Source organism: Sphingobium sp. B2D3A, assembly GCF_025961795.1.
Taxonomy (GTDB): Bacteria; Pseudomonadota; Alphaproteobacteria; order Sphingomonadales; family Sphingomonadaceae; genus Sphingobium.
The window spans coordinates 2445238-2559456 of sequence record NZ_JAOQOI010000001.1; the positions used below are offsets into that span (position 1 = coordinate 2445238).

Sequence of the window (114219 nt, forward strand, 5' to 3'; positions counted from 1 at the left end):
GGAACCGCCGCTCGAACTTCCCGCTCGCCCGGCGGAGCGCCGTCTCGGGATCGACATGATGATGCCGCGCGAGATTGACGACCGCAAACAACAGGTCGCCGATCTCGTCCTCTAACTCTGCCTGATCGGTGGCCTGTTCGACCTCCTCCAGCTCTTCCAGCACCTTGGCCCGCACATTTGCGATGTCGTCCCAATCAAACCCGACGCGCGCGGCACGGTTCTGGATTTTCTCCGCATGCGAGAGGGCGGGCAGGGAGAGGGCAACGCCTGACAAGGCCGAGCGGTCCTCCGAGGGCTTGCCGGCGCGCTCTGCGGCCTTGATCTCATCCCAACCGGGCGAGACCGACCCCGGCGCCGTAAAAACATGCGGATGGCGCCGCAACATCTTCTCGCAAATCGCGGAGATCACATCGGAAAGATCGAAGGCCTGTTGCTCCGAAGCCATCTGGCTGTGAAACACGACTTGGAACAGCAGATCGCCCAGCTCATCCTTGAGCGCCGCCATATCGCCGGACTCGATGGCGTCGGCGACCTCATAGGCCTCCTCGATCGTGTAAGGCGCGATGGTGGCGAAGGTCTGGGCGACATCCCACGGGCAGCCATCATCCGGATTGCGAAGCCGCGCCATGATGTCCTGAAGCGGTGCGATGTCTGCGGGTGTGTTGCTCAATGAAGGTTCCGTCACGATAGGAAAGCTCGCAAGACGGTAGACAGGTCGATGTCCAAACTCCAGCGTCGACGGGACAGAGCCGCCATCGGGCAGGGAGCCACCTTAAAAGTGGACCCGAATTTTCTTTTTTTATGAATGCGCTGAGGAATTCCGGGTAACGACGCTCATAGAAAACAGAACAAATGGACCTCTCACGGAGATGGCATAGGTGCAGGATAAATCCGTGCCTGTTTTGGATGACGAACGTGTGTCGCTGCACCGGCGCGCTTTGTATCGCTATTTCAGCAAACGGGTGCCCATCGGCGAGGTCGAGGATCTCGTGCAGGAAGTCCTGGCCAATCTGCATAGCCGCCAGAAAAGCGCGGAAATCGAGAATGTGCAGGGCTATCTCTTCACCATCGCCTCCCATGTGCTGGCGCGGCGGCACCACAAAAATGCCCAGTTGCGCTATGCCGACGAAGAGGTGCCGGATCAGATCGATCCCTTCTCACCAGAACGCATCCTGATCGGGCAGCAAAGCCTCACCGCCGCTCTGGAGGTGATCCGCACGCTGCCTCCGCGCACCCAGCAGGTGTTCGTCCTTCATCGCTTCGAGGAGATGACCTACGCCCGGATCGCGGCGCATCTGGGCATCTCGGCGAGCGCGGTCGAAAAGCACATCATGCAGGCTTTGAAAGCGTTGCACGACAATGCCAGGGGGACGGAATGAAGTTTCTGCCTCGCCTCGTGCGACCCGCCGACCGGCCGACGCCCGTGGATGCCCCCGGATGGGTCGCCCGTGTGCGCTCGGGCACATTGCCTCCGCAAGAGGTTCGCCAGTTCGAGCGCTGGCTTGCCGAACGCGATGAGAACCGCCGCGACTATGACGCACTGGTCGCCCAGTTTCTCGAGCTCGACCGCCTCCGCTCCCACCCGGAAATCATGGCTTTGCGCGAGGAGGCGCGCCAGGCGCCGCGGGGCAAACGCCGGCTCGCCATCGCGGCGGCTCTCGGCCTGCTGCTCACTGGTGCCGTGACAGCCGTCGTTGCGCTCGATCTGCTGCCCACCAGCAGCGAGCAGCGAGCGTCCGTCGTCACAGCCTATTACGAAACGCCGGAGGGCAAGACGTCGGCGATCGTCCTGCCCGATGGCAGCAAGGTCTTCCTCGATGCGAGCAGCGCGCTCAAGGCGAGCATGGGCGAGACGACCCGGCGCATCGAGTTGCTGAGCGGCCGCGCCAATTTCGCGGTGGCGAAAGACCGCGAGCGGCCCTTCGTCGTGATGGCCGGTGGTGAGCGGATCAAGGCGCTCGGCACCCAGTTCGACGTCAATCTCGTCGAGCGCAGTGTCGAACTGACGCTCATGGAGGGCCATGTCGTCGTGCAGGGCCTCAAGACCAAATCGGACACGGCGTCGACCGTCTTCATGCGCCCCGGCTACCGCCTCGTCGCGGGGGACGGCAATTGGACACTCGCCCCGGTCGATCTGCGCAACGTCTCGCGCTGGCGGGAGGGTGTCCTGATTTTCGACGAAGCCCGGCTCGGCGACATCGTGGCCGAGATGAACCGCTATCTGCCGGCCAAGATCCTCATCGGCACGCCCGCAATTGCCGAGCGGCGGATGAGTGCCGTTCTCCGCGCCGGCGACGTCTCGACATTTCTTTCAGCCATCGATGCCATGGGCGTGGCCCGGTGGACGCGGGTTTCCGACGGGGAATATCGGTTGCTGGACATCGCCCGCGAAAGAAATCTGAACGCACGACTGAGGTAAATCGCGCGAACCGCCTCATCAGGTAGAGAAGTCTAAAAACAGGTGAGGGGATTTTCATGTTCATGTCTGGTTTCAACACGCGCGGCGCCTTGATGCTCGGCGCGGCGGCGACCGCGCTGGTCGCTTCGGCGGCGCAGGCCAAGCCGGTCGATTTCGATATTCCATCGCAGCCTCTGCCATCAGCCCTGCGGACGTTCGGGCTGCAGAGCGGCACGTCGATCGTCTTTTCCGCATCATCCACGGGCTACGGCCCGTCGGTGCCAATCAAGGGGCAGTATGAGCCCAAGGAAGCGCTGGCCCGGCTGCTGGGAAGCGCGCCACTGCAGCCGCTGGAGCGCGGCAGCGGCTTTACCGTCGTGCGCATGGAGCCGCGGCCTGCCGCCGCCATGGCCGCACCAGCGCCCGCCGCGCCTGCGCCGCAAGCCATGGCTCAGGCTGAGCCGGCGCCGGAGGCCGAGGAGGGCGATGCGATTGTCGTCACGGGCTCACGGATCGCCCGTTCCGGCTTCACCGCGCCGACGCCTGTCACGCAGCTCGGCAGCGAGCGTCTGGCGAATACCTCGGCGGCCAGCGTCGGTGAGGCGCTTGCCCAGCTTCCGGCCTTTCGCGCCACCACTTCGCCAACCACGTCCGGCGTGACCATCGGCGCCGGTGGTGCCCGCACGGTCGATCTTCGCGGTCTGGGCGCGCAGCGCTCGCTGGTTTTGGTCGACGGGCGCCGGTTCGTGCCCAGCACGATTGCCGGCGCTGTCGACACCAATCTCATTCCCGGCATCCTCATCAATCGCGTCGAGCTCGTGACGGGCGGTGCCTCGGCGGCCTATGGCTCGGATGCCGTCGCCGGCGTCGTGAACTTCATCCTCGACAAGAAGCTGCAGGGCTTCCGGGTCAATGTGCAGGCTGGCATCTCCGAGCGAGGGGAGGATAGTGATCAGCTGATCGCCGCCGCAGCGGGCACCAGCTTTGCCGGTGGACGGGGCCACGTCATCATTGGCGGCGAGTATAACAACAATCGCGGCATGGGCGGCTGCTACAGCTATGATCTGTGTGCGCAGGAATGGCAGGTTCTGACCAACACCGCCTACCGGACCAACGGTCAAGCAGCGCGGATCATCAGCCCGAACGTCCATACGGCGACACAGACCTACGCCGGCAAGATCAACGCCCCGACCGCGCTCGCGACGATCCAGTTCGACGATGCAGGCAACCCCGTTCCATTCGTGCGCGGCCAGTATGCGACGCTGTTCATGCAGGGCGGGAGCGGGGAAGGGCAGAACGCCTTCCGGTCCGCTGGCGTTCTGAAAGTGCCTGTGGAGCGCTATGCCCTCTACGGACGCACCGAATATGAGCTGGGCGCGGTGACACCGTTCATCGATGTGTCCTATGGCCGGGTGCGCGTCATTACGCCGGGCGCGCAGACCCGCGATACCAATCTGACCATCAATCGCGACAACCCCTATCTGCCGCGGTCGATCGTCAACCAGATGACCACGCTTGGCGCGCAGACGCTCACCTTCGGGCGCGTCGGGCAGGACCTCGGCGTAGCGGTCGGAGACAATGTCACCAAGACCTTCCGCATCGTCGGCGGTTTCGATGCCGATCTGGGCAATGGCTGGAAGGCGGACGCCTATTATCAATTCGGCCAGACCGACGCGAGCCAGATCGTCGAGAACAACCGCATCACCGCCAACTTCACGCGGGCGCTGGATGCCGTGGACGAAGGCCGGTTCCGCACCGGCGTAGACAATGGCAATATCGTGTGCCGTGCGACCCTCAGCCCAAATGCTGCGGTCCGCGCCGCCGCGACGGGCTGTCAGCCGCTCAACCTGTTCGGCCAGTATCGCTTCTCGGAGGCGGCGCGCGCCTACAGCTTCGGCACTTCCGAGCAGCGCACGCGCTTTCAGCAGCATGTGGTCGCCGCCAACCTGCGGGGCGATCTGTTCGACTTCGGCTCCGGGCCCGTCTCCATCGCGGTGGGCGGCGAGTATCGCGGCGAGCGTGTGAGCGGCACGGCAGACCCGATCTCGCTGACTAACGGCTTCTACATCGCGAACGCTTCTTCCTTCGGGCCGGAAACGATCAACATCGTGGAAGGCTATGCGGAAACCGTCGTGCCGCTGCTCCGCGACCTGCCGGGCATGAAACTGCTCGAGTTCAACGGCGCGATCCGCCGCACGAATTACAGCACCAGCGGTTCTGTGACGACCTGGAAGCTCGGCGGCATATACGAGCCGGTCGAGGGCGTGCGCTTCCGTGGCACACGGTCGCGCGACATCCGCGCGCCCAACGCCGCCGAACTCTACACGCCGCTGGTCGCCTCCCAAGGCTCCATCTTCGACATATCGAACAGCAGTCAGGTGCTTGCCCGCGTGTTCCGTGGCGGCAACCAGGCACTGCGGCCGGAAATTGCGGACACCACCACCGCCGGCGTCGTGCTTCAGCCGCGGATGATCCCGGGGCTGCGCTTCTCCGCGGATTATTACGATATCAAGATCCGCGACGCGATCGACCTCGTCGGCGCGCAGGTCATCACGGATCGCTGTAACGCGGGCGGGGCCAGCTATTGCGCGCTGATCACGCGCGACACCGGCCCGAGCGGCCTGATCACGGACGTGGTGGACCAGTATCTCAACGTCAACCAGATCAAGACGCGCAGCATCGACTTCGAGCTGGATTTCTCGAAGCGCTTCGGGGCCGATAACCGCGTCGCCATCAACCTGCTGGCGACCCGCGTGTTCGATCTCATCCAGGTCGATGCCACGGGCTCTCTGGACCGTGCCGGGCAGACCGGCCGTCAGGTCGGCGGCCCGATCGGCGTGCCGAAATATACGCTGGATGGCACCTTCACCTTCGAGAAGGGACCGTTCGGTGCCACGGTGCAGGGGCACTACATCCCCAAGGGCAGCTACGATGCGAGCCTGATCGGGCCGGACGATCCCAATTACAGCAACACCCTGGCCAACAGCATCGACAATAATGTCGTGGACGACATGCTGACCTTCAATCTCTCGCTGCGCTACACCATCGGTGGGGCAGGGGATTCCACGATGCAGATCTATGCCGCGATCAATAATCTGTTCGATACGGACCCGCCCATCGCGCCGGGCAACTCGGTGACCAACCCTGTTTTCTTTGACCAAACCGGCCGCAGCTACCGCGCCGGCGTGCGTCTGAAATTTTAAGAGGAGAGAAAGAGATGACCCTGGAACGCAGAGATATTCTGACCGGCGCGGCGGGCCTCGGCCTTGCTGCTATGGCCGGCAGTGCCGGCGCACAGCGACGCGGCGGCGCGAAAGTGCCTGTCATCGACGTTCACACCCACAATTTCACCCCGCGCTGGGTGGAAATGCTGCGCAAGCACCCGGACGCGGACACGAGCCTCCTCCCGACCAAGCCGGACGAAACGATCTCCTATCGTGGCGCGCCGATCGTGCGGCTGGCGCCGGATATGACCGACCTCGACATGCGCATTGCCGCCATGGACAAGGCCGGGGTCGATATCGCGATCATCAGCCTTACGGCGCCGAACGTGTTCTGGAGCACGCGCGAGGTTGCGATCCAGACCGCGCGCGAGGTGAATGACGACTTCGCGGCGGCGGAGAAGAAATATCCCGGCCGCATCAAATGGATGGCCTCGCTGCCCTGGCAATATCCCGACGCCGCCATCGAGGAACTCGCCCGCGTGCGCGGCATGGGCGCCGCTGGCCTCTGCCTGCTCACCAACATGGTCGGCATGCTGCCGGACGACGAGCATTTCCATCCGGTCTGGAAGGCGGTGGAGGAATCCGGCCTGCCGGCGTTCATTCACCCGACGGTGCCGATGGTCGACATCAAGAAGTGGGGCGTGGAATCTTTCGGCCTCGCCAACACCATCGGCTTCACCAGCGACACTGCGCTGGTGTATGCGCGCTTCATCCTCACAGGCTTCATGGACAAGTTCGAAGGGTTGAAGCTGATCGCCTGCCACGGCGGCGGCACGCTGCCCTACCTCATCGCGCGGATGGACAAGATGTGGGAGAACACCACCAGCCGCCGGCTCGTCAACAAGCCGCCAAGCGCCTATTTTCGCAAGTTCTGGTATGACGCGATCGTCTACGACCAGCCCACGCTCGAATTTCTTGTGAAGCAAGTCGGCGAGGACAGGGTGCTCTACGGCTCGGACTATCCCTTCTCCATCCAGGACATGGTCGGCGTGAAGGCAAGGGTCAGCGCGCTGCCGCCGGTGCAGCGGGACAAGATCCTGGGCACCAACGCGCAGCAGCTTTTCAAGATCTGAGCCACTGCGGCGAAAGCAAAAGCGGGGCAGGCCGCACCACTGGTTGGTGCGGCCTGTTTCTTTTGAGTTGAGGCGGGCCGGCCTGGCGGCCCCATATCGGCAACCTTGCTGAGCTTGTTCGTTCTGCTGACATTATACACGCGCTACGGCGCACGGATGGCGTAGGCAGCGAATGCCCACAAGCTGGCGATGGAAGGAGTCCGACATGGCGCATGATCATCACGGTGGTGGGCACGCCCATGATCATACCGCCGGAGCCAGCGCCCGGATGCTGGTCCTGGCTCTCATCCTCACCTCGATCTATCTCGTCGCGGAGGTGGTGGGCGCGTTCGTCTTCAACAGCCTCGCCCTGCTGTCCGACGCAGCGCACATGTTGACGGACTTGGCAGCTCTGGGGATCGCGCTGCTAGCCATCCGCATCGGCCGCAGGCCCGCCGATGACAAGCGGACGTTCGGCTATCGAAGGTTCGAAATTCTGGCGGCCGCCTTCAACGCGGTTCTACTCTTCATGATCGCAATCTATGTCTTCATCGAAGCGATCTCGCGCTTCAACGCGCCGCAGGAGACGCAATCCCTGGGCATGATGATCGTGGCGGCGATCGGGCTGGTGGTTAACCTCGTCTCGATGCGGCTGCTCTCGGCCGGCAAGGACAAGAGCCTCAACGTGAAAGGGGCTTATCTGGAGGTATGGGCCGACATGATCGGCTCGATCGGGGTGATCGCGGGTGCCATTGCCATTCGCCTCACCGGGGCGACATGGATTGACCCCGCCGTGGCGATCGCGATCGGCCTGTGGGTCTTGCCGCGGACCTGGGTCCTCCTGCGCGATACAACCAACATCCTACTGGAAGGCACGCCCCAAGGGCTCGATCTGGGCGAGGTGCGCCGCGTTATCGCTCATGTGCCCGGTGTCGCCGGTGTCCATGATCTCCATGTCTGGTCGATGTCGAACGATGACATCAGCTGTACCTGTCATGTCACCCTGAGCGGGGAGGGGCGGCCCGATGCCGTCCGCATGGCGGTAACAAACGTCATAGCATCGCGCTTCGCCATTCACCATGTGACGGTGCAGACCGAAGCGCCCGATCTCGCCTGCGCGGAAGAGCATCGGCACGGATGAGAATGCGACGCCCCCGACCCGTCAAAACATCTCCTGATCAAAGACTTTCCTGATCGAGCTCAAAACTCTCTTTTGAATATCATCTGAGCTTTTCTTGCTGCAGACGAACGTAATCCAGAAGGTCGTTTCGTCATGAGATAATTTCACGATGTCGCCATTCTCAACGGCGGAGCGAGCATGATGATCGAGCAGGAAGGTCTTGGCGCCCCTTTCAATAGCTTCCGCAATAATCTGGTCTGAAAAAACCTGAGACTGGATTATGTTGTGATTAAATTCGCGGGATTGAATTTCCTTGATGCAAATCTCGTTGACCCCATGATTGGAACTCGGAGTCACGTAAGGCAAATCGTCGATGTTTATTTTTCCATCCACGGACATTTCATAAATGTTTGCAGGAACATAGACCGAGGCCAGAGACTTTTTGAGATAATGAAAATTCACTTGATCATTCTGCTGCACATATAATCGCGCGATGCAGAATGCACTGTGATTTGTAGAGAGACGATTCACGATCTCCGTTGTCGATTCAAGGATCGTCAACCGCAATTTGCTCGGATAAACGGCTTCATTTATAATTTTTATTTTAGGCTTCACGAATGTTTCGAAGAAATAAGGCCTCGTTATAAACTCCAGATCCTCTTCGATACCTGCGTTCAATTTTGGCGACTGAATTTGCTTTTTAAGCTGAAGGGTTTCGTTCGCGAGTTTCAGCGTGCGCTGACCGCCGCTCGTGAGCTCCGGCGATTTTCCAGCGGCGCGGTCGAAGAGGGCCGCCCCGCACGCGCGCTCCAGAGCTTTTATCTGCTTGCTGACGGAGGCTTCACTGATGTCGAGCTTATCCGCAGCCCGGCGGAATCCGCCAGCCTCCACCACCGCCAGAAAAATCTCGAGTTGTCTCGTCGTCGCCATACCCCACCGTGCCGATAACCAATTGGTTATCACGGTGATAGCCCTCCGGTACGTTGCTTCTCAAGCGATTTCCACCGAACTGACGATCAACCGGCCCGCAATAGGGGTCGGATCAATGTTTATAAGGGGGAGGAATCGTGTCCAAGATTCGCACTTTATTCGCACGTGCCAGCGTTGCGGCCGTCGCTTTATCTGCCGTCACGCCGGTCGTGGCACAGGGACAAGCCACAACCGAGAATAGCACGCAGGAGGCCGATGGGGGCGTCGGCGATATTGTGGTAACCGCCCAATTCCGCTCGCAGCGCCTTCAGGACACGCCGATCGCCATTACCGCGATGGACAGCGCGATGATGGAGTCGCGCAGCTATAACACCGTCACTGATCTTACGAACAGCGCGCCCAACGTCGTCTTGAAGCCGACGACCTCGGCCTTCGGCCCTGGCGCGGCGATCTATGTGCGCGGTGTCGGACAGGCGGATACCAACTTCGCTTATGAGCCGGGCGTGGGCCTGTATGTCGACGATGTCTATCATGGCACGGTATTCGGTTCTCAACTGGACCTGCTCGATCTCGAGCGGGTGGAGATCCTGCGCGGGCCACAGGGAACGCTGGCGGGCAAGAACTCCATCGGCGGGGCCGTCAAGCTCTTCACCAAGAAACCCTCGGGCGAAGGCGGCTTCATCGAGGCCACGACGGGGAGCTTCGACCGCCTCGACTTGCGCGGTGCAGGCGATTTCGCGCTCGTGCCGGATCGGCTCTTCGTGCGTGTATCGGGCGCCACGCGCAGCAAGAAGGGTTATCTCGACCGGCTGGATTTCGGATGCGTCTACCCGAATAACGGGGTATTCACGGCCTCTGCCGCGGTGGGCAAAGATTGCGTGATCGGACAGGAAGGCGGCACGAAGTACACCGCCGGGCGTGTCGCTTTGCGCTGGGTCGCCAGTGACGACATCGAGGTCAATGTGGCGGCCAGCCGTTTGGTGGACGACTCAGAACCGAGCGCAACCAAGCTGCTCGCGATTACGGTTGCGCCGACGCTGACGCCCGGCATCACCAACCGCAACGTCTTCATCACCGGGCCGGAATCGTACACAAACTACGCCAATTACACGACGCCCGCATTCACCGATGCTGGCGGTAGCCACAATACGGTCGTGTGGCAGCCCAATACGCGTCTTCGCACCTGGGAAGTCTCTGGCTCGATCGACTGGAAGCTCGGCCCTGATCTGGCTCTGAAGTCGATCACCTCGTATCAAAGCATATCCGGCCGTTATGGCACGGATTTTGACACGACGCCCTATGGCATCAACACCAACAACATCACCAATACCCACCACCAGTTCACCCAGGAACTGCGCCTCAATGGCACGAGCATTTCGGGGCTGCTGGATTGGACGCTGGGCGGCTATTATTACAAGGCCACCAGCTATATCGAAGGCGGCAGCATCATTGCGCCGGGGGCGGCGACCTCTTCCGTCTTCTATTCGGATGACACCATTCCGGCCCGCAGCGTTTCCGGCTTTGCTCATGTCACGGCGCATCTCACGGATCGCCTCAACCTGACCGGCGGTATTCGCTACACTGACGACAAGAAGGACTATAACTTCCGCCGCTTCAACCCGTTCAACACGAGCCAGGTGAGCTATACCGCACAGCGCCTCATCGACGGTGCCGTGGGCAGTTACAGCGGGAAGCGCTGGGATTATCGCGCCAATATTGATTATCGCCTGACCGACGATCTGATGGTGTTCGCGCAATATTCCACGGGCTTCCGCGGTGGTGGCGTCAATCCGCGGCCGTTCGTCATTCAGCAGGTGGTGCCGTTCAATCCTGAATCGCTGGAAGCCTATGAAATCGGCTTCAAGAGCGATCTGCTGAATCGCGCGGTGCGGTTGAATGCTTCTGCCTTCATCAACAATTACAAGGACATCATCTTCTCGAACACGGCGCCAACCGTTGTGAACGGGGTTGTCCTGACACCGCAAAACGCGACCCCCACCAATGCCGGCGACGCCCGGTTCAAGGGGTTCGAGGCGGAACTGACCGTCAATCCGCTCCGTGGCCTGTCGTTCGACGGCAGTGTCAGCTACCTCGATTTCCAGCTCACGAAGCTGGGCGCGGCGGGCGCCACGATTGCCGGCATCACGCTCAATTCGATCGCGCCTTTCGTGACCGAGTGGAAGGTCAGCGCTGGTGCGCAATATGAGATCCTCGTCGGGAACGCGGGCACGCTGACCCCGCGCCTCGATCTCGCCTACCAGTCGTCCTTCTACACCAACTCGGACAATAACCCGGCGTCCCTGGTGCCGGCCTATACGATGCTTAATGGTCGACTGACCTGGCAGTCCGCCGACGAAGATTGGAAGGTCTCGCTCGCCGTGACCAACCTCACCGACAAGTTCTACTATCAGAACAAGACGCGCCTGCCGATCGGCCTCGTCATCGGGACGCCCGGCGCGCCGCGTGAATGGTCGCTCACCGTCAGGCGGGCGTTCTGATCCGTTCCTGCCGCCCGGACACGCGCCGGGCGGCAGGGCATGTGAGGTTTTCTCTGATGCAACTGATCGCAGGCGGAACATTCACAATGGGGTCTGACGATCACGATCCGGAAGAAGCGCCGGCCCGGAAAGTGAGAGTTCGCTGCGCGCGGGATGCGTGAGCCAGAATAAGAGGACTGCCCCAATGTCACCCCGCTCTGCCAAGCTCCGCCTCTCTCTCCTTGTCGCCTCATTGCCGGTCCTGACCATGCAACCGGTGCCGGCCGTCGCGGCCGATGAGCCGGTGCAGACTTGGCAGGCCTATCCCAAGGAGCCGGTCGCTCCCAAGGACGCACCCAATGTGCTGCTAATCATGACCGACGATGTCGGCTTCGGCGCGGCCTCGACCTTTGGCGGACCTGTCCCCACGCCGGCCTTCGATGCCCTGGCGCAGAGCGGACTGCGCTACAATGCCTTCCACACGACCGCGATGTGCTCCCCGACCCGCGCCGCACTCCTGACCGGGCGCAATCATCATGCGGTGGGGAGCGGATCGATTGCCGACGTATCGCTCGATGCGCCCGGCTACACGTCCGTCATTCCCAAGAGCGCGGCGACGATCGCCCAAGTGCTCAAGTTGAACGGGTATGACACCAGCTTCGTCGGCAAAAATCACAATACGCCGGTGTGGGAGAACACGCCGGTCGGGCCGTTCGACAACTGGCCCAACGGCATGGGATTCGATTATTTCTACGGGTTCAACGCGCCCTATGCTGATCAATTCAATCCAGCGTTGATCGAGAACCGCAACACCGTGCGGGCGCCGGAGGACCCCGATTATATTCTGGATCGGGATCTTGCCGACAAGCTTATCCACTGGATTGACGTGCAGCATAACCTGCGGCCGGAGCATCCCTTCTTCGCCTATTTCGCGTCTGGCTCAACCCATGCGCCGCATCAGGCACCGCCCGAGTGGATCGCGCGCTTCAGGGGCCAGTTCGATCAGGGATGGGATGTGCTGCGCCAGCAGACGTTCGAGCGGCAGAAACGGCAGGGCATCATTCCGGCCAACGCTCAACTCTCTCCGCGCCCGGAGCAAATTCCGGCGTGGGATCAGGTCAGCCCCGAGGTTCAGCGCGCCTACGCAAAGCAGATGGAAGTGGCGGCAGCGCAGCTTGCTTTCTTCGATTTTCAGATCGGGCGCGTGCTCGATACGCTGCGACGGAACGGCCAGCTCGACAATACCATGGTCGTCTACATTCAGGGCGATAACGGCGCGAGCGAGGAAGACCTGCGCGGCAGCGCGGACCTGCTCCGGGTGATCGCCGGCAATCCGACGACCGACCAAGACCTGATTGCCGCGATGGGCGACTATGGTGGCCCCAAATCCTTCGGCACTTATCCGGCCGGCTGGGCCTGGGCGACCAACGCGCCGTTCCAGTGGGGCAAGCGCGTCGCATCGCATCTGGGCGGCCTGCGCGATGGGATGGTGGTGAGCTGGCCGGCGGGCATCAAGAAGGGCGGGGCGATCCGCCAGCAATTCACCCACGTCATCGACGTCGCGCCGACCATTTTCGAGGCCGCAGGCGTTTCCGCGCCCGACGTCGTGAACGGCGTGCAGCAGCAGCCCATCGATGGGACGAGCTTTCTCTACACGTTCAAGGATGCGGCGGCGCCAGAGCGGCATCGCGAGCAATATTTCGAGATGCTGGGCAACCGGGCCTACTACAAGGATGGCTGGATGGCATCGACCCTGCCGGGCCGGGCCCCGTGGGATGGGGCGGCCAAGACACAGCCGGCCGATTTCAAATGGGCGCTCTACAACCTCCGGAGCGACTGGTCCCAGACGGAGGATGTCTCCTCCCAACATCCCGCGAAACTGGAAGAGCTCAAGGCGGATTTCGACGCCGCCGCGCGTCGATACGCAGTCTACCCCCTGAACGCCGATCTTCATACGCGGATGGCGCCGCAGTTCCGGCCGTCCTTGCTCGGGCAGCGCACCAGCTTCACTTACTACCCCGGCGATACGCGCTATACGAACTACGCCTTCCCGACGATCGCGGCCGGGTGGACCGTGACCGCCGACGTATCGACTGCGGGCCCAAGCTCCAGCGGGCCGATCTACGTGCAGGGGGACCATTTTGGCGGCATGGCGCTGGTGCTGAACGCAGGGCGCCCCACCTTCATCGTGAATCCCAGCAGTGCCGGGACGCCGGTGGAGATTTCTCCCCGAGATGCGTTGCCAGCGGGCCGTTACAAGATTGCGGTAGATTTCGAACCCGTCCCCGCAGGCGGCACTACCGTACGCCTCAGGGTCGACGGCGCCGAGGTCGCGTCCACGACGGTAAGCCAGGCCCTCCGCGGCCGTGGCGATGCCTATATCGGGCGCACCGGTACGGCGCCGCTCTCCTACACCCCGTCCGTGGCGCCAGTCGCAAGCCGCTGCACCTGCGACATCGCATCCGTCACGATCAGCAAGAACGCCCGGTAAACCAGGAAAGACCGATCATGCCCATGAAATCCCGTATCGCCCGCATCGCAGGATCGACGGCGCTCTCGCTCCTGGTCCTGGCCCACGGCGGCGCAGCGATGGCGAAAGAGCCCGCAGATCGCACGCAAGCGCCGGAATGGCGCTATTATCCGAAGGCACCGAGCGCCCCCAAGGGCGCGCCGAATGTGCTGCTGATCATGACCGACGATGTGGGCTTCGGGTCGGCGAGCACCTTCGGCGGCCTGATCCCGACGCCGACCTTCGACGCCCTTGCCAAGCGGGGCCTGCGGTACAATGAGTTCCATACGACCGCGATGTGCTCGCCCACCCGCGCGGCTCTCCTCACCGGCCGCAATGCCCATGCCGTCGCCTCGGGCTCGATCACCAACGTCGCCATCGATGAGCCGGGCTATACCTCTGTCATGCCCAAAAGCGCGGCGACCATCGCACGGGTGCTGCGCGACAATGGCTATGACACGGCGTTCTTCGGCAAGAACCACAATACACCGGTCTGGGAGACCGGGCCGATGGGCCCCTTCGATCGCTGGCCCAACGGGATGGGCTTCGACTATTTCTACGGGTTCAATGCCGCCGCCAGCGACCAGTTTCGTCCCGAGCTGATCGAAAACCGCAATGCCATCGAGCCCCCCAAGGATGGCGATTACATTTTCGACAAGGACATGACCAACCATCTGGTGGACTGGTTGCGGGTGAAGTGGAGCCAGAAGCCCGACAATCCCTTCTTTGTCTATCTCTCCCCCGGCACCATGCACTCGCCGCATCAGGCGCCGGCAGAATGGATCGCGCGTTTCAAGGGGCGGTTCGACATGGGCTGGGATGTCATGCGCCAGCAGATCTTCGACCGGCAGAAGCAGTCAGGCACGATTCCGGCCAATGCGGTTCTGACGCCCCGGCCCGATGCGGTGCCGGCCTGGGACAGCCTCAGTCCGGAAGCCAAGCGGACCTATGCCCATCAGATGGAGGTGGCGGCCGCGCAGCTTGCCTATTTCGATGACCAGCTGGGCCGGGTGATCCGCGAGATTGAGGCCAATGGCCAGCTCGACAACACCATGATCATCTATCTGCAGGGCGACAATGGCGCCAGCATGGATAGCCGGCGCGGCGCGGTGCAGGAGTTGCAGAGCCTCATCGGGATCGAGCCGACCGAAGCGGAACTGATCGAAACATCGGACCAGAACGGAACCCCGCATAGCTACTCGAACTACAATGCCGGCTGGGCTTGGGCGCAAAATGCACCCTTTCCCTGGGGTAAGCAGATCGCCTCGCATCTCGGCGGGTTGCGCGATGGGCTGGTCATCAGCTGGCCCCAGCGCATCAAGGCGACGGGGCAGGTCCGTAGCCAGTTCCACCATGTGATCGATATCGCGCCGACGATCTATGAGGCAGCCGGCGTCGTACCGCCGACGGAGGTCGATGGCGTGACGCAGCAGCCGATCGACGGCGTCAGCATGGTCTATAGCTTTGGCAACGCGACCGCGCCCTCCACGCGCCGCGCGCAATATTTCGAGATGCTGGGCAATCGCTCCTTTTACAAGGATGGCTGGCTAGCCTCGACCACGCCGCCCCGCGCGCCCTTCGACCGCTCGACCACCCCGCTGGACCCGTCGACGTTCAAATGGGAGCTCTATAACCTCACGCAGGACTATTCGCAGTCGCGCGATCTGGCCGCTCAGCATCCCCAGAAGCTGGCCGAATTGCAGAAGGATTTCGAAGAGGCGGCACGGCGCTATCAGGTCAATCCGATCCAGGCCGACCTGATCGGGCGTGTGGGGGCGGGGAAGCGGCCCTCGCTGGTCGATGGTCGCAACCAGTTCACTTATTATCCGGGGCCGACCCGTTATCCCCAAGGGACATTCCCAGCCCTCGGCATGGACTGGACCATGCGCGCCGCGATCACCACCGCGAGCACGAACGCGAAAGGGCCGATCGTGATCATCGGCGATGAGGCCGGGGGCGGGGGCCTGATCATGCAGGATGGTCGCCCCACCTATCTCTACAACCCGAGCGGGCGGGAAGCCGAACGCGTGCGGCTGGAAGGCGAGCCAGTCTCCGTTGGGCGGCATGATGTCAGCATCTCGGTCACGGCGGCGCCCAAGGTCGGCCCGCGCGCTGCGACGATCGCCATGATCGTGGATGGCAAGGTGGTGCAGTCGCAGGACGTCGCAGTCTATTACCCGCTGCGGGGCAGCGGTGTGATCGGCCGGTACAATGTCCGCACCCTGCTGGAGAACATGGCCGAGCCGGTCATGTCGGAACTCGCGATCGACCGCGTCACCTTCGAGAAATCAGCCAACTGAACTGAGAGGGAGGGGCGCCGCAGCCAACTGCTGCGTCCTTCGTCCGGGCCGAACTTAGGGTAACAAGCGCATGAAAAAATTCGTCAAAGTCTCGGCAGCCGCTTTCAGGGCCACCACAAGCGCGCTGGGCCTCTCGCTGATGCTGTGGGCACAACCCGGCGTCGCGCGAACCGAAGATGCGCCTAAGTCCCGACCGAACATCGTCCTCGTCATCTTGGACGATGTGGGGATCGATGCGGTGTCCGACATGTATCCTGGCATGATCGATCGTCTCGTGGAGCAGTACGGACCGTCCGGGCTCAATCATCCGAATTACCGCGCGATCAAGGGGCGTCCGGCCTCCACCCCCGTGCTGGATCGTCTGGCGGGGGAGGGGCGCACCTTCACTAACGCTTGGGCACAGCCCTTCTGCTCACCGACCCGCGCATCCATGCTCACGGGCCTGTACGCTCACAATACGGAACTGCGCGATTATGAGGATTGGCTGTCGCAAAAGCAGCATTCCTTCGTGGAGGATCTGCAGGCCGCCGGCTACACATCCGCGGTGTTCGGCAAATGGCACATGGCTGGCCTTAACCAATATCCCGGCATGAAGCCCAAGGAAGCCGGTTTCGCGCTGTTCGAAGGCAATCTGAACGGGGCGATCACCGATTACTGGCATCATGATTATCAAGTGCAGGATTCTGCCAGCCCCAACTCGGAATGGCGAACCGAGCCGGCGCCGGTCCGCTCGCTGCCGGGCATCGCTCCGACCAGTTTCGAGCCGGTCGTGCGGGCCGCCGATACGCTCAACTGGATCAAGCGCAACCAGGCTGAAGCGCCCGACAAGCCGTGGTTCGCCTGGCTCGCGTTCAACATGGTCCATATCACGGCAGGGCCGCAGCCGTCGTTCGTACCGAATGCGGATACGCTCGATGCCAAGTCCCGCGCCGAGATCGAGGCTTGTGGCGGAAAGTTCGGCACCACGGAGCTCGGCAACTGCTCCCCGCCGGCCCTGAACCGGTCCTGGGTCAATTCGACCGATACGATCCTCGGAATATTCCTGAAGGAGCTCAAGAAGCTCAGCCCGGACACCTATGTGATCATTCTGGGCGACAATGGCACGCCCATGTATGGCCGCCCGGCGGTCGATTTCATCGACAATATGTACCTGACGGCGAAGGGCAGGGCCAAGGGCACCGGTTATGAAAGCGGGATGCGGGTTCCGCTGGTGATGCTGGGGCCGGACATCAAGCCGGGCTACAGCGATGCGCTGACACACGTCGTCGATATCTACTCGACCGTCCTCGATCTGGCGCATGTGGCCAAGCCGCAGCAGGTTCCCAATCGCGCCGGAAACATGATCCCGCTGGATTCAGTGTCTCTCGCGCCTGTCCTCTTCGATGGAAAAGACAGTGTCCGGGATGAAGAGAACGACTTCATCATATCCGAGACCGTGATCCCTCTCAAAAACAGGGAAAGGCAGGTCGCCATCCGCAACAAGCGCTATAAGCTGCTGTATATCAAGTCAGAAACGGGCAATCCCTCCTGCGCGTATTACGACCTCGCGAAAGACCCGCTGGAAGAGTTTCCGATATCCAAGGCCGAGGTCGGCAGCCTGTTCGACGGAAGCATGAAGGGGCTGAACATATCCTGTGAGGGCGGATCTTGATAACTTTGGCAGGCGTGCAGGATGACAGAATTTCGTCCTGCACGTATACCGGACTTGTCCGAAACCGCGTTGAGCGAGCGAACGCCCGACACGCGGGCATGACGGAAGGGTCGGTTCAAATCATCCCGGCGCGTGTGGGGGCAGAGCGTACCAGCTCGTGAAGCGAACCCTACCGCCCTGACACAAGTTCGATAATATATATTATGTTAAATGAGGCCCTCAGGCAGGGACGCGTGCGCTATCGAATTCCTTGATAAGCCCAACAGTCTGCTCGATGTTGGCGCGACTGGATGCCCCGAACAAAATCGATTCCACATGCGGCTCGGCACAAATCCACTCTATGGCCTCTCGCGGACGAATGGCGCCTGATCCCAACACGGACATCGCAATCATTCGGGCCGGATGCTTCTCCAGCACCTCACGATAGCCATCAATTCCGCCGGACATGCGGAATCCGATCTTGTTATAGTTCGCGCAGACAATCGGATTCTCAATGCCCACGCTTTTCAGCATCGGCAAAAGCTTCGGCACATTCATGGTGATGAAGCCGGCCTCTGCATTGTAGCGGCTTTTGATGTGATCCGAGAAAACACGGAACGCGTCGGCGAAACCCAAGCCCTGGACGAGATCCGTGACGACGTTCTGGAGGAAAACGACCGGCGTGTGCAGACCACGGAACATCTTCATTTCGGCATCGACAAGCAATGTCATCATGCTCTCGATGTCCTTATTTAGCACGGCCTTGGAACCGCGCATGATCGTGTCGACCAGGCCTTCCTTGGGCAGAAATTTGCGGACGGCATCGAAATAGCCAAGCTCGGTGACCGCATTGGCATATTTGTGAGCATAAGGCATGCCTGGGTAGAAAGTGAACCCGCTCCATTTCTCCGGATTGGCCCGGACGTCATCGGCGATCTTCTCGATCTTGTCATGGGTGGTGCACATGAAGCCCCCCGCCCCGGCATGCAGCGCAATCTGCAAAACATCTACGATGGCGTCGATACTCTGAAACCGCATGGCCTGCTGACGCGCTTTCTCCTCCGACATATGATTGATGCCGAAGAACTGATTATCGCCGAAAAGGATACGTTCCATAGTTTTGTAAAACCTCGATAATCTTTGTCAGGCCCGCTCAGGGGCAGAGTCTGTTTGGGCACCGAAGCGCGGGGTCGCCGTCATTGGCGAGGGGAATCCAGGAGGGCGATAAAGGCCCAGCCAATCGGCCAGAACCAGCCAGAAGAACTCCATCGTTCGTGCATAACGCCGCCAGTAGCGCCTGGGTTCGGTGACCATGCGATAGACCCATTCCAGTCCATTGCGGTTCATCCAAGCTGGCGCCCGCTTTACTGCGTCCGCTTCATAATCGATGACCGCGCCGACCCCCATATAGACCTTCACGCCGGGCATGAGGTGACGGTGCCGATGCATCCATACCTCTTGCTTCGGAGCGCCGAGCCCCACAATCAGACAGGTCGCGCCGGAAGTGTTGATCATATCGATCACCGCAGCGCTCTCCGCCTCGTCATTGACGAAATTGAACGAGGGGCCGTGAGCGCCGACAACAATATCTCGTCCCACGAGTCCATTGACCCGTGTAAGTGCTTGCTGTGCAACCCCCGGCCGCGCGCCGAGAAAGAAGATGCGAACATCAGGATTATTGGCGTGGTGCTTGTAGTAAGCCGGAACGATATCGGAGCCTGAGGTCTTACATTTGATTTTCCGGCCAATAAGACCAAGCGCCCAGTAGACATATTTGCTGTCAGACGAGACCATCACAGCATCAGAATATGCCGCGGCAAATGCCGGATTGCGCTGAAGGTGATAGAGATGATCGGGATTGAGGGTGAAAAGCATGCCCTCATCCAGTCGATCGATGATCTCGGGGATCGTCAGGGAATCTACCCAGGCGTTGAGAAGGCGTGATTGTTGCCACGTCCCAAAGCCAGGGCGCGAGGCCAGCCGAATCTTATCGCTCATCGGCCGAGTAACCTGCCGAACACCCCGCTGGAGCGTTGCGGACGTGCCGACATCGATACGCCACTGCTGATCCCGCCGAGCGCGGCGGCGCGGATCATCTCGATCGTGGCGTCCGTTTCAGCGGCGGCAGCGAGATCGTTCTGGACGTCGACGCCGCCAGCCTTGATCGCCTTGCCGAACGCTTCAAGCTGCGCGCTATACTCCTCGCCGCGCAGGTAGAAGCTGACCGGGGCCTGCAACTCGGTGATGTATTTGACGGTCCATCCTTCCTGATAGCCGTCCGGAATGGGCGCGCCGCCCGTGAGGAACACCTGGAGTTCCTGTCGGTCGGCATAGATCTTCCCCCCCTCGCCCCAGATCGAGATGCGCGTCGTCATCTTGCGCACCGAGGGATCGGACCAATTGACGGAGAGCTGAGCGGTAGGGCCGTCGCCAAAGGTCAGGCCTGCATAGACTTCATCATCGACTTCCGCGGAAAAGCCACTCTTCAGCATGGCCCCCGTGCAGCCGGTTGGACGCCCAAAGTACCAGTTGACCAAATTGAGCGGATGCGCGGCATAATCATAGAGGCAGCCGCCGCCCTGCCCGGCCTTGCCACGCCAAGTCGGCTTTGAGGGCTTGAGCACTACCGGGCCATAGGCCTCCGCTTGAACATGGCTCACGCGGCCCAAGGCCCCGGCTTCAAGCAGTGATTTGATCTGATTGAAAGTGCCGATGAAGCGATTGTGATAACCGACCTGCGCGACGAGCCCGCGAGATTGAGCAAGCTGGGCGAGAGCTTCGCTCTCTACCGCAGAAAGCGTCAAAGGCTTCTCGCAAAAGACATGCAGCCCCTTCTCCAAGGCGGCCCGGACCATGGGGGCATGCGTGGTCGTGGGAGTGGCAATGATCACCGCGTCCAAGCCGGGTTGCGAAATCACGTCGTCATAACTGGCCACATAGGAGAGCTCGCCGTACTTCTCGATAACCTGCCCAACCAGAGCGGTGGAATCGCAGATTGCGGCGACCTTGAAATCCTCCAACGCATTGACGATGCCAAGATGCGATATGCCCATCTTGCCCAAACCAACGACCGCAACACGAATTGCCAAGACCTACCTCCGAACTGTGCGCCGGGCCTATGGCATCCGGGCATAACGCTAGTCAATTCAACAGCCCGGCAGGAGAAAACTGCAGCCGAAGGCTATAAACGCCCCGTTTTGCGCCGCTTTGGCGACACAAATGGAGCGCTGCTTGTCCTCTCCGATTAGTCGATGCGTGCTTACATCCAGTTAAAGCCGCTGCATTTCGCTCGTGAACGCGCGATAAAGATAACGGTGCCCACCACAACAAGAAGTTTTGTGCTGGGCGTGCGCGTCTGCCTGCCGTGATTGACCCATATGCTTCCGCGCAATAAAGCCATGCCTGCGCGCCCGTAGCTCAGCAGGATAGAGCATCAGATTCCTAATCTGGGGGCCACAGGTTCGAATCCTGTCGGGCGCACCACCCTCCAGCGCCGATCAGTTGACCTGATCGGGCGGGGCGATCGGAATCAGCAAGGGGGCGACGGGCAGCCCCTCTTCCAGCATCTCGCGGGTTTCCCTGACGTTGGCCGTCCCATGGATCAAGCGGCTCTCCGTTTCGCCATAATGCATCGCGCGGGCCTTGTCCGCAAAACGTTCGCCAACCCATTCAGATTGCCCGATCATTTCTGATTGAACTTGGGCCAGCGCTGTCATCAACGCACCGATCCGCTCGGCATCCGCCTTAGACATGACTGGAATGGCACCCGCGCCCCCCGGCATGGCGAGATCGGTGCGACTCGATGTTCTCTGGTTACCCTTGGCCGCCACGGCGGGAGCCATCACCGCTTTCTCGATCCTGTCATCCCCGCAGGTGGGACACAGCAACAGCCCCCCTCCCCGCTGGGTTTCGTAGTCTGCGGATGACCGGAACCACACTTCGAAGACATGATGGTGGCCGCATTTGAGATCGAAGGAAATCACGACAAAACAACGTCCTGAATAGACTTTCTATGAGCCAGTACCGGGATTTTCGAGCGGACCTGCGCGATCCGATTCAGGTCAAGATCGGCGAAATACAGTCCGGGCGCCTCCCCTGCATCGAGCAGTATGGTGCCCCATGGGTCGATGACCAGACTATGCCCGTAAGTCCGCCGACCATCCTCATGCAGCCCGCTTTGCGCGCTCGCAATGACGAAGGCGGCAGATTCGATGGCGCGGGCACGCAGCAGCACATGCCAATGCGCTTCGCCGGTCGGCACGGTGAAGGCAGCCGGCACGGCGATGATGTCCGCCCCGGCATTGCTCAGCGCGCGGAACAGGTCAGGAAAGCGCAGGTCGTAACAGATTGTCAGGCCGATCTTGCCCAACGGCGTTTGCGCCAGAACCGCCTCGTGACCGCTCTGGTAAACGCTGGACTCGCGCCAGCGCTCGCCGCTCGGCAGATCCACGTCGAACAGGTGGATCTTGTCATAGCGCGCGCGGATCCCGCCCACCGCGTCGATGATAAAGCCGCGGTTGAAGCGCTTGCCGGTTTCCGCATCGTGCAGAGCCAGCGATCCGAGATGCACCCATATGCCCGAGGCCAGCGCGGCCTCCCGGACAGCGCGGAGCGTCTCATCGTCATCCTCGGTCGCGAGCGCGGCCTCCGATCGGGTGCGATCCTGATCCAGCAAGCCACTCATTTCAGGGGTGAAAAGCATGACCGCGCCATTCGCCGCCGCGTCGTGCACTGCCGTGACCAGCGTCTCGCGATTGCGGACCGGATCGATACCGGCATTCATCTGCAAAATGGCAACGCGCACGGCGATGGCCTGGGTCAGGCGTTCAGCAACGGGTCGAGCTTGCCGCTCCGTTCGAGCGCCATCAGATCGTCGCTGCCGCCAATATGCTGGCCGCCGATGAAGATTTGCGGAAAGGTGGCGCGGCCATTGGCGCGCTCGATCATCTCGGCGCGCTTCTCGCCGCCCATGGTCAGATCATATTCCTCGAAGTCGACGCCTTTCTCTCGCAGCAGCGCCGTTGCCCGCGCGCAATATCCGCAAAAGGCCCGCGTGTAGATCTCGACATGCGCCATGCGTGGCTGTTTCCCTTGTGATAAGTCTCAAAACCGGATGTCGTGCGCATGGAAACGAATGTCAATGTTCGCCCATGCCCACCCGCGTCCAGCAGAGCACCTCGATCCGCCGCACGCCCGCAGACCGCAGCACACGCGCGCAGGCGCTCGCGGTGGCGCCGGTCGTCCAGATATCGTCGATCAGGATCACATGGCGGCCCGCCAAACGCGCCGCCGCTCCGGGGGCAAGCGCGAAGGCGCCCTTCACGATCTTCTGCCGCTCCCGCCGGCTCAGCATATGCAGCGGCGGCGTCGCCTTCACGCGACGCAGAAGCTCCGGCTCCAGCACGCCGCCGGTCCGGCGGGCGATATGGCGGCCAATCAGCGCGGACTGATTGAACCCGCGCGACCAGAGTCGCCAGCGATGCAGCGGGACCGGCAGGAAGAGGGGTGGGTCGGCTGATCCTGCGGCTTCGTCTTGCGCGACCAGTCGGGTCATATACTCTGCCATGACCCGCGCGAGGCTGAGCCGCCGCCCGTATTTCAGGCGATGGGCCACGGTTCGTGCAATCTCGCCATAGGTCATGACGGCGCGCACGCGATCATAGGGCGGCGGCTCGGATAGGCAGGCCCCGCACGTCATGTCCCCGCCGAGCGGACCCGGAAGATCGACCCCGCATGTCGCGCAGATCGGCTCGCCGATAAAATCGATGGACAGCCAACAGTCCGCGCAGAACGTCCCCACCGCGCCGACCACGACACCGCAGCCTGGGCATCGCGGCGGCAGCGCATAATCGAGCAGAGGCGCAAGTGCGGCCTGCAAAATCGTCCGAACGGCCATAAGCGGCTTGTTCCACGCAGCTGGAGTCGGCACAAGCCCGGCCATGACTGTCCCGGTGATCTTCAACGAGGCTTTGCGGGCCCAGCGCCGCGACCGCGCCGCCGGCAATTTCGCAGCGCATGACTTTCTTTACGCCGCGATGGCCGACGCCATGCTGGAGCGACTGGACGACGTGACGCGTGCCTTCGAGTCCGCACTCGTCATCGGCTGCCCGGACCGCCGCCTGGTCGATGCCCTCGCCGCGCGGGGTTGCTCGGTAACATCAGCCGATCCCGGCGCGCGGTTCGCGCAGGCCTGCGGTGGCGACATTCTTCGGGAGGATGCCCTCCCCTACCCGCCGGAAAGCTTCGACCTCATCCTGTGCTGCGGCACGCTCGATACGATCAACGATCTGCCGGGCGCCCTGATTGCGCTGCGCCGCGCGTTGCGCCCCGATGGATTGCTGCTGCTGACGATAATCGGCGCGGGATCTCTGGCGCGGCTCAAGGCGGCGCTGCTGGCGGCTGACGGGGAGCGGCCTGCCCAGCGCATCCATCCGCAGATTGACGTCCGCGCGCTCGGCGATCTGCTGTCCCGCGCCGGCTTCACCATGCCGGTGGCGGATAGCGACAATTTGGATGTCCGCTATGGCTCGATCTTCGGTCTGATGGCGGACCTGCGCGGCATGGGCGCGGCGCAGTGCCTCGCCTCGCCGCCGCCGCCGTTGACGCGCGCAGGGCTTTCGCAAGCGGCTGCGCACTTCGCGCAGGCCGCTGACCCGGATGGGCGGACGCGGGAACGCTTCGTAGTCCTGCATGGCAGCGGATGGGCGCCCGATCCGGATCAGCCCCGTCCCGCGCGGCGTGGCAGCGCCACGGTATCGCTAGCAGAGGCCCTCCGCCCCTCCCGCGCCACCGAAACCTAGTCGCTAGAGCAGCGCGTCCAGCATCGCCACGAGCGGTGCGTCGGCGGGGGGCATGTCGAGCGCGAACAGCTGGTGGGTGTGTAGCCAGCGGCTGTCCGGCGCCTCTGTCGGCTGAACGACGCCCTGCCATTTGCGGCAGACGTACAGCAGAAGCAGTAGCGGTCGCGCCCCGATCATGCCTGTCGCAAAGCTTGCCGGCGCGAGGCAGGCGGTTTCGGTCTCGATCGTGAGTTCTTCGCGCAGCTCGCGGATCAGCGCTGCTTCGGGGGTTTCATCGGGCTCGACCTTGCCGCCGGGAAACTCCCACAAGCCGCCCATCGCCTTGTCGTGCGGACGCTGCTGCACGAACACCCGGCCTTGCGCATCCACCAGCGCCGCGGCGACGACGACCAGTGGCGGTTTGCTTTGGTTCATTCCCGTCATGCTCGGGCGATCATCCTACAAATTGTTAACGGCTTGCGCTTTACACCGCGTTGGACCGACATCTGCTTCAGGAAACCCTCGTGCGGGCCTTCATCCACAGCCTTCTCGCATCCCAAAAAGGCGCCACCGCCGTCGAATATGGTTTGATCCTCTCCCTGATCGTGCTGGCGCTCGTCACAGGCGTTTCGCACCTTGGGTCATCGACGACCCGTACCTGGAATGAAGTATCGAACGAAGTGACCAGCCATTAACCACCATTTTTTTACAACTTGGCCCCAGATTAGGAATTTGGAAATCAATCGGCCGTATCGATAGCCTGCTTGCTGACCCCATTCAGTGGCCGGGTGTGATTGATACCAAGGAATTGAGGAGACATCCTATGAAGACCCTTCGCAAGTTGTTCAAGAACGACAAGGGCGCGACCGCCATCGAATATGGCCTGATCGCAGCCCTGATCGCCGTCGCAGCCATCGCCGGCATGAGCGCCATTGGCGGAAGCCTCGGCAACACGTTTAATGGCGTGTCCGACAAGCTTGATACGTCGGGCGCTGCGGGCAACTCAACGACGCCGTAATAGTTCTGAGGCAGTTTCGACGACTCCCTCATAAGAACGGGTGGCGACCTCGCGGTTTGCCACCCGTTTTTGCTTATTCAACCCAGCGCTCAGTAGGTCACGATCTTGACCCGGCTGCCTGCGGACAAGGCGGTGTTGGACGACAATCCGTTCAGCACCAGGAACCGCTCGACCTTGTAATCGTCGAACGCCATGCGGCTGGAGAGTGTCTGGACGGTATCGCCCTGGCGCACCGTCACCAGTTGCAAGCGACGCGGTTTGATCGCCGCCGCCTCCTTGTCCGTCATGCGCGTCACGGAGTTGATCAGCGTCGAAAGCGATCCCAGTCCCCGCCCCGCTGGCGTGACCGTAATAAAGTGATAGGCCGTCGACGGGCCGAACTGATAGGCAACCACCGTCACGTCGAGCCGTGTCCCCTGGCTGTTGGCCATGCTGGCCGAGCCCGACGCGACCGGCAGGCCGTTGATGGTGGTGCGCTGGACGCGAATGTCCGGCGCCTGCCCTTGCCCAGCCAGCTGATTGAAGACTGACTGGACGTAGCCGTCGAGATTGCCATTGAACTGCGCCATCGAGAATTGCGCCTGGCCGGATTGGCCGACTACGGCCACGGCGCTGGCGCCGTTCTGGATCGAGAAGCCCTGGGGTGCCGTGAACTTGAGCTTCATCACCGGATGCAGGAACTGATTGCCCTGCACGATCCCGTCCTTGGGATCGTCACCATAAATCATGCCGCCCAGCTGATTGAGGAACACGTCGCGATTGCGCAGCGTGTTGGTCGAGCGGGTCGCCTGCGCATTGGTGAGCGCGCGGCGAACGCGGGAGGCGGGATCGGGGTGTGTGCTGGCCCATTCGGGCACCGCCGTGCCCTGACCACGCACCTGCCCGTCCAGCGTGTTCTGTGCCGCCAGCGAGGCGAGCATGGAGGACAGCGCCTTGGGGTCGTAGCCCGCGCTCGCGAGATAGCGGATGCCAAGATCGTCCGCCTCATATTCCTGCGAGCGGGAGAATTTGAGAGTCAGCAATTGCGTGCCCGTGCCGATGCCGCGTTGCAGGAGCTGGCCCAGCCCGGAATCGCCCGCGACAGCGCCAACGAGCACCTGCCCCAGCACGCCGAGGATCGAGTTGCGGGTGGCTGCGCTTTGGCGGCGCTGGCCGTGCTGGGCTGCGACGTGGCCGACTTCGTGGCCAAGGACGCCCGCCAGCTCGGCTTCGTCATTCATGAGTGCCAGCAACTGGCGAGTTACATAGACATAGCCGCCGGGGATCGCGAACGCGTTGTTCACTGATGAATTGAGCAGGCTAATCGTGAAATCATTCTGCTGGTTCGACAGGCTCGACTGCACTGCGATGCGTTTGCCGACGCTGGTCACATAGGTGGCCTGCGGACCATTATAGACGCCGCCGAATTCCGCCAGAAGCTCCGGGTGTGCCTTGGCGCCCTGCTGGCGCTCGGACTGGCTCATCGAGGTCGCCGTGCGGATACCCCCCTGCTGTGCCTCGCTCGATTGCGTGGTTGCGCAGCCTGCCACGAGGGCGCCGCTCAACCACAGCATCAGATATTTGCGGCCCATGGCCTCCCCTTCTCATTCAGGTCTATTTTGCGACGAACCGAAAATAGACAGACGTTGAGGGAATGCAAATCGCCTTGGGCTGTTCCCGTTGTCAGGCACCCATGGCCAGAAACTTCTGCGCTCGCTGCGTGCGCAGCGCATTCGAATCTTCGCTGGCGAGGGCACCAAGCTCTTCCAGAATTGCGCCCTTGAGGCTCCCGATAGCCGAGTCGGGCGCCCGATGAGCACCGCCCACCGGCTCCGGAACGATCCGGTCGATCACCCCCAGGCTGGCGAGCTGCTGCGCGGTGACCTGCATGGCTTGCGCCGCGTCCGCCGCCTTGTCGGCAGTCCGCCAGAGGATGGAGGCACAACCCTCAGGCGAGATCACAGAATAGATCGCATGTTCAAACATCAGCACGCGATTGGCAGACGCCAGCGCCACGGCGCCGCCCGATCCGCCTTCGCCCACCACGGCCGCGACCAGCGGCACGCCGAGGGTGAGGCAAGCCTCGGTGGCACGCGCGATCGCCTCCGCCTGGCCCCGCTCTTCGGCCTGCACGCCGGGGAAGGCGCCTGAGGTGTCGACCAGCGTTACCACGGGCAGGCCGAAACGATCGGCCAGCTGCATCAGGCGGATCGCCTTGCGATAGCCATCCGGCATGCCCATGCCGAAATTATGCTTTACCCGGCTGGCGGTATCATTGCCCTTCTCGTGGCCGATGAGCATCACCTTGCGGCCCTCGATGGTCGCAAAGCCGCCCTGAATGGCCTGATCGTCGGCAAAGGCGCGGTCGCCAGCCAGCGGCATAAAGTCGCTGCACATGCCCTCGACGAAATCGCGGAAGTGCGGCCGCTGGGCATGGCGCGCGACCTGCGTCTTCTGCCAGGGCGTCAACCGCGCGTAGAGATCCCCGAGCATCGCCGTCGAGCGCTGCTGCAGCTTTTCGACCTCCGCATCGATATCGATGGAATCATTGTCCGCCGTCTCGCGCAATTCGTCGATCCGGGCCTGGAGTGCCGCTACCGGCTTCTCAAAGTCGAGATAACTGATCATGCTCGCGCGCTATACGCCGCGTCGCTTGAGGTCAACGAGCGGATGGCGTGCATTAACGAGCGCAACCAGTCGCGCGGCGTCGACATGGGTATAAATCTGGGTGGTCGCGATGTCGGCATGGCCCAGCATCGCCTGCAGTGCGCGCAGGTCTGCGCCCCCTTCCAACAGATGGGTCGCGAAGGCGTGACGCAGGACATGCGGGCTGACCCGCGCCGGATCGATCCCGGCCTCGGCGGCCAAAGCGCGCACCAGCTGGAAGAGGCGCACGCGGCTCAAATAGGATTTGCCTGACGGGAAGAGCCAGGCACTGTCCTCCGGCACATGCGCTCGCCACGCGGCCACGGCCGCGCGCGCACGGTCGGAGATCGGCACAAGCCGCTCGCGCCCGCCCTTACCCCGCAGGATGAGAAAGGGGCGATCGGTCGCCATGGCCTTGGCGGGCAACGAGACCAGTTCGGTCGCGCGCAGTCCCGATCCGTAGAGCAACTCGATCAGCGCCGCGAGCCGCAGGTCGAGCGGATTGACCGGCACGCGCGCCACCCGTTCGGCGATCACCGCAAAAATCGCATCGACATCCTGATGAGACAGTATTTTGGGGAGCGGACGCTGCAGGCTCGGCCTTGCCAGAGTCGCGGTGGGATTGTCAGCCCGGACCGCCTCCGCCTCCAGAAAAGCGAAGAAACCTCGTAGCGCCGAAAGTTTGCGCGCGACCGTCGATGTCGCGAGGTCCCGCCACGATGCAGCCAGCGTAGCGAGCCGGGCCGCGTCCGCATCTGCCAGCCCCTGGCAGAGCGCCGCAGCGTCTTCGAGATCGGTTCGATAGGCAAGCAATGTGTTGCGCGAGGCGCCACGCTCAGCCGCCATCATGGTGAGGTAGCGGCTGATCAGCGTGGCATCGCGCGAACCGACGATCGATTCGCGCTCGTCCGCACCGGCCATCAGAGCCGGGCCATCGCCTCGGCGCCGATCATCCGCGCATAAGCCTCAAGACCGACAGCGTTCAGGCTCGATACGATGTAATAAAGCTGCTCGGGCGTCATGTTGCGCCAGTTGAGGCTCTGCATCCCGACGCCCGCCAGCAGCGCTACCGTGCCCTGTTCCCGACGTGCCGCCGCCGCAACGATTGCCCGCACCCATGGACGCCGCGAAGACAGGTTGACCCCGGCATCCTGCAAGAGCTGCGCCCGCTCGCCAGCAGGCAGGCGGTTGAGCCCGCCCAGCACGGCGACAAGGCTATGGCCACGCAACTTGTCTTCTGCCTCATCGGCGTCGACAAAAGCGGCGATACGATTTGCGGACAGGTCCACCGCTGCATCGGGCAGGCCGGTCGCCAACAGGGCCCAGCTGCGCTGCTGTGCGTCACCGTCCAGCCCCTCGATCACGCTGCGCCAGCGCGCGGCACTCCGATCATAGCCGCCTGCGAGCATGGCAGCGATCAGCCAGGGCGTATCCTCGCCTGCTTCGGCGTAGACCGGCAGCGCCGCCGCCGCGCGCGCGACAGCGGGCAAGGCGCCATAGTAAACGCCACCCGGCCCGGCACTCCAGCCACCTAACGGCTGGGCCTGCCAGAAATCGCGCATCGCGGAAATTCGCGTGCCGGTATCGCCCGAGCCATAGGCCGTCCGCAACCAGTCGACGCGATCATTCGCGGTAGCCTCGGCGGACTCGTCCTCTGCCAAGGCAGCGAAGAAGCCCAATGTTGCGGCGCCTGAGAAAACGCCCAGCTGTGAGGCGACTCCTACGCCGGCCAAACGATCCATCGGCGACAGATTGGCCGCGCGAGCCTGCCAGGCGAGCACCTGCGGCCCGGCTGTCTGGAACAGCGCTGGCGGAATGGCGACGTTGGTTGCCGTCGCCAAGCCATAGCGCCATGTCGTAAGCTGGCTCACGCCATCCCACTCGATCTTCACCGAACGGCGGCTGTTCGGCCCGGCGCCGACCACTTTTTCGGCAAGCCGGTAATCGATGCCACGCGCGATGCCGCGCCGCTGCGCCTGGCTGAGCAATGCACTCGCCGTGCCCTGATCCGCCGAGAAGGACGCGCAGATGGCCTGCGCCATGAACCAGCCCGGCTCGTCGCTCATATCCCGCGCGCGCGGCAGCAGCGGGCAGAAGCCGGCGGGATCGGCGGTAGCGAGTTGCACCTGCATCGCCACGGAATAGAGCCGGCGGCTATACTGATCGGCATCGACCTGCTGGATCAGCAGGCGCGCATTATCCGCCTCGCCCATGCGCAGCAGCAGCCATGCGCGCTCGGCTGCCCAGTCCGCGCCGTTGATATCCGACGGCGTGGCGAGCTGGGAGAGCAACGCCCGGCGCATCAAAATGCTCGCCCAGCGGGACATGACCGGCGCGCGCATCGTGCGCATTACGCCGGCAAGGGCCTGCCCATTGCGTTGCCCGAAGGCACTCTCGCCCAGGCCGCCCTGCGCCACCTTGAGCGGGCCGATCCGGTCCAGAGACCGGCGCGCGGACGGCGGCAGATCGTATTTCTCGGCGATTTCGTCCGCTGCCGTCTCGTTCACCGCCTCGTCGGCCGCCATGGCATTGGCGGCGCGGTCGACGACAGCGCCGGGCGGCAGCAGCGGCGTTGGCGCGGGCGCGGCCGGCCGCGCGGGCTGCGGTGTCGCCGGCTGCGGCCCGCTGGGCGACGGCGTCGGCGCGGCATCGCCAAATCCGGGCGGCAGCAGCGATTCAGGGCCGCTCTGCGCCAGCACGGGAATGCTGAGCGCCAGCGCGCTCAAACCCGCCAGCAAGCCAATCTGTCTGCCTCGCACTGCCCTGCCCTAACCGGCAAGTTGCTCGGCGGAAACCGGCAGCTCGATCTCGGTGACGGGTCGTTCAGCGCCGTTCCACCAGGACAGCACGAGGAGCAGCACGATGACGACCAACAGAATGACGCCGATCAGCGACAGCGGATTACGCGGACGGCGTGAGCGATAGGACTGTTGATAAGGGTCGCGGCGGCTGAGTTTCATGATGGGGGATCGGGCCTTACCGTTGCAGTGACATATGCCTGATGGCGTTCGAACGCCGTTGCCTCAGACGTTGGCGGCTGTATAGCCGCGCAGATCATGGGGCGAAACGATAAATATCGCGAAGAGGCCATCGCAGGGTCATCCGCAGGACCATCCATCGTCCTGGTGGGCCTGATGGGCGTGGGAAAGTCCACCATCGGCCGTCGCCTCGCAGCCCGGCTCAACCTGCCCTTTGTCGATGCCGACGACGAGATCGAGCGGGCGGCGGGGATGACCATTCAGGAAATCTTCGACACCTATGGCGAGCCGGCCTTTCGCGATGGCGAACGGCGCGTGATCGCCCGGCTGATCGACGGCGTGCCCAAGGTTGTCGCCACCGGTGGTGGCGCTTTCGTCAATGACGAGACGCGGGCGCTGATCCTCGCGCACGCCACGGCCGTCTGGCTGGATGCGGATATCGACATTCTCGTCGACCGCGTTTCGCGGCGCGATGGCCGCCCCCTGCTCAAGGGCCGTGAGCCGCGCGAAGTGCTCAAGAGCCTCGCTGCGGCGCGCACGCCCTTTTATCAGCAAGCCCCCATCCACATCAAAAGCTCGGACTCGCCGCATGAGGCGACCATCGACAAGATCGTGAAAGCGCTCAACCCATGACCACCGTCCCCGTTTCCCTTGGCGAGCGCAGCTATGATGTCCGCATCGAAGCAGGCCTGATGGAGCGCGCGGGCGAGGCGCTGGCGCCTTTTGCCAGCAGCCGATCCTTTCTAGTCGTGACGGATACGCATGTTGCGACGGCCCAATGGCCGCGCCTTGCGGCCGCGCTGGAGCGGGCCGGGCTGGCAGCCGAGTTGGTGACGCTTCCGGCGGGCGAATCCACCAAGAGCTGGCAGCATCTCGAAGCCCTGACCGACCGGATGATCGCCCATGGCATAGAACGGCGGGACCATGTGATTGCACTGGGCGGCGGAGTGATCGGCGATCTGGTCGGTTTCGCGGCATCCATCGTCAAGCGGGGCTGCAACTTCGTGCAGATCCCGACCACTTTGCTCTCCCAGGTGGATAGTTCGGTCGGCGGCAAGACCGCGATCAATAGCCGGGCAGGCAAGAACCTGCTGGGCGCCTTCCATCAGCCCTCACTGGTGCTGATCGACCCGGATACGCTCGACACGCTCGGCCCGCGCGAAGTGCGCGCCGGCTACGCCGAGGTGGTGAAATATGGCCTGATCGACGATGCCGAGTTTTTCGCATGGTGCGAGGCGAACGGCACGGCGCTGATGGCTGGCGACCCCGAGGCCCGCGCCCATGCCATTGCCCGCAGCGTCGCCGCCAAAGCCGCCATCGTCGCCGAGGATGAGCGCGAGACCAGCGGCCGCCGGGCGCTCCTCAACCTTGGCCACACGTTCGGCCATGCGCTGGAGGCGGAAACCGGCTTTTCGGATCGACTGCTGCATGGCGAGGGCGTCGCGGCGGGCATGGCCCTAGCCTTTGGATACTCCGTGCGGCGCGGCGAATGCCCGCCCGAGGATGCAGAGCGGGTCGTTGCGCATCTGCGCGCCGTCGGCCTGCCGGCGTCGCTGGCGGATGCGGGCGTGTCCGCGTCCGGCGCGCGGCTCGTCGAGCATATGCTGCATGACAAGAAGATGAGCAGCGGCACCCTGCCCTTCCTGCTGGCCCGTGGCATCGGCAAGACCTATCTCGCCAAGGATGTCGATCTGGCGGACGTTGCCGCCTATCTCGACGGCGCCTGAAACAGGCAGATCGCCTCAGTCAGCGCGCGCGAGTTGCCAGGCCAACCAGAGCCATCCCAGGATCATCACCACGCCGCCAATCGGTGTGACCGCGCCCAGCCAGCGGGGGGCACCCAGCGCCATGGCGTAGAGCGTGGCGGCGAACAGCGCGCTGCCGGTCAGCAATGTCCATGAAGGACCATTGCTGACCGGCAGGCGCAGCAACGCAAGCACCGCCACGGCATGGACAAGCTGATAGACGCCACCGGTCCGCAACCACTCCGCGGCCTGCGGGCTGCTGGCCGCATGAGCGCCGAATGCCGACGCACCAATGGACAAGGCGGCGCTCAGCGCGGCCAGTATGCCGATCATGACGACGTCTCCTTTTGCGCGTCCCCATTTGCGCGGGCGAGGGCGGCGGCCGTGGCCTCGAACGCCAGTCGCATCGACGGGTGCCGGGCGGGATAATCGCGACCGGCTGCGAGCAAGGCGAGATCCGGCCAGTCCGGCAGGGCATCCTGCTCCCCGGCCAGATAGCCCCGCCATGCCTCGCTCACCGACTCGATGGTTGCGCGATCAGCGCCGATAGCTTGCGCGGCGAGAATCGCAGAGGCCGCCTGTCCCAGCGCGCAAGCCTTGGCATCGACCCCGAAGGCGGTGACGCGGCCGGCCTCATCCACCCGCAAGCTGACCGAGACACGACTGCCGCAGGTCGGCGAGCGCCGCTCTTCAACGAAATCAGCCTGATCGAGCGGCGGATAGGCCGAAATGCCGGCAGCGCGACGCAGCACATCCATGCTGTAGAGCGCGCTGCTCATGCGCCGGTGCCTTCACTGCGCGGCATTGCTGTCCTCGCCACTCGCGTTGCTACTCTCAGCGCCATCATCCTCAAGAATGCCGAGCAGGCCGCCGCGCCGGCTGTTCTCCGCCATCCAACCACTCATCGCCGCGCCGCTCGCGCTCAGGAGCGGATAGGAACGGGACAGTCGCATCCAGTCCGGCCGATTGGTCTGCACGCCGTAGATGGCATCATAACCGATCGTGAACAGCACGAAGGCGATGGTCGCCACCAGCAGGCCCTTGATGGCGCCGAAGCCAAGGCCCAGCGTCCGGTCGAACAGGCCGAGCAGCGAGGTCTTGGTCTTGTCGCCGATCCAGCGCGCCAGCAGCGTGCCCAGCATGAAGACGACGCCGAACACCGCGACGAATGCCAGCAGCGCCGCGACATACTCCGCCCCCACAATGGTATCGAGCAGAGCCGTGAATGGCGCGTGGAACAGACGCACCGCGACGATGGCGCCGATCAGCGCCGCAAGCGATAGCGATTCGGTCACGAAACCGCGCAGGAAGCCCCGCACGGCCAAGCCACCGATGAGCAGAAGAACGGCAAAATCCAGCACGGTCATGCCGGCTGGCTAGTCCCGCCCAAGCAGATGGTCAACAAGATCGCCGAGCCGGCGGAATCCGGTCGTCGAAATGCCGCTGGCTTGCGCCGCGCTGGATGCCGGCAACAAGGCACGCCCGAAGCCGAGCTTGGCGGCTTCTCGCAGGCGCAGCGCACTATGGGCGACCGGACGTAACTCGCCGGACAGCGCGATTTCCCCGAGCATCACCGCATCATGCGGCACGGGTTTTTCGGAAAGCGCCGAGATCAGGGCAGCAGCGACGGCAAGGTCGGCGGCAGGGTCCTGCAAGCGGTAACCGCCAGCGACATTGAGATAGACCTCGCAAGTCGCGAAGCTCAAGCCGCAGCGGGCTTCGAGCACGGCCAGCACCATGGCCAGCCGGCCGCTGTCCCAGCCGACCACGGCCCGGCGCGGGGTCGCGCCGCTGGCCAGTCGCACCGTCAGCGCCTGCACTTCCACCAGAACCGGCCGCGTACCTTCAAGCGCGGGGAAGACTGCCGTGCCCGCCACGCGCTCCTCACGGTCGGTCAGAAACAGCGCCGAGGGATTGCCGACTTCCTGCAGTCCCTCCTCGACCATTGCGAACACGCCGATCTCGTCCGTGCCGCCAAAGCGGTTCTTGATCGCGCGAAGGATACGATATTGGTGGCTGCGCTCGCCCTCAAAGCTGAGCACGGTATCCACCATATGCTCCAGCACGCGCGGCCCGGCGATGGTGCCATCCTTGGTGACGTGGCCAACCAGAATGAGCGCCGTTCCACCCCGCTTAGCAAAGCGAATCAACTCCTGAGCGCTCGCCCGCACCTGACTGACCGTGCCCGGCGCGCCTTCGATCAGGTCGCTGTGCATGGTCTGGATCGAATCGATGATGAGCAGATCGGGCTCTTCCCGCTGCCCCAATGTCGTCAGAATATCCCGCACGGAGGTGGCGCTGGCGAGATGCACCGGCGCATCGCCCAGCCCCAGCCGCCGGGCGCGCAGCCTGACCTGATCGGCAGCTTCCTCGCCACTCACATAAACGACATGCCGCCCGGCCTTGGCCATCCGCGCCGCAGCTTGAAGCAGCAGGGTGGACTTGCCTATGCCCGGATCGCCGCCGATCAGACTGGCGGATCCTGCCACCAGTCCGCCGCCAACCGCACGATCGAACTCCGGCAGTCCGGTCGTCATCCGCTCTGGCAGAGCGATATCCGCATCCAAGCCAATCAGATTGATCGCCTGTCCGCCGGCCTGCAGATCGTGCTTGGCCGAGAACGCCGTAGGCGGCGCTTCCTCGACAAGGCTGTTCCATTCTCCGCAGTCATCGCACTGCCCTTGCCAGCGGGACGCCACCGCCCCGCAGGCCTGGCACACATATCGACGTTTCACTTTCGCCATGCGCCCTCTTAGCAGAACGAAGAGGGAACGCCAGAGGCGAGATCAGCTCTTCATGAGGATCTGTTCGATCTCGTCGACCGGATGGCTGGTGAGCGTCTTGCCGATTTCGCCGGCGAGCCGATCCTTGAGCGTCTTGTGATAATGGCGGCGCATCTCACCCAGGGTGATCGGCGCTGCGACAATGACGAGCTGATCAAACGATCCCTCCATGGCGCGCTTGTTGAGCAGCGCGACCGCATCCGCTGCGAAGCGGTCTTCCGCCTGCTGCTTGAAGTCGGTTTCTTCCATCGCGCTGCGATCCTGGCTGTTGGGTGCCGAAGCGAAGCTGCGCCCCGGCCGATCGGTCGAAAGATCCTGATCCTGCTCGGATTTCTGCTCCACCGCCTCTTCGACCTGAAGGTTGAGAAACTCCTCGTCGCCAGCATTACGGAACAGCAGCATCTTGCTGCCATCGACCACCATCACGAGCGCGTCATGAGCAACTTTCATCATCATCCTCCAAGATTGTGATATAAGTTGAATGGCTGAGCCGGCGCGGAGTTGCCTTTTTCTTGGCCATGGGGTTGCCTTGCGGCCGATAAGGCCAAATCTACGGCGCAATGATCAAGGTCGCTTCCTACAACATCCGCAAAGCCGTCGGCACCGATCGGCGCCGTATGCCAGAGCGCATCATCGATGTGCTGAACGAGCTGGATGCCGATGTGATTGCCCTGCAGGAAGCCGACCGCCGCTTCGGCATCCGTCATGCGGTGCTGCCGGATCGCCTGCTGGAGATGCATTCGGATTATCGCGCCATCGAACTGCCGACGCGAGTCGAAAGCATGGGCTGGCACGGCAACGCGCTCCTAGTTCGGCGCGACCAGAGTCATGCCGATGCCAGCGTGATCCATCTCCCCTGCCTCGAGCCGCGCGGCGCTGTGATGGCCTGTATCGAGATCAAGGGCATTCGCCTGCGGACGGTGGGGATGCACCTCGACCTCTCCGGCCTCTGGCGGCGGCGGCAGGCTGCGGCGGTTCAGCATCATGTCGATATGGTAGATGTCCAGCATCCCGCCGATGCGACCATCCTGATGGGCGACACGAACGAGTGGACCGCCAATCGCGGGTGCCTGCAGGATTTCTCGCGCCACTATGACATCGCGCCATGCGGCCGCAGTTTCCACGCCCGCCGCCAGATTGCGGAACTCGACCGGATCATGTGGCGGGGCGGCCTGACGCTGACCGACAGCGGCGTCCATTCCTCCGTGCTGGCCCGGCGCGCGTCCGATCATCTGCCGGTCTGGGCCACGTTCGACCTTCGCTGATTTGCGGATAATCCGTGCAACGGCTCGACAAGCCGGCCGTAGCGCGCCAATCTGCGCTCATGCGGGAGAAGGAACTGAGGCTGGCGCTGGTCTGCTATGGTGGAGTCAGCCTCGCCGTCTACATGCACGGGGTCACCAAGGAGATCTGGCATCTGGCGCAGGCCAGCCGGGATTTCCGCAGTGGTCGACCGGGCAATCTTGTTTATCAGCGCATTCTGGAGACCTGCCTTGCAGAGACCGGCCTGCGAGTGCGGATTCTGCCGGACATCATCGCCGGGGCCAGCGCGGGCGGCATTAACGGCGTGTATCTGGCGCAGGCCATAGAGAGCGGTCAGTCGCTCGACCCGCTGACCGAACTGTGGCTGCGTTGCGCCGATGTCGACATCTTGCTCGATCCCGACGCGCGCCCGCTCTCGCGCTTCACCAAATTCTGGGCCGCGCCACTGCTCTGGCTGCTGCTGCGCCGCCGCAATGACACGGTGTCCCGCACCGTGGCGCCTGAAACGCGCTCGGAGGTGCGACGCAAGCTCTCCAACTTCATCCGGGCGCGCTGGTTCGCGCCTCCTTTCGGCGGCAAGGGGTTTACCGAGCTGCTGCTCAACGCATTCGATGCGATGGAAAAGGCTCGGGAGACACAGCCGGAGAAGAGCGGAGGATCGCTGCTGCCCCGTGGGCATCCGCTGGACCTGTTCGTCACCGCCACGGATTTTACCGGCCATGAGGAACGGCTGCGCCTCAATAGCCCGCCGGAAATCAGCGAGACCGAGCACCGGCTCACGATAAGCTTCCATGCCCGGGGCGGGCAACCGCGCACCCTCGCCGACCCTGCCGAACTCGCGTTTGCCGCCCGCGCGACGGCCAGCTTTCCGGGCGCCTTTCCGCCGTTCACGGCTCGGGAAATGGACAAGGTGCTTGCCGACCGCAGTCGCGCCTGGCCCGGTCGCGATGCGTTTTTGCGCCGTGTGCTCCCCGGCCACAGCGCCACCGGCGATGCGGAGGATGCCGTGCTGATCGACGGATCGGTGCTGGCCAATGCGCCCTTTGCGCAGGCAATCGATGCGCTCAAGAACCGCCCGGCGCGGCGGACGGTCGACCGGCGCTTTGTGTTCATCGAGCCGACGCCCAGCGCGCCCGGCTTTCGCCTCACCTCCCCTTCCCACCACGCCCAAAATGGCGAACGCCCTGTCCCCGGCTTCTTCCGCACGATCTTCGGCGCGGTCAGCGATATACCGCGCGAGCAGCCGATCCGGGACAATCTGGAGGCGATAGGCGCCCGCTCCAGCCGCATTCGCCGGATGCTGGAAATCACCGAGCGCTTGCGGCCGGACATCGAGCGGACTGTGGACCAGACCGTCGGCCTCAGCCTTCTGCTCAGCCGACCCTCGCCGCGCCGCCTGGCGCATCTGCGGGCGAAGCTGCAGCAAAAGGCTTCGCGGGCGGCGGGCTTTGCCTATCCCGCTTACGGCTATCTCAAATATGCCGGCATCATCGATGACCTGGCCGATCTGCTCAGCCAACTCCGCGATGCCCCTGGCATGGCCCCGCGCGAAAGTCTGCGGGAGCCACTGCGTGCGCAGCTCCATGCGGCGGGTGTGGACCAGATGGACCCCGGATCGGGCGACGGCGCAAGCGCGGCGCTCATTCTGTTCTATCGCAATCATGACATCGCGTTCCGCATCCGCCGACTGCGCTTCCTCGCCCGGCGCCTCGTCCAGCTCCGTGAGCAGGCTGTGGAAGGCGAGAGCGAGGAGGATGAGGGGAACGGCGCCGCGCTCTCCGCCATGCAGGATATGCTCTACGAAGCCATCGGCCTTTATGCCGAACGTCAGACGCCGGCATGGTTTGGCGCAGGCACACGCGAAGCCCTGCGGCCTCATGGCGACGATCTGATGTCGTCCCTCGCGATCATCGCGGAAGCGCGGGGCTTGAGGGATCTGGACCAGCAGATCGACGCGCGCTTTGCGGCCGCTTGTGTGGCGCTACCGGCCGAAGATCGGCGCACCTTGCTCAAGGCATATCTCGGCTTCCCATATTACGACATCGCGACCTTTCCGCTGCTGCAGGGAGAAGGTCTGGACGAGTACGACCCCATCAAGGTGGATCGGATATCTCCCGAAGATGCCGTGGCGATCCGCAAGGGCGGCGCACCGGCGACGCTGCGTGGCATCGAATTCAACTGCTTCGGGGCGTTCTTCAGCCGTGCATATCGCGAAAATGATTATCTCTGGGGCCGGCTCCATGGGGCTGATCGGCTGATCGACATTCTGCTTTCCACCATGCCACCGGAGATCGCCGCCGATGACGCGCGCAAGGCGGCCTGGAAGCGCGCGGCCTTCGAAGCAATTCTGGATGAGGAAGAGCCCCGACTGACCCTGATTCCGGGTCAGATCGCGACGATCCGCGCCGAGATCGCGCAAATCGGCGCCTAGCGCTTAATCAGCGTCACTTGCGATACGTCGATGCTCCGCCCTGCGAAACCGCCTTCGCAATACATGAGGTAGTAGCGCCACATGTCCACGAACCGGGCATCGAACCGGGCGGGCAGACGACCTGCATCCACCACTGCGTCAAAGTGCGCGCGCCACTGCCGCAGCGTCCAGGCATAATCGAGGCCGAAGCGCGTCTGGTCTGCCCATTCCAGCCCTTCGCGCTGGGCAAGATCGCGAAAGCGCCGCTCGGCGATCAGGCAACCGCCGGGGAAGATGTAGCGCTGGATGAAGTCGGCCCGCGCGGCATAGGCCGGGAAAATCTCGTCATCGATGCTGATATACTGGATGGCCGCGCGCCCGCCGGGCTTGAGCAGCCGGGCAACGCAAGCGAGATAGGTCGGCCAATAGCGCTCCCCGACAGCCTCCACCATTTCCACGCTGGCAATCGCATCGAACGGGCCGGCACAGTCGCGATAATCCTGCAGCATAACCTGAGCCCGGTCCTGCGCGTCCAATCCCTCGATCCGGCCCCGGACGATCTGCTGCTGCTCAGTGGAGAGCGTAAGACCGGTGTAGCCGATATCGGCCCGCGCCAACGCACGCTCGGCCAGTCCGCCCCAGCCGCATCCAATTTCAAGCAGTTGCTGGCCATCTTTAAGATCGAGTTTGGCCAGAAGCTCGTCGATCTTGCGAAGCTGCGCGGCTTCCAGCGTCTCATGCGGATGCGCCGGGCGCGCGCTGGAGTAGGTCAGCGTCTCGTCCAGCCACAGCCGATAGAAATCATTGCCGAGATCATAATGCTCGGCAATGTTGCGCCGCGCGCCGCGCCGGCTGTTATGCCGCCGCGCCAGCTTCCAGCGGCCCATCAGGCGCGGCAGGCCAGTCGAGCGCGCCGACTTCCCCAGCGAACGGGCATTGGCGCCGAACAGGGCGAACAGCGCAACCGGATCGGGGCTCGACCAGTCGCCATCCGCCCAGGCGCGATACCAGCCGGTTGAGCCGGAGGCCGCCAGCCGGATCAAGGCCCGCCAGTTGGCAAGGTGCACGATCGCCGAAAAGCCCTGCTTGCGCCCGCCGAGCAAGCGCACCGATCCATCCGGCAGATGCAGTTCGAGTGATCCACGCATCAGACCCCGGTCGACCCTCACGAGCATCGGCTCGAACAGCCGCGTCGGCAACGCCCGCCAGAAACGCCCACCCACCTGCGCGCCGGCCCGGCGCATCATGGCGCGCTGGCGGCTGGCTTTGGGATTGTGAATGGTCATGCGCCCATATGAGCGCATTCCTCCCGCAAAGACAACCGGGCCGCGCTCAGCCTTTCACACGGGCATAAGCGGCGAGCGCCCGCTCTCGTGCGGCGCGATGCTCAATCAGTTTAGCCGGATATTGTGCGGGCCTTGCGCCCGCAGCATCCGGATCGTGGATCGCCCCGTCCTTCACATGCGCCAGTTCCGGCACCCAGCGCCGGATATAGGCAGCCGCGTCGAACTTCTCGGACTGGGAGAGCGGCGCCATGATCCGCACGAACATGTTGGAATCGATCCCGGTGCCCGCGACCCACTGCCAGTTGACGGCGTTATTGCCATAATCGGCATCAATGAGCGTATCCCAGAACCAGCGCTCCCCTTCGCGCCAGTCGATGAGCAGATGCTTGATGAGGAAGCTCGCCGCGATCATCCGCACCCGGTTATGCATCCAGCCGGTCTGCCAGAGCTGGCGCATCCCGGCGTCGACGATCGGGTAGCCGGTGCGACCCTCCTGCCAGGCCTTCAGGTCCTCCGCCGCCTCATGGCCCGAGCGCCACGCAAAGGCATCGAACTGCGCCCGACCGTTGCGGCTGTCGTAATCGCTTATCTGCGCGATCACATTCTGGGCATAATCGCGCCAGCCCAATTCGCGCAGATAAACCTCGCTGGCGCCATCCTCACGGTCGAGCGTGTGCCACAGCGTCGCCGGCGAAATCTCGCCGAAATGCAAATGCGGCGACAAGCGTGAGGAGCCTTCGATGGAAGGCAGATTGCGGCCTTCGTCATAGTCACCGACATGGTCCATAAAGGCATCGAGCCGATCGTGGGCGCCCGCCTCGCCAGGCGACCAGTTATGCGCGAATCCGTCCGCCCAGTCGGGCGAGGTCGGCAGCAAGGCCCAGTTTTCGAGTTGATCGCTCACCGGCCATTTTTGGGGAGCAGGAACGGTATCAGGCGCCGGCACGGGCCGACCCGGCGGCATGACCTCTCGCAGCGCACGCCAGAAGGGCGTGAAGATCTTGTAGGGGCCGCCGCTGCCCGTGGTCAGGGCGCCCGGCGGCATGAGGTAATTGCCATCATGCAATATCAGTTCGTGAGAGCGCGCAACCGCCTTCTCTGCCTGGCGCCACCAGGGCTCATAATGGTGCAAGGCATGGATGCGGGTGGCGCCGGTCTCCGTGGCCAACGCGGCGAGAACCGCCTCGGCCTTGCCGCGGCGCAGGATCAGCCGCGAACCGCGCGCGCGAAGGGCGGCGTCAAGGCTCTCGAGACTATGATGCAACCACCAGCGCGAGGCGCCGCCCATGGCCCGGTGCCGCGCCGTCTCATCATCGAGAATATAGACTGGGATCACCGGCCCGTCCGCGCACGCCTGCGTGAGCGCGGCCTGATCGGCCAAGCGAAGATCCCGCCGGAACCATAAGATGCTCGCTGCCGACATCGCTCTACCGCACTGCTTGCGCAGGCACCTGCACGGAAAAGCTCGCGCTGGCGCCGCGCCCCGCAAAGCGCTGGTCGGAGATCAGCAGGTCGCCATTCTCCGCCCGCTGGGCGACCGGCATCCGCGACCAGAACAGGAAAGCCCGCGCATCCGCATCGCGCTGCCGCGCCCGCTCGACGCCGGGATCGTCCATCCCGGTCGGCATCCCTTCCGCTGCGCCTGCATCGGCTTCAAGCCCGGTGGCGAGGCTGTAGGGAAAGCCGCCGAAGCGCCCGTCCCCGCGCCAAAGCATTTCGCGCGACCAGGGTGCGAACGGACGCGGATTGGCAACCACTAGGTCCGGCTCGCGGCCTTGGGCGCGCAGCCATGCGGCGGCTTTCGCCTCAGCCGATCCGGTGATCAGCCCGTTGACGAAGATATAGGCGCAGGCGGCCGTCGCGATGATCCGCGCGCGCTGCATCATTGGCGCGGGCCCGGTGCGCTCGCCGCGCCGTGCCCAGAGATAGCCGCCGATCAGCAGCGCCCAGAGCCAGATATCGATGATGAACAGAGTATCGCCATGGAACCACTGGTCGCTGAACGGCGAGAGCAATCGGATGCCATAGCTGTTGAGCCAGTCGAAGGCGGGGTGGCTGAGCGTCCCGATCTGCGCGACGACCCACAGCCAGACTATGTTCACCGGCGGCCGCGTCTCTGGCCGTGTCCCACGCTTCGCCTGCCAGCGGTCGAACGCGACCATGATCGCGGTGAGGATCAATGGCAGCACGATCATGGCGATCGGGCCGTGCGTCAGCCCGCGTCGCAGTGCCAGGGCCTCGGTTCCCAGCAACGTGCAGGTCGCATCGATATCCGGGATGTTCGCCGCGATGATAATCGTCGGCATGGCAAGGCCGGAGGTGCGCTTGAGCCCGATCTGGCCCAGCACGGCGCCCACCATGCTGTGTGTGAGATTATCCATGCCCCCTGTCTTCACGACCCCACCGCTGCAGGTCAAGTTGCCCGAGAGGGCGGGAACGGATCAGGGGCGCGGCCCGGATCACGAAAAAAGGCGCAGACTTAGCCCGCGCCTTCTCACGTCTTCTCAGCCTTATGCGGCTTAGTAGCGGTAGTGATCCGGTTTGAACGGACCCTCGGGCGTCACGCCGATGTAAGCGGCCTGCTTCTGGGTCAGCTTGGAGAGCTTCACGCCCAGCTTCTCGAGGTGGAGCGCTGCGACCTTCTCATCGAGATGCTTGGGCAGAACATAGACCTCGTTCTTATAGGCATCGCTCTTGGTCCACAGCTCGATCTGCGCCAGCACCTGATTGGTGAAGCTGGAGGACATGACGAAGCTCGGGTGGCCGGTCGCGCAGCCCAGATTCACCAGACGGCCCTTGGCGAGCATGATGATCTTCTTGCCATCGGGGAACTCGACCTCGTCGACCTGCGGCTTGATCTCGGTCCACTTCATGTTGCTGAGCGCCGCGATCTGGATCTCGCTGTCGAAGTGGCCGATGTTGCAGACGATGGCCATGTTCTTCATCGCGCGCATGTGGTCGAGCGTGATGATATCCTCATTGCCGGTCGCGGTCACGAAGATGTCGGCACGGGTGGCCGCTTCTTCCATGGTCACGACTTCGTAGCCTTCCATCGCCGCCTGCAGGGCGCAGATCGGGTCGATCTCGGTCACCAGCACGCGGGCGCCGCCATTGCGGAGCGAGGCCGCTGAGCCCTTGCCGACATCGCCGAAGCCGGCGACGCAGGCGACCTTGCCGGCCAGCATCACGTCGGTGGCGCGGCGGATGGCATCGACCAGCGACTCCTTGCAGCCATAGAGATTGTCGAACTTGGACTTGGTGACGCTATCGTTCACGTTGATCGCCGGGAAGGGCAGCTTGCCCTTCTTGGCCAGCTCATAGAGCCGGTGAACGCCGGTGGTCGTCTCTTCGGATACGCCCTTGATCGCCGCGACAGTCTTGGTGAGATAGCCGGGACGCTCCGCGAGGAAGCGCTTGAGGGTTGCGACGAAGATCGTCTCTTCCTCGTTGGACGGTGCGAACAGCTCTTCACCGGCCTCGACACGGGCGCCCCACAGCGCGAACATCGTCGCGTCGCCGCCATCGTCCAGGATCATGTTGCAGGTCGTGTCCTGACCCCAATCGAAGATCTTGATGACATAGTCCCAATATTCCTCGAGCGTCTCGCCCTTGATGGCGAACACGGGGATGCCCCGCTCGGCGATCGCGGCGGCGGCATGGTCCTGGGTCGAGAAGATGTTGCAGGTGGCCCAGCGCAGCTCTGCGCCCAACTCAGCCAGCGTCTCGATGAGCACAGCGGTCTGGATCGTCATGTGCAGCGAGCCGGTGATCCGCGCGCCCTTGAGCGGCTTGGATGCACCGAATTCCTCGCGCAGCGCCATCAGGCCCGGCATTTCGGTCTCGGCGATCTCGATCTCCTTGCGGCCAAAGCCAGCGAGGGAGATGTCCTTTACGATATAGTCCTGGGCCACGGTCGCCACTGATGATTCTCCTGATTGCCTGAGCCGGGGCCGCTACGCACGCCACCGGTAACACCGCGGCGCCTTACCAAGGCTATCGCTCCCTCGCAAATATAAAGATATCTTTATGTGATTGGAGTCGGGCGAGAGGGATGAAGGAAGCCAGCCCTGCCGTGTCAGGCGTGCCCCATATTGCCGGTCAGCATCGCGGGATCGATGCCTTCGAGCGAAAACGCCCCGGCCCAGCGGTTCTCCGGCGCCATCGAGAACAGCCGATAAGGCTGCGCCTTGCTGAGATACCAGCCCGGCGCGGCCAGCTCCGTTTCCAGCTGTCCCGCGCTCCACCCGGCATAGCCCAAGGCGACCAGCCAGCGCGCCGGCCCGCCGCCCGAAGCAACGGCGTGCAGCACCTCCATCGACCCGGTGAGCGCAATCTCGTCATCAATGGGGTGGCTGTCCGCCGTCATCCAGTCCCGACTGTGCAGCACAAAGCCGCGGCGCGGTTCGACAGGCCCGCCTTGCAGCACCGGCTCATCGTCCACCGACTGCGCGTCGATGCTTAACGAGCCAAGCAGAGCATGCAGTCCCATGCCCTCCATCGGCTCGTGCAGCGCGATGCCCAGGGCGCCGCCCTCGTCATGCACGCACAGGAGAATGACTGCGCGCTCGAACCGCGCGTCCGGCATATCCGGCATGGCCAGCAACAATTTGCCGGCGAGGGAGAGTCTCGGTTGCGCGGGCGCGCTCATGCGATGGGCCTCCTGAGCGCGACCATGCCTTGTTGGGGACAATGCGTCCACCCCGCAGGCGCTTGACCCGTCCGGCTGAGCGGCCATCGTACCGCAGAGCCGCCCGGCCCCGCACAGCATCGACCTTGACAGGCGCAGGCCGAACACCGACTTGCTCGCTGCGCGCTGGTTCACCAGCCGAGCCCTTTCCCCCAGAACAGGAGACACCGATGACGATCAAAGTTGGCGACACGCTGCCCGAAACGACCTTCGTCAAGATGACCGAAAACGGCCCCGAACCGGTTGACAGCAAGAATTATTTTGCTGGCCGCAAGGTCGCGCTCTTCTCCGTTCCGGGCGCCTTCACGCCTACCTGCTCGGCCAAGCACCTGCCGGGCTATATCGAGAAGGAAAGCGACCTCAAGGCCAAGGGCGTCGACGAGATCGCCTGCACCGCCGTCAACGATCCGTTCGTCATGGGCGCGTGGGGCAAGGCCTCGTCGGCTGACGGCAAGGTGACAATGCTCGCAGATGGCAATGGCAGCTTCGCCGAAGCCGTCGGCCTCACCATGGACGGCAGCAAGTTCGGTCTCGGCACGCGCGGCCAGCGCTTCTCGATGCTGGTCAATGATGGCGTGGTCGAGCAGCTCCATGTAGAAGCGCCGGGCGAATTCCGCGTTTCCAGCGCCGATTTCATGCTCGAGCAGCTCTAAGACCATTGCGAGCGGGGCGGCGGCACAGGTCGCTGCTGCCCCGCCCCGCGCCCCTCTTCCGCCTGTCATACAGGCCAGCTATGAAGGGGCATGAACCAAGCTTCCAGCACCCACATCGTCGAAGCGCTGATCGCGGGCTATGAAACCGCGACCGCCAATTTGCGCGAGGCCATTTTCGCTTATGCCAAGGATGGCACCGTGCCTTCCGCCCGCTCGGTGGCGGACCGGGATTTCTGCTATCCCTCGCTGATCATCGATTATCATCAGACCAATGACGGCGTGCCGAGCCGCCGCTCCTTCGCGCGCCTCTCCCGCCCCGGCCATTATGTGACGACGATCACCCGGCCGCAGATGTTCGCGCGCTATCTGACCGAGCAGCTCGATCTGCTGATGGCCGATTATGAGGTGGAAGTCAGCGTCGGCCGGAGCGATCAGGCGATCCCGTTCCCCTATGTGCTGGATTCGCTGCCCGCCGGCACACTTGCTGCGATCCCGCCCAGCGAACTGGCGCGCCATTTCCCCTCGACGGAGCTGGCGCAGATCGGCGATGAGGTGGCGGACGGGCTGCTGCTGCCGGGCCCATCAGGCGAGCGTCCGCTGGCGCTGTTCGACGCGCTGCGCACGGATTTCAGTCTGGCGCGTCTGCGGCATTACACCGGCACGCCGCCCGAGCACGTCCAGCGCTACATTCTGTTCACCAACTATCACCGTTATGTCGATGAATTCGTGCGCTGGGGCTGCACCGAACTCAAGCGACCGGGCACGCGTTTCACGGCGCTTTCCGGTGCGGGGGGCGTCGAGGTCACCGCCGACACCGCCAATCCGGAAAGCGCGATCGCTGACAGCGCCTGGCGGCGTCACCAGATGCCGGCCTATCATCTGATCGCTCCTGACGGCACGGGGATCACGCTGGTCAACATCGGCGTCGGCCCCGCCAACGCGAAGACCATCTGCGATCATCTCGCGGTTTTGCGGCCCGAGGCATGGCTGATGATCGGCCACTGTGGCGGCCTGCGCCCGAGCCAGCGGATCGGTGATTATGTGCTGGCCCATGCCTATCTACGCGACGACCATGTGCTCGACGAAATGCTACCGCCGGAAATTCCGGTGCCCGCCATTGCCGAGGTGCAGGTGGCCATGGCCGAGGCGTGCGAGCATATTCTGGGCGCTAGCGGCGACATGAAGCGCCGCCTGCGCACCGGCACCATCGTGACGACGGACGATCGCAACTGGGAGCTGCGCTACTCGCGTTCGGCCCTGCGCTTCTCCCTATCCCGCGCGGTCGGGGTGGATATGGAGAGCGCGACCATCGCCGCCCAGGGATATCGCTTCCGGGTGCCCTATGGCACGTTGCTGTGCGTCTCCGACAAGCCGATCCATGGCGAGCTCAAGCTGCCGGGCCAGGCCAATCGTTTCTACGAGGAAGCCATTGCCGGGCACCTCGCCATCGGCATCGAGACCTGCGAACGCCTGCGCCAGCAGGGCGACCGCCTGCACAGCCGCAAGCTGCGCGCCTTCAACGAACCCCCCTTCCGCTGACGGCACGAAGGGGCGTCAGGCCGGGCTCTCGTCCGCCAGCCGGCCGGCGACGCAAAGCCGATCGCGCCCGCCGCGCTTGGCCTCATACAGCGCATCGTCCGCCCGGCGCAGGAATGTCGTGCGCCCCTCCGCCTCCGCAAGCGTGGCCGCGCCGATGCTGGCGGTGACCGCCAGCGTGTCGCCATTGGGCAAATCGATGCTGTGGTCGCGCAATTGTCGCAGCAGCCGGTGCCCCAGCCGCGCCGCATCTTCCAGGCTGCTGTCCGGCGTAATGACGACGAACTCTTCGCCGCCATAGCGCACCACGATGTCATTCAGGCGCACCTGGCTCTGGATCAGCGAACTGACATGCCGCAGCACCTGATCCCCGACCAGATGCCCGTAGAAATCATTGACGCCTTTGAAATGGTCGAGATCGATCATCAGCGTCGAGAGGGGGAGTCCCGAGCGGCGGGAGCGGCTGATCTCTTCGTCCAGCCTTGTGTCGAGATAGCGCCGGTTGAACGTGCCGGTGAGCGGATCGCGCACCACATCGCGCTCCAGTATGGCAATGCGCACGAGATCCTGCGTGGTCAGCGCGGAGAGCCGGGCCACGGCGAGCACGAAGAACCCGCCCGCCAGCAGAATCAGACTGCCAAGCAAATCCGTTGGCTCCGACACCGTGGCAAAGCGGGTGCTGCCGTACACGGCATAGGCCATGATGAAGCCGACGACCAACCAGCGAAGGCGATTCCAGCGGCGGTACAAATCGCCACCTTTGAGGGCCTTGAGGATCGTATGGATCGAGGGAAGGGACGATGCGAGCAAGCCAATGCCGGCCGAGACGATTAACAGGAGAAGCCAGACCATATGCCCACCAGACCATCTAACATGCTGTCAAATAGCATGTTTATCTAAGCATTGCGCGCATTCCCTGCTGCGTTAACCATCATTCGCACGTCTGCTCGCCTCGCCCGCGCCTAGGGCATCAGCCGGCTCCTCAACGCTTCGCTATAGCACGGGGCAGAGCGGCTCGCCCCGCCCCGCTGGCGGCTCACCAGCCGCAGCTCTTTCCCTTGTTCTGCCGGTCCAGCCAGGTCTTCAGCGGCGAGAAATAGGCGGCCAGTGCCTTGCCGCTCATCTCGCGCGAGCCGGTGAAGGCCTGCAGCGCATCCGGCCACGGGCGGGAGGCGCCCATTTCCAGCATGGCGTTCAGCTTTTCACCGACGGCCTTGTTGCCGTAGAAGGAACAGCGGTGGAGCGGCCCCTTCCAGCCCGATTGCTTGCACGCAGCCTCATAAAATTGGAACTGCAGCAGCCGCGCCAGGAAGTAACGGGTATAGGGCACACTCGCCGGAATGTGATATTTCGCGCCGGCGTCGAAGGCGTCATCCGGACGGTCCGTCGGCGGAACGATGCCCTGATATTGCAGCCGCATGGCATTCCACGCCTTGTTATAATCGGCCGGCTGGATCGAGCCGTCGAAGACGCCCCAGCGCCAGCGATCGATCAGCAGGCCGAAGGGCAAGAAGGCGATCTTGTCCATCGCCTGCCGTAGCAGCAGGCCGATGTCCTTGTCCATGCCCGGCACCTTGGACGGATCGAGCAGGCCGATGTCGACCAGATATTGCGGCGTGATCGACAGCGCGATGGTGTCGCCAATGGCCTCATGGAAGCCATCATTGGCGCCGTTCAGATAGAGGAAGCTCTTGTCCTTATAGGCGCGCTGATAATAATTGTGCCCCAGCTCATGGTGGATGGTGACGAAGTCACCGCTGTCCACCTTAGTGCACATCTTGATGCGGATATCGTCCTTGTTGTCGATATCCCAGGCCGAGGCGTGGCAGACCACTTCCCGGTCGAGCGGCTTGATGAACTGGGTGCGCGTCCAGAAGGTTTCCGGCAGCGGGTCAAAGCCGAGCGAGGAGAAGAATCCCTCGCCGAACTTGAACATCTGCGTTTCCCACTTTCCACGCTTGGCGGGATCGGCCTCGGTCGGGCTGGTTTCCACATAGCCCTTGGCTTTGAGCAGCGCGCCGATGTCATAGCCCAGATCGCCAGCCCCGGCCGGCGCGACCAGCGGGTAGATATTACCCCATTCCTGAGCCCACATGTTGCCGAGCAGATCGGCGCGGATCGGCCCGGTCTTGGGCTGGACCGCATCGCCATATTTGGCGTTCAGCTTGTCCCGCACATAGCAGTGCAGCGAATCGTAGAGCGGTTTCACATCCTGCCAGAGCTTCTCGGTCAGCTTGGCGAAGTCGTCCGGCGGCATATCGTAATTGGAGCGCCACATCGCGCCTGCATCCGCAAAGCCCAGCTCCTTGGCGCCTTCATTGGCGATGGTTACCAGCCGCTCGAACTCGCCGCGCATCGGTTTGCCGACATTGTCGTGCCAGCTCGTCCACATCTCCCGATACTCGTTCGGCGTGTGGTCGAGATTGCCCATCTCCGCTTCGATATCGCTGCCATTGATCGGCTTGCCGTCCAGCGTACCGCGGCCCTTGCCATAATCGGACTGCAGCTTGGTCGCGATGGCATTCAGCTCGGCGGCAGCGCCGGGCGTGGTCGGCGCCGGCAGCACGATGCCTGCCCGCAAGATGTCGAGCTTGCGCTTGGTGTCATAGGAGAGGCCCGGCACCTTCTCGAACTTGGCGGCCTCCAGCGCATAGTGGACCGACATCTCGGTGCCCTTAGCGCCGACGCGGGCGGCAAGCGCATCGGTATCCTCGGTCAGATAGGTCGCGTTGACCCAATAGACCTGATTGGCCTCCAGCGAATAATCGAAGAATTCCTTCTCGGCTTGCGCGACGAGCGCATCGGCCTGCGCCGCCGTGGGGGTTGCCTGCCCCGGAGCCGAATCGGCCTGGGCCAAAGCCGGCGCGCCGCAAACGGCCAATGAGAGCGCTGCCGCTACGGCAAGGCGCGAAACGGGGTTGAGCATGATTGGTGTCCCTGAACCTGTGGCCTGAGCCTGTGGATTGCGGCCAAGCTGGCCTGTCAGGGCTAGGTTCGTCAACCCGCGAGATAATCGGCGATGGCCTGTCCGAATTCCGGCTTGGTGATCGCTGTCATATGCGTGCCGGGGCATGTGCCGCGTTGCGCATTGGGCAGAGCCCCGACCAGCACATCGGCCGAGCCGTTATCGTCATCATCCTCGCCGCACAGCACCAGGGTCGGCATCGTCACCTTGGCCAGCACCGCGTGATCCATATCGCTCATGCTCATCAGCAGCAGGCGCAAGGCGACCGGATCGATCTTCATGGTCTTCATGAACTGGATCGCCATATAGTCGCGGTCGCCAGGTCGTACCGTCTCGAAATGATCGAGCGCATTGAGGAAGAACTGCCGGCGGCGCGTCCACTCCAGCAGGCCTTCCAGCCCCATGCCGCCGAGCACCAGCCTGCGAGGCGTCATGCCCCGGTCGATCAGTCCCAGGCACAGCCGCGCGCCCATGGAATAGCCGACAAGATCGAACTGGTTGACGCCCAGCGTCCCGATCACCGCTTCCAGGTCGAGCAGCATCACGTCCTGCGGATAGGCATCCGCATCGGTCGGCGCATCGCTGCTGCCATGCACGCGCTGATCGATCATGATCGCCTCGAAACCGGCATCAGCGATTTTCTGGGCCGTGCCATATCGCTGCCAGTTGATTTGCGCGCTTGAACTGAGGCCATGCAGCATGATGACCGCCGGCCCATCGCCGAGCCGATGGACGGCGATGCGCGTGCCGTCATGGCCCTGAAGATGCTCGAGGCGGATCGTCGATGTCTCTGTCATCGCCCGATTGTGGCGGAGATCGGGTCCGAAAGGCAAGGCCAATGCGCGGGAGATGAGCGCCTGTCCCGCCACTGGGGGACAGAGTCTGGACTTGCTTTTAATAAGCCCGCTTACTAAATGCGCCGACATCATGGACGGCAATCATCTCGCCTTTGCGATCGGCGACCTCGGGCGCCTGTATCGTCGCCGGTTTGACGAGCGCACCCGCAGCCTCGGTATCACCGGGCCGCAGATGCGCGCGCTGGCGCAGATCATGCGCTTTCCGGGCATCAACCAAGGCGCGCTTGCCGAGCGGCTGGATGTCGAGCCGATCACCACATGCCGCATGGTGGACCGTCTCGAGCAGGCCGACATGGTCGAGCGCCGCCGCGATCCGCAGGATCGCCGCGCCTGGCAGCTGTTCCTGACCGAGGCGGCCAAGCCGCTCGCCGCCGAATTGCAGCAGATCGGCCAGCGGGTTCTCAATGAATCGCTCGCCGGCATTTCAGCGGAGGAGCAGGAAACCGTGCTTTCCGTGCTCTGCCGCATCCGCGACAATCTTTCCGGTGATAGCCAGCCTGCCACTGACGAGGCCGCAAAGGAGGCGGCAGTCCATGTCTGAAGCCGATCCTGCCCTGCGTCCGACCGCTCAGTCGCCTGCGCCTGCCGAGACCGTGGCTACCCCCGATGAATCTGCCGCAGCGGAGCCGCGCGGCAAGCGCTTGCGCAACCGCCTGCTCATGATTTCGGTGCCGCTGATCATTCTGGCGGTGGGTGCGTGGTTCTGGGCGACGAGCGGGCGCACCGTCTCCACCGACAATGCCTATGTGAAGCAGGACATCGTGGCGGTCGGCAGTGATGTCGCAGGGCGGATCATCGAGGTGAAGGTTCGCGAGAACCAGATGGTGAAGGCCGGAGACGTGCTGTTCGTCGTCGACCAGCAGCCCTACAAGGTCGCGCTCCAGCAGGCCAACGCCCAGATCGCCAATGCGCAGGTCGCAGTCGGCCGTCTCCGCACGGATTTTCAGGCAACGAATGTCGACATCACCGGTGCGCGTGAGGACGTCTATTACGCCCAGCAGGATCTCGACCGGCAGCAGGCGCTGATGAAGGACGGGTTCACCACCCGCGCCCGTTTGCAGCAATCCCAGCAGGCACTGGACAATGCCCGCACACGGCTGCGCACGGCGGAGGCCGATGCCGCCAAGGCCAAGGCCGCGCTCGCCAACGGCGCGCAGGTGCCGGGCGTCAATCCTGAAATCGCCGCGGCGCAGGCCCAGCGCGATCAGGCCGCTCTCAACCTCGATCGCACCGTGGTCCATGCCCCGGTCTCCGGCCGGATCAGCCAGGCCAGTCGCCTGCAAGTCGGTCAGATGGCGGTGCAAGGTCTGCCGTTGGTCAGCATCGTCGCAAGCGACCGGATCTGGGTGACCGCCAATTTCAAGGAAACCGATCTCGACAGGATGCGCCCGGGCCAGAGCGCGGATATCAAGATCGATGCCTATCCCGGCTCGCATATCCGTGGCCATGTCGACAGCATCGGCGCAGGCACGGGCTCTGAATTTTCCGTGCTCCCGGCCCAGAATGCCAACGGCAACTGGGTGAAGGTGACCCAGCGCGTGCCGGTGCGCATCGCCATAGACGGCCATCCGGAGCGGCCGATGATCGCGGGCTTGAGCGCGAAGGTGACGGTGGACATTCACGCGACCAAGGCCGGCGCCGCAGTCGCCTCCGCCCGCTGACGCAAACCGGCATCATGGCCCCTACGTCGGATCTTCCGCAACTGCAGGTGCGCCACAAGGCGCTGCTGACCATGGCGATCATGTCGGCCATGATCATGCAGGTGCTGGATACGACGATCACCAACGTGGCGCTGCCGCACATGCGCGCTTCGCTCGGTGCCAGTGACGAGACAATCAGCTGGGTGCTCACCAGCTACATCCTCGCCGCCGCCATCGCCATTCCCATCACCGGTTGGCTGGCCGACCGGATAGGGACGCGGCGGCTGCTGCTGATTTCCGTCTTCGTCTTCGTGGTGGCCTCCGTGCTCTGCGGCATTGCGCAGAGCCTGACGGAGATGGTGCTGTTCCGCGCGCTGCAGGGTGTTGGCGGCGCCTTTGTCGGCCCGCTGGCGCAGAGCTTGATGCTCGACATCAATCGCCCGTCCCAGCACGCCAAGGCGATGTCCGTCTATGGCATGGGCGTCATGATCGGCCCGATCATGGGGCCGGTGGTCGGCGGGTGGCTGACTGAGTGGATCGACTGGCGCTGGTGCTTCTTCGTCAACGTCCCTTTCGGCATCGTCTGCCTGGTCGGACTTTACGCTCTTCTCCCCGAGAAGCCGCTCCAGCGGCGGAATTTCGACCTGTTCGGCTTCGCGCTGATCGCCTTGGGTCTGGCGAGCCTCCAGCTGATGCTCGATCGCGGGCAACATGCCGACTGGTTCTCCTCGACGGAAATCTGGGTCGAGGCCGCTCTGGCCGTCAGCGGCCTCTGGATGTTCGCGGTCCACACGCTCACCGCCCGCAAGCCGCTCTTCGCCCCTGCCCTGTTCGCAGATCGCAATTTCCTGAGCGCCGCTGCGTTCATGTTCATCATCGGTCTGGTGATGTTCGCCGCCATGGCGCTGCTCCCGCCGCTGCTCCAGGGCCTCTACGGCTATTCGGTGGTCGACACCGGCTGGATTCTGGCGACGCGGGGTGCCGGTCTGTTGGTCGCCATGGCCCTTTCCAGCCGCCTGACCAGCCTCATCGATCCGCGCGTGCTGATTGCCGGCGGCTTCTCGGTCACGGCCAGTTCCTTGTGGATGATGACCGGCTGGTCAATGGAGCAGAATTGGGTGCCGTTCGTGGTCACGGGCGTGGTTCAGGGGGCGGGCATCGGCATCGTATTCGTGCCGCTGCAGATGCTCGCCTTCGGCACCCTGCCACCCGGCGCCCGCACCGAGGGCGCCGCCGTGCTCAACCTTACCCGGAACATCGGCTCGTCCATCGGCATCGCGGTGGTGATGGCGCTGCTGGCGCGCAACAGCCAGGTCAGCCATGCCGATCTCACGCAGCATATCTCGTCGGCCAATCTCCCGGTGGATCCGAGCGAGTTGCAGCGCTTCGGCAGCTTCGGCACGACCGTGCTCGCGACGATCGACGGGATCGTGAACCAGCAGGCGACGATGATCGCCTTCCTCGACGATTTCTACGCCATGGCCATCGTCAGCACGCTGATCATCCCGGCCGCCTTCTTCCTGCGCAAGCCCAAACGAGGGCCTGGATCGCCCCCGCCACCGCCGATCAGCGAGTGAGGGGGCTCCAGGCCCGGCGGACGGTCGCCGCCGGGCGTTGACAGGTGTAACGCTCAGCCCTTCTGCAGGTGCTTGCGGCCGAGCAGTTCGGCGATCTGCACCGCATTCAGCGCCGCGCCCTTGCGCAGATTATCCGAGACGCACCAGAGCGACAGGCCGTTCTCGACGGTCGAATCCTCGCGTACGCGGCTGACGAAGGTCGCATAATCGCCCACGCACTCAACCGGGGTGACGTATCCGCCGTCCTCATGCTTGTCGACGAGCATCACGCCCGGCGCCTCGCGCAGTATCTTCTGCGCTTCCTTCGCGCTGATCTCGTCCTCGAACTCGATGTTCACGGCCTCGCTATGGCCGACGAATACCGGCACGCGCACGCAGGTCGCCGTGACCTTGATCTTGGGATCGAGGATCTTCTTGGTCTCAACGACCATCTTCCACTCTTCCTTGGTGGAGCCATCGTCGAGGAACACGTCAATGTGGGGAATGACGTTGAAGGCGATCTGCTTAGTGAACTTCTTGGGCTCGGCGGAATCGCCGACGAAGATGTTACGGCTCTGCTCGAACAGCTCGTCCATCCCCTCCTTGCCGGCGCCCGACACGGACTGATAGGTCGCCACCACCACGCGCTTGATCTTGGCGGCATCGTGCAGCGGCTTGAGCGCCACGACGAGCTGGGCTGTCGAGCAATTGGGGTTGGCGATGATGTTCTTGCGCTTGTAGCCCTCGATGGCCTCGGGATTCACTTCCGGCACGATAAGCGGCACATCCGGGTCCATGCGGTAGAGCGAGCTGTTGTCGATCACCACGCAGCCGGCCGCAGCAGCCTTGGGGGCATATTCCTTGGTCGGTCCGGAGCCGGCGGCGAACAGGGCCATATCCCAGCCCGTGAAATCGAAATGCTCGATATTCTTGACCTTGAGCATCTTGCCGGTCTCGCCGAACTCGATCTCGTCGCCAGTCGACCGCGCGCTGGCAACGGCCGCGATCTCGTCGATGGGAAACTCCCGCTCGGCAAGAATGTTGAGCATTTCGCGACCGACGTTGCCGGTGGCGCCTACGACGACGACACGATATCCCACAGGGGCTTCTCCAGCGGTTGAATGAGGGGAACTGCGGGCCGGATACCGCAAAAGGGCCGCAGAGGCAAAAGCGCAATCTTGTGGCGGGTACTTGTGACCCGCCGTTGAAGCGTCAGGGCTTTTCTGGTGGCGGCGCGCCGGTCAGCGCGCGCATATCCTCTTCTTTCCACGGTGCAGGCAGGCTGCTCTGTGGGCAGTAGCGCGCCTTGTTGGCCCAGCCGCTGTCCGATTGGGCGGCGTAATTTTCCGCATCGGTCACGTCATAGGTCCGGGTGCTGGTGCGCACCTCCTGCCGGTTCGCGATGGCATCGCCTTCCCGGCATGTCTCGGTCACCCGATAGGTGGTGGCGCCGGTCTTCTCGATGGTGCCGAAGGTGCAACTGTAGCGCGCCCCGCTATAGCCATTCCGGCCGATCAGCGTGACCGTGGCTTTGGAAGCTGACTCGCAGGCCGTTTCATTGGAGACATAATAACCCAGCCGCAAGGGCAGGCCACCGACGAGCACTTTACCGGGTTCTGTGCTATTCGCCGCGCTATTGCCGGCGCTGTTCATCGCATTGGCTGCCTTGGCTTGCGATCCGACGTCGCCTTCCAGCACGTTGAGGCTGTTCGAGACGTCCTCCGACAGATTTGACCCGGATTGGCCGCAGGCAGAAAGAAGCGCCAGTGCCGCCACCAGGGTCAATCGTCTCATCATGCCTCCTCCATCTCATCAGCTTCGATAGAGAATGGGCGTTGGGGGCCGCAGTGACAACCCCGAGCAGCTGCATTTTTCCGCAAAACATGGACTTCCCTGCCTCACGCGCCTAAACGCGCCGCATGTCTGCCAACCCCGCCCTTCTCTCCTTCGCCAAGATGCACGGCCTTGGAAATGACTTCGTGGTCATCGATGCCCGCGAGCGACCGGTCGTCATGACCGAGCAACTGGCGCGGGCCATTGCCGACCGTCGGACCGGGGTGGGATGCGATCAGCTGATCGTCGTCGGCGCCTCCGAGCGCGCCGATGTCTCCATGCGCATCTTCAACCAGGATGGCAGCGAGGTCGATGCGTGCGGCAATGCCACCCGCTGCGTGCCGCTGTTCGTGGGACGGGATGTAACCATCGAGACCAATGCCGGGCTGCTGGAGGCCCATCGCCAGGGCGATCTGGTCAGCGTCGATATGGGCGAGGCGCGGACGGATTGGGAGCAGGTGCCGCTGGCTTATGCCATGGACACGCTCACCATGCCGGTGAGCTGGGACGATCTGCCGGCGCCGTCCGCAGTGAGCATTGGCAACCCGCATGTGGTGTTCTTCGTCGATGCGCTGGATGATATCGACATGGCGCGCCTCGGACCGTTGATCGAGCATGATCCGCTGTTCCCCGCCCGCGTGAACGTGAATTTCGCGCAGATGCTCGCGCCCGACCATATTCGGTTGGTGGTCTGGGAGCGCGGAGCCGGCTTCACCCAGGCCTGCGGGACCGGCGCCTGCGCGACGGCAGTCAGCGCGCTTCGCCGGGGGATCGCTCAAGGTCCGGTGCGCGTCAGTCTGCCGGGCGGTGATCTTCTCATCGATTGGGCGCCGGGTGGCCATATCAGCATGACCGGCCCGGCTGCCCATGTGTTCGATGGCACGCTCGATCCGGCTGAGTTCGCACCCGCCGCATGACCGGCCCCGAGGTCATTACGCTCGGCTGCCGGCTCAACATCGCCGAGAGTGAGGCCATTCGCCAGCAATTGGGCGGGCGGGACGATCTTGTCGTGGTGAATAGCTGCGCGGTCACCGGCGAGGCCGTTCGCCAGACCCGCCAGGCCATTCGCCGCGCCCACCGCGCCCGGCCGGAAGCTCGCATCGTGGTCACGGGCTGCGCGGCGCAGACCGACCCCGGAATGTTCGCTGCTATGCCGGAGGTGACTGCCGTCATCGGCAATGGCGAGAAAGCAGCCTTTGCAGAGCATCTCCGGACCTCTCCGTTCGTATCGAGCGAAGTCGAGATACGGCCAGGCTCGTCCTCTGGTGTCTCGACTTCGCTCGACACGAACGGAGGAGAGATTCCATCGCCCGAGCGGGTCCGCGTCGCCGATATCATGACCCTCGAACATCAGGCGCCGCACCTGCTGGCCGCCTTTGCCGAGCGGGTTCGCGCCTTCGTCGTGGTGCAGAATGGCTGCGATCATCGCTGCACCTTCTGCATCATCCCCTTCGGCCGTGGGCCGAGCCGGTCGGTGCCGGCCGGCGCCGTCGTGGATCAGGTTCGCGCGCTGGTCGATGAGGGCGTGCAGGAAATCGTGCTCACCGGCGTCGACGTGACGAGCTATGGCCCGGACCTGCCCGGCACGCCCAGTCTCGGGCTGCTGGTCGAGCGCATCCTGCGCCATGTGCCCGATCTGCCCCGCCTGCGCCTCTCTTCGCTCGACGGCATCGAGATCGACGACCGGCTGTTCGACCTCATCTCCGGCGAACCGCGGCTCATGCCGCATGTCCATCTCTCGCTGCAGGCGGGCGATGACATGATCCTCAAGCGGATGAAGCGTCGGCACAGCCGTGCCCAGGCCGTCGATCTGGTCGAGCGCTTGCACGCGCGGCGCCCGGAGATCGCCATCGGCGCGGACATCATCGCCGGCTTCCCGACCGAGGACGATGCGATGTTCGAGAACAGCTTGGCGCTGGTCCGCGATTGCCGCATCGTTCACGGCCATATTTTCCCTTATTCTCCGCGTGACACCACCCCGGCTGCGCGGATGCCCCAGCTCGACCGGGGCGTAATTCGCGAGCGCGCCGCGCGCCTTCGGGCCGCCTGTGAAGCGGAACGGATGGCATGGCTTCGCGCCCTCGTCGGCTCCACCCAGAGCGTGCTGACCGAGACCAGCGGCCTCATGGGCCTTGGCGAGAGCTTCGCACCGGTCCGCTTTGCTGCCCCCCAAAAGCCCGGCGAGATTGTCCGCGCCCGCATCACAGGGCTTGAGGGAAACACGCTCATCGCGCATGGAGCCGAGCATGGCTGAACTTTCCTGGCGCGATCGCCTTTTCGGCGGCTTCAAACGCACTTCCGACCGGCTCGGCGAGAGCATTTCCGGCGTCTTTGCCAAGGCGGCTCTTGATGAGCAGACGCTCGATGAACTCGAGGAAGCGCTCTACACCACCGATCTCGGGCCGGCGATGGCCGCGCGCATCCGTGACCGGCTGGCCGAGGGGCGCTTCAACAAGGAACTGACCGAGGAATATCTGCGCGAGATCCTTGCCGAGGAAATCGAGAAGGTGCTGATCCCGGTGGCCAGGCCCATCGAGATCGAGGCTTTCCCGCGCCCGCAGGTCATCCTTGTCATCGGCGTCAACGGCTCGGGCAAGACGACGACCATCGCCAAGCTTGCGCATCTGTTCCAGGAGCAGGACTACAGCGTGATGCTGGCAGCCGGCGACACCTTCCGCGCCGCTGCCATCGGCCAGTTGCGCATCTGGGCCGAGCGGTTGGGCGTGCCCATCGTCACCGGGCCGGAAGGCGGCGATGCGGCAGGCGTGGTGTTCGACGCGGTCAAGCAGGCGACCGCGCAGGGCACGGACATCCTCATCGTCGACACCGCCGGGCGATTGCAGAACCGCACCGAACTGATGGACGAGCTGGCCAAGATCCGCCGCGTGCTGGGACGCCTCAATCCCGCCGCGCCGCACGATGTCGTGCTCGTGCTCGACGCAACGACCGGCCAGAATGCGCTGTCGCAGATCGAGATTTTCCAGAATGTCGCCAATGTCACCGGGCTGGTGATGACCAAGCTGGATGGCACGGCGCGGGGCGGCGTTCTGGTTGCAGCGGCCGAGAAATTCGGCCTACCCATTCACGCCATCGGCGTAGGCGAGAAGATCGACGATCTGCGCCCTTTCGACCCCGGCGAACTCGCCCACGCCATTGCAGGAGCGGCTTATGCACGCTGACGACAAAGCCCGGCCCCGCGTCGATGCGACCATCGATTCCGCGCCGATCGCACCCGGCCCGAAGGGCGAAAGCTGGCTGCCGATGGCACTTGATTTCGGGCCGTTGCTCGTCTTCTTCCTTGCCACCAAGTTCATCGGCATGTTTGCCGGCACTGCCGCCTTCATGGCCGCGATTGCGGTGGCCGTGGTGGTCAGCAAATGGCGGCTGGGCAAGGTGTCGCCGATGCTCTGGCTCTCGGCGATCCTCGTCCTCTTCTTCGGCGCCCTGACGCTGTATTTCCACGATCCGGCCTTCATCCAGCTCAAGCCGACGATCATTTACGGCTTCTTTGCGCTGATGCTGATCGGTGGCTGGATGGGTGGCCGGCCATTGCTGCGCTACCTGCTGCAGTCGGCCTATAGCGGGCTGGATGAAACGGGCTGGCTCAAGCTCTCGCGCAACTGGGGCTTCTTCTTCGCGGCGCTCGGCGTGGCGAATGAACTGATGCGGATGTCGCTCGATTTCGATACCTGGCTGCTGGTCAAGGTCTGGGGTGTCACCGCTGCCTCGATGCTATTCGCCATGGCCAATGTCCCCATGCTCATGAAGCACGGTCTGGAGCTGGGCGACAAGCAGAGCGGCCCAACAGCCTAAGATAAGCGCGCGATAAGAATTGGTGTCGGCCGAAGAATTTTAGCAATATTCTTCAAGGCTTGAGAAACGACCTTGCGCGTCGCACGTTAATTTGTCACGTCAAAGAGAGGGAAGTCCGAAAGTGACCGCAACGACGTTGGCAATGTCTCCCAAATTTTTGTTCCTTCAACAGTTCATCCGCCATCCGCGGATGGTGGGATCGGTGATCCCCACATCCGACATCGCCATTCACGCCCTGCTCGATCCGGTCGACTGGCAGGACGTGCGTTGCGTCGTCGAATATGGTCCGGGCACGGGCGTGTTCACCCGGCGCATTCTTGAGCGGCTTGGGCCGGACGCGCGGCTGATCGCCATCGACACCAATCCCATGTTCGTGAGCCATCTGCGCCAGCATATTGCGGACCCAAGGCTCATCTGCGTGGAGGGATCGGCCGCCGACGTGGAAGCCATTCTCGCGCGTGAGGGCTTCGAGGCGGCGGACTACATCATCTCCGGCCTGCCGTTTTCCACCCTGCCCCCCGCCGTCGCCGACGACATCGCGGCCGCGACGGCGCGTGCCATCCGTCCGGGCGGCCAGTTTCTCGTCTATCAATATTCGCGCTTCGTGCTCTCGCGCCTTGAGGCCAATTTCGCGAATGTGGCGCAGGGCATGGTGTGGCGGTGCATCCCCCCTGCCCGCCTATTCTGGGCCCGCAAGGGAAACGAAGCGGGCGCGGCGCTTAGCGACGCCGAAAGTTTAGCCGTCGCGTAACGGTATAGTCGGCCACGCCGACCAGAAGATAATCAATCCACCAGCGAAACCGACTGAATGGACTGGCGAGCGCCGCATAAGTGCGGCCGTCGATGACCGTGCTGTCCTTCGCCATCGTGTCGACCAGCGCGCGCGCGGCGCGGGCAAATTCGGCATCCTCGATGCGCAGCATCAGCTCCAGATTGAGGAACAGGCTGCGCATATCGAAATTTGCGGACCCGACATAGACGACGTCATCGATGACGATCAGCTTCATGTGCAGCTTCTGCGGCTGATACTCCAGGATTCGCACTCCGGCCCGCAGCAGCCGCCGATACAAGTGCCGGGCAGCACCGACCGTGGTCGTGTTGTCGGATCGCTCCGGCGTGATGAGCCGGGCACTCCCGCGCTGGGCGATGCCGGCTATGCGGCGCATGATGCCGGGGCTCGGGGAGAAATAGGCCGCGACCAGATCGAGCGTGCGGCCATGGTGCAAATCTGTCTTCACGCACTTTGCCCAGCTGTTGAGAAAGCGCGTCGGACCCCCGATCAGCCAGCGCGCCTTTCCTTCTCCGGGCTGCCAGGTGCGGACCAGCCGCCGCAACTGGCTGAACCGCTGTCGGCTCTCCAGGCTCCATTTCGCCAATCCCTCATACCACCGGGCGAGATCTGCGACGAGCGGCCCTTCAAGCGCGAGGCCAAGGTCGCACCAGCCGTCCGCGTCCTCGGGGCCGGCGAAGTAGCTGTTCTCACAATTGAACCCGCCGATCATCGCCCGGCGGCCGTCGCAGATCACGATCTTCTGATGATTGCGGATCAGGTAGCGCATCGATCGGCGTGCACCAAACCGCGCAAAACGCCCGCCAGCACCGATGAAGGCATCGAAGAACCCATCGGGCGTCCGCGCCGATCCGAACGCGTCGATCATCAGTGTGACAGCGGCGCCGCGCTTGCAGGCCTCGACCAGAGCGTCACGGATCAGCGTGCTGCAGTCGTCCGCCGCGAAAATATAAAAATAGAGGTCGAGTGTCTCGCGCGCGTTGCCAATCAGGTCGAGCAGCGTATCGAGCCGATCCTGCCCGCCGGGCATCAACCTGAGCTTGTTACCGGCCACCTCGTGCAGGCGATCATCGTGCACGCGCGGTGCCAGCGTAGAGACGTTGCCAGTCATGCCCCCCTCATGCGTCAACCACCCTGCCTTGCCAACCATCACGCGCGCATCCCGCCCTTTCAATGCCGGATGGACGCTATTGTTTCCATGATCGCAGCGCCGCGAGCCTCCCATCGCCCCTGCGATTTTCTTGACTTTCGCTCCCTCGACTGTTAGCCGACAGCCTTTCCCGCATTCTCCTTAATCTGCTCAGGAGCCAAGCATGGCGCGCGTTACTGTCGAAGATTGCATCGACAAGGTTCCCAACCGGTTCGACCTCGTTCTCCTGGCGGCGCAGCGCGCCCGGACCATCTCCGGTGGCGCCGAACTGACCGTTGATCGGGATCGCGACAAGAACCCGGTCGTCGCTCTGCGCGAGATCGCCGAAGAGACGATCATGCCGGACGACCTCAAGCACGACCTCGTCGGCTCGATGCAGAAGATGCAGATCGACGACGACGACACGCCGGACGAAATCGGCTCGATCGCACGCTCTGCCGAGGCGCTGCGCCTTACGGCTGCGACGCCGCCGCGCTCGCACAGCCTGGGTGCCGACTACGACGGCTAAGCCCTCAGAACATCAGATCGAAAGGCGGTTTCGGCACAAGTCGAAGCCGCCTTTTTTGATGCGGCTGGGGACTGAATTCGATGTCAATCGTGCCTTGCCGCGACCGGACGCGGCGCGCGGGGTGCCGGCCTGTGGCGCAAATCGCTGGTTTGCAGCACGCCGCCCGCAAGAAAGGGCTCGACGATGGTCTCGATCCGCGCGGAGCGGCCAGACCGGATCGCGATGTTGTAGAAACTGTTGGCGACGACATCGGCAATCTGCACCCCCGCCGAGCGCCTGCTGTCGATCATCTGCGCGCTGCCGCATCGCGCGAGCCTTTTGGCAATGTCGTGCCGCACGGATTCCAGCACCAGCGTGTCGTATCGACCTGCGTCGATGAAGACCTGCAGACAATCCTCCTCCGCGTCCGGTCGCCATTCGTCCACCAGCTGCGTGAGCAGCGCGACATAGACGTCGAGGTCTTCGGGACGGCGGCCGGCGTCTTGTGGGTCGGCGCGGATGATGCAGATCTTGGCCCGGGCATCGAACCGGTCGAGCAGTTCGAAGAAGAAGGCGCGTTCGACGAGGCCGATCCGGCTGCCCTTGAGCTCACCGCGCAAACCCACAACTGCCCGAAACCGCGCCAGCAGCCGATCGGCGGCATCCGCCTCGATCTCGACCCCGGCCATGATCATGGCACCCGCGGGCAGACTGCCGCTCTCGTCGATATAGATGGACATCCGTCCTCCGGTGCAGCTTCTTATAATGACCGCGTTTCAAAATGATTGTCGCCGCAAAGCCAGTGGGGCTCGCGGCGACAGTCAGTCTTCGGTGTCCACCTTCACCGGGTCAGACGTTTTGCGGCGTCGGATCGCTGATCGGGCCTTTGCGCTTGCCCGTCTTGGGGATCGACGTGCCCGTCACCGGGACGGGAGAGGGCCGGATCTTCTCACCACTCGGACGCACGAGTTCGCCCTTGTCGATCAAAGTCTTGATCTCGTCGCCCGAGAGCGTTTCGAACTCCAGCAGCGCATTGGCCAGCAGGTGAAGCTGATCGAGATGATCGCTCAGCACCGTCTTGGCCCGATCATAACCGGATTCGACAACCTTGCGGATCTCCGCGTCGATCTTCTGCGCGGTTTCATTGGACATGTGGACGCGCTGGCTCTGCGAGTAACCGAGGAAGGTCTCGCCCTGCGGCTCCTCATATTGCAGCGGCCCCAGCTCGTCGGACATGCCCCATTGGGTGACCATGTCGCGCGCGAGCCGCGTGGCGTACTGGATATCGCCGGACGCGCCGGACGACACCTTCTCGTGACCGAAGATCACTTCCTCAGCCACACGCCCGCCCATGGCGACGGCCAGATTGGCGTGCATCTTGTCGCGGTGATAGCTGTAGCTGTCCCGCTCCGGCAGACGCATCACCATGCCCAGCGCGCGACCGCGCGGGATGATGGTGGCCTTGTGGATCGGATCGGACGCCGGCTCGTGAATCGCGACGATGGCGTGACCAGCCTCATGATAGGCCGTCATCTTCTTCTCGTCCTCGGTCATGACCATGGAGCGCCGCTCGGAGCCCATCATCACCTTGTCCTTGGCCGCCTCGAACTCGGCGCTGGCCACGAGACGCTTGCCGCGCCGCGCGGCCATCAGAGCAGCCTCGTTGACGAGATTGGCAAGGTCGGCACCGGAGAAGCCGGGCGTACCACGCGCGATCGTGCGCGCATCGACGTCGGGCGCCAGCGGCACCTTGGCCATATGCACTTCGAGGATCTTGATGCGCCCCTCGATATCCGGGCGCGGCACGACGACCTGACGGTCGAAACGACCCGGACGCAGCAGCGCCGGATCGAGCACGTCAGGCCGGTTGGTCGCGGCGATGATGATGATGCCTTCGTTGGATTCAAAGCCATCCATCTCGACCAGCAGCTGGTTCAGCGTCTGCTCGCGCTCGTCATTGCCATTGCCCAGGCCCGCACCACGATGGCGACCGACGGCGTCGATTTCGTCGATAAAGACGATACAGGGCGCATTCTTCTTGGCCTGCTCGAACATGTCGCGCACGCGGCTTGCGCCGACGCCCACAAACATTTCGACGAAGTCAGAGCCCGAAATGGTGAAGAACGGCACGCCCGCCTCGCCCGCGATCGCGCGCGCCAGCAGCGTCTTACCGGTGCCCGGCGAGCCGACCAGCAGCGCGCCCTTGGGGATCTTGCCGCCCAGTCGCGCAAACTTGCTCGGGTCCTTGAGGAACTCGACGATCTCCTGAAGCTCCTCACGGGCTTCATCGATGCCGGCCACGTCATCGAACGTCACGCGCCCCTGCTTCTCGGTGAGCAGCTTGGCCTTGGACTTGCCAAAGCCCATCGCGCCGCCGGCGCCGCCGCCCTTCTGCATCTGGCGCAGCACGAAGAAGGCGATGCCGAGGATCAGGATGAACGGCAGCGACTGGTAGAGCAGGATCATCCAGAAGTTCGGCTGTTCTTCGGGCTGGCCGCTATATTTGACCTTATGCTCGTCCAGCAGCGCCGTGAGCTGCGGGTCCGGCACGGCGTAGGTGACGAAACGCTGATCGTTCTTGAGCACGCCACTGATCCGGTCCGGACCGATCGCCACTTCCTTCACCGCATCGGCGGAAACCCGGTCGCGGAAATCGGAATAGGCAATCGCGGTGCCGTTGTTGCTCATGCCCTTGCTGTCGAACACCGTCACGAACATCAGCAGCGCAAGAAACACGCCCGCCAATATGAGGGCGCTCTTGATCCATGGATTGCCTTGCGGCTCTTTGTTATCGTTCATCAACCACTCGCTTTCGCGGTCCAAAATAGGACTTCCTGCCCGGAACACAATGCCCGGAACGGCTTTGGGCTCAGCACGACCTGCGCGGTGGTGCCCGCCGCATCGTCCATCGCGCCCCTCCGGTGACAAGGCAGTCTGCCAAGGTGACGGTCTTACCATCGAAAAGTTGAACAAGCGCTTGATCCAGCGATGGCCCACGCGGTTTTTCTGCCTGCGGATTGAGATGGGCAATCATGCACAAGATCAGGCGGCGAAGGAGCTCGGGCGGCAGGTCCGTTCGGGCGAGCTCGGCGCGATCCTCGGCCAGCATGACGTGCTCGGCGGTGAGCCGGTCCAGCATCCAGGCGATGGCGTCCTCCGCTTCGCCCAGCGCTTCTAGCGCGCGGTTCATGCCACCGGGGTCGATGAGATCGCAGCCAGTCAGTGCCTGCCGAACTCTTACGCGGTCGAACCGCTGGTTCTCGTTGCTCGGATCGTCGATGAACGGGACGTTTTCGCTCTGGCACCACGCGCGCAGATCAGCGCGGCGCTCATTGAGCAGCGGCCGCAGCAATGACCCGCGCCGGGCCCGGATGGCTGACAGTCCCGCCACCCCTGCCCCGCGGTTGAGCCGCAGGACCAGCGTTTCGAGCTGATCGTCCGCCTGATGCGCCGTCATCAGCCAGTCGAGGCCCCGCGCCTGCTGCCAGTCCTCCAACAGGGCATAGCGCGCCGCACGTGCCGCCGCCTGAAGATTGCCGTCAAGGGACCGCGCGACGGTCAAAGTCGCGTGCGGCACGCCCTCGCTTTGGCACCAATGGGCCACCGTGGCTGCTTCCGCGGCTGAATCGGCTCGCAATCGGTGATCGACCGTCGCCGCCTCAACCTGCCCGGGCCAGCAACGCACAGCCAGCGAGAGCAGCGCCATGCTGTCCGCTCCGCCCGAGACTGCGATGCCAACGCGCTCGGAGGCTAGCAAGGCGCGCCCAAGCAGGTGCCGAACCGCCTGGGGCAATCGCTGCGCGAGCGTGTCAGCCACTACATTTGGCGCGGGTCCGGCCCTTGGTCATCATGTCGCGCACGCTGGCCGGCATGTTGGCGCCGAACACCTCGTTCAACTCATCATAGGCGAGGCACGCGTCCTTCAGCCGGTTGAGCTGGATGAGCGATTCACCCACCCAGGCAAGGCTCTCCGCCGCGCGGTCGCCAGCCGGGCGCTGCCGGTAGTTTTCGTAGAAGATCTTTGCCGCAGCCGCCGGCTTCTTGTCATCGAGAAACGCGCGGCCGAGCAGATTATGGGCACGGCTGGCGACCGGGTCCTTGCCATATTTGTCGACGGTCTGCTGCAGTTGCACCTGCGCCTCGGGATAGAATTTGGCGGTCCAGAGGCGGAAGCCATAGGTGTAGCTATCCAGCGCGGCATTGCCGGTGCTGGGGCGCTCGACCGCCGCCACCGCCTCGGTGCGGGCCACGAGGGACGGCTGCGCCGCTGGGCGTGGGGTCGCCGCCGGCGCAGCCTGGGCCGCGCGGTCGGGGAGCGGCGCGCTGGGCGGGCCAAAGGGACTGGCCGGATCGACGGCCGGAGCAGCCTGCGCGGCGCTCATCGCTTTGAAATTCTCTTCCAGCTGACGGAGCCGGTGCTCATTCTCCTCGACCTGACCGGTGAGGCGAGCGAGCTGCGCCTCGACGGCGTTGATTCGCGCCGTCAGATCGGCAATCGGCGTCGTCGCGGGCGCACCGGCTGCGACACCGGGCGTCGGCGCCGGCGGCGTCACTTCCGGCGCCATGATCTGGCCCGCCCCGCCGGGGAACACCTTGCGCTGCACGGCCCGCATTTCCTGCTCGAGCCGATCGACGCGGCCTTCCACCGTGCGCTGGGCGCTTGCCGGGGCACTGAAGAGCAGCTGCAGGCCGGCGCCGGCAAGGAGCAGGGCGCGGACAATCCCGCCGCCGGTCCGTTTGCTGGTCATCTCGTGGGGGGAAAGCTCTGCTGCCATGGTGAAATTCCTGATATGTTCAAATCATGTTGGCCGGTGGCGGAGGCGCAATGAGCGCTACCCCATCCGTTGGCGAGGCCGTGCCTGCTAGCATCAACCCGCCGGCGGTGCATCACCATTGCTGGTCTGCGATGCCGCCGGATCGGTGTCTGTGGGCTGAACGCGGCGTTCAAGCAAAGCCGCAGCCGTCAGCGGAACATCCGATATCGTCCGCTCGGCAGTCCCAAGTGGCGGGATAGCCTGCCCGCCAACGGTCACCGCCAGCGCGTCCGGACGTCCGGTGAGGATCATCGGGTCCTGCGCCTCGGCCGGGACGGTGAAGCTCTTGTCCTTCTCCAGCGTCCCTTCGAAGAGACGCTTTCCGTCCGGCTGATAGATGCGCAGCCAAACCTCGTTCACCGCAGTCAGGACCACCGGGCCGTTTGGGCGTGCCTGTGCCGGGCTCTGCGCGGGCGCCGCTGATTTGTTGCGCGGGTCGGCGATGCGCGGCTCGGTCCGCTGTTCGATCGCAAGCTGGTCGTCGGTCGGCGGCGTGATGTACTGCGTCCGCCAGATCGCGTAACCGCCCGCAAACAGCATCGCGATGACGGCGGCGGCGATTACCAGATAGCGCGGTGGAACGCTGCTGGGATCGACCGGCTCCTCAATCTCATAAGGGTCCTGCTCGACGCCCATTTCAGCGATTTCTTCACGCACCTTGCTGACAAGGGCATGTTCATCGATGCCGACCGCGCGGGCATAAGCGCGCGAGAAGCCCGCGCAATAGGTCGTTCCGGGAAGCGCCTGATAGTCACCGGCTTCCAGCGCGGTGAGATGGCGCAAAGTGATGCGCGTGCGGCTTGCCACATCATCGAGCGACATGCCCGCAGCCTCACGCGCCTGCCGCATCTGTACCGATGCACTCAGTCCGCTGCGCGCGACCGTCTCTTCTTCGTTCGCATCTTCGCGCATTGAGGCCATTATCCGTCTATTTTCGGTCTTCTTGCCAATGCCTTTGTTTCATCAGTCACTATGCGGTGTCAACGCGCGAATTCTTTCGCGCAACGCTGCTCGCGCGCTCAGCCCAGATCGACGCCGTTGTCGTCCGCCCATTGCGAGAGCGGCTCGCGAAGGTTGGCAACCCCGCCCTTAAGCAAATCAACCGTGACTTGCGACAAGGCCGTGAGATCCACCGAACGGACCATCGCCTTGACCGGGCCGATCGAGGCCGGCGTGATGGAGAGGCGGCGGATGCCAAGGCCGAGCAGGGCCATGGCTTCCAGCGTACGCCCCCCCATTTCGCCGCAGACCCCCACCGGCACCCGATGCTCGGAGCAGGTCCGCGTCACGCGGGCGAGGAAGCGAAGGATCGCGACGCTCAGCCAATCGTAACGCTCGGCCAGCTTGGGGTTGGCGCGGTCGGCAGCGAACAGGAACTGGGTGAGATCGTTGGTGCCGATGGAGAGAAAGTCCAGGTCCGGCAGCACGAAGTCGAGCGCTTCGGCGAGCGCCGGCACTTCCAGCATCGCGCCATATTTGACGCTCTTGGGCAGCTTTCGGCCTCGCTTGGCAAGCCAGTCCTTCTGCTCGCGAAACAGCGTCATCGCCTGGGTGAGTTCCCATGGCTCGGAGATCATCGGGAACATGACATGCAAGGTCCGCCCGGCCGCGGCCTCCAGCAATGCCCGGGCCTGCGCCTTCATCAGGCCGTCTCGCTCAAGGGCGAGGCGCACCGCGCGCCAGCCCATGGCGGGGTTTTCCTCATCGTCGGAATCGCTCTTGCGCAGATAAGGCAGCGCCTTGTCCCCACCGATATCGACCGTGCGGAAAATGACCGGACGGTTGCCCGCTGCGTCGAGCACTTCCTTGTACAGCCGCTGCTGGCGCTCGCGCTGCGGCAGGGTGGCCGAGACGAGGAACTGGAACTCGGTGCGGAACAGGCCGATCCCATCGGCGCCCGTCACATCCAGCGCGGCGACATCGTCGCGCAGGCCGGCATTCACCATCAGCTCGATGCGCTGGCCATCCTTTGTCTCCGCCGGCAGATCGCGCTGCCCAGCATAGGCCGCGCGCCGCTTCTGCGTGAGCGCCAGGCCGCTCTCGAACGCCTCGTCCATCGGCTCGGAGGGGCGGATGTAAAGGCGGTTCTGATTGACATCGAGCAGCACCAGATCGCCCTCGTTGATCAGCGCCCGGGTATTCTTGACCCGGCCCAACACCGGCACGCCCATCGCCCGCGCCACGATGGTGACGTGCGCGGTCAGCGAGCCTTCTTCCAGCACGACGCCCTTCAACCGCCGCCGGTCATATTCCAGCAGTTCCGCGGGCCCGAGATTGCGGGCGATCAGGATCGTGTCCTGCCGCAGCCCCAGTTGCGCCGCCGTGCCGAGCTGCCCGGCCACGATGCGCAGCAGGCGATTGGAGAGATCCTCCAGATCGTGCATCCGGTCCTGCAGCAGCGGATCGTCGATCTGCCGCATCCGCATCCGGGTGCGTTGCTGCACCCGCTCGATTGCCGCCTCGGCCGTGAGGCCGGAGTCGATCGCTTCATTGATCCGCCGCGACCAGCCTTCATCATAGGCGAACATCTTGTAGGTCTCGAGCACCTCCTTGTGCTCGCCATCCATGCCGAACTCGGCCTGCCCGGCCATGCGCTCGATCTGCTCGCGCATCTTGGCGAATGCCGAATACACGCGCTGCCGTTCGACCTCGACATCCTCGGCGACGGTATGCTCGATGGTCACGCGCGGCTGATGGAACACCGCGTGACCGCGGGCCATGCCCATCACGAGCTGCAGGCCAGAGAGGATGCTCGCACCGGTTTCGAGCGGGCGATCTTCGCCGGGATTTTCATCGACCAGATTGGCGTTGTTGATCAACTCGGCGAGCACCATCGCCACCGTCTGCAGCGCCTCGATCTCGACTTCCTCATAGCCGCGCGGGTCGAGATGCTGGACGCACAATGCGCCAATCGCATTTTCGCGGCGGACGATCGGCACACCGGCGAAGCTGTGGAAGCGCTCCTCGCCCGTTTCCGGCCGATAGGCGAAGTCGGGATGGCCCGACGCTTCCTCGAGATTGAGCGTTTCGACATTCTGGGCAATCGTGCCGACAAGCCCCTCGCCCGGCGCCAGGCGCGTGACGTGAACGGCCTCCTGCTTGAGGCCGCGCGTCGCGAACAGCTCCAGCATGCCATCGCGCAGCAGGTAGATCGAGCAGACCTCACTCGAAAGCTCCTGTCCGACAATCTCGACGACCTTGTTGAGCTTCACCTGCGTCTGCGTACGCGCCGCCATCACCTCATGGAGGCGAGAGAGAATTCTGCGCGCGGCCGTGGCCGCACTGCTCGATGGGGATTCCGGGCGCCGCGTTTGATCCATGCGTTCCTGCTATCAGAAACTGCCGCCGGGAACCAACCTCGTCTCGATCTTTCCGGGCGAGAAACCCGGCAAAGACGATGATGGAATGGTGAGCAGCAGAGGAAGAAAGCCAGTCGGAAAAGAAGGAGGCGCGGAAGACACGCAAGCAGGCGTTGGAACGCACAACAACGCGCCCCTCATGCACCTGTCATTTGACCGGCCCTTCAGCACGGCACCTCTCCCGACGTCTTGTTCTTTTCGGCGGTCGCACCAGTCGGCGCGTTCGCACCGCTGTAAACGGAACGCCGTGATATCGCTACCCGTTAACCAATGATCGACAGGCTGGCTGCGAGAGCAGCGCCGTGATCAGCCGACCCGGCGGGTCAACGCGGCCCGCGCCTCGGCCATCAGGGTCGTGATGATCTCGGCGACGGGTTCTTCCTTCGTCACCATGCCCACAGACTGGCCGGCCATCAGCGAGCCATTTTCGATGTCACCATCGATCACCGCCCGCCGCAGGGCACCGGCCCAATAATGCTCGATCTGCAGCTGCGCCTCGCCCATATCGACCTTGCCATCGTCGAGCAATTGCGCGACTTCGCGCTGCTTGGCGGTGAAGGCGTCGGTGCCGGCGTTGCGCAGGGCGCGCACGGGGATCACCGGTAGCCGCGAATCGATCTGCACGCTGGCAATGGCATCGCGCGCCGAAGCCCGGAAGAACGCCTTCTTGAAATTGGCGTGGGCGATGCTCTCGCTGGCGCAGGCAAAGCGGGTGCCGAGTTGCACGCCGGCCGCGCCCATGTCGAGATAAGCAGCGATCGCCTCGCCATGGCCGATGCCGCCGGCCACGAAGACCGGCAGCTCGCTTGCCATCACCGGGAGGATTTCCTGAGCCAGTACGCTGGTCGCCACCGGGCCGATATGGCCGCCCGCTTCCATGCCTTCGATGACCAGCGCATCGACGCCTGACCGGTGCAGCTTCTTGGCCAGCGACAAGGCTGGGGCGAAGCAGATCACCTTGGCGCCGCTCGCCTTGATCGCCTCGATGCTGCCCTTGGGCGGGAGGCCGCCGGCCAGCACGATATGCGTGACCGAATGGCGTGCGCAGACTGCGATCAAATCGAACAGCTGCGGGTGCATGGTGATGAGGTTCACGCCAAAGGGCTTGTCCGTCATCGCCTTGGTCGCGGCGATCTCGGTATCGAGCAGGTCCGGTGTCATGGCGCCGCACGCGATCAGGCCGAAGCCGCCGGCATTGCTGACAGCGGACACCAGATGCCGCTCGGACACCCAGCTCATCGCGCCACAGATGATCGCGGTCTCGCTGCCGAGAAATGCGGTGCCGCGGGCCATGAGGGAAGAAAGACGGTCGGTCATCACGATACCCAATCTGACCCTTCCCACCGGGAAGCGACGGCAAAGAGGAGATCAGCGGCCGACCGGATGCCGGCACGCTGCCTCGGAGCCTCTCCCGAACGGAAGCGGCTCCAAATAGATCAAGCGGGCGCCTGCTCCGCATCGAGACCGTAGGCGGTGTGGAGTACGCGAACGGCCAGTTCGGTCTCGTCCTCGTCGATCAGCACCGAGACCTTGATCTCACTGGTGGAGATCGCCTCGATATTGATGCCGCGCTCGGCCAGCGTCTTGAACATGGTCGCCGCGACGCCGGCATGGCTGCGCATGCCAACACCCACGACGCTGATCTTGGCGACCTGATCGTCGGTGATGATGCGGCGGAAACCGATCTCGTCCTGCAGCTTCTCCAGAATGTCGACGCTGCGCGCGAGGTCGGTGCGGGGGACCGTGAAAGTCACGTCCGTCTCCGCATTATCCTTGCTGTCATTCTGGATAATCATGTCGACATTGATGCTCGCATCGGCCAGCGGACCGAAGATGCTGGCAACCGCACCGGGTTTGTCCGGCACGCGCGTGACGATGATCTTGGCTTCGTTCTTGTCATGAGCGATGCCGGTGATGAGCTGCCGTTCCATGTCGCTTTCCTCAATTTCTGCTTCGCTGACGATCATCGTGCCGGGTTCGGGATCGTCCCCTGGCGCGTCGAAGGACGAGAGCACCTGCACGCGCACCTTCTCCTTCATCGCCAGCGCGACGGACCGCGTCTGCAGCACTTTCGAGCCGACACTGGCCAGCTCCAGCATTTCCTCATAGGTGACCTTGTCGAGCTTGCGGGCCCGGCTGACGATGCGCGGATCGGTCGTGTAGACGCCATCGACATCGGTATAGATATCGCACCGATCGGCCTGCACGGCGGCCGCGACCGCCACGGCGGAGGTATCAGACCCGCCACGACCCAGGGTCGAGACCCGGCCGCTCTCCATCTGCCCCTGAAAGCCCGGAATGACCGCTACCTGCCCGGAGGTCATCGCCGCCAGCAGGCCTTCGGTCTCGACCGTGTCGATCCGCGCCTTGCTATGTGCCTCGCTCGTGCGGATCGGCAACTGCCAGCCCAGCCAGCTGCGCGCATCGACGCCCAGCGCCTTGAGCGTCATCGCCAGCAACCCGGACGTCACCTGCTCGCCGGCCGCGACAACCACGTCATATTCGGCGGGGTCGTAAAGCGGGCTGGCTTCCTTGCAGAAGTTGACCAGACGATCGGTCTCGCCGGCCATCGCGGAGACGACGACAGCGACCTCGTTGCCCAGGCCAACCTCATGCTTCACCCGAAGCGCAACGTTGCGGATTCGCTCCATGCCGGCCATCGACGTGCCGCCAAATTTCATCACAATACGCGCCATGGACTTGCCGCGGACCTTTCTTGGACTATCAAGGGGGCATGAAATGCCGACGGATCGGTATTCACCGGCCTTCGAGCCGGCGCCCTATTAGTCAGCAGGATCGGCAATGGCAAGCGAACCGCACAGCAGCACCATCGACCCCAAAGAAGCCGCGCATTTCGGCGCACACGCGGCCGATTGGTGGGACCCCAATGGCTCCAGCGCCATGCTCCACAAGCTGGGGCCGGTGCGCCTTGGCTTCATCCGCGCCGCTATCGATGCGCACTGGGGTGGATCGCCTCAGGATCTGCGCCCGCTGGCCGGCAAGCGCGTTCTCGATGTCGGCTGCGGGGCCGGGCTGGTCGCCGAGCCGCTCGCCCGCATGGGCGGCGCCGTGACGGCCGTGGATGCGGCGCCGGAGAATATCGTCGTCGCCCGTGAACACGCCGCCGCAATGGGCCTGCCCATCGATTATCGCAATTGCGGGGTGGAGACGCTGACCGATCCGCCGTTCGACCTGATCACGGCGCTGGAAGTCATCGAGCATGTCACTGATCCGGCGATGTTTCTCTCCGCCATTGCGCGGCTGCTCAAGCCGGACGGATTGTTGATTATCTCGACGCCAAACCGGACGCCGCTCTCCAGACTGATGGTGGTGACGCTGGCAGAGGGCTTCGGCCGCATCGCCAAGGGCACGCATGACGCAACCCGCTTCATCACCCCGGAGGAGATGGAAGCGCTGCTGTCCGACCGTGGCCTGCGGGTCATGACGACCAAGGGACTGATGGCCGATCCGCGATATGGCTTTGTGCTCAGTGGCAATCTGTCCGTGAACTACATCCTCTCTGCGGCGTTCTCATCGCACGACATCCCCCCATCTGCGAGCACGCCAGCCTGATGACTGCTGCCCCGACGACAACTTCATCCCACGCCAACCCCCTCCGCAGTCTCGAACATGCCATGACATGGCTGGGCGAGAACTGGATCGAGGTGGCCATCGCCGTGGCGATCGGCATCGCCATCTATTTTGCACTGGGGCTGCTCAAGCGGATCGTCCAGCGTCTGCTGCTCAGGGCGGCGCACAGTGCCCCGATCATGGGCGTCGCGGCCAGCACCGTCGGGAAAACCGGGCATCTGTTCATGATGCTCATCGCGGCGCGCCTCGTCGTCAATTATTTCCCGGTGCCGCCGGCATTGTTCAATGCGATCAACTTCCTGTTCATCGTGGTGACGGCCTGGCAGATCGCGGTCTGGGTGCGCCACATGGCGCTCGGCTTCATCCAGATGCGCTCGGACCCGGAGCTGGGCGGCAGCGAAGCCCTGGCCAATGCCAGCGGTCTTATCAAAGTCCTCCTCTCCATCGCGATCTTCGCCGTTGCGGCCATCGTCGTGCTGGACAATCTCGGCGTCAACGTGACCGGTCTTGTCGCCGGTCTCGGCATCGGCGGCATTGCCATTGGTCTTGCCGCTCAGGGCATTTTCTCGGACCTGTTCGCGTCGCTCTCGATCATTTTCGATAAGCCCTTCAAGGTCGGCGATGCGATCAATTTCGGTACGCAGACCGGCGTTGTGGAGCGCATTGGCCTCAAATCCACGCGCCTGCGCGTGGTGACGGGCGAACGCATGATCGTCTCCAATGCGCAATTGCTGAACAAGGAGATCACGAGCTACACCGGCCTCGATCGCCGCCGGGTCAAGTTCGCCATCGGCGTCATCTACCAGACCCCGCCGGCCGAAGCGGCGAAAATACCGGATCTGCTACGAGAGATCGTCAACGCGCATGGCGGCGACTTCGTGCGCTCGGGCTTCATCGGCTTTGGGGCCAGCTCACTGGACTTCGAACTGGAGTTCGACGTGCACTCCCATGATTGGGATGAGGTTTACATGATCCGCCATGCGATCGGCCTCGATATTCTCGGCCGTTTCAACGATCTCGGGCTGGAATTTGCCTATCCCACGCAGACCACATTTACCGCCGATCCGGCCGGCAAGATGATCATGCCCTACCCGGTCCTCCACGAACTGCCGGGCGCTCTGGCCCCGCGCAGTATCGGGAGCGCCGATCAGGCCACGTCGGAATAATAGCCGGCCCACACATGGTTCTGTTTGCGCTCGATCCGCATGAGCGCAAGCACGGCAACCATCATCGCGAGCAGCGCCAGCGCGGTGAACACCGGCCAGACCGATTCCGGCGACACCATCAGGCTGAGCACGGCGCTCGCCATCAGCAGCGGCACGAACAGAACCGTCGCGAGCGCGGCGCGCTTGCGAGCTTTCTTGCGCTTGGGTGCCGTGCGCCAGAACCAGAGGCACAGGCCGACGCCAATCGCCGCAGGGACGATCTGCAGCCAGGCGAAGGGCATGCGATAGAGGAAATAGGCCGACACGCCGACAGTCGCGAGTACCACCAATAATGCGAGAATTCGTGCTAGGCGCACGTACAGCCTCCTCCAATCGCGACCCGGCAACTGCCGGTCCTCGGCCTTTACGACCGCTTCAAAACCCTATTGTCGTTCAACTTCGTTGAGCATCCGTTATAATCGCCTCGCCCCATAAAGTTCCGGGCGAAAGATATCCGCTGGCGACATTCATGGCGCCCTCGCGATCATGAGCTAGCAGCAAGGCGCCATCGAGGTCCACCCAATCGGCGAACTGTGCAAGCAGAAAGGCAGGCGCAATGCCGAGCGAGCTTGCGAGCATGCAGCCGACCATGATGCGCTTCCCCGCGGCCCTTGCCGCATGGGCCATGGCGAGCGCCTCGGTGAGTCCACCGGCCTTGTCGAGCTTGATATTGATTGCTTGATAGGCCCCAAGCCGCGCGAGATCATCCAGCGACTGGCAGCTCTCGTCCGCGCAGATCGGCACCGGCAGAGCCAGCCCGGCCAGCGCCGCATCAGCCTGTGCCGGCAAGGGCTGCTCGATCAATGCGACGCCCAGATCGGCCAATGCACGGGCTTGCGCCTGCACGTCCAGATCGGCCCAGCTCTCATTGGCATCCACGATCAGGTCGACATCCGGCGCACCTTGGCGCACCGCTTCGATGCGGGCCTGATCGCCGTCGCCGGTGAGCTTGCACTTGAGCAGCGTGAACCCCCGCGCCCGCGCGTCTGCGGCCGCCTGCGCCATCTTCTCCGGCGTATCGAGGCTGATCGTATAGGCCGTCCGGACCGGCTGGGGCGCCTTCAGTCCGGCCAGCGCCCAAACCGGCTTGCCGGTCCGCGCTGCCTCCAGATCCCACAGTGCGCAATCGAGCGCATTGCGTGCGGCGCCCGGTGGCATCAGGGTGCGCAACGTCTCGCGGTCCGGCACGCCGCCCTGCGCCTGCACGAGCGCCTCGATCGCAGCCGCACACCCTTCGGCCGTCTCGCCATGATAATAGATCGGCGTGCCCTCGCCTCGGCCGATGAATATGCCATCCGTGACCACGCACATGACCACATCGACAAACGTCTTGGCGCCACGGCTGATGGTGAAAGCGTTGCGCACGGCGAAGCGCTCGACCGCGACTTGCTGCAGGCCAATGTCGATCACTGCCAATCCGACCTCATGAGAACGGGCGATCAGCCGCGCGGCAGATCATCGTGGCGGGCAATCCATGCCTCGACCACTGGCGCAATGCGATTGCGCCATTTCGAGCCATTGAAGATGCCGTAATGGCCGACCGTCTCGGCGAGATAATATTGCTTCATCTCGTCCGGCAGCTTCGGGGAAATCTTGAGCGCCGCCCTCGTCTGGCCGATGCCCGAAATATCGTCATTCTCGCCTTCGACGGCGAGCAGCGCGACATCCGTGATCGCCGCGGTGTCGATGCGGACGCCGCGATGCATGAACTCGCCCTTGGGCAGGCTGTGCTTCTTGAAGACCTCATTGACGGTCTGCAGGTAGAATTCGGCGGTCATGTCGCAGACCGAGCGATATTCCTCGTAGAACTTCTTGGTCGCGTCCGCGCTCTCGTCATCTCCTTGAACGAGGTGGCGGAACATCTGCCAGTGGCTCATCAGGTGGTTGCCAAGGTTCATGGTCATGAAGCCGGCCAACTGCATGAAGCCGGGATAGACCTTCCGACCGGCGCCGGGGTAATTGAACGGAACCGAGGTCACGACATTCTGGCTGAACCAGCTCAGCGGTCGCTCCTGCGCCAGCTGATTAACGGCGGTCGGCCCCTCGCGAGTATCGATCGGGCCGCCCATCATCGTCAATGTGCGCGGACGGCACGGATGCTTGGAGGCGGACATGAGGCTCGCGGCAGCCAGACAGGGCACCGACGGCTGGCAGACCGCCAGCATATGTGCGCCCGGGCCGATGTGCTCGAGCCACCCGACGAGATAATCGACATAATCATCCAGATCGAACGACCCATCGGAAAGCGGCACATCGCGGGCATCGCGCCAGTCGGTGATGTAGACGTCATGCCCCGGCAGCATCCGGGCCACCGTCCCGCGCAGGAGCGTCGCGAAATGGCCGGACATGGGCGCGACGATCAGCAGCTTGGGGTGCCGGCCCTCCTGCCCTTCCCGCACGAAATGACGCAGCTGGCCGAAGACCTGGCGCGCCTCGATGACTTCGTGCACCGCTACGGTCTGCCCATCCACCTCGGTGGTCGGCAGATCGAAGGCGGGCTTGCCGCGCGGCGCGGCGGCATGCGCGAACACATCCAGCGCGGAGGCGAGCATCGGACCGCCACCGAAATAAGCAAAGGGATTTGCGGGATTTTGGAGCAGTTCTACGCTCGCGGTCGCCATGGCACTGGCGCTTGCCAGAAAGCTGCGCTGAATTTCATAGGCACTATAGAGCATGTGTTTCCTTACTCGGGGCCATCTGTCTAAACCAGCACATCCAACGCCCTGACGCCAGCGCCGATGCCGGGCTTAGAAGCATTAAATAGTGCCGACGCGTCTCCTTTGCCACACCAGAAGGCAGAGCGCAGGTGCAAAAGCCCTCCCCTTGGTTGCAAAGTTGGTCTAGGGCGCGGCCATGGCTACCTCGGCGTCCACCCCAGACAATGACGATCGGCGCAAAGCGGGCGATCTTGGCAATCTTCGACTGATCTGGCGCGCCGCGCTCCGCTACCCCGGCCGCATAGCCGGCGCCGGCTTCGCACTGGTTCTCGCCTCTGCAGCAACGCTTGCCATCCCCAGTGGTTTCAAGCTGGTCATTGATCGCGGTTTCGCCTCGGGACTGGATGGGGACATCAGCCGCTGGTTCCAGTATCTGCTGCTCATCGTGGTCATCCTGGCCTTTGCGACCGCCATGCGCTTCTACTTCGTCGCCTGGCTGGGCGAGCGCGTGGTGGCCGATCTGCGGATCGCCGCGCAGGCCAATCTGCTGCGGCAAGAGCCGGCTTTCTTCGAGCATAACCGCCCCTCCGAGATCGCCTCTCGCATGACGGCGGATACCGCCATCATCGAGCAGGTCGTCGGCTCGACGGTCTCGGTGGCGATGCGCAATCTGCTCACCGGTTTTGGCGGCATCTTCTATCTGTTCATGCTCGCGCCGCGCCTTACGGCGATGCTGCTGTTCGGAATTCCCATCGTGCTCGGGCCGATCATTCTGGTCGGTCGGCGCCTGCGCGCGCTCTCGCGCAACAGTCAGGATCGGCTGGCTGCGGTCGGCAGCATCACCAACGAAGTGCTGAGCGCCATGAAGATCGTCCAGGCCTTCGGTCAGGAAGAGCGCGAGGCCGGACGATTCCGGCGCGCGGTCGAGGACAGCTTCCGCACGGCCCGCCAGCGCATCACCCTGCGAGCGGCCATGACCGCGACGATCATTCTGGTGATCTTCGGCTCCATCACGCTCATCATGTGGCAGGGCGCGCTTGACGTCGCGGCGGGCCGGATGTCCGGCGGCAGCATCGCAGCCTTCGTCATGACGGGCGGCCTTGTCGCGGGTGCCTTCGGGGCCCTCACCGAGGTCTATGGCGATCTGCTGCGCGGGGCCGGGGCCGCCACCCGGCTGAGCGAACTGACCAGCGCCGTCTCCGAAATCCGCCAACCGGCGCGGCCGGTCGCCATCCCGCAGCCCGGTCAGGCGCGGCTGACCTTCGAAAATGTGGCCTTCCGCTATCCGACGCGGCCGGATTTGCCGGCGCTCACGGATTTCTCGCTGGATGTCGCACCGGGCGAGACCGTGGCCATCGTCGGGCCATCCGGCGCGGGCAAATCCACGCTCCTTCAGCTTGCGGAGCGGTTTTACGATCCGTCCCACGGGCGGGTGCTCCTCAACGGCGTCGACCTGCGCGAGGCAGACCTGCTGAGCCTGCGCAGCATGATCGCGCTGGTGCCGCAGGAAACCGTGATCTTTGCGGCCAGTGCGCGCGACAATCTGCGTTACGGACGCTGGGATGCCACCGACGAGCAGTTGATGGAGGCCGCGCGCGCAGCCAATGCCGACGGCTTTCTCAAGGCGCTGCCGCAGGGCTTGGACACCGAACTCGGCGAGAGCGGCGCCCGCCTCTCCGGCGGCCAGCGCCAACGCGTCGCGATCGCCCGCGCGCTGCTCAAGGATGCGCCGCTGCTGCTTCTCGATGAAGCGACCTCCGCGCTGGACGCAGAATCCGAGAGCCTGGTGCAGGATGCCCTCGCCCGGCTGATGAAGGATCGCACGACTATCGTCATCGCCCATCGCCTGGCGACCGTCCGCGCCGCCGACCGCATCGTCGTCCTCGATCAGGGCCGGATCGCGGACATCGGCACCCACGCGGACCTGATCGCCCGCGGTGGCCTCTACGCCCGGCTGGCATCATTGCAATTCGACGAACCGGCCTGATCGCCGGAGAGTTGACGGACGTTTGCGCGGTGATCAGTTGTTGCTGATGCGGCGCTGGCTCTTAGCTGTGCTCGCGCATGTTTGGCCCGGCAGCCGCGTGGCCAAGTGAAGGACGCTCAAACATAAGTCGGCTGGGTAGTGTTCAGGGTCTCAACTGGAAGCACCGAGACCGGCAACGCGCCCATGCGCAGCACGAGCACTTCCAGGCCCCGATGAACGCGCCCGGGATGGCATCGAAGCATCAAACACCTCCTGAGCAGATCCGCGAGCGACGCCCGTCGATCTCGAACCGAGAGCCCTTTCGGAGCCGGCTGTTGCCTGCAGCAAACCGGCAATGGATATGGAGCGACACAGAACTGACCGAGCGTCTGGGGAGCAAGTTAGCGCGCCCACTTGCCGTTTTCCCGGGGAAGCGGACCATTTGCCGAGCCCGCGCCCTTGATTGGCCCGATGTCGTCAGTCCGCCTCAGCGCCGCGAACGATGTGATCGAAAATCGCCGGATGCATCGGTGTCTCGAACTCGCACCCCGCTTCATGGTCGCATACCCAGGTGACGAACGCCTTGCGCCCTTCAAAGCCGGCAAACATCACCCACACTTCCATACCGACCTGAAGCTTGACGTAGCTCATCAAGCGGAAGCCCGTGAGCGACATGTCCGAAATCCGGCTCTTGAACCAACTCTCGCCCTTGCGGCGCACGCGGACGCCAATCAAGACCGACTGCCGCGCTGACGAACGAGCGGACGGCTCATTCATTCTGTCTGGAACTGCGCCCATATCGACCTGCCTGCCTCGAACACCGCACGATATGCCAGGGAAGCTTACCATCGTCCTAATCAAAGGAGGTCCGTCCGGCCCAGCATATGAGGACCCTAAGACCTAGGAGTACCTCGACCGGCGGCGACTTCTCCATCCTGATCGCTTGGGATCAGCAGCGCTGCCTCCGCGCCGGAGCCAAGGGCTAATGGCATCACCGGCGCCGTTGAAAGGCCTAGAACCGTCAACTGACTTGGCGCGTTTGTCCGCCACTCGCGTGCTGGCCTCTCAGCGCAATACAACTGTGCTCGCACGCGCAGCGCAATATCGAGGTCTTGAAGGCCGCTGACACGCGCTCACGCCTAGGGCCGACGCCTGCCCCCCAAACGCCTTCCATCCTAACCCCAGACGCCTCCCTTTGACGCCCAACAAAAAAAGGGGGCCGAAGCCCCCTTTTCCAAACATATCCATATCCGCGACGAAGCGCGTTTCCGTTATGATCAGAACACGCCGCCGTAACGGTCGTTGCCGACGAAGCCGAGCTTGGTCACGCCAGCGCGCTTGATGATGGCGAGCACCTCATCAACCACCACATAACGAGCCGACTGGTCAGGCTCGAACTGCAGCTCAGGCTCCGGGGCCATACGGCTGGTCTGATCGAGATACTGGCGCAGCGTCACCCGGTCGACCGGGGCGCCATTCCAGTAGATCGTGCCTGCCGGATCGATGGTCAGACGATTCTTGACCGGGTCGATCGTGTTCTGCGGCGCGTCTGCATTCTGCGGAAGGTCGATCTTCACCGCGTGGGTTTGGATCGGGATCGTGATAATGAACATGATGAGGAGCACGAGCATGACGTCGATCAACGGCGTCGTGTTCATTTCCATCATCGGCTCGCCGTCGTCGCGGCCACCACTCATTGCCATGGGACTGGTCTCCTAAACTTGGGCGTCAGAGGCGACGGACGGAAATCGAAGCCGGGTCGGGCTCGGAAATGAAGCCAACCTTCGGATAACCAGCGCGCTGCATCGTGAAGATCGTGCCGCCGATGCACCGGTACGGCGTATCGATGTCTGCACGGATGTGCGCTTCGGGCAGATCGTCGGGGTTCATGTTCTCCACGCCACCGGCCTTCTCGATATCCGCTTCCAGCTTCTTGACAGCGCGGTTGAGAAGATCGCCGGCCGTGACCTTGGTCACGTTCCAGTACACTTCGCACTGCCCATCCACTGCGCGAACCGTAAGGCTCACATTTTCCGGCTTCGTGGTCGTTGGCTCGAAGGCGATCTTCGGCAGCTTCACGTCCACTGTCTGGATCACCACCGGAATTGCGATGAGGAAGATGATGAGAAGCACCAGCATGACGTCCACGAGAGGCGTCGTGTTGATGTCCGACATCGGGGTGTCATCACCACCACCCCCAGAGCTAATTGCCATCGATCAAAATCCTAACTCTTGGCTTTGGAAGCACGCACGTCCTTGCGGAGGCTTGATGTGGCGACCGCTCAAGGATCGCCACACCTGCTTCATTTGATAGCTCAGGCCTTGGCGGCAGCCGGCTTGGCAGCGGGCGCGGCCGGGGCAGCAACCACGGTCGGACGAACCGCACCGTTGGACACCATGTAGCCGAGCAGGTCGTTGTTGAAGCCGCTCAGGTCTTCAGCAATCGACTTGTTACGACGCTGCAGCCAGTTGTAGGCAAGCACCGCCGGAACGGCCACGGCCAGACCCAGCGCGGTCATGATCAGAGCTTCACCGACCGGGCCGGCAACGGCGTCGATCGAGGCCTGACCGGACGCACCGATCTTGATGAGCGCGCGGTAAATACCGATAACCGTACCGAACAGACCGATGAACGGCGCGGTCGCACCGACGGTCGCGAGGAACGCGAGGCCACCGCCGAGCTTGGAGTTGATCGCGGCTTCCGAACGCGCGAGCGAAGCGTGCATCCAGTCATGCGCCTCGACCGGATCGGTCAGCTTGGCATGCTGTTCCTGCGCCATGATGCCGTCGTCGACCAGCTGCTTGTAGGCGCTGTTCTTCTCGAGCTTGGCCGAACCCTCCTTGAGGGTCGCCGAACGCCAGAACGTCGTACGGACCTTCTTGGCCTGGCCGATCACCTTCTGCTGCTCGATGAGCTTCGAGAACAGAATGAAGAACGAGAACACGGACATGCCGCAAAGAATGATGAAAACGGTCCAGGCGATCACGCCGCCCTGCTCGAGGGCTTCCATGAGACCGTAAGGGTTATCGGCCGGCGCAGCGGCTGCGGACAAATAAATCAACATTCGTGTATTCCTCTCAAACCAGTCGGTGAATGGGCCGTCCCTCGCCCCGGTTCGGGACGGCCGAAATCAGGATTAACGTTCAAGCTTCCAGACCACGCGGCGCGAGCTGCTGGACTTGATCGGATTGCCGGCTTGATCGAGCGCGGGAGAATAACGTCCCCGGCGCGTGATCAGGCTGCAAGCGGTTTCGTCGAGGTCCTTGCGGCCGCTCGATGCGGTCACCCGGCAATTTTCGACGCGCCCCTGGGCATTGATATCCCAAGCGATCGTCACCGAACCCTCGGCCTCGTCACGACGAGCACCGGCAGGATAGTCGTCAGACGTAATCCAGCTCGCAGGGTTACCCCTGGCGCCAGCGGCCTTGCTGACCACCGGCGCAGGCGGCGGCGGCGGTGCAGGCGGAGCCGGCGGAGGCGGCGTGGGAGGCGGCGGCGGCGCCAGAACCGGAGCCGTGCTCGGCAGCGAAATCATCGGCGGCGGCGCTGTGGGCGGCGGCGGCGGTGGCGGCGGCATGTCCGGCGGAGGCGGAGGCGGTGGCGGCGGCTCCTCCTCTGGCGGCGGCGGCTCCTCTGCCACGTCAATGACGTTCAGCTGTTCTGCAGCCTGCTTGACATACTTGATGCCAAGCCCCGTCACAAACGCATAACCGAGGATCGCGTGAATGATTGCCACGATGATAAGAGAAACCGTCCTACCGGACGATTGTGACTGGTCAGCATAGGCCATTCAGCAATGACACTCCCTAGCTCGATACAGCGCTGACAATCAGACCACGAATCGACGAAATGCCGTAAAGCACGACGTCTTCCGTGCGATACTGATCGCTCGGGCTCCTAAATTCCGAGGCATGTCCTATCGTGGCAAAACGTGTGAAGCAAACGCTTTGTTGACGGTGGTCACCTCTGCTTAACCCCCTATGTTAGAGGCTGAGGAAGGCCTATCAGGAGAATTGCGTATGACCGACACAATCCGACGCCCAAAGGCCCGGTTCAAACTGGTGGCAATCGGTTGCAGCGCCCTGTTGACAGCCGCTTCCCCCTTTATTTGCACTTCCGCTACGGCACAGGTGGCAGAATCGCCAGAGCCTGCAAGCTTGAGTTACGCGCGGATGGCCGAACTGGTATCGTCATCCCCCACGGTGGCGCGCATTACCGTGCGTTCTATCGTCGCCCTCAAGCGTGAGCGCGCGCCCGATCTGCCGGAAACGCGGAGCCGTTTTTACGTCCAGGCTGAAACGCTCGGCTTGATTCGCAGTGATGGCGTGATGTCCAAGCGAATCTCTTTCCTCGTGGACGGGTCGGCGGAAAATGCCCGACGCCCCAACCTCAAGAACAAGATTTTTCTCGCTTTCGGCAAAGTCGGCCAGCAGGTGAGCGAGTTCCAGCTGAGCGCGAGCACGGCGCTCGTGCCCTGGACCCCCGCCAACGAGGCGCTGGCCCGAAAGGTCATCGAAGATCTTTACGCGCCGGGCGCACCAGGTCCGATCACCGCCATCACCTCTGCCTTTCATGTGCCGGGCGCGATTGTGGGTGAAGGAGAGACCCAGATCTTCCTTGGCACGGCGGACGGCTCGCCGATTTCGCTGTCAGTGATCCGCCGGCCGCAGGAGCAGCCGCATTTCAGCGTGTCGCTGGGCGAGGTTGTGGACGATTCGGCGAAGCTTCCCGAGCGGGACACCTTGCTGTGGTATCGCCTCGCGTGCAGCCTGCCCGACCAGCTCCCGGCCTTGTCCCTCACCGAACTGGCGCGCAACGATGCGGAAGCCGCCAGTCGCGATTACAACGCATTCCGGGCCGCACTGGGACCATGCGACCGCACGCAAACGCCGGTCATTTAGGCAGAGGGCTCTTTCCTGTACGGGATTACCCGCTATGAGCGGCGGCGGACCTCCGTGCGACCGCCGCTCACACCTTTTTGCAGGACATGATTATGACCGACGCCTCTTCCCGCCCCCTTCGCCTCGCCATCGTCGGCTTGGGAACCGTGGGCGCCGGTGTCATTCGCCTGCTGGAGACCAATCGGGATCTGATCGCTCGGCGTGCAGGCCGCCCGATCGAGGTGGTCGCCATTTCCGCGCGGGACCGCAGCAAGGATCGCGGGCTCGATCTCTCCGCCTATGAATGGGTCGACGACATGGCGACCCTCGCGCAGCGCGAGGACATCGATACGGTCGTCGAGCTGATCGGCGGCGCGGATGGCCCGGCTCTGACGCTGGCCCGCCAATGCCTGAGCCAGGGCAAGCCTTTCGTCACGGCCAACAAGGCGATGATCGCCCATCACGGTCTCGATTTGGCACATGAAGCCGAGCGGAGCGGCGTTGCGCTGAAATATGAAGCGGCCGTCGCGGGCGGCGTGCCAGTCATCAAGGGCCTGCGCGAGGGCGCCGCTGCCAATCGCATCATGCGGGTCTATGGCATCCTCAACGGCACCTGCAATTACATCCTCTCCACCATGGAGCAGCATGGCAGCCCGTTCGACCAGGTGCTGGAGGACGCGCAGGCCAAAGGCTATGCCGAAGCCGATCCAACCTTCGACATTGACGGTATCGACGCCGCGCACAAGCTCTCGATTCTCGCCAGCCTCGCCTTCGGCACGGAGATCGATTTCGGCTCGGTGGACATCACCGGCATCCGCAATGTCATGGCTGCCGACATCCGCGAGGCGGCATCGCTCGGCTTCAAGATCAGGCTGGTCGGCATGGCAGAGTGCGAGGCGGACGGCAGCGAGAATGTCGGCCTCTTCCAGCGCGTCCACCCCATGCTGGTGCCGCTCGATCACCCGCTTTCCCATGTCGATGGCGCGCTGAACGCGGTCGTGGCGGAGGGCAATTTCGTCGGCCGCCTGTTCTTCCAGGGCGCGGGTGCCGGTGAAGGCCCGACTGCTTCGGCGGTGGTCGCCGACGTCATCGACGTGGCGCGCGATGAATATGGCCCTGCCTTCGCCATGCCGGCCGAGTGGCTGCAGCGCCAGGTCAAGGCCGATGCCGGGCAGCGCACCGGCCGCGCCTATCTGCGCTTCCAGGTTCAGGATCGCCCCGGCGTGCTGGCGGAAATCACGGCAGCGATGCGAGATTCGGGTGTATCGATCGAAAGCGTGATCCAGCGGGCCGCCACCGCGGACGAGGGCGTTCTCGTCGCCATCGTCACTCACCCGGGCGCCCTCTCCGCCATCGATGATCTGCTGCGCAGGCTCGGCGGATCGGACAGCCTGTTGGGCGCGCCGATGTTGATGCACATCCTCGACTGACAGGCGGCGACCCCGCGCTTACAGGCCGGGATGCGATATGCGCCCGGCCGCACCGGTAAGACGCTGGCTCATTATCGACATTGCAACAATCCTCGCCTATCGCGTCCCATCAATTCAGCAAAGGATGCCGCAGGATGGGGAAGTCGAATACCGTCGAAGCCAGTTCCGTACTCGATCGGGTACTTGTTCTTGAGATGGTGCGCGTCACCGAGGCCGCCGCGATCGCCGCGTCCAAGCTCGTGGGGCGCGGCGACGAGAAGGCCGCTGACGCTGCTGCCGTCGAAGCGATGCGCAAGGCCTTCGATGGCCTGTACATGGATGGCACGGTGGTGATCGGCGAAGGTGAGCGCGACGAAGCCCCCATGCTGTACATCGGGGAGAAGGTCGGTGGCGCGCCGGGCCGTGGCCCCAAAATCGACATCGCGCTCGATCCGCTGGAAGGCACGACCATCACCGCCAAGGCCGGCCCCAATGCGCTTGCGGTTCTCGCTGCGGCCGAAGAAGGCAATCTGCTCAACGCGCCGGACGTCTACATGGAGAAGCTGGCGGTTGGCCCCGGCTATCCGCCGGACATCATCGACATGCGCAAGAGCGCGACGGAGAATGTCGAGGCCGTCGCCAAGGCCAAGGGCGTAAAGCCATCCGAGATCATCGTGTGCGTGCTGGATCGTCCCCGCCATGAGAAGCTGATTGCCGAACTGCGCGGCATCGGCTGCGGCGTGGTGCTGATCGGCGACGGCGACGTGGCCGGCGTGATCGCGACGACGGACCCGGACACCACCATCGACATGTACATGGGCTCCGGCGGCGCGCCCGAGGGCGTGCTGGCCTGTGCGGCCCTGCGCTGCGTCGGCGGCCAGTTCAACGGTAAGCTCCTGTTCCGCAACGAGGACGAGAAGGCCCGCGCCCGCAAGTGGGGCATCACCGACCTCGACCGCATCTACAAGCTGGAGGACCTCGCCAAGGGGGACTGCATCTTCGCTGCAACCGGCGTCACCGATGGTTCGCTGCTCGAGGGCGTCAAACTCCTGCGCGGCGGTAAGATGACCACGAACAGCGTCGTGATGCGGGCCTCGTCCGGCACTGTCCGCTGGGTCAAGGGTGAGCATCGCGCCCGCGACTGACCCACCGAGTATTCAGAGACTGAACCGCCCGCCTGCGTTCGCGCATGGCGGGCGTTTTTGTATTTGACGCCCGTTCGCTCTACTTCTTGAGGCGATATCCGGTCTTGAACATCCAGGCGATCACCGCGAGGCAGATGATTAGCATCGCGCTGACAAATGCCACGGAGACGCCCATCGCGACGTCGCCCTTCCCGAAGAAGGTCCAGCGGAAGCCGCTGATCAGATAGACGACCGGATTGAACATTGTGATCGTCCGCCACGGTTCGGGCAGCATATGGATCGAGTAGAACGCGCCGCCCAGAAAGGTCATCGGCATGACGACGATCAGCGGGATGACCTGCAACTGCTCGAAACTCTGCGCCCAGATGCCCAGGATGAACCCGAACAGGCAAAAGCTGATCGCGATCACCATCATGAACAGGAGCATCGCCGCAGGGTGCGCGATGGGCAGATCGACGAACAGATGCGCCGTCGCGAGAATCACCAGCCCGATGATCATCGACTTGGTCGCCGCCGCGCCCACATAGGCGATGATCGTCTCCAGCGCGGAAATGGGCGCGGAGAGCAGCTCGTAGATCGTGCCGCTATATTTGGGCATGTAGATGCCGAAGCTGGCGTTGAAGATGCTCTCCGTGAACATCGACAGCATGATGAGGCCCGGCACGATGAACGCGCCATAGGGAATTCCGTCGACTTCCGTCATCCGCGAGCCGATGGCGCTGCCGAACACCACGAAATAGAGCGTGGTGGTCAACGCCGGCACGACCAGCCCCGTCATCAGCGTGCGCTGGAAGCGGTGCAGCTCGAACAGATAAATCGCGCGGATCGCGTGGATGTTGATGCCGCTCATGCCGCCTGCTCCGACCGGGTCGCGGGCTTGTGGACAAGATCCACGAAAATGTCCTCCAGCGAGCTCTCCTTGGTGTTGAGGTCCTTGTAGCCGATGCCGAGGGCGCTCAGCTGGCCGAGCAGCGCCGAGATCCCGGTGCGCTCGGCCTGGCTGTCGAACACATATTCAAGCTCGGCGCCGTCGCTCTCCAGAGTCACGCGCCAGTCAGACAGGGCAGCAGGCACAGCCGACATCGGCTCATTGAGCGTGATCCGCAGCGTCTTCTTGCCCAGCTTCTTCATCAGCCGGGCCTTGTCTTCCACCAGAATCAGCTCGCCGCCGGTGATGACGCCCACGCGATCGGCCATGTCCTCGGCTTCCTCGATATAATGGGTCGTGAGGATGATCGTCGCGCCATTGTCCCGCAGTTGGCGGACCAGCGCCCACATGTCGCGGCGCAGTTCCACGTCGACGCCGGCAGTGGGCTCATCCAGAAACAGCAGGCGCGGCTCATGGGCGAGCGCCTTGGCGATCATCACTCGCCGCTTCATGCCGCCGGAAAGCTCCTGCAGCTTGGCGTGGCGCTTGTCCCACAGCGTCAGGTCGCGCAGCACCTTCTCGATATAGGCATCGTCGCGTGGCTTGCCGAACAGGCCACGGCTGAAGCGCACCGTATCGATCACGCGTTCGAACTGATCGGTCGAGAGTTCCTGCGGCACCAGACCGATGGTGGCGCGCGTCTGGCGATAATCCCGCACGATATCGTGCCCGCCGACATGCACAGTCCCGCCACTGGCGCGCACAATGCCGCAGATGATGGATATGAGCGTGGTCTTGCCAGCGCCATTCGGCCCGAGAAGCGCGAAGATCTCGCCCTCCTCCACATCGAGATCGACGCTGCCGAGCGCCTTGTGACCGCTGGCATATTGCTTGTTTACGCCGCGGAGCGAGAGGATTGCCGTCATGATAGCGCAGCTACTCCATCGGCCGGGTCTTGCAAAGAGCGGCGTGCGGATAAACGCCGTTCCGCCCGAAACATCCCGTGCGCAAAATGACGACATCTCGGACGATATCTCCGTTCGTCCTGAGGAGCTGCTGCGCCTGTCGAAGCGGCGTATCTAAGGATTCGATGCTTCGATACGCCTCCTCGATACGCGCCTGCGGCGCACCTCAGACCCTACCCATCACGCGGCGAAGACTAACCCCACCCCGATCACGACGCTCCTATCCTTTACCCCACAAGCTCGGCTAAGGTGGCGCCATGCGCTTTGCTCTGGATATCGATCGCTCGCTCACCGGCCGTGCTTGGCGTTGGCGCGGACCTGAGCCCTGCGGCAGCGGCGGCAATCTCGTGGACGATCTGCTGCGCGCGCGGGGGTGCACGCATGACAGCCTGGAGCGCGAACGGGCGCCGACCATCCGCAGCTTCCTCCCCGATCCGTCCATCTTCCAGGATATGGATCGCGCCGCCGAGCGGCTCGCCGCGGCCGTCATCGATCGGGAATCGGTCACCATCTTCGGCGATTATGACGTGGACGGCGCGACGAGCGCAGCACTGCTCGTCCGGCTGCTGCGCGAGCTCGGGCTCGATGCCGGCGTTTACATCCCCGACCGACTGATGGAGGGCTATGGCCCATCCGGTGAGGCGCTGGTAGCGCTTGCACGCAGCGGTGCCAGCCTGGTCGTCACGGTCGATTGCGGCGCCCAGGCCTTTGCCGCGCTGGAGGCTGCACGCTCCGTGGGGCTGGATGTCATCGTCGTCGATCATCACAAATGCGCCGCCTCGCTCCCCCCTGCCCTTGCGCTGGTCAACCCCAATCGGCTCGATGAGGCCGCCGGCCACGGCCATCTCGCCGCGGTCGGCGTTGCCTTCCTGCTCGGTGCCGCGCTGGTCCGCACCTTGCGCGCGCGAGGGTGGTTCGCCACCCGCCCGGAACCGCGCTTGCTGGACCTGCTCGATCTGGTCGCGCTGGGGACTGTCGCAGATGTGGCGCCCATTCGGGGCCTCAACCGCGCCTTTGTCGCCCAGGGGCTCAAGACGATGGCACGGCGCGGCAATATCGGCCTCAACGCCCTGCTTTCCGCAAGCCGGCTGGAGCGTGCCCCGCAATGCTCGGACCTCGGCTTTGCCCTGGGACCCCGCATCAACGCCGGCGGACGCGTGGGCCGCTCGGATCTGGGCGTGCGCCTGCTCACCACTGCCGACCCCGATGAGGCCGCCATGCTCGCCGCAGAGCTCGATCAGCTCAATCAGGAGCGGCGCGCGATCGAAGCAACCGTGCAGAAGGAAGCCGAAGCCCTCCTCGCAGAGCTGGGCGAGCGCTCCGTTGCCGTGATCGCCGGCGACCTGTGGCATCCGGGCGTAATCGGCATCGTGGCGGGGCGCCTGAAGGAAAAGATCACCCGCCCGGCCATCGTTATCGCCATTGACGAGGACGGCATCGGCAAGGGCTCGGGGCGCTCTATCACTGGCGTTGATCTGGGTGCCGCCATTCTGGCCGCCAAGGACCACGGCCTGCTCGTGGCCGGTGGCGGGCATGCCATGGCGGCCGGGCTCACCGTTCGCCGCGAGCATGTGACCGCGCTGGCCGAGTTTCTGGAGGAGCGGCTGCGCGAGGATGTCGCCCGCGCCGCCACCGCCCGCGCTCTCCTCATCGACCTGCTGGTGGCGCCGGCCGGACTGACGCCGGAGCTGATCCAGTCGATGGAGCAGGCCGGCCCCTTCGGCAATGGCTGGCCCGCACCCCGTGTCGCGCTGGGGCCGGTGCGCGTCGTGCGCGCCGATATCGTCGGGACAAGCCATGTCCGCGCCATCGTGGCGGGCGAGGATGGCCGCTCGCTCAAGGCCATGGCCTTCCGTCAGGCCGAGACCGAGCTTGGGCAGATGCTGCTCTCCTCCCGCGCCGGCACGCGCTTCTGGCTCGCCGGTCGCGCAAAGATCGACGACTGGGGGCCCCGTCCCGCCGCGGAGCTGCATATCGAGGATCTTGCCATCGCCTGAGCAAATGGCCTTGACCGCGCCAGACCATGCCCGTAAAGGCGCCCTCTCACGGCAGCGATGCACATCGCTCGCTCAGTGGCCCCTTCGTCTAGCGGTCAGGACGCGGCCCTCTCACGGCTGAAACACGGGTTCGATTCCCGTAGGGGTCACCAGCCTTCCCGGCTGGGCAGGCTTGGAAAAGCCCTTCATCTCCCAACACAGCTTTTCGGTGTGCGATCATCTCTTCGATGATCGGATGCGCGCATGTATGGGCTCGCGACCGAGAAATTTCGCGCGACGCCAGAGGGCAGGCTACAAGAGGAAAAGACACAGCCGCCAAACCCCTTCCCCAGCGTGGGAAGAGCGAAATCATCGCTATTTGGGGGTGTCGGAAAAATGGTGCCCAGAAGAGGACTCGAACCTCCACGACCTTGCGATCGCCAGCACCTGAAGCTGGTGCGTCTACCAATTCCGCCATCTGGGCACGGGGTAGGACCGGCGCTTTAGGGGGGCTGTTCGGGGGTGTCAACAGCCTCGAACAGATAAGATGGGATTGATGCAAAATATTGTGTTGGGGTCAGCCAGAGAGGCCGCGGAAGGCCAGAACGACGATCCAGACAGCCGCGAAAATCGCGATCCAGACGAGGATCATCTTCACCAGATGGTGGAGCGGGAGGCGGCGCAGGGCCAGGCTGCTGCCGACGAGGACGAAGGCCAGGACGAACCAGAGGCTGTGCGCAATCATATCGGCCATGGCCAACTCTCCTGCTGGAACGGACGCCCGCGAAGGGAGATCAGATCAGGGCGGTCAGACCATCGTAGCCGGGCTCGACGCCTTCGGGAAGCATGGTGCGCAGACGTGCATAGTCCATGCTGTTATCCATGTGGGTGAGGATGGCACGGCCGGGACGTATCCGCGCGATCGCCTCCAGCGTCAGAGCCAGATGGGCGTGGGTCGGGTGCGGCCGCTCGCGTAGCGCATCGATGACGAGACAATCCACGCCCGCATAGAGCGAGACCATCGCATCGGTCATCTCGTGAAAATCCGTGGCATAGGCCAACGACCGGCCGCCGCAGGAGAATCGGAAGCCGCTTGAGGAGATGAAGCCATGGGGCTGATCGACATGGGTGACCGCGATGTCGCCCACCGTCACCCCTTCGTCGGGCAGGTCATGGCCCGCGATGGTCGCGCGATACCCCTCGCGCCCATCGAACGCATAGTCGAAGCGGCTGCGCAACGCCGCCATGGTCGCCTTGTGACCATAGCCGGGCACAGGGGTGCCACGATGATGCATGATCTGCCGCAGATCATCGATGCCGTGGCAGTGATCGGCATGGTCGTGGGTCCAGAAGACGGCATCCAGATGCACGACATCGGCCGCCAGCATCTGCGCGCGGAAATCCGGGGAGGTGTCGACCAGCAACCGCGTGGTCGCGCTCTCGACAAGGATCGAGACGCGGGTGCGACGATTGCGCGGCTCGGCGGGATCACACTGCCCCCAATCATTGCCGATGCGCGGAACGCCCGAGGAGGTGCCGCTCCCCGACATGACCAGCTTGAGCGTCATGGCGTCACGCGACCGGCGCGGCGCGGGAGAACAAAGCAAAGAAGTTCCGCGTCGTTGCCTGCGTCAGCGCCTCGAGGGACTCGCCACGGAGATCGGCCAGGAAGCGCGCGGTATCGGCGACGAACGCCGGTTCGCAGGGCCGTCCGCGGTGCGGCACCGGCGCGAGGAAGGGCGAGTCTGTCTCTACCAGCAAACGGTCGGCCGGAATGCGCGCCGCCGTCTGCTGCAAAGCCTTGGCGTTCTTGAAGGTCACGATCCCGGAAATACTGATGAACAGGCCGAGGTCCAGTGCGATGTCGGCAAAGGCATCGCTGGCGGTGAAGCAGTGGATCACTCCGGTGAATGTCCCCTGCCCCATCTCGTCCCGCAGAATAGCGGCGGTGTCCGCCTCGGCATCGCGGGTATGGATGATGATCGGCAGACCGGTCTCGCGCGCGGCGGCGATATGGGCGCGAAAGCTCGTCTGCTGCTGGACGCGATCGCTATGGTCGTAATAATAATCCAGCCCGGTCTCGCCGATACCGACGACACGGGGATTGGCCGCAGCGGCCACAAGCTTGGCGGTATCGACATGGGCATGGCTGTCCGCCTCATGCGGATGAATGCCGACGCTCGCCCAGACGTCCGCCTCGCGCTCGGCCAGTCCGATAATCGCGGCCCACTCCCGCTCGCGGGTGGAGATGTTGAGCATCGTGCCCACCCCCGCCGCACGCGCACGGGCGAGGACGGCGGGCTGATCCTCCACCAGCCCCTCATAATTGAGGTGACAATGGCTATCGACGAGCATCAGGCCTCCGCTGCGGGGAGTTCAAGGCGGGGGAAGAGCGGACGGGGAGCCTCAATCTCGAAGCCCTTTGCACGCAGGGCCGAATACCAAGCTGTGGTCAAACCGTCATAGCTCCGGGCCTCGATTGGCAAACCCATATGATCGAGCAGAGATTTCGCGCTTGCAGGGATCACGGGCTGGATCGCCACGGTCAACTCACCGATGGCAACGTATAGCGTGGCCAGCACCGCCTCCATGCGCGCCTCATCAACTTTGCGGAGCGCCCATGGCGCTTGGCCATCGATGTAAGCATTGCAGGCATAGACAGCACGGAGCCAATGTTGAATCGCCCAATGCGGCGTGAGCTGACGGAAGTTTTCCGGCATGAGATGGGCAGTCGTATGGCGAACTGCGTCCAGTAATTCGTGGTCCACCTGAGCCGGGGAGGGCGTCGGCAACCGACCGTTCAAATTCTTCGCGATGAAACTGAGAGTGCGCTGCGCGAGATTTCCGAACGCATTCCCAAGCTCTGCATTCACCCTTTGCACGATCGCTTCAGCACTATAACTGCCGTCATTGCCAAAGCTAACCTCAGCGAGCAGGAAGTAGCGTAGGGGATCGACGCCGAAAGCCTCGGCCAGCTCGACCGGATCAGCAACGTTACCCAGCGACTTGGACATTTTTTCGCCGCGATTGAGCAGGAAACCATGGCCGAAGATTCTGTTTGGCAAAGGCAACCCAGCACTCATCAGGAAGGCCGGCCAGTAGATGCCGTGGAATCGCACAATGTCCTTCCCAATAATGTGGACTATCTCGGCCTGCGGGGACCAGTAACGATCCATCCTCGCGATGTCGTCCGGATACCCGCAACCAGTAAGATAGTTAGTAAGAGCGTCCACCCAGACATACATGATATGCCCCGCCGCGCCCGGAACCTTGACTCCCCAATCGAAGGTCGACCGTGAAACGCTCAGATCTTTAAGACCCGCTTCAACAAAGCGCACCACTTCGTTGCGTCGACTGTCAGGCTGAATAAAGTCCGGATGCTTCTTATAAAGATCGAGTAGCTTATGCTCATAGCTGGATAGGCGGAAGAACCAGCTCTCCTCAGCAGTCCATTCCACAGGCGTGCCCTGCGGGGAGAGCTTTTCCCCGCCATCGCTGAGGCTTAGCTCGCTTTCATCATAATAGGCCTCATCGCGGACGGAGTACCAGCCTTCATAGCGATCGAGATACAGGTCGCCATTGTCGACCATCGCCTGCCAAATGGCCTGGCTTGCGGCATGATGTGCCGGCTCACTGGTGCGAATGAAGCGATCATAGCTGATATTCAGAAGATCATCCATCTCCCTGAAATAGCCTGACATTTCATCGGCCAGCGCGACAGGCTCAACGCCGCGCGCACGGGCGGCCTGCGCCATTTTGAGGCCATGCTCGTCGGTGCCTGTCTGGAAGAACACGTCCCGCCCCATCATCCGGGCCGCGCGGGCGAAGGCGTCCGTCGCGATTGCTTCATAGGCATGGCCGATATGAGGGCGGCCATTGGGGTAACTGATCGCCGTGGTAATGGTGAAGGGTTTGGGCATGATGTCCTGCTGGATAAGGGCCGTCTGAGGCGCGGCTTTCGCTTGCGGCTTCTCTAGCGGGGTACAGGGAGGATGCCTAGACTCCTCTCCGACCTCCCAGCACAGCGCCGCGCGGAAAGCCGTGACCTATAGCAGCGAGCGGATCTGATCCACGCACAACACCGCAAATAACAGCGACGCCAGGCCGAGCATCAGGTTCGACCACCAGCCCGAGCGCCATTGCGCGGGCACTGCCTTCGAATTGAGCAGCCACATGAGCGTGACGGCAAGGAAGGGCATGAAGAAGGCACCGAACGCGCCATAGGCGATGATGAGCGCAAAAGGCTGGCCCAGAAACAGCAGGAGCATGGGCGGGAAGGTGAGCCAGAGGACATAGAAGCGGAAGGCCGGCGTCCGGTCCAGCGTCGCCGCGATGGCCGGATCATGCACGGCAGTCTCCCCCGCCCGCTCCGCCCGGATACTGCGGACGAAGTCCGCGAACAGCAGCGACACGCCTTGCCAGACGCCGAGCACCGACGAAAAGGTCGTCGCCGCGAACCCGATGAGGAACAAGGTCGCCACGGTGCGCCCGAAGCGCGCCTCCAGCACCGCGCCCAGGTCGAGCAGGCCCCGGTCGCCACCGGAAAGCGCGATCTGCGCGGTGTAGAGCAGTTCGGCACCGACGATGAGCATCGCGATGACGAAGACCCCCGTCGCGATATAGGCCACGCGATTGTCGAACCGCATCATCGGGATCCAGGCTGGGGAGCGCCAACCCTTTGCGTTGACCCAATAGCCATAGGCCGCGAGCGTGATCGTGCCGCCGACGCCGCCGATGAGCCCCAAGGTGTAAATGGCCGAGCCCTCCGGCAGCGTGGGCGCGAGGCCGATCAGTGCTGCGTCGAGATCCGGCATGACGAGGATCGCAAGCCCGACAACGACGACGAACATGACGCCGATCAGCAGCTTCATCACGGCCTCGAACACCGCATAGCGATTGAACAGGACGAACAGCGCGCCGGCAAGGCCAGACAGCATCCCCCACGCCCAGAACGGTAGCAGGCCGGGGAACATCCCGGCGAGCGGCAGCGCGGTCGCGCTCATCGCCGTGCCGCCATACACGAAGCCCCAGATCAGGATGTAGATGCCGAAGTACCAGCTCGTCCAATAGCCGAGCGACCGCCAGCCTTGCAGCATCGTCGATCCGGTGGCGAGATGATAGCGCCCGGTCGCCTCGGCCAGCGCGATCTTAATGATGCAGCCGATGACGGCGGCCCAGAGCAACGCATAGCCAAAGCGCGCGCCAGCAACGAGCGTGGCGACGAGATCGCCCGCGCCGACGCCGGTCGCGGCCACGACGATGCCGGGGCCGAGCCGTTTCCAGCGCTCCAGTCCGACGGGCGGGGTTTCGTCTATCGGTGTGGAAGGCAAGTCGGGCGCATCTCGGGTTTGCCTGTGCTCGCTCGCCATCCTGTCAGTCCCCCACTTGCCGTTCGCGAGGGGTATAGCGCGATTTTGGCAATGTGGTGATTTTCCTGCTGGGCAGCCGATGATGTACGCTTGGATGCGCTCCTGCGAAGGCAGGAGCCTGGGGCGGCTAGGTTCGTCGGTTGTGCCCTGGGCTCCTGTCTTCGCAGGAGCACCTATTCAGAAAGGCCAGCGAGCACCTCTATCGCCCGACGCGCGCCACGGTCTCGCACAGGGTGTAGACCAGCGCGCCGGGCTCGAGCTGCAGCGGGGTGACAGCGCCGGCGCCGAGGCGCTGGGCTTCTTCATAGGCGGCGATGCCAGGACCGAGCCTGGACGCGGGCGCACCCCGCAGACGGCGGGCGATGTAGCGCGGCACAAGATCGACAAAGGCTTCGAGGCGGGGGCGAGCCGCCACCCCCGAGAGCGCGCTCATCAGGCCGGCGCGGGCGCCCTCCCCGCCGCGTCCACCCTGCGCGATGGCATCGAGCGCGCGTTCCAGACCGGGCAGATCCAGATCGCGATTGGCGATCGCTTGCCCCGGCGAGCCTTCGGCACTAGCCGCCAGCGCGGCGCGCTCAGGCTCTGGCACCTCCGGCAGCGCGGTCGCCAGCGCCTGTGCCATGCTCGCATCATCGAGCGGTGCGAAGCGCATCACCCGGCAGCGCGAGCGGATGGTGGGCAGCAGGCGACCGGGCCGATGCGCCACGAGCAGGAAGATCGCACCCGTCGGCGGCTCTTCCAAGCTCTTGAGCAGGGCGTTGGCCGCGCCCGCCTCCAGATCGTCCGCGCTGTCGATCAGCACGACCCGCCGGCTGCCCATGGAGGGCGCGCTGTGCAGCAGCCGCGAGAGGCTGCGCACCTGATCGACGGTGATGTTCCGGGCGAGTGCGCCGTTGTCAGTCTTGCTGTCGCGCTCAAGTCGTTCGAGCCGCATGAAATCGGGATGGGCGCCGCCATCGAACAGGCGCATAGCCGGGTCTGTGGGGTCCGGCGCAAGCCGATCCGACGGGACGGGACGCCCCGCCCCGCTCACCAGCAGCCGCCGGGCGAAATCATAGGCGATCCCGGCCTTGCCCAGGCCTCGCGGGCCGGCGAAGATCCAGCCATGATGCAGACGCGTCGTCGCGCTCGCCTCGATCAGCGTCGCGATCTGCTCGTCATGGCCGAGCCAGCGCGTCATCGCAGCCAGTCGGCGAGCGCGGCCAGCAGCCGGTCGCGCACCGTCTCCATCGATCCGCTGGCATCAATGTCCCGGAAACGCGCAGGTTCAGCGGCTGCGAACCGACGGAAGGACTCGGCAACATCGCGATGAAACTCAGCATCGCGCCCGCCGATCCGATCCACCGCCCCGGCATCCCGCGCGCCGGCCCGTTCGCTGCTCTCATCGAGCGGCAGGGCAAGCAGCAGGGTCCGATCCGGCAACAGCCCGCCCGAGCCGATGCGGTGGAGGGTCAGAATGTCGTCGTCGCTCAGCACGCCGCCCACGCCCTGATAGGCACGGCTGCTGTCCAGAAAACGGTCGCAGATCACCCATTTGCCGGCCTCCACGGCCGGCAGAATGGTGCGCTCGGCATGATCGGCCCGGGCCGCAGCGAACAGCAGCGCCTCGGCGCGCACGCTCCAGCGATCCGCCGCACCGGAGAGCAGGAGGCCGCGAATGGCCTCGGCCCCCTCGCTGCCACCGGGCTCGCGGGTCAGCACTGTCTGGATGCCGCGCGCCTCAAGCGCCTCCGCGAGCAGACGGGCCTGCGTGGACTTGCCGACGCCCTCGCCGCCTTCCAGCGTGATGAAGCGGCCGCGCGTCATGTCGGTACTCAGCTAAAGAAGGAGAGGAAGCCGTTCCACAGGCGCGCGAAGAAGCCGCCTTCTGCGACAGCTTCCTTGGCTACAAGCGGCAAGGTCTGCGTAGTCCCGTCACCGGCATTCACCACCAGATGAGCGATCTCCTGCCCCTGCGCGATCGGCGCCTTGATCGGGCCGCGATAGACGACACGCGCCTTGATCTCGCCATTCGCCGCCGCAATCGGCACGGTCGCGACGAGATCGCGCGGCGTCACCAGATCGACCGAGCGGGCCCAGCCGCCCTGGACCTGCGCCTGCCCCAGGGTAACGCCCTTCTTGGCCAGCGGTTTGGACCGCCAGGCCTTGAAGCCCCAATCCATGAAGCGCACCGATTCCTCGACGCGGCCATTGAAGCTGGTGAGGCCCGCGACGACCATCACGAGACGGCGGCCATTCTGCTGGGCCGAGCCGGTGAAGCCGTAGCCCGCCTCCTCGGTATGGCCGGTCTTGAGGCCATCCGCGCCATCCACACGCCCGAGAATCGGGTTGCGATTGGCCTGGCTGATCTCCGATCCGCCCATGGTCTGGCCCCAGGTGAAGGATTTGACCGTGTAGAACTGCTTGTAGAGGTCCGGCGTCTCTTCCAGCGTGTTGCGGGCCAGCGTCGCGAGATCGCGCGCGGTGGTGTAGGTGCGGCCTTCGTCGGGCCAACCGGTAGTGTTCGCAAAATGGCTGTTGGTCATGCCCAGCCGCTTGGCCTCGGCATTCATGAGATCGGTGAACGCCTCTTCCGAGCCGGCAATGCCCTCGGCCAGCACCACGCAGGCATCATTGCCCGAGAGCGTGACGATGCCGTGCAGCAGGTTCTCGACCGAGACCTCCTCATTGACGGAGAGGAACATGGTCGAGCCCTGGCTGTGCCACTTGCGCCAGGTTTCCGGACGGACGGTGAACTTCTGGTCGAGCCGCAGCTTGCCCTGCTTGATGAGATTGAACGCCACATGCGCGGTCATCATCTTGGCCATCGAGGCCGGCGGCATCCGCCGGTCCGCATCCTTGTCGAACAGCACCCGGCCGGACGACAGATCGACCATATAGGCCACGGAGGCCTCGGAGGTATAGCTTGGCGTGTTCGCCTGCGCGGCGGACAGGAAGAGCGGCAGGACGAGGGCAATCGGCAGAAGTGCGCGCATGGGAAAATCCGGTCGTTGACAGGTCATCGCGCGCCCTGCGGGCATCGCGGCTTCGCTTCGTCCTTAGCCATCCGCCATGGCTCTGCCTAGCCCCGGATCAAGGCCGCACCGCATCAGCCAGCAGGCCGACGGACAGCGCGTAGAAGTTCGAGCAGTTGTAGTCGAGGATCACGCGGTAATTGCCAGTGAGCAGATAGGCTGTCTTACCCGGGCCATCCGGCTCGATCAGCGTCGCCTGAATGCTGCCATCCGGCCAGGAGCCGCCCTCCGGCATGAATCCGAGCGCCTGCCACTCGCGCATCGAAAGCCAGCGACTGTGGCGACCGAACACGCGCGGGCAGCGTGTGGGGTTGAGCGTGCTGGTGATCCGCCCACGGTCGAACCCGGCCGGCAGCCGCACTGCGAGGCCCCAGGGCTCGCCCTTGCGCCAGCCGGCACGCTGGAAATAATTGGCGATGGAGGCCAGCGCATCGGGCTCGCTCGACCAGATATTGGGCGTCCCGTCACCATCGGCATCCACCGCATCGCGCAGATAGACGCTCGGCAGGAACTGCGGATAGCCAAACGCGCCAGCATAGCTGCCGACCAGCCGCTCACGCGGAACGCCGCGTTGCATCATCGACATCACGGCCAGCAGTTCCGGCTCGAACAGCGCACGCCGGCGCCCTTCATAAGCCAGCGTCGCCAGCGAGCGCAGCAGGTCGAAATCGCCGCTGATCGTGCCGTAATTCGTCTCATGGCCATAAATCGCGACCATGATCTCCTCCGGCACGCCCGTATCACGCTCGATGGCCACCAGCAGCGCGCGATTGGCGTTGTAGACCGCGCGGCCGCGGGCAATCTTGCGCGCATCGATATGGCGCTGGCGATAGGGCTCGAAATCGGGAATCGGGGCATTGTCGGCTGTCGGCAGATTACCGCGATCCAGCGCCGCGACACGCGGATTAAAGCTCAGCCCGGCAATTGCCCGGTCGAATGTCGCATCCCTCACGCCCTGCGCCCGCGCCTTGCCCCGCAGGCTCTCCAGATAGCCCGTGAACCCGGCCGCGGTCTGCGCATCCACCGGATCATTCGACGATGGCAGCGCCTGCGCACTGGCGGGGACTTGCGCCGCGAGAGAAAGACCAAGAGCGAGACCGCATAGCGGCAGGAGCCGGCGGCGAAGCGAATGCGTTGTCATCGATGCATATTGGCAGAGTTGACGCAGGGCGCGCAAGGCAAGCCTCCGCAATTGGGCGCATCGCCCCTGCGACGAACCGCCCGCGCTACAATCCTCGGTTCGCGCGGGCTTCCTTTGCCGAACAGTTTCGACTAGGGCGCGGGACAACGGACAGGTGGCCGAGTGGTTTAAGGCAGCGGTCTTGAAAACCGCCGTGGGTGGAAGCTCACCGTGGGTTCGAATCCCACCCTGTCCGCCAAATCTTCTCACGCGGGCTTTCTCTTCCGGTCGCTAGTCTTTGGCGGCAATGGATCTTGCGCCACCCCGATTCCCCACATGTCCAAAAGTTCATGCAGGCGCCATGCTCCGGTTCGGTGCGCGGGGCCATAAGGGGCTTGCGATCCACGAAGGGTCGCTTGTTGAAGGAGATACCCTCATGAACCGTCGCCTGATCATTGCCGGCCTGGCATCCCTCGCAGCCATCGCCACGCCGGTTGTCGCGTCGGCCAAGACGGCACCGGCGAAGGAGAGCCATCACAAGGTGGCCAAGCCCGCCAAGCCCGCCAAGAGCACGACGACTGCATCGCTCGCTGCCCCGGCCAAGAGCACGACCGACAAGAAGTGACCCCCGTCACCGGAGCCATGCCGTCCCTCCCCTTGCCCGCATGGCTCCGGTCGACCGCTTCATCGAACAGGCATGATCCTGTCGGCAGCGGAAGCAGACCGAAGGCCGCTCAGCCTCCCACGCCGATGAGAATTTCAACCGCGAACAGACCATGGCGGCGGGTGAAACGGACCTGACCGCCATGCATGCGCGCCACGGCCGCGACGAGCGATAATCCAAGCCCTGCGCCCGCCTGCCCGCGCGCGGCATCCAGCCGACCAAAGCGCCGCAGGGCCTCTGCTTCCCGATCCGGCGCAATCCCCCGGCCTTGATCGGCAAGACCAACGATCACGTCCGCGCCCTCGCGATCCAGATACAGCGTCATCGCACCCGCGCCATATTTGAGCGCATTGTCGAGGAGGTTGGCGAGCGCCTGCCCTAGCAGTTCGCGATGGACGCTGACCTCGACCGGCCGCTCGATTGCGATGGAAAGGCTGCGGCCTTGCTCCTCGACAAGTGGCGCGTACAAGTCTTCCAGATCGGCGAGCATCTCGCCCAGCAGCGTGGGCCGGAAGCGCTCGCGCCCGATGCCCGCCTCTGCGCGGCTGATCTCCAGCGCGGTGGTGAGCATGGCGAGCAGCTGGTCCGCCTCGCGGCTGATGCCCTCGATGGCCGTGCGCATCGCGGCCGGATCGTCCGTCTCCAGCGCCCGGTCGATTCGTGCGCGCAGACGGGTCAACGGCGAGCGGAGATCGTGCGCCATGCTATCGGTGACGGTGCGCAGTTCGTCGATCAAGCTGCCGATCCTGTCCAGCATCCCATTGATCGCCTCCCCCAACCGGTCGAAGCTGTCCCCGGAACCGTGCAGCGGGACGCGCTGCTCGATATCACCCGCGCCTACGCCCTCTGCCGTCGCGGCGATGTGTCTGATCCGCCGATCGATGATCTGCACCACGAACCAGGCGCCGGCGAGCGCCAGCGGCAAGGCGAGCGCCAGCGCGGTCAGCAGGGCCTCGTGAACAGTCTGGCGGATCTGATCGCTGGCCTCGGCGCGGCGGCCGACGAGCAAGCGGCGCCCATCGCCAAGACGTGCGGCGGTGATGCCGAAGGGGGCCGGCTCTGCATCTCCGAGCCGATAAAGCTCGGCACGCGTCCAGCCCGCCTCGGCCGGGACATTGGGCGGCCAGTCCGAGAGGTTTCCCGCCACTTTGTGCCCGTTGCGATCCACGAGCAGAATGAGGGCATCGTCATCTTCCGCCGTTCGCTCGGCGATTGCCCGGTTCAGCGCCTGCGCGCCTTCATCCCGGCCGATCATCAGCAGGCTGTCGCGATCCTCAACGGCGATGCTGCGGTCGGCCGCCGCGAGGTCGGCGCGCACGAATTGCGTGACCGAGGCGAGTAACGCCGCGCCGAACACCAGTTCCAGCAGCAAGATCCAGCCCATGAAGCGGACATGCGACGAGCGCAGCCAGCGCAGGCCCGCCCCGGATGCGGCACCCGGTCGACTCATTCGCCCAGCCGGTAGCCCGCGCCGCGCACGGTGTGGATCAGGGGGACATCGCCCTCAATATCGATTTTCCGGCGCAAGCGGCTGACATGCACGTCGATGACGTTGGTGCCAGGGTCGAAATGATAATCCCACACGCCTTCGAGCAGCATCGTGCGCGTGACGACCTGCCCTGCGTAGCGCATCAGATATTCGAGCAGCCGGAACTCGCGCGGCTGAAGCTCGACGCGTCGACCGCCGCGCTGCACCGTGCGCTTGAGCAGATCCATGTGGAGATCGCTGCAGGCAAGCGTCGTCTCCACCGATGTACCATGGCCGCGCTTGCGCATCAGCAGTTCCAGCCGGGCGAGCAGTTCGGCAAAGGCGAAGGGTTTGACCAGATAATCGTCGGCACCCGCCGTCAACCCCGTCACGCGGTCATCTACGGAGCCGAGCGCAGTCAGCAGGATCACCGGCGTTTCGATGCCGGCAGCACGCAGGGCGCCCAGCACGGCCATACCGTCCATGCCCGGCAGCATCCGGTCGAGAATGATCGCGTCATAGCCGCCATCGGTCGCCATGAAGAGGCCGTCGCGCCCATCCGCGCTATGATCGCCGACATGGCCATGTTCGGCCAGCCCCTTCAAGATGAACTCGGCCGTCGCACGATCATCTTCGACCAGGAGTATTTTTCTGCCCATTCCACCGTCCCTGGCGCCATTATTTGCCGCATCGTCGAGCGCGGGCCTCATATCGCACGGCGCCGTGCGCCAGCGATAGCGGAATGTCGCAATGGGCGGGATCGTCGATCATGTGCCGCGCCACGCCGAGCCTTCGCACTGCATGCCCATCCACAGCGCGCAATTGATCGCCCACCGCAATCGGCCCGCCCCCTGCCTGCCCATCCCGCAGGCTGGTCACGACGATCCGGCCCGCCTTGTCCTCGCCCAGCGTGAACCCGGCATGCGCAGCATGGCGAGGCGCGGCGGCTGACGGTGGCACGAGATGGGAGGACAGCAAGGGCGGCGCGCCCGCCAGCGGAACGAGAAAGAAATAGAGGAGGCGGTTCGAGAGGCCCATGACATCCCGCCTAGGCCATCGCGAATGGCGGGCGGCTGACCGCCACATGACATGAAGTTCATGAAGCGGCCACCGCGTTGACCGGCTGTCACTGCCAGAGGATAACCCTCAGACGATCATGGACATGAGAGCAGCATGACGAGGCGCGGAGGACGGATGCGGAAGACGGCAATCACGCTCGCGGCCCTCATGGCTCTGGTACTCATGGCATTCGACTGGCTGGGCTATCTGGGCAGCGACCCGTTTACGGTCTTGCGGCCCGCCGGCTACCAGCCCCGCGCCGGTGCGCCCGTAGCAGTCATCTTTTCCGGGGACATGGGCTTTCGGGTCGGCATGGGACCCAAGATCGCGCAGCGCCTTGAAGCAGCCGGCATCCCGGTAGTGGGTGTCAACAGCCTGACCTATTATCGCCAGACCCGCACCCCATCTGAGGCTGCTGCGCTCATCACCCAGGCACTTGCGCAGGTCCGAGCCGTGAACCCGCACGGGCGCGTGGTGCTGATCGGCCAGTCCTTTGGCGCGGATATGCTCCATGTCGGCCTTGCCAACCTGCCGGAGGCGCAGCGGCACGATATCGCTCTGGCCGCGCTCTTCGTGCCCGGCGCGACGGTCGAGTATCGTGCATCGCCAAGCGAGGTGCTGAGCTTCTGGGAGGCCGAGCATGATGCCCGGCCTACCGCGCGCACGCTCAGCTGGCTCCCCTTGCTCTGCGTCTACGGCAAGGAAGAACTGCACAGCCTCTGCCCCCGACTCCACCTGCCTAATCTGCGCATTCATGGCCTGCCTGGTGGGCATCAACTGAACTGGGATGTCGCGACGGTCACCGGACTATTGTTCGACGCAATGACCTCGGCCGGGATCAATCCTCATGGCTAAGCTGCTCGCGATAGCCGTTGCCGCCATGATCGGCGCCTTCACGCCGGCCCATGCCGAGAACGCCATTGCCGGGCATTGGATCAATCCGCGCGGCACGGTGGTCGTCACCACGGGCGATTGCGATGGCGGCCTGTGCGGCTGGGTGAGCTGGGCGAACGCGACTGCCCTTGCCGATGCCGCCGACGCCGGGGTCTCCAGGCTGATCGGCACCAAGCTCCTGCAGGATTATCATGCCAAGTCACCGGGGCATTGGGCGGGCCGCGTTTATGTGCCGGACCTTGGCCGCACCTTCTCGTCCACCATCGAGCAGCTCGACCGGGATCGGGTGAAGATTTCCGGTTGCCTGATCGGCGGCTGGCTGTGCAAAAGCCAGATCTGGGTCCGCCAGGTTCAGGCCGATTAGCGCCCGATGGCCTCCGGGGGGCAGATGAAGACCATGACTCAGCGCCATCGCACGATCCTGACCATTGGCGTTGCCTTGCTGTTGGCCGTGCTCGGCTTCGTGGCGCTCAGCCACTTGCTGCGTGAGGTCCATCTGCGCGACGTGCGGGCGGCATTCCACGCCTTGCCTCCGCTCGCCTTTCTGGCTGCCGCGCTCCTCACCGCGTGCAGCTATGCCGCGCTGACGCTGTATGATGTGATGGCTCTGCGCACCATTGGGCGCCCGCTGCCTTACCGCACCGCCGCGATCGCCTCTTTCACCAGCTACACGCTGAGCCATAATCTCGGCCTCTCGCTGCTGACCGGCGGATCGGCGCGATATCGGGTGTACAGCGCCGCTGGGCTCGGCGCCGGGGATATTGCCCGCGTGATCCTGATCGCCAGCCTCACCTTCTGGAGCGGTGTGTTCGTGCTCTCCGGTGCCATGCTCGCCTGGCGGCCCGAAGCGCTGGCTTTTGACGGGATGGTCATCCCGCCTGGCGTGCTGCGTGCGATCGGGTTCGCCTTGCTGCTGGCGACCGCTGCAGGCCTCCTCTGGTCCGGGGGACGCGGACGGACGCTTCATGTCGGTCGCTGGTCGGTCCCGTTGCCGCCGGCGAAGCAGATCATCGCGCTCATTGGGATCAGCGCGCTCGATCTTGCAGCGGCCAGCGCGGCGTTGTTCGTGCTCATTCCTGGCATCGAGATCAGCGCCTGGCCGGCCTTCTTCATCGGCTATACCCTGGCAATCGTCGCCGTGCTCGTCACCCATGTCCCGGGCGGCATCGGCGTGTTCGAGGCGATCATGCTGATTGCCTTGCCCAATGTGGACCGGCCGGAGCTGGTCGCCGCCCTGCTGGCCTATCGCCTCATCTACTATATCGCTCCGCTGATTGTGGCGGCCGTGCTGATCGTGGTGCAGGAGGGCGCGCGCTGGCATAAGCCCATCGGGCGAACGCTGCGTGGCGCTCAGGTCGTCGCCTCCGGCATGGCGCCGCTGATGATCTCCGCGCTGGTCTTTTTCGGTGGTACGGTGCTGCTGATCTCCGGATCGCTGCCGACCATCCCCTGGCGCGCCAACACCGTGTCCGACATTGTGCCGCTGCCGTTCGTGGAGCTGTCCCACATGGCCGGGAGCCTGATCGGTGCGGCTCTATTGGTGCTTTCCGCCGGCCTTTACCGTCGCCTCGACGGGGCCTTCTGGCTCACGCGGCTCCTGCTGCTCGCCGGCGCGGTCTTCTCTATCGTTAAGGGACTGGATTATGAGGAAGCGGGCGTCATGCTGCTCATCGCGGCCGCGCTGCAATGGTCCAAGCCCGCTTTCTACCGGCGCACACGCCTGCTGGCGGAGGCCTTCTCGCCCGGCTGGCTGGCGACGATTGCTGTGGTGGTCGGCCTGTCGATCTGGATCGGTCTGTTCGCTTACCGCCATGTGGATTATCAGAACGATCTGTGGTGGCGCTTTGCCGAACGTGCCGACGCTGCGCGATTCCTGCGCGCCAGTCTTGCCGTCGCGGTGTTGCTCGTGGGCGTCGGCCTTGCCCGCCTGTTCGAGCCGGCCCGGGCCGAACGCGCCGTAGAAGCTGGGGGCGATGAGCCGTCCCCCGCCGCTCTCGCGCTGGCGGATCGGACCGACGCAAATCTTGCCTTCACCGGAGACAAGCGCTTCCTCCACTCGCAAAGCGGCCGCGCTTTTTTGATGTATCAGATCAAGGGAGCGAGCTGGATCGTGATGGGCGATCCCGTCGGCGCCGAGGACGAATGGTCGGACCTGCTCTGGGACCTGCGCGAAAAGGCGGACGCGGCGCAGGGGCGCCTGCTGCTCTACCAGATCAGCCCGGTCGCTCTGCCGATGGCCATCGAGCTGGGCCTGCGAATCACCAAATATGGCGAGGAAGCCCATGTCGACCTCGCGACATTCTCGCTCGATGGCCCCAGCGCCAAGTCGCTGCGCCATGCAGAGCGCCGGGCGACGCGCGAGGGCGCGACGTTCGAGTTCATCCCTGCCACCGATGTGCCCGCCCATATGGGCGAGCTCGAGCGCGTTTCCGATTTCTGGCTCAAGGCCAAGGGCCAGCGCGAGAAGGGCTTTAGTGTCGGCCGCTTCGACCCGGCCTATCTGGCAAGGTTCGATTGTGCCGTGGTGCGCAGTCAGGGGCAGATCGTCGCCTTCGCCAATATCTGGCCGACACAGACCCGCTCGGAACTCTCCATCGACCTCATGCGCCATGACGACGCCGCACCCTATGGCGCCATGGACTTTCTGTTCATCCGCCTGATGCAATGGGGGCAGCAGCAGGGCTATCGCTGGTTCAACATCGGCATGGCGCCGCTCTCCGGCCTGGAAGCGCGCCGCCTCGCGCCTTTGTGGTCAAAGCTCGGGGCTTTTCTCTACCAGCATGGCAATGCCTTTTACGGCTTTGAGGGGCTGCGCGCCTATAAGGAGAAATTCTCGCCCGAATGGGAGCCGCGGTACATCGCCGGGCCTCAGGGCATCTCGCTCGCCCGCGCGCTGATCGACCTGCAGAGCCTCATCGGCGGCAGCCCCCAGACCTGATCCATCGTCAGCGCTTCAGGGGCGCTTGCGAGCGAGGATGATCTGCGCCAGCAACGCCGCATTGCTATCGAAATGATGGCCTCCAGGCACGACATATTGCTGGGCGAGCCCCTGCGGGATCTTGCCGCAGGCACTCTCGTCTTCATCCTGCCCGCGCACGCACTGGACCGCCAGGCCCCGCAGCCGCGTAATCGCCGGAATGGTCGGCAGCCCGCCGTTATCGCCCACATCCAGCCAGCTGCTGAGGTGAAACTGGAAATCCGCCGTGCTGCTCAAGCCCAGCAGGGACACGCGCTCGATCTTGCTGCGGACAGCCGACGGAAGAGCATCGACCATGAACGGGAGGGCATCCGCGCCGAAGCTGTAACCGATGAGCAGAACCCGCGGACGCGCCCATCGCTCGCTAAACATGTCGATGAGCGCCGCGAGATCGCGCCCGGTCCCGGCAGGCGTGCGCGCGGTCCAGAAATATTCGAGGCTGTCCACGCCGACCACCGGTATCCCTGCCGCAGCGAGTTGGCTCGCCACGTCGCGGTCGATGCTCGCCCAGCCACCGTCGCCCGAATAGATGATCGCCATCAGATCGCGGTTCATCGGCGTCGGCGCCGCCTGCACCAATGTGAGCGGCATGGTGAGGTGCGGGAGCGCGCCGGCGGGAGGGCGCGGCTGGTCGCGCGGCAGCAGCGCCATCGTCGCATCGGCGATGGCTTGCGGCCATGCCTGCGCGGCTGGGGGCAGCGTTTTCTGGTTGGCGCCCGGCACCGCGCGCACGAAGGATTGCGTCCGGCCGACTTGCGCCGCCGTGCCCATGACGAGCCACGGCACGCCAATCTGCCTGTTCGGTTTCAGCGACCAGCGGCTGGTCTGTCCGACTCGCGTAAAGGACGCGCCGCCGGTCGTGCACCATGGGCTGGCGCTGGTCACCTGCGGCGTGAAACCAATCGAAATCACCCCACGGTAGGGCGCGTTGGGCCATTGCGAGAGCGCGGCATAGGCCAGGGCCGCTCCCGTACCCTGGCCGATCAGCACGGGCTTGAGATAGGCCTCAATCCCCGCACCATGCTGAAGGTCCTTGGAAAGATCGTTGATCGGCGCATTCAGGTTGAGGCAGCGTTGATGCCAACCCTGAACGGTCTTGAGCAATGTAGCGGCCGAAACCGTCGCAACGAGGAGCCCGCGCTGGCTCAAACCGCGCGTGATGGGAGCGGCAGTCGGCGAATCCGAAAGGAAGATCACGACACCCTGCGGCGCACCGGCCGGCCGGTCGACATGCACGGCGCCAAAGGGCGCCAGCCGATAGGATGCGCCCGGCGCGGCGGCGGGTGTGCGCCCCTGCGCAGTCGCGCTGACCGCACCGAGCAATCCCAACGCCAGAAAGCCGAGCAGTTTCTTGCGCATGTTTCTACCTCGCCTTCGATCCGACCGTCGGCGACCGCGTCGCCCGATGCCTACAGCGGGCCGGAATACTACAGCGCCCGCTGCTCGGCGAGATGCAAGATGGGCTCGCCGCAAAAGCGATCATTCACCCCTCTTGACGTGCCCCCTGCCCCGGCCGACTAGAGCGCGGCGAGGATGGAGCAGAGCATGACCGGCAGAGCAGTTCAGATGGCGGGATGGCAGACCGAGCATGTCATCGGATTTCGCCCGACCATGTCCGCCTTCCTGCTCAAATCCTTCAAGGGCTGGCTAACCCTGGCCGGATCGATCCTGCTGCTCGGGATTCCGTTTATTGCCGTGGGCGTGGTCGCGCTGCGCTATCGCATGACATGGTACGAGTTGAGCGGCGAGCGCCTGTTCATTCGGCAGGGCATCCTCGCCCGGACGGAAGAGGAGATCGAACTCTACCGCATCAAGGATGTGCGCGCGGATTTCTCGATCATCCAGCAATTGTTTGACGTCGGCAATCTGCAGATCATTTCCTCGGACCTGACCGGCGAAGGCGTCGATCGGCGCACCGTGCTGCGCGTCAGCAACCTGGAAAATGCGCGCCATATCCGCACGGAGCTGCGCAACCGCGTGGAGCGCGCGCGCAGGATTAAGGGCGTGCGCGAAATCGACATGTAAGCGCACCGGGCGCGTTGCCGGACCGGCTAGATTGGCACGCAAAAAAGCCCGGCCGTTTCCAGCCGGGCTTCCTTGAAATCGAGCGCTCGACTCAGGCGAAGCTGACAGTCGTGCGACGACGACGCATCATCGTGCCGGCAATCGCAAACCCGCCGATCAGCATCATCCACGTGGCCGGCTCAGGCACGGGCGCCGCAACCGGCGAAACGCTGCCGGACAGGGCGAAGCGCGTGCCGCCATTCCACTTCACGACGGTCTCGTTCGAGAGCGCCAGCGACGTGCCATCAGCCGTCAGCGGGCTTTCGAAGACCAGCGCGATCGCCGAGATCGGCGAAACGAAGGTAGCGCCCAGACCGAGGGTGGACGACCAGGCGACGCTCGTCGCATCCGTAAGCGTGTAGGTGTCACCCGGGAAATTGCCGAAGAAGCCGTAATTATTTGCCGTGGTGCTGATCGAGAAATCGAGCAGTGTCGACAGATCGTCGCTGGTGGTGAACGATCCCGTCAGCGCACCGCCGCCGATGAAGTTCACGTCATCCAGCGTGAAGGTGATTGCTGCAGAGGCAGGCGCTGCCGCCAGCAGCATCGCACCGAGCGAAGCCGCCGCCAAAAGTGATTTACGCATGATAATCTCCCACATGTGTCGCTGCGACTCTGCAGCTGACAGCGAGCGGCATAGCAGACCTTTAAAATTGATTAACAACGATATTAACCATTGCTGTTCTAAAATGGGCCACTCTTTATCGCTTCGATGGCCCAGCGCGGTAAGGCTCACGCCGGGCCGATCAGGCGTTCCTGAGAAAGCCCTGGCCTCGTTTGACTTGAATTATCCCGCCACTTATGGACGGCGCCAAAGATCAATTGCTTGGCTGCACCTGCTGCGTCGCGGCCCTTAAAGAGCAGAAGGCTCTATGAGGGCATTCCACCTGGGAGAGATCAAGCGTGACGCGCGCGACCGCCGGACATGGGATCGGGACGAACAGCAAATGGGCCGACATCACAGGCCGCATCAGGAAAGGCAGGACCGCGTGAACGCTCTCGCAACGGACAATCGGCCAGTGGGCGGCGCCAAGCTGATCGACGGCAAGACCGTCGCCCTCAAGATGCGCGACGAGCAGCGCGCGCGGGTCGAGGCACTTCAGGCGCGCGGCGTAACGCCGGGTCTTGCGGTTGTGCTGGTGGGTGAGGATCCCGCCTCCGCCATTTATGTCAGCCGCAAGGTGAAGGCCTGCGAGGCGGTCGGCATCAAGTCGATCAGCCATCGTCACCCGGCCACCATCACCAATGAGGAATTGCTGGTGCTGATCGGCAAGTTGAATGCCGATCCCAATGTCCACGGCATTCTCGTCCAGCTGCCCCTGCCCAAGCATATCGACATGGAGAAGGTGCTGGAGACCATCGCGCCCGAGAAGGACGTGGATGGCTTCCACCTTTACAATGTCGGCGCGCTGGTGGTGGGGCGCCAGGTCTTCCCGCCCTGCACGCCTTATGGCGTGATGAACCTGCTCAAGCATGAGGGCATCCCCATCGAAGGGCGCAATGTCGTCGTGGTCGGCGCATCCAACATCGTCGGCAAGCCGATGGCGCTGATGCTCATGGCCAATGATGCGACGGTCGCGATCTGCCATGCCAAGACGCGGGATCTCGGCCAGTGGACCATCCTCGCCGATATTCTCGTCGTCGCTGCGGGCGTGCCGAACCTGATCGTGCCGCAGATGGTGAAGACCGGTGTGGTGGTGATCGACGTCGGCATCAATCGCCTGCCCGATGGCCGCGTGGTCGGCGATGTGGATTTCGAGGGCGTATCCAAAAAGGCGAGCCACATCACGCCCGTGCCGGGCGGCGTCGGCCCGATGACCATCGCCATGCTGCTGGAGAACACCATCCAGTCAGCCGAGCGGATCGCGGCCAATAAGGAAGGCTGATCAGCCTTTCAGCGCACTGGCGGATTGCCCGCCGGTGCGCTCCGCATTCATCAATTAGCCGACGCGCCGCGCTTCAATGGCCGCATAACGGTCATCGATCGGGGTGATGCCGGTCATTTCGAGCCCGGCCGCGCTCAACAAGGCGCGATACTCGGCCTCCGTTCGCTCCTTGCCGCCAACGCTGAGCATGATCAGGTCGCCCCGGATCACGTCTTCATCGCCCGGGCCGACACGGTCGGGCACGATCCGCTCGATGATCAGGATGCGTCCGTCCCCAATCGCATCCCGGCAGTTGGACAGGATTGTCCGACACCGCTCGTCGTTCCAATCATGCAGAATGAATTTGAGAAGAATTAGGTCGGCGCCGGGCGGAACGGCGTCGAAAAAGCTGCCACCCAGATAGGCAATACGATCTCGAACGGGCTGACCGCCCTGCCACTTGAGGGCAGCGTCGCCGAGCGTTGCCAGATCGAAAATCTCGCCGCGCAAATGGGGATGGGCTTCGAGCAGGCCGACAAGCAGTGCGCCATAGCCGCCGCCGACGTCCCGCACCGTGTTCACATCCGAAAAGTCATAAGCCCGAGCGAGAGCCCGCCCAACACGCAGGCTCCCCTCTGCCATGGCGCGGTTGAAGACATCCGCCCGTGCTGGATCGGCCTGCTGCTGGACGAAATGATCAGGACCGGAGGGCACGGAGGGCTCCCCGCTCTTCACGCTAACCCCCAGATTGGCGAAGCTGTTCCACATCCGCTCATTCCAATGTCCGCTCATGCCATAAAGCGAATCCGGCGCATCCTTGCGCAGGCAGTCCCCGAGCGGCGTAAGCGAGAAGCGATCCGAGCCCTCATGCGTGACAAGGCCAAGCACAGCCAGTGCGCGCAGCAGGCGCATGACCCCGTCCTCACTGGCACCCAGTGACTGAGCGATAGCCGCGCCATCGTGGCGTCCAGCTACCAGCGCCTCGATGAGGCCCAGCCCAACCGCCTCGCCAATGACCTTGGTCTTCCAGGCCGCCGTGATCATATCGATTAGCCGATGCCGCTCTTCACGGTCGATTGTGCCGTCCATCCTCTTCCTCCGTTATAGGATGCCATGATGGCAGAGCCGCCATCAGCGCTCAACCGCGCCCATCATCGACGATTGACTTGTGCGGACACGCAGCGTCAAGAGAAGCGCCATGGCTGAACCGACCCGCCCGCCTGAAGCGGCTCCCGTCCTGTTCTTCGATTCCGGCGTGGGGGGGCTGTCCATCCTGCGCCCCGCCATGGCCCTCCTGCCGACGATGCCCATCGTCTATGCCGCCGACAATGCCGGCTTTCCCTACGGCATCAAGAGCGAGGCGGAGATCGCGGCGCGCGTTCCGGCGCTGCTGGGCCGGCTGGTGGAGCGCTACCGCCCCCGCATGGCCGTGATCGCCTGCAACACCGCTTCGACCATCGCCCTCGCCTCCGTACGTGCGGCGCTCGATATTCCCGTCGTCGGCACGGTGCCGGCGATCAAGCCGGCCGCTCTGGCCTCGAAAACTCGAGTCATCGGCGTGCTCGGTACCGATGCCACGGTGCGACAGCCCTATGTGGATCGGCTCGCCCGCGAGCATGGCGCGGACTGTACGGTCTTGCGGCATGGCAGCGCCGCTTTGGTCGCTTATGCCGAGGCGCGGCTGCGCGGTGCACCGGCCGACCCGGAAATTCCTGCCACTGCCCTCGCCGGTCTGCTCGAGCAGCCGGGCGGTAACCGGATGGACATGGTGGTCCTCGCCTGCACGCACTTTCCGCTGGTGGAAGCCGAACTGGCCGAGGCCGCGCCGCGCCCCATCACCTTCCTCCACGGCGGCGACGGAATCGCGCGGCGGATCGCCTGGCTGAACGGCGAGGTGCCCTGGCCGGCCGAGCCGGCGCCGGGCAAAGCCGTCTTCACCGGTCCCTCGTCGGACATCGAAGCACTCAGCCCCGCGCTACGCACCTACGGCATCACCAAAACCGAACTGCTTTGAGGCAAATCAAAGCGTAGCGGCGCTACATCATTAGAGGCCAATATCGACTTGCAAGCCATTATCAGTGGAATTGCGAGCCATAGACCGCTAGAGGCGCGGTATCGAGACGGGACAAGCTGCCGACCATGAATTATCAGCATGTTTTCACGCAGGCGATCGAGCGCCTGCATGGCGAGGGCCGCTACCGGGTCTTCATCGACATTCTGCGGAACAAGGGCGCCTTCCCCAATGCCCGCTGCTTTGCCGGGCATAACGGTCCGAAGCCGATCACCGTCTGGTGCTCCAACGATTATCTCGCCATGGGCCAGCACCCCAAGGTGATCGCGGCCATGGAAGAGGCGCTGCACGATGTCGGCGCCGGCTCGGGCGGCACGCGCAATA

The 114219-nt window shown here is 64.0% G+C and carries 106 protein-coding genes and 4 tRNA genes (2 of these 110 cut by a window edge); 45 read left to right on the plus strand and 65 right to left on the minus strand.

The features are described 5' to 3' along the window. Window positions 1–670 carry the 5' portion of a nucleoside triphosphate pyrophosphohydrolase gene (gene mazG / locus M2337_RS11385; RefSeq protein ID WP_264570322.1) on the minus strand. Its footprint begins 95 nt before the window's first position, so 670 of the gene's 765 nt are visible here — the first part of the coding sequence; the start codon lies at window positions 668–670; its stop codon lies off the left edge, out of view. A 223-nt stretch (window positions 671–893) separates the two neighbouring features. Here mazG and M2337_RS11390 point away from each other — a divergent pair, with 223 nt between their 5' ends. The 5 genes from M2337_RS11390 to M2337_RS11410 all read left to right on the plus strand — a co-directional run bounded on the left by M2337_RS11390 (window position 894) and on the right by M2337_RS11410 (window position 7815). Then, window positions 894–1379 carry an RNA polymerase sigma factor gene (locus M2337_RS11390; RefSeq protein WP_264570323.1) on the plus strand — a complete coding sequence of 162 codons (486 nt, stop codon included), beginning with the start codon at window positions 894–896 and terminating at the stop codon, window positions 1377–1379. After that, window positions 1376–2419: a FecR family protein gene (locus M2337_RS11395; protein ID WP_264570324.1), complete on the plus strand. Its 1044-nt coding sequence runs from the start codon at window positions 1376–1378 to the stop codon at window positions 2417–2419. Before M2337_RS11390 ends, M2337_RS11395 begins: the two co-directional genes overlap by 4 nt. Before the next feature lie 56 nt (window positions 2420–2475). Beyond that, the gene (locus tag M2337_RS11400) at window positions 2476–5601 is read left to right on the plus strand and encodes a TonB-dependent receptor domain-containing protein (RefSeq protein WP_264570325.1); all 3126 of its coding nucleotides are present in this window, start codon (window positions 2476–2478) and stop codon (window positions 5599–5601) included. 14 nt (window positions 5602–5615) lie between these two features. Beyond that, window positions 5616–6695, plus strand: a complete 1080-nt coding sequence (locus tag M2337_RS11405) for an amidohydrolase family protein (RefSeq protein WP_264570326.1) — start codon at window positions 5616–5618, stop codon at window positions 6693–6695. Between the two features lie 205 nt (window positions 6696–6900). Beyond that, the gene (locus M2337_RS11410) at window positions 6901–7815 is read left to right on the plus strand and encodes a cation diffusion facilitator family transporter (RefSeq protein ID WP_264570327.1); all 915 of its coding nucleotides are present in this window, start codon (window positions 6901–6903) and stop codon (window positions 7813–7815) included. A 21-nt stretch (window positions 7816–7836) separates the two neighbouring features. Here M2337_RS11410 and M2337_RS11415 read toward each other — a convergent pair whose 3' ends face one another. Next, window positions 7837–8724 (minus strand): LysR family transcriptional regulator, encoded by an 888-nt coding sequence (locus tag M2337_RS11415; protein ID WP_264570328.1) that lies wholly within the window; start codon window positions 8722–8724, stop codon window positions 7837–7839. A gap of 137 nt (window positions 8725–8861) precedes the next feature. Here M2337_RS11415 and M2337_RS11420 point away from each other — a divergent pair, with 137 nt between their 5' ends. From M2337_RS11420 to M2337_RS11435, 4 genes are all read left to right on the plus strand, one after another. Then, window positions 8862–11222 carry a TonB-dependent receptor gene (locus M2337_RS11420; protein ID WP_264570329.1) on the plus strand — a complete coding sequence of 787 codons (2361 nt, stop codon included), beginning with the start codon at window positions 8862–8864 and terminating at the stop codon, window positions 11220–11222. A gap of 184 nt (window positions 11223–11406) precedes the next feature. Beyond that, window positions 11407–13692, plus strand: a complete 2286-nt coding sequence (locus M2337_RS11425; protein WP_264570330.1) for an arylsulfatase — start codon at window positions 11407–11409, stop codon at window positions 13690–13692. A gap of 17 nt (window positions 13693–13709) precedes the next feature. After that, window positions 13710–16010 carry an arylsulfatase gene (locus tag M2337_RS11430; RefSeq protein WP_264570331.1) on the plus strand — a complete coding sequence of 767 codons (2301 nt, stop codon included), beginning with the start codon at window positions 13710–13712 and terminating at the stop codon, window positions 16008–16010. A gap of 70 nt (window positions 16011–16080) precedes the next feature. Beyond that, a complete protein-coding gene (locus tag M2337_RS11435; RefSeq protein WP_264570332.1) occupies window positions 16081–17661 on the plus strand; it encodes a sulfatase in 1581 nt (526 codons plus the stop codon). A gap of 219 nt (window positions 17662–17880) precedes the next feature. Here the strand turns inward: M2337_RS11435 and M2337_RS11440 are convergent, their stop codons facing one another. Genes M2337_RS11440 through M2337_RS11450 form a run of 3 tightly spaced genes read right to left on the minus strand, consistent with a single transcriptional unit; the run spans window position 17881 to window position 20729 of the window. Further along, window positions 17881–18756, minus strand: coding sequence for a hypothetical protein (locus M2337_RS11440; protein ID WP_264570333.1), 876 nt, complete (start codon window positions 18754–18756; stop codon window positions 17881–17883). A 27-nt stretch (window positions 18757–18783) separates the two neighbouring features. Next, on the minus strand, window positions 18784–19638 hold the full coding sequence (locus tag M2337_RS11445) for a WecB/TagA/CpsF family glycosyltransferase (RefSeq protein ID WP_264570334.1): 855 nt from the start codon (window positions 19636–19638) through the stop codon (window positions 18784–18786). After that, window positions 19635–20729: a Gfo/Idh/MocA family protein gene (locus tag M2337_RS11450; RefSeq protein WP_264570335.1), complete on the minus strand. Its 1095-nt coding sequence runs from the start codon at window positions 20727–20729 to the stop codon at window positions 19635–19637. The genes M2337_RS11445 and M2337_RS11450 overlap by 4 nt, the downstream gene beginning before the upstream one ends. Window positions 20730–21046: 317 nt before the next feature. Here M2337_RS11450 and M2337_RS11455 point away from each other — a divergent pair. Continuing rightward, window positions 21047–21123, plus strand: a tRNA-Arg gene (locus M2337_RS11455). A 14-nt stretch (window positions 21124–21137) separates the two neighbouring features. On the opposite strand, the gene M2337_RS11460 is transcribed toward M2337_RS11455, so the two are convergent. The 4 genes from M2337_RS11460 to M2337_RS11475 all read right to left on the minus strand — a co-directional run bounded on the left by M2337_RS11460 (window position 21138) and on the right by M2337_RS11475 (window position 23536). Next, window positions 21138–21623, minus strand: a complete 486-nt coding sequence (locus M2337_RS11460) for a DUF1178 family protein (RefSeq protein ID WP_264570336.1) — start codon at window positions 21621–21623, stop codon at window positions 21138–21140. After that, on the minus strand, window positions 21620–22444 hold the full coding sequence (locus M2337_RS11465) for a carbon-nitrogen hydrolase family protein (RefSeq protein ID WP_264570337.1): 825 nt from the start codon (window positions 22442–22444) through the stop codon (window positions 21620–21622). The genes M2337_RS11460 and M2337_RS11465 overlap by 4 nt, the downstream gene beginning before the upstream one ends. Window positions 22445–22458: 14 nt before the next feature. Then, window positions 22459–22716, minus strand: coding sequence for a glutaredoxin 3 (gene grxC / locus M2337_RS11470; RefSeq protein ID WP_264570338.1), 258 nt, complete (start codon window positions 22714–22716; stop codon window positions 22459–22461). A gap of 61 nt (window positions 22717–22777) precedes the next feature. Then, complete coding sequence (locus tag M2337_RS11475; RefSeq protein ID WP_264570339.1) at window positions 22778–23536, minus strand: ComF family protein; 759 nt, start codon at window positions 23534–23536, stop codon at window positions 22778–22780. Window positions 23537–23579: 43 nt separating this feature from the next. Here M2337_RS11475 and M2337_RS11480 point away from each other — a divergent pair, with 43 nt between their 5' ends. Further along, the gene (locus M2337_RS11480; protein WP_264570340.1) at window positions 23580–24440 is read left to right on the plus strand and encodes a class I SAM-dependent methyltransferase; all 861 of its coding nucleotides are present in this window, start codon (window positions 23580–23582) and stop codon (window positions 24438–24440) included. A gap of 3 nt (window positions 24441–24443) precedes the next feature. Here the strand turns inward: M2337_RS11480 and M2337_RS11485 are convergent, their stop codons facing one another. Beyond that, complete coding sequence (locus tag M2337_RS11485) at window positions 24444–24854, minus strand: (deoxy)nucleoside triphosphate pyrophosphohydrolase (RefSeq protein ID WP_264570341.1); 411 nt, start codon at window positions 24852–24854, stop codon at window positions 24444–24446. 89 nt (window positions 24855–24943) lie between these two features. On the opposite strand from M2337_RS11485, the gene M2337_RS11490 reads away from it, so the two are divergent. Further along, window positions 24944–25114 (plus strand): Flp family type IVb pilin, encoded by a 171-nt coding sequence (locus M2337_RS11490; protein WP_264570342.1) that lies wholly within the window; start codon window positions 24944–24946, stop codon window positions 25112–25114. Between the two features lie 128 nt (window positions 25115–25242). Then, window positions 25243–25437: a Flp family type IVb pilin gene (locus tag M2337_RS11495; protein ID WP_264570343.1), complete on the plus strand. Its 195-nt coding sequence runs from the start codon at window positions 25243–25245 to the stop codon at window positions 25435–25437. A gap of 89 nt (window positions 25438–25526) precedes the next feature. Here M2337_RS11495 and M2337_RS11500 read toward each other — a convergent pair whose 3' ends face one another. The 5 genes from M2337_RS11500 to M2337_RS11520 form a co-directional block, all read right to left on the minus strand. After that, window positions 25527–27008, minus strand: coding sequence for a M48 family metalloprotease (locus tag M2337_RS11500; protein ID WP_264570344.1), 1482 nt, complete (start codon window positions 27006–27008; stop codon window positions 25527–25529). A 91-nt stretch (window positions 27009–27099) separates the two neighbouring features. After that, complete coding sequence (locus M2337_RS11505; RefSeq protein ID WP_181559711.1) at window positions 27100–28044, minus strand: acetyl-CoA carboxylase carboxyltransferase subunit alpha; 945 nt, start codon at window positions 28042–28044, stop codon at window positions 27100–27102. Between the two features lie 9 nt (window positions 28045–28053). Beyond that, on the minus strand, window positions 28054–28983 hold the full coding sequence (locus M2337_RS11510; protein ID WP_264570345.1) for a tyrosine recombinase: 930 nt from the start codon (window positions 28981–28983) through the stop codon (window positions 28054–28056). Beyond that, complete coding sequence (locus M2337_RS11515) at window positions 28983–30800, minus strand: hypothetical protein (RefSeq protein ID WP_264570346.1); 1818 nt, start codon at window positions 30798–30800, stop codon at window positions 28983–28985. Before M2337_RS11515 ends, M2337_RS11510 begins: the two co-directional genes overlap by 1 nt. A 30-nt stretch (window positions 30801–30830) precedes the next feature. Beyond that, entirely contained in the window at window positions 30831–31022 is a 192-nt protein-coding gene (locus tag M2337_RS11520) for a hypothetical protein (RefSeq protein ID WP_181559713.1), read from the minus strand. A 96-nt stretch (window positions 31023–31118) separates the two neighbouring features. Here M2337_RS11520 and M2337_RS11525 point away from each other — a divergent pair, with 96 nt between their 5' ends. Together M2337_RS11525 and aroB are read left to right on the plus strand one after the other, a co-directional pair. After that, window positions 31119–31673: a shikimate kinase gene (locus M2337_RS11525; protein WP_181559714.1), complete on the plus strand. Its 555-nt coding sequence runs from the start codon at window positions 31119–31121 to the stop codon at window positions 31671–31673. Continuing rightward, window positions 31670–32767: a 3-dehydroquinate synthase gene (gene aroB / locus M2337_RS11530; protein ID WP_264570347.1), complete on the plus strand. Its 1098-nt coding sequence runs from the start codon at window positions 31670–31672 to the stop codon at window positions 32765–32767. Before M2337_RS11525 ends, aroB begins: the two co-directional genes overlap by 4 nt. Before the next feature lie 15 nt (window positions 32768–32782). Here aroB and M2337_RS11535 read toward each other — a convergent pair whose 3' ends face one another. From M2337_RS11535 to M2337_RS11555, 5 genes are read right to left on the minus strand one after another with little or no spacing between them, the layout of a single operon-like run. Next, window positions 32783–33118, minus strand: a complete 336-nt coding sequence (locus M2337_RS11535) for a DUF423 domain-containing protein (protein ID WP_264570348.1) — start codon at window positions 33116–33118, stop codon at window positions 32783–32785. Continuing rightward, window positions 33115–33564 (minus strand): iron-sulfur cluster assembly scaffold protein, encoded by a 450-nt coding sequence (locus M2337_RS11540; RefSeq protein WP_264570349.1) that lies wholly within the window; start codon window positions 33562–33564, stop codon window positions 33115–33117. Before M2337_RS11540 ends, M2337_RS11535 begins: the two co-directional genes overlap by 4 nt. Window positions 33565–33576: 12 nt before the next feature. Further along, complete coding sequence (locus M2337_RS11545; protein ID WP_181559718.1) at window positions 33577–34152, minus strand: CvpA family protein; 576 nt, start codon at window positions 34150–34152, stop codon at window positions 33577–33579. Window positions 34153–34161: 9 nt separating this feature from the next. Continuing rightward, complete coding sequence (gene radA, locus M2337_RS11550) at window positions 34162–35529, minus strand: DNA repair protein RadA (protein ID WP_264570350.1); 1368 nt, start codon at window positions 35527–35529, stop codon at window positions 34162–34164. 42 nt (window positions 35530–35571) lie between these two features. Then, the gene (locus M2337_RS11555) at window positions 35572–36018 is read right to left on the minus strand and encodes a host attachment family protein (RefSeq protein WP_264570351.1); all 447 of its coding nucleotides are present in this window, start codon (window positions 36016–36018) and stop codon (window positions 35572–35574) included. A 110-nt stretch (window positions 36019–36128) separates the two neighbouring features. Between M2337_RS11555 and M2337_RS11560 the strand changes: the two genes are divergently transcribed. Both M2337_RS11560 and M2337_RS11565 read left to right on the plus strand, forming a co-directional pair. Next, window positions 36129–36833 (plus strand): endonuclease/exonuclease/phosphatase family protein, encoded by a 705-nt coding sequence (locus M2337_RS11560; RefSeq protein ID WP_181559721.1) that lies wholly within the window; start codon window positions 36129–36131, stop codon window positions 36831–36833. Window positions 36834–36892: 59 nt separating this feature from the next. Then, window positions 36893–39262, plus strand: a complete 2370-nt coding sequence (locus M2337_RS11565; RefSeq protein ID WP_264572247.1) for a patatin-like protein — start codon at window positions 36893–36895, stop codon at window positions 39260–39262. Here M2337_RS11565 and M2337_RS11570 read toward each other — a convergent pair. From M2337_RS11570 to M2337_RS11590, 5 genes are all read right to left on the minus strand, one after another. Then, window positions 39259–40527, minus strand: a complete 1269-nt coding sequence (locus M2337_RS11570) for an SAM-dependent methyltransferase (RefSeq protein ID WP_264570352.1) — start codon at window positions 40525–40527, stop codon at window positions 39259–39261. The genes M2337_RS11565 and M2337_RS11570 overlap by 4 nt on opposite strands. A 46-nt stretch (window positions 40528–40573) precedes the next feature. Then, on the minus strand, window positions 40574–41950 hold the full coding sequence (locus M2337_RS11575) for a cryptochrome/photolyase family protein (protein WP_264570353.1): 1377 nt from the start codon (window positions 41948–41950) through the stop codon (window positions 40574–40576). Window positions 41951–41954: 4 nt separating this feature from the next. Then, the gene (locus M2337_RS11580; RefSeq protein WP_264570354.1) at window positions 41955–42908 is read right to left on the minus strand and encodes a metal-dependent hydrolase; all 954 of its coding nucleotides are present in this window, start codon (window positions 42906–42908) and stop codon (window positions 41955–41957) included. A 138-nt stretch (window positions 42909–43046) separates the two neighbouring features. After that, on the minus strand, window positions 43047–44447 hold the full coding sequence (ahcY, locus tag M2337_RS11585; protein WP_264570355.1) for an adenosylhomocysteinase: 1401 nt from the start codon (window positions 44445–44447) through the stop codon (window positions 43047–43049). A gap of 155 nt (window positions 44448–44602) precedes the next feature. Further along, window positions 44603–45175: a YqgE/AlgH family protein gene (locus M2337_RS11590; protein ID WP_264570356.1), complete on the minus strand. Its 573-nt coding sequence runs from the start codon at window positions 45173–45175 to the stop codon at window positions 44603–44605. Between the two features lie 209 nt (window positions 45176–45384). On the opposite strand from M2337_RS11590, the gene M2337_RS11595 reads away from it, so the two are divergent. After that, the gene (locus tag M2337_RS11595) at window positions 45385–45867 is read left to right on the plus strand and encodes a peroxiredoxin (RefSeq protein WP_181559727.1); all 483 of its coding nucleotides are present in this window, start codon (window positions 45385–45387) and stop codon (window positions 45865–45867) included. 90 nt (window positions 45868–45957) lie between these two features. Then, window positions 45958–47406, plus strand: a complete 1449-nt coding sequence (locus M2337_RS11600) for an AMP nucleosidase (RefSeq protein ID WP_181559728.1) — start codon at window positions 45958–45960, stop codon at window positions 47404–47406. 15 nt (window positions 47407–47421) lie between these two features. Here the strand turns inward: M2337_RS11600 and M2337_RS11605 are convergent, their stop codons facing one another. The 3 genes from M2337_RS11605 to M2337_RS11615 form a co-directional block, all read right to left on the minus strand. Further along, the gene (locus M2337_RS11605) at window positions 47422–48255 is read right to left on the minus strand and encodes a GGDEF domain-containing protein (RefSeq protein ID WP_264570357.1); all 834 of its coding nucleotides are present in this window, start codon (window positions 48253–48255) and stop codon (window positions 47422–47424) included. A gap of 184 nt (window positions 48256–48439) precedes the next feature. Then, entirely contained in the window at window positions 48440–50329 is a 1890-nt protein-coding gene (locus M2337_RS11610) for a M2 family metallopeptidase (RefSeq protein WP_264570358.1), read from the minus strand. Window positions 50330–50400: 71 nt separating this feature from the next. Beyond that, the gene (locus tag M2337_RS11615; protein WP_264570359.1) at window positions 50401–51165 is read right to left on the minus strand and encodes an alpha/beta fold hydrolase; all 765 of its coding nucleotides are present in this window, start codon (window positions 51163–51165) and stop codon (window positions 50401–50403) included. A 130-nt stretch (window positions 51166–51295) separates the two neighbouring features. On the opposite strand from M2337_RS11615, the gene M2337_RS11620 reads away from it, so the two are divergent. Genes M2337_RS11620 through M2337_RS11630 form a run of 3 tightly spaced genes read left to right on the plus strand, consistent with a single transcriptional unit; the run spans window position 51296 to window position 54442 of the window. Beyond that, window positions 51296–51766, plus strand: coding sequence for a MarR family winged helix-turn-helix transcriptional regulator (locus M2337_RS11620; RefSeq protein ID WP_264570360.1), 471 nt, complete (start codon window positions 51296–51298; stop codon window positions 51764–51766). Continuing rightward, entirely contained in the window at window positions 51759–52886 is a 1128-nt protein-coding gene (locus M2337_RS11625) for an HlyD family secretion protein (RefSeq protein ID WP_264570361.1), read from the plus strand. Before M2337_RS11620 ends, M2337_RS11625 begins: the two co-directional genes overlap by 8 nt. Window positions 52887–52900: 14 nt before the next feature. Continuing rightward, on the plus strand, window positions 52901–54442 hold the full coding sequence (locus M2337_RS11630; protein WP_264570362.1) for a DHA2 family efflux MFS transporter permease subunit: 1542 nt from the start codon (window positions 52901–52903) through the stop codon (window positions 54440–54442). A gap of 53 nt (window positions 54443–54495) precedes the next feature. Here the strand turns inward: M2337_RS11630 and M2337_RS11635 are convergent, their stop codons facing one another. Both M2337_RS11635 and M2337_RS11640 read right to left on the minus strand, forming a co-directional pair. Next, window positions 54496–55521 (minus strand): aspartate-semialdehyde dehydrogenase, encoded by a 1026-nt coding sequence (locus tag M2337_RS11635; protein WP_264570363.1) that lies wholly within the window; start codon window positions 55519–55521, stop codon window positions 54496–54498. A 112-nt stretch (window positions 55522–55633) separates the two neighbouring features. Then, window positions 55634–56218, minus strand: a complete 585-nt coding sequence (locus M2337_RS11640) for a hypothetical protein (protein ID WP_264570364.1) — start codon at window positions 56216–56218, stop codon at window positions 55634–55636. A gap of 122 nt (window positions 56219–56340) precedes the next feature. Between M2337_RS11640 and dapF the strand changes: the two genes are divergently transcribed. The 5 genes from dapF (at window position 56341) to M2337_RS11665 (ending at window position 60818) form a co-directional block, all read left to right on the plus strand. Beyond that, a complete protein-coding gene (gene dapF / locus M2337_RS11645; protein WP_264570365.1) occupies window positions 56341–57171 on the plus strand; it encodes a diaminopimelate epimerase in 831 nt (276 codons plus the stop codon). Beyond that, window positions 57168–58508, plus strand: coding sequence for a tRNA (N(6)-L-threonylcarbamoyladenosine(37)-C(2))-methylthiotransferase MtaB (gene mtaB / locus M2337_RS11650; protein ID WP_264570366.1), 1341 nt, complete (start codon window positions 57168–57170; stop codon window positions 58506–58508). The genes dapF and mtaB overlap by 4 nt, the downstream gene beginning before the upstream one ends. Further along, window positions 58501–59433, plus strand: coding sequence for a signal recognition particle-docking protein FtsY (gene ftsY / locus M2337_RS11655; protein WP_264570367.1), 933 nt, complete (start codon window positions 58501–58503; stop codon window positions 59431–59433). The genes mtaB and ftsY overlap by 8 nt, the downstream gene beginning before the upstream one ends. Beyond that, entirely contained in the window at window positions 59423–60067 is a 645-nt protein-coding gene (locus M2337_RS11660) for an inner membrane-spanning protein YciB (protein ID WP_413715131.1), read from the plus strand. Before ftsY ends, M2337_RS11660 begins: the two co-directional genes overlap by 11 nt. Window positions 60068–60209: 142 nt before the next feature. Next, window positions 60210–60818, plus strand: coding sequence for a class I SAM-dependent methyltransferase (locus tag M2337_RS11665; protein WP_264570368.1), 609 nt, complete (start codon window positions 60210–60212; stop codon window positions 60816–60818). Here M2337_RS11665 and M2337_RS11670 read toward each other — a convergent pair. Then, window positions 60787–61968 carry a phospholipase D-like domain-containing protein gene (locus tag M2337_RS11670; protein ID WP_264570369.1) on the minus strand — a complete coding sequence of 394 codons (1182 nt, stop codon included), beginning with the start codon at window positions 61966–61968 and terminating at the stop codon, window positions 60787–60789. The two genes, M2337_RS11665 and M2337_RS11670, sit on opposite strands and share 32 nt — an antisense overlap. Window positions 61969–62170: 202 nt before the next feature. Here M2337_RS11670 and rpoZ point away from each other — a divergent pair, with 202 nt between their 5' ends. After that, on the plus strand, window positions 62171–62515 hold the full coding sequence (gene rpoZ / locus M2337_RS11675; protein WP_181559744.1) for a DNA-directed RNA polymerase subunit omega: 345 nt from the start codon (window positions 62171–62173) through the stop codon (window positions 62513–62515). A gap of 83 nt (window positions 62516–62598) precedes the next feature. Here rpoZ and M2337_RS11680 read toward each other — a convergent pair whose 3' ends face one another. From M2337_RS11680 to M2337_RS11715, 8 genes are all read right to left on the minus strand, one after another. Further along, window positions 62599–63234, minus strand: coding sequence for a DUF3800 domain-containing protein (locus M2337_RS11680; protein ID WP_264570370.1), 636 nt, complete (start codon window positions 63232–63234; stop codon window positions 62599–62601). 109 nt (window positions 63235–63343) lie between these two features. Next, window positions 63344–65293, minus strand: coding sequence for an ATP-dependent zinc metalloprotease FtsH (gene ftsH, locus M2337_RS11685; RefSeq protein WP_181559746.1), 1950 nt, complete (start codon window positions 65291–65293; stop codon window positions 63344–63346). Window positions 65294–65363: 70 nt separating this feature from the next. Then, a complete protein-coding gene (gene tilS, locus M2337_RS11690; RefSeq protein WP_264570371.1) occupies window positions 65364–66311 on the minus strand; it encodes a tRNA lysidine(34) synthetase TilS in 948 nt (315 codons plus the stop codon). Then, window positions 66304–67269: a hypothetical protein gene (locus M2337_RS11695; RefSeq protein ID WP_413716198.1), complete on the minus strand. Its 966-nt coding sequence runs from the start codon at window positions 67267–67269 to the stop codon at window positions 66304–66306. The genes tilS and M2337_RS11695 overlap by 8 nt, the downstream gene beginning before the upstream one ends. Before the next feature lie 93 nt (window positions 67270–67362). Continuing rightward, window positions 67363–68220 (minus strand): helix-turn-helix domain-containing protein, encoded by an 858-nt coding sequence (locus M2337_RS11700; protein WP_264570372.1) that lies wholly within the window; start codon window positions 68218–68220, stop codon window positions 67363–67365. A 107-nt stretch (window positions 68221–68327) separates the two neighbouring features. Further along, window positions 68328–70628 (minus strand): phosphoenolpyruvate--protein phosphotransferase, encoded by a 2301-nt coding sequence (ptsP, locus tag M2337_RS11705; RefSeq protein ID WP_264570373.1) that lies wholly within the window; start codon window positions 70626–70628, stop codon window positions 68328–68330. Between the two features lie 345 nt (window positions 70629–70973). Next, entirely contained in the window at window positions 70974–71984 is a 1011-nt protein-coding gene (locus M2337_RS11710) for an NAD(P)H-dependent flavin oxidoreductase (RefSeq protein ID WP_264570374.1), read from the minus strand. 119 nt (window positions 71985–72103) lie between these two features. Then, complete coding sequence (locus M2337_RS11715; RefSeq protein WP_264570375.1) at window positions 72104–73363, minus strand: aspartate kinase; 1260 nt, start codon at window positions 73361–73363, stop codon at window positions 72104–72106. Between the two features lie 106 nt (window positions 73364–73469). Between M2337_RS11715 and ubiG the strand changes: the two genes are divergently transcribed. Beyond that, a complete protein-coding gene (ubiG, locus tag M2337_RS11720) occupies window positions 73470–74240 on the plus strand; it encodes a bifunctional 2-polyprenyl-6-hydroxyphenol methylase/3-demethylubiquinol 3-O-methyltransferase UbiG (protein ID WP_264570376.1) in 771 nt (256 codons plus the stop codon). Then, window positions 74240–75424 (plus strand): mechanosensitive ion channel family protein, encoded by a 1185-nt coding sequence (locus M2337_RS11725; RefSeq protein ID WP_264570377.1) that lies wholly within the window; start codon window positions 74240–74242, stop codon window positions 75422–75424. Before ubiG ends, M2337_RS11725 begins: the two co-directional genes overlap by 1 nt. Here the strand turns inward: M2337_RS11725 and M2337_RS11730 are convergent. From M2337_RS11730 to M2337_RS11740, 3 genes are all read right to left on the minus strand, one after another. Then, the gene (locus tag M2337_RS11730) at window positions 75406–75780 is read right to left on the minus strand and encodes a hypothetical protein (RefSeq protein ID WP_181559754.1); all 375 of its coding nucleotides are present in this window, start codon (window positions 75778–75780) and stop codon (window positions 75406–75408) included. The two genes, M2337_RS11725 and M2337_RS11730, sit on opposite strands and share 19 nt — an antisense overlap. Window positions 75781–75856: 76 nt before the next feature. Continuing rightward, window positions 75857–76879, minus strand: coding sequence for an N-acetyl-D-Glu racemase DgcA (gene dgcA, locus M2337_RS11735; protein WP_264570378.1), 1023 nt, complete (start codon window positions 76877–76879; stop codon window positions 75857–75859). 23 nt (window positions 76880–76902) lie between these two features. Further along, window positions 76903–78138: a polyhydroxyalkanoate depolymerase gene (locus M2337_RS11740; RefSeq protein WP_264570379.1), complete on the minus strand. Its 1236-nt coding sequence runs from the start codon at window positions 78136–78138 to the stop codon at window positions 76903–76905. A 178-nt stretch (window positions 78139–78316) separates the two neighbouring features. Between M2337_RS11740 and M2337_RS11745 the strand changes: the two genes are divergently transcribed. After that, complete coding sequence (locus M2337_RS11745; protein WP_264570380.1) at window positions 78317–80107, plus strand: ABC transporter transmembrane domain-containing protein; 1791 nt, start codon at window positions 78317–78319, stop codon at window positions 80105–80107. 456 nt (window positions 80108–80563) lie between these two features. On the opposite strand, the gene M2337_RS11750 is transcribed toward M2337_RS11745, so the two are convergent. The 5 genes from M2337_RS11750 to M2337_RS11770 form a co-directional block, all read right to left on the minus strand. After that, a complete protein-coding gene (locus tag M2337_RS11750; RefSeq protein WP_264572250.1) occupies window positions 80564–80884 on the minus strand; it encodes a PilZ domain-containing protein in 321 nt (106 codons plus the stop codon). Window positions 80885–81363: 479 nt separating this feature from the next. Next, on the minus strand, window positions 81364–81789 hold the full coding sequence (locus tag M2337_RS11755) for an ExbD/TolR family protein (protein ID WP_181559759.1): 426 nt from the start codon (window positions 81787–81789) through the stop codon (window positions 81364–81366). Between the two features lie 25 nt (window positions 81790–81814). Continuing rightward, window positions 81815–82300 carry an ExbD/TolR family protein gene (locus M2337_RS11760; RefSeq protein ID WP_181559760.1) on the minus strand — a complete coding sequence of 162 codons (486 nt, stop codon included), beginning with the start codon at window positions 82298–82300 and terminating at the stop codon, window positions 81815–81817. Between the two features lie 101 nt (window positions 82301–82401). Then, window positions 82402–83151 carry a MotA/TolQ/ExbB proton channel family protein gene (locus M2337_RS11765; protein ID WP_181559761.1) on the minus strand — a complete coding sequence of 250 codons (750 nt, stop codon included), beginning with the start codon at window positions 83149–83151 and terminating at the stop codon, window positions 82402–82404. 72 nt (window positions 83152–83223) lie between these two features. Then, window positions 83224–83877 carry an energy transducer TonB gene (locus tag M2337_RS11770; protein WP_181559762.1) on the minus strand — a complete coding sequence of 218 codons (654 nt, stop codon included), beginning with the start codon at window positions 83875–83877 and terminating at the stop codon, window positions 83224–83226. Window positions 83878–84106: 229 nt separating this feature from the next. Between M2337_RS11770 and M2337_RS11775 the strand changes: the two genes are divergently transcribed. The 3 genes from M2337_RS11775 to glpX all read left to right on the plus strand — a co-directional run bounded on the left by M2337_RS11775 (window position 84107) and on the right by glpX (window position 87521). Next, complete coding sequence (locus tag M2337_RS11775; RefSeq protein WP_264570381.1) at window positions 84107–84988, plus strand: hypothetical protein; 882 nt, start codon at window positions 84107–84109, stop codon at window positions 84986–84988. Window positions 84989–85080: 92 nt separating this feature from the next. Beyond that, window positions 85081–86397, plus strand: coding sequence for a homoserine dehydrogenase (locus tag M2337_RS11780; RefSeq protein WP_264570382.1), 1317 nt, complete (start codon window positions 85081–85083; stop codon window positions 86395–86397). Between the two features lie 134 nt (window positions 86398–86531). After that, window positions 86532–87521, plus strand: a complete 990-nt coding sequence (glpX, locus tag M2337_RS11785) for a class II fructose-bisphosphatase (RefSeq protein ID WP_181559765.1) — start codon at window positions 86532–86534, stop codon at window positions 87519–87521. Window positions 87522–87600: 79 nt separating this feature from the next. Here glpX and M2337_RS11790 read toward each other — a convergent pair whose 3' ends face one another. Together M2337_RS11790 and M2337_RS11795 are read right to left on the minus strand one after the other, a co-directional pair. Further along, window positions 87601–88371: an ABC transporter permease gene (locus M2337_RS11790; protein WP_264570383.1), complete on the minus strand. Its 771-nt coding sequence runs from the start codon at window positions 88369–88371 to the stop codon at window positions 87601–87603. Beyond that, on the minus strand, window positions 88368–89315 hold the full coding sequence (locus M2337_RS11795) for an ABC transporter ATP-binding protein (RefSeq protein WP_264570384.1): 948 nt from the start codon (window positions 89313–89315) through the stop codon (window positions 88368–88370). Before M2337_RS11795 ends, M2337_RS11790 begins: the two co-directional genes overlap by 4 nt. A gap of 296 nt (window positions 89316–89611) precedes the next feature. Here M2337_RS11795 and recJ point away from each other — a divergent pair, with 296 nt between their 5' ends. After that, a complete protein-coding gene (recJ, locus tag M2337_RS11800) occupies window positions 89612–91351 on the plus strand; it encodes a single-stranded-DNA-specific exonuclease RecJ (protein WP_264570385.1) in 1740 nt (579 codons plus the stop codon). 77 nt (window positions 91352–91428) lie between these two features. Beyond that, window positions 91429–91503: transfer RNA gene (locus M2337_RS11805), tRNA-Glu, on the plus strand. A 224-nt stretch (window positions 91504–91727) separates the two neighbouring features. On the opposite strand, the gene M2337_RS11810 is transcribed toward M2337_RS11805, so the two are convergent. The 10 genes from M2337_RS11810 to M2337_RS11855 all read right to left on the minus strand — a co-directional run bounded on the left by M2337_RS11810 (window position 91728) and on the right by M2337_RS11855 (window position 100854). Continuing rightward, window positions 91728–91814, minus strand: a tRNA-Leu gene (locus M2337_RS11810). Window positions 91815–91907: 93 nt separating this feature from the next. Further along, the gene (locus M2337_RS11815) at window positions 91908–92084 is read right to left on the minus strand and encodes a hypothetical protein (RefSeq protein WP_264570386.1); all 177 of its coding nucleotides are present in this window, start codon (window positions 92082–92084) and stop codon (window positions 91908–91910) included. Between the two features lie 40 nt (window positions 92085–92124). Beyond that, window positions 92125–92898, minus strand: a complete 774-nt coding sequence (locus M2337_RS11820) for an MBL fold metallo-hydrolase (RefSeq protein WP_264570387.1) — start codon at window positions 92896–92898, stop codon at window positions 92125–92127. Between the two features lie 4 nt (window positions 92899–92902). Next, on the minus strand, window positions 92903–93685 hold the full coding sequence (locus M2337_RS11825; protein ID WP_264570388.1) for a TatD family hydrolase: 783 nt from the start codon (window positions 93683–93685) through the stop codon (window positions 92903–92905). Beyond that, window positions 93685–95250 carry a methionine--tRNA ligase gene (gene metG, locus M2337_RS11830; RefSeq protein WP_264570389.1) on the minus strand — a complete coding sequence of 522 codons (1566 nt, stop codon included), beginning with the start codon at window positions 95248–95250 and terminating at the stop codon, window positions 93685–93687. The genes M2337_RS11825 and metG overlap by 1 nt, the downstream gene beginning before the upstream one ends. A 126-nt stretch (window positions 95251–95376) precedes the next feature. Beyond that, window positions 95377–96660, minus strand: a complete 1284-nt coding sequence (locus tag M2337_RS11835) for an Nramp family divalent metal transporter (protein ID WP_264570390.1) — start codon at window positions 96658–96660, stop codon at window positions 95377–95379. A 238-nt stretch (window positions 96661–96898) separates the two neighbouring features. Beyond that, window positions 96899–97879 (minus strand): DNA polymerase III subunit delta', encoded by a 981-nt coding sequence (locus M2337_RS11840; RefSeq protein WP_264570391.1) that lies wholly within the window; start codon window positions 97877–97879, stop codon window positions 96899–96901. After that, entirely contained in the window at window positions 97876–98505 is a 630-nt protein-coding gene (gene tmk, locus M2337_RS11845) for a dTMP kinase (protein WP_264570392.1), read from the minus strand. The genes M2337_RS11840 and tmk overlap by 4 nt, the downstream gene beginning before the upstream one ends. 8 nt (window positions 98506–98513) lie before the next feature. Next, a complete protein-coding gene (locus tag M2337_RS11850) occupies window positions 98514–99674 on the minus strand; it encodes a D-alanyl-D-alanine carboxypeptidase family protein (protein WP_264570393.1) in 1161 nt (386 codons plus the stop codon). Between the two features lie 97 nt (window positions 99675–99771). Further along, entirely contained in the window at window positions 99772–100854 is a 1083-nt protein-coding gene (locus M2337_RS11855) for a lytic murein transglycosylase (protein ID WP_264570394.1), read from the minus strand. Between the two features lie 148 nt (window positions 100855–101002). Between M2337_RS11855 and M2337_RS11860 the strand changes: the two genes are divergently transcribed. Together M2337_RS11860 and M2337_RS11865 are read left to right on the plus strand one after the other, a co-directional pair. Continuing rightward, window positions 101003–101092 (plus strand) — tRNA-Ser (locus M2337_RS11860). A 177-nt stretch (window positions 101093–101269) separates the two neighbouring features. Further along, window positions 101270–101458 carry a hypothetical protein gene (locus M2337_RS11865; RefSeq protein ID WP_264570395.1) on the plus strand — a complete coding sequence of 63 codons (189 nt, stop codon included), beginning with the start codon at window positions 101270–101272 and terminating at the stop codon, window positions 101456–101458. A 109-nt stretch (window positions 101459–101567) separates the two neighbouring features. Here the strand turns inward: M2337_RS11865 and M2337_RS11870 are convergent, their stop codons facing one another. From M2337_RS11870 to M2337_RS11880, 3 genes are read right to left on the minus strand one after another with little or no spacing between them, the layout of a single operon-like run. After that, window positions 101568–102947 carry a sensor histidine kinase gene (locus tag M2337_RS11870; protein WP_264570396.1) on the minus strand — a complete coding sequence of 460 codons (1380 nt, stop codon included), beginning with the start codon at window positions 102945–102947 and terminating at the stop codon, window positions 101568–101570. Beyond that, the gene (locus tag M2337_RS11875; RefSeq protein ID WP_264570397.1) at window positions 102944–103624 is read right to left on the minus strand and encodes a winged helix-turn-helix domain-containing protein; all 681 of its coding nucleotides are present in this window, start codon (window positions 103622–103624) and stop codon (window positions 102944–102946) included. Before M2337_RS11875 ends, M2337_RS11870 begins: the two co-directional genes overlap by 4 nt. A gap of 19 nt (window positions 103625–103643) precedes the next feature. Beyond that, complete coding sequence (locus tag M2337_RS11880; protein ID WP_264570398.1) at window positions 103644–104003, minus strand: hypothetical protein; 360 nt, start codon at window positions 104001–104003, stop codon at window positions 103644–103646. A gap of 156 nt (window positions 104004–104159) precedes the next feature. Between M2337_RS11880 and M2337_RS11885 the strand changes: the two genes are divergently transcribed. The 3 genes from M2337_RS11885 to mprF are packed head-to-tail and all read left to right on the plus strand — an operon-like array spanning window position 104160 to window position 107856. Beyond that, a complete protein-coding gene (locus M2337_RS11885) occupies window positions 104160–104879 on the plus strand; it encodes a virulence factor (RefSeq protein ID WP_264570399.1) in 720 nt (239 codons plus the stop codon). Further along, window positions 104872–105282, plus strand: a complete 411-nt coding sequence (locus tag M2337_RS11890; RefSeq protein WP_264570400.1) for a DUF2147 domain-containing protein — start codon at window positions 104872–104874, stop codon at window positions 105280–105282. The genes M2337_RS11885 and M2337_RS11890 overlap by 8 nt, the downstream gene beginning before the upstream one ends. Window positions 105283–105306: 24 nt before the next feature. Beyond that, window positions 105307–107856 (plus strand): bifunctional lysylphosphatidylglycerol flippase/synthetase MprF, encoded by a 2550-nt coding sequence (mprF, locus tag M2337_RS11895; RefSeq protein ID WP_264570401.1) that lies wholly within the window; start codon window positions 105307–105309, stop codon window positions 107854–107856. Between the two features lie 15 nt (window positions 107857–107871). Here mprF and M2337_RS11900 read toward each other — a convergent pair whose 3' ends face one another. Then, window positions 107872–109254 carry an AcvB/VirJ family lysyl-phosphatidylglycerol hydrolase gene (locus M2337_RS11900; protein WP_264570402.1) on the minus strand — a complete coding sequence of 461 codons (1383 nt, stop codon included), beginning with the start codon at window positions 109252–109254 and terminating at the stop codon, window positions 107872–107874. A gap of 186 nt (window positions 109255–109440) precedes the next feature. Between M2337_RS11900 and M2337_RS11905 the strand changes: the two genes are divergently transcribed. Further along, the gene (locus tag M2337_RS11905; protein ID WP_264570403.1) at window positions 109441–109920 is read left to right on the plus strand and encodes a PH domain-containing protein; all 480 of its coding nucleotides are present in this window, start codon (window positions 109441–109443) and stop codon (window positions 109918–109920) included. A 91-nt stretch (window positions 109921–110011) separates the two neighbouring features. Here M2337_RS11905 and M2337_RS11910 read toward each other — a convergent pair whose 3' ends face one another. Next, window positions 110012–110545: a PEPxxWA-CTERM sorting domain-containing protein gene (locus tag M2337_RS11910; RefSeq protein WP_264570404.1), complete on the minus strand. Its 534-nt coding sequence runs from the start codon at window positions 110543–110545 to the stop codon at window positions 110012–110014. 403 nt (window positions 110546–110948) lie between these two features. Between M2337_RS11910 and folD the strand changes: the two genes are divergently transcribed. Further along, entirely contained in the window at window positions 110949–111845 is an 897-nt protein-coding gene (gene folD / locus M2337_RS11915) for a bifunctional methylenetetrahydrofolate dehydrogenase/methenyltetrahydrofolate cyclohydrolase FolD (RefSeq protein WP_264578979.1), read from the plus strand. A gap of 54 nt (window positions 111846–111899) precedes the next feature. On the opposite strand, the gene M2337_RS11920 is transcribed toward folD, so the two are convergent. Then, window positions 111900–112913: an acetylserotonin O-methyltransferase gene (locus M2337_RS11920; protein WP_264570405.1), complete on the minus strand. Its 1014-nt coding sequence runs from the start codon at window positions 112911–112913 to the stop codon at window positions 111900–111902. Window positions 112914–113022: 109 nt separating this feature from the next. Between M2337_RS11920 and murI the strand changes: the two genes are divergently transcribed. Further along, complete coding sequence (murI, locus tag M2337_RS11925; protein ID WP_264570406.1) at window positions 113023–113838, plus strand: glutamate racemase; 816 nt, start codon at window positions 113023–113025, stop codon at window positions 113836–113838. A 125-nt stretch (window positions 113839–113963) separates the two neighbouring features. Continuing rightward, window positions 113964–114219, plus strand: the start of a protein-coding gene (gene hemA, locus M2337_RS11930) for a 5-aminolevulinate synthase (protein ID WP_181559791.1). 965 nt of this gene lie beyond the right edge of the window; 256 of the gene's 1221 nt are visible here — the first part of the coding sequence; it begins with the start codon at window positions 113964–113966; its stop codon lies off the right edge, out of view.

Bases quoted from the DNA above. Each gene is read 5' to 3' on its own strand.
- M2337_RS11395 (WP_264570324.1), top strand. From the start codon at position 1,376: ATGAAGTTTCTGCCTCGCCTCGTGCGACCCGCCGACCGGCCGACGCCC.
- M2337_RS11400 (WP_264570325.1), top strand. From the start codon at position 2,476: ATGTTCATGTCTGGTTTCAACACGCGCGGCGCCTTGATGCTCGGCGCG.
- M2337_RS11405 (WP_264570326.1), top strand. From the start codon at position 5,616: ATGACCCTGGAACGCAGAGATATTCTGACCGGCGCGGCGGGCCTCGGC.
- M2337_RS11410 (WP_264570327.1), top strand. From the start codon at position 6,901: ATGGCGCATGATCATCACGGTGGTGGGCACGCCCATGATCATACCGCC.
- M2337_RS11415 (WP_264570328.1), bottom strand. From the start codon at position 8,724: ATGGCGACGACGAGACAACTCGAGATTTTTCTGGCGGTGGTGGAGGCT.
- M2337_RS11425 (WP_264570330.1), top strand. From the start codon at position 11,407: ATGTCACCCCGCTCTGCCAAGCTCCGCCTCTCTCTCCTTGTCGCCTCA.
- M2337_RS11430 (WP_264570331.1), top strand. From the start codon at position 13,710: ATGCCCATGAAATCCCGTATCGCCCGCATCGCAGGATCGACGGCGCTC.
- M2337_RS11435 (WP_264570332.1), top strand. From the start codon at position 16,081: ATGAAAAAATTCGTCAAAGTCTCGGCAGCCGCTTTCAGGGCCACCACA.
- M2337_RS11440 (WP_264570333.1), bottom strand. From the start codon at position 18,756: ATGGAACGTATCCTTTTCGGCGATAATCAGTTCTTCGGCATCAATCAT.
- M2337_RS11445 (WP_264570334.1), bottom strand. From the start codon at position 19,638: ATGAGCGATAAGATTCGGCTGGCCTCGCGCCCTGGCTTTGGGACGTGG.
- grxC (WP_264570338.1), bottom strand. From the start codon at position 22,716: ATGGCGCATGTCGAGATCTACACGCGGGCCTTTTGCGGATATTGCGCG.
- M2337_RS11475 (WP_264570339.1), bottom strand. From the start codon at position 23,536: ATGGCCGTTCGGACGATTTTGCAGGCCGCACTTGCGCCTCTGCTCGAT.
- M2337_RS11480 (WP_264570340.1), top strand. From the start codon at position 23,580: ATGACTGTCCCGGTGATCTTCAACGAGGCTTTGCGGGCCCAGCGCCGC.
- M2337_RS11485 (WP_264570341.1), bottom strand. From the start codon at position 24,854: ATGAACCAAAGCAAACCGCCACTGGTCGTCGTCGCCGCGGCGCTGGTG.
- M2337_RS11495 (WP_264570343.1), top strand. From the start codon at position 25,243: ATGAAGACCCTTCGCAAGTTGTTCAAGAACGACAAGGGCGCGACCGCC.
- M2337_RS11500 (WP_264570344.1), bottom strand. From the start codon at position 27,008: ATGGGCCGCAAATATCTGATGCTGTGGTTGAGCGGCGCCCTCGTGGCA.
- M2337_RS11505 (WP_181559711.1), bottom strand. From the start codon at position 28,044: ATGATCAGTTATCTCGACTTTGAGAAGCCGGTAGCGGCACTCCAGGCC.
- M2337_RS11510 (WP_264570345.1), bottom strand. From the start codon at position 28,983: ATGGCCGGTGCGGACGAGCGCGAATCGATCGTCGGTTCGCGCGATGCC.
- M2337_RS11520 (WP_181559713.1), bottom strand. From the start codon at position 31,022: ATGAAACTCAGCCGCCGCGACCCTTATCAACAGTCCTATCGCTCACGC.
- M2337_RS11525 (WP_181559714.1), top strand. From the start codon at position 31,119: ATGGGGCGAAACGATAAATATCGCGAAGAGGCCATCGCAGGGTCATCC.
- aroB (WP_264570347.1), top strand. From the start codon at position 31,670: ATGACCACCGTCCCCGTTTCCCTTGGCGAGCGCAGCTATGATGTCCGC.
- M2337_RS11535 (WP_264570348.1), bottom strand. From the start codon at position 33,118: ATGATCGGCATACTGGCCGCGCTGAGCGCCGCCTTGTCCATTGGTGCG.
- M2337_RS11540 (WP_264570349.1), bottom strand. From the start codon at position 33,564: ATGAGCAGCGCGCTCTACAGCATGGATGTGCTGCGTCGCGCTGCCGGC.
- M2337_RS11545 (WP_181559718.1), bottom strand. From the start codon at position 34,152: ATGACCGTGCTGGATTTTGCCGTTCTTCTGCTCATCGGTGGCTTGGCC.
- radA (WP_264570350.1), bottom strand. From the start codon at position 35,529: ATGGCGAAAGTGAAACGTCGATATGTGTGCCAGGCCTGCGGGGCGGTG.
- M2337_RS11555 (WP_264570351.1), bottom strand. From the start codon at position 36,018: ATGAAAGTTGCTCATGACGCGCTCGTGATGGTGGTCGATGGCAGCAAG.
- M2337_RS11560 (WP_181559721.1), top strand. From the start codon at position 36,129: ATGATCAAGGTCGCTTCCTACAACATCCGCAAAGCCGTCGGCACCGAT.
- M2337_RS11565 (WP_264572247.1), top strand. From the start codon at position 36,893: ATGCGGGAGAAGGAACTGAGGCTGGCGCTGGTCTGCTATGGTGGAGTC.
- M2337_RS11570 (WP_264570352.1), bottom strand. From the start codon at position 40,527: ATGACCATTCACAATCCCAAAGCCAGCCGCCAGCGCGCCATGATGCGC.
- M2337_RS11575 (WP_264570353.1), bottom strand. From the start codon at position 41,950: ATGTCGGCAGCGAGCATCTTATGGTTCCGGCGGGATCTTCGCTTGGCC.
- M2337_RS11580 (WP_264570354.1), bottom strand. From the start codon at position 42,908: ATGGATAATCTCACACACAGCATGGTGGGCGCCGTGCTGGGCCAGATC.
- M2337_RS11590 (WP_264570356.1), bottom strand. From the start codon at position 45,175: ATGAGCGCGCCCGCGCAACCGAGACTCTCCCTCGCCGGCAAATTGTTG.
- M2337_RS11595 (WP_181559727.1), top strand. From the start codon at position 45,385: ATGACGATCAAAGTTGGCGACACGCTGCCCGAAACGACCTTCGTCAAG.
- M2337_RS11600 (WP_181559728.1), top strand. From the start codon at position 45,958: ATGAACCAAGCTTCCAGCACCCACATCGTCGAAGCGCTGATCGCGGGC.
- M2337_RS11605 (WP_264570357.1), bottom strand. From the start codon at position 48,255: ATGGTCTGGCTTCTCCTGTTAATCGTCTCGGCCGGCATTGGCTTGCTC.
- M2337_RS11610 (WP_264570358.1), bottom strand. From the start codon at position 50,329: ATGCTCAACCCCGTTTCGCGCCTTGCCGTAGCGGCAGCGCTCTCATTG.
- M2337_RS11615 (WP_264570359.1), bottom strand. From the start codon at position 51,165: ATGACAGAGACATCGACGATCCGCCTCGAGCATCTTCAGGGCCATGAC.
- M2337_RS11620 (WP_264570360.1), top strand. From the start codon at position 51,296: ATGGACGGCAATCATCTCGCCTTTGCGATCGGCGACCTCGGGCGCCTG.
- M2337_RS11625 (WP_264570361.1), top strand. From the start codon at position 51,759: ATGTCTGAAGCCGATCCTGCCCTGCGTCCGACCGCTCAGTCGCCTGCG.
- M2337_RS11630 (WP_264570362.1), top strand. From the start codon at position 52,901: ATGGCCCCTACGTCGGATCTTCCGCAACTGCAGGTGCGCCACAAGGCG.
- M2337_RS11640 (WP_264570364.1), bottom strand. From the start codon at position 56,218: ATGATGAGACGATTGACCCTGGTGGCGGCACTGGCGCTTCTTTCTGCC.
- dapF (WP_264570365.1), top strand. From the start codon at position 56,341: ATGTCTGCCAACCCCGCCCTTCTCTCCTTCGCCAAGATGCACGGCCTT.
- mtaB (WP_264570366.1), top strand. From the start codon at position 57,168: ATGACCGGCCCCGAGGTCATTACGCTCGGCTGCCGGCTCAACATCGCC.
- ftsY (WP_264570367.1), top strand. From the start codon at position 58,501: ATGGCTGAACTTTCCTGGCGCGATCGCCTTTTCGGCGGCTTCAAACGC.
- M2337_RS11660 (WP_413715131.1), top strand. From the start codon at position 59,423: ATGCACGCTGACGACAAAGCCCGGCCCCGCGTCGATGCGACCATCGAT.
- M2337_RS11665 (WP_264570368.1), top strand. From the start codon at position 60,210: ATGTCTCCCAAATTTTTGTTCCTTCAACAGTTCATCCGCCATCCGCGG.
- M2337_RS11670 (WP_264570369.1), bottom strand. From the start codon at position 61,968: ATGACTGGCAACGTCTCTACGCTGGCACCGCGCGTGCACGATGATCGC.
- rpoZ (WP_181559744.1), top strand. From the start codon at position 62,171: ATGGCGCGCGTTACTGTCGAAGATTGCATCGACAAGGTTCCCAACCGG.
- M2337_RS11680 (WP_264570370.1), bottom strand. From the start codon at position 63,234: ATGTCCATCTATATCGACGAGAGCGGCAGTCTGCCCGCGGGTGCCATG.
- ftsH (WP_181559746.1), bottom strand. From the start codon at position 65,293: ATGAACGATAACAAAGAGCCGCAAGGCAATCCATGGATCAAGAGCGCC.
- M2337_RS11695 (WP_413716198.1), bottom strand. From the start codon at position 67,269: ATGGCAGCAGAGCTTTCCCCCCACGAGATGACCAGCAAACGGACCGGC.
- M2337_RS11700 (WP_264570372.1), bottom strand. From the start codon at position 68,220: ATGCGCGAAGATGCGAACGAAGAAGAGACGGTCGCGCGCAGCGGACTG.
- ptsP (WP_264570373.1), bottom strand. From the start codon at position 70,628: ATGGATCAAACGCGGCGCCCGGAATCCCCATCGAGCAGTGCGGCCACG.
- M2337_RS11710 (WP_264570374.1), bottom strand. From the start codon at position 71,984: ATGACCGACCGTCTTTCTTCCCTCATGGCCCGCGGCACCGCATTTCTC.
- M2337_RS11715 (WP_264570375.1), bottom strand. From the start codon at position 73,363: ATGGCGCGTATTGTGATGAAATTTGGCGGCACGTCGATGGCCGGCATG.
- ubiG (WP_264570376.1), top strand. From the start codon at position 73,470: ATGGCAAGCGAACCGCACAGCAGCACCATCGACCCCAAAGAAGCCGCG.
- M2337_RS11725 (WP_264570377.1), top strand. From the start codon at position 74,240: ATGACTGCTGCCCCGACGACAACTTCATCCCACGCCAACCCCCTCCGC.
- M2337_RS11740 (WP_264570379.1), bottom strand. From the start codon at position 78,138: ATGCTCTATAGTGCCTATGAAATTCAGCGCAGCTTTCTGGCAAGCGCC.
- M2337_RS11745 (WP_264570380.1), top strand. From the start codon at position 78,317: ATGGCTACCTCGGCGTCCACCCCAGACAATGACGATCGGCGCAAAGCG.
- M2337_RS11750 (WP_264572250.1), bottom strand. From the start codon at position 80,884: ATGGGCGCAGTTCCAGACAGAATGAATGAGCCGTCCGCTCGTTCGTCA.
- M2337_RS11755 (WP_181559759.1), bottom strand. From the start codon at position 81,789: ATGGCAATGAGTGGTGGCCGCGACGACGGCGAGCCGATGATGGAAATG.
- M2337_RS11760 (WP_181559760.1), bottom strand. From the start codon at position 82,300: ATGGCAATTAGCTCTGGGGGTGGTGGTGATGACACCCCGATGTCGGAC.
- M2337_RS11765 (WP_181559761.1), bottom strand. From the start codon at position 83,151: ATGTTGATTTATTTGTCCGCAGCCGCTGCGCCGGCCGATAACCCTTAC.
- M2337_RS11770 (WP_181559762.1), bottom strand. From the start codon at position 83,877: ATGGCCTATGCTGACCAGTCACAATCGTCCGGTAGGACGGTTTCTCTT.
- M2337_RS11775 (WP_264570381.1), top strand. From the start codon at position 84,107: ATGACCGACACAATCCGACGCCCAAAGGCCCGGTTCAAACTGGTGGCA.
- M2337_RS11780 (WP_264570382.1), top strand. From the start codon at position 85,081: ATGACCGACGCCTCTTCCCGCCCCCTTCGCCTCGCCATCGTCGGCTTG.
- glpX (WP_181559765.1), top strand. From the start codon at position 86,532: ATGGGGAAGTCGAATACCGTCGAAGCCAGTTCCGTACTCGATCGGGTA.
- M2337_RS11790 (WP_264570383.1), bottom strand. From the start codon at position 88,371: ATGAGCGGCATCAACATCCACGCGATCCGCGCGATTTATCTGTTCGAG.
- M2337_RS11795 (WP_264570384.1), bottom strand. From the start codon at position 89,315: ATGACGGCAATCCTCTCGCTCCGCGGCGTAAACAAGCAATATGCCAGC.
- recJ (WP_264570385.1), top strand. From the start codon at position 89,612: ATGCGCTTTGCTCTGGATATCGATCGCTCGCTCACCGGCCGTGCTTGG.
- M2337_RS11815 (WP_264570386.1), bottom strand. From the start codon at position 92,084: ATGGCCGATATGATTGCGCACAGCCTCTGGTTCGTCCTGGCCTTCGTC.
- M2337_RS11820 (WP_264570387.1), bottom strand. From the start codon at position 92,898: ATGACGCTCAAGCTGGTCATGTCGGGGAGCGGCACCTCCTCGGGCGTT.
- M2337_RS11825 (WP_264570388.1), bottom strand. From the start codon at position 93,685: ATGCTCGTCGATAGCCATTGTCACCTCAATTATGAGGGGCTGGTGGAG.
- metG (WP_264570389.1), bottom strand. From the start codon at position 95,250: ATGCCCAAACCCTTCACCATTACCACGGCGATCAGTTACCCCAATGGC.
- M2337_RS11840 (WP_264570391.1), bottom strand. From the start codon at position 97,879: ATGACGCGCTGGCTCGGCCATGACGAGCAGATCGCGACGCTGATCGAG.
- tmk (WP_264570392.1), bottom strand. From the start codon at position 98,505: ATGACGCGCGGCCGCTTCATCACGCTGGAAGGCGGCGAGGGCGTCGGC.
- M2337_RS11850 (WP_264570393.1), bottom strand. From the start codon at position 99,674: ATGCGCGCACTTCTGCCGATTGCCCTCGTCCTGCCGCTCTTCCTGTCC.
- M2337_RS11855 (WP_264570394.1), bottom strand. From the start codon at position 100,854: ATGACAACGCATTCGCTTCGCCGCCGGCTCCTGCCGCTATGCGGTCTC.
- M2337_RS11865 (WP_264570395.1), top strand. From the start codon at position 101,270: ATGAACCGTCGCCTGATCATTGCCGGCCTGGCATCCCTCGCAGCCATC.
- M2337_RS11870 (WP_264570396.1), bottom strand. From the start codon at position 102,947: ATGAGTCGACCGGGTGCCGCATCCGGGGCGGGCCTGCGCTGGCTGCGC.
- M2337_RS11875 (WP_264570397.1), bottom strand. From the start codon at position 103,624: ATGGGCAGAAAAATACTCCTGGTCGAAGATGATCGTGCGACGGCCGAG.
- M2337_RS11880 (WP_264570398.1), bottom strand. From the start codon at position 104,003: ATGGGCCTCTCGAACCGCCTCCTCTATTTCTTTCTCGTTCCGCTGGCG.
- M2337_RS11885 (WP_264570399.1), top strand. From the start codon at position 104,160: ATGCGGAAGACGGCAATCACGCTCGCGGCCCTCATGGCTCTGGTACTC.
- M2337_RS11890 (WP_264570400.1), top strand. From the start codon at position 104,872: ATGGCTAAGCTGCTCGCGATAGCCGTTGCCGCCATGATCGGCGCCTTC.
- mprF (WP_264570401.1), top strand. From the start codon at position 105,307: ATGAAGACCATGACTCAGCGCCATCGCACGATCCTGACCATTGGCGTT.
- M2337_RS11900 (WP_264570402.1), bottom strand. From the start codon at position 109,254: ATGCGCAAGAAACTGCTCGGCTTTCTGGCGTTGGGATTGCTCGGTGCG.
- M2337_RS11905 (WP_264570403.1), top strand. From the start codon at position 109,441: ATGACCGGCAGAGCAGTTCAGATGGCGGGATGGCAGACCGAGCATGTC.
- M2337_RS11910 (WP_264570404.1), bottom strand. From the start codon at position 110,545: ATGCGTAAATCACTTTTGGCGGCGGCTTCGCTCGGTGCGATGCTGCTG.
- M2337_RS11920 (WP_264570405.1), bottom strand. From the start codon at position 112,913: ATGGACGGCACAATCGACCGTGAAGAGCGGCATCGGCTAATCGATATG.
- murI (WP_264570406.1), top strand. From the start codon at position 113,023: ATGGCTGAACCGACCCGCCCGCCTGAAGCGGCTCCCGTCCTGTTCTTC.